At 62.2% G+C, this 112,763-nt stretch carries 99 protein-coding genes, 2 tRNA genes, 1 other RNA gene, 9 pseudogenes and 1 riboswitch (2 of these 112 cut by a window edge); of the genes and pseudogenes, 48 read left to right on the forward strand and 63 right to left on the reverse strand.

Going from position 1 to position 112,763, the window contains the following annotated elements; translation table 11 throughout:
- The 4 genes from ETW23_RS12430 to ETW23_RS12445 form a co-directional block, all read right to left on the reverse strand.
- Positions 1-703 carry the 5' end (the start) of an acyl-CoA carboxylase subunit beta gene (locus ETW23_RS12430; RefSeq protein WP_129370416.1) on the reverse strand. The gene continues 830 nt to the left of window position 1, outside the view, so the window shows 703 of its 1,533 coding nt (coding positions 1-703); it begins with the start codon at positions 701-703; its stop codon lies off the left edge, out of view.
- 167 nt (positions 704-870) lie between these two features.
- Entirely contained in the window at positions 871-2,103 is a 1,233-nt protein-coding gene (locus ETW23_RS12435; RefSeq protein ID WP_134830169.1) for a hypothetical protein, read from the reverse strand.
- A 22-nt stretch (positions 2,104-2,125) separates the two neighbouring features.
- Positions 2,126-2,509, reverse strand: a complete 384-nt coding sequence (locus ETW23_RS12440; RefSeq protein ID WP_134830170.1) for a hypothetical protein — start codon at positions 2,507-2,509, stop codon at positions 2,126-2,128.
- Positions 2,506-5,280 (reverse strand): hypothetical protein, encoded by a 2,775-nt coding sequence (locus ETW23_RS12445; protein WP_134830171.1) that lies wholly within the window; start codon positions 5,278-5,280, stop codon positions 2,506-2,508. Before ETW23_RS12445 ends, ETW23_RS12440 begins: the two co-directional genes overlap by 4 nt.
- Before the next feature lie 184 nt (positions 5,281-5,464).
- On the opposite strand from ETW23_RS12445, the gene ETW23_RS12450 reads away from it, so the two are divergent.
- The 4 genes from ETW23_RS12450 (at position 5,465) to ETW23_RS12465 (ending at position 9,797) form a co-directional block, all read left to right on the forward strand.
- Positions 5,465-6,676, forward strand: a complete 1,212-nt coding sequence (locus ETW23_RS12450) for a multidrug effflux MFS transporter (RefSeq protein WP_129370412.1) — start codon at positions 5,465-5,467, stop codon at positions 6,674-6,676.
- 75 nt (positions 6,677-6,751) lie between these two features.
- A complete protein-coding gene (locus ETW23_RS12455; protein WP_134830172.1) occupies positions 6,752-8,140 on the forward strand; it encodes a short-chain fatty acyl-CoA regulator family protein in 1,389 nt (462 codons plus the stop codon).
- Between the two features lie 45 nt (positions 8,141-8,185).
- Entirely contained in the window at positions 8,186-9,034 is an 849-nt protein-coding gene (locus ETW23_RS12460; RefSeq protein WP_134830173.1) for a patatin-like phospholipase family protein, read from the forward strand.
- Positions 9,035-9,188: 154 nt separating this feature from the next.
- Positions 9,189-9,797: a class I SAM-dependent methyltransferase gene (locus ETW23_RS12465; protein ID WP_134830174.1), complete on the forward strand. Its 609-nt coding sequence runs from the start codon at positions 9,189-9,191 to the stop codon at positions 9,795-9,797.
- Between the two features lie 90 nt (positions 9,798-9,887).
- Here ETW23_RS12465 and ETW23_RS12470 read toward each other — a convergent pair whose 3' ends face one another.
- The 5 genes from ETW23_RS12470 to ETW23_RS12490 form a co-directional block, all read right to left on the reverse strand.
- Positions 9,888-10,127, reverse strand: a complete 240-nt coding sequence (locus tag ETW23_RS12470; RefSeq protein ID WP_134830175.1) for a YdcH family protein — start codon at positions 10,125-10,127, stop codon at positions 9,888-9,890.
- Between the two features lie 208 nt (positions 10,128-10,335).
- Positions 10,336-11,991: a choline dehydrogenase gene (gene betA / locus ETW23_RS12475; protein WP_134830176.1), complete on the reverse strand. Its 1,656-nt coding sequence runs from the start codon at positions 11,989-11,991 to the stop codon at positions 10,336-10,338.
- A gap of 208 nt (positions 11,992-12,199) precedes the next feature.
- Positions 12,200-13,657, reverse strand: coding sequence for a betaine-aldehyde dehydrogenase (betB, locus tag ETW23_RS12480; RefSeq protein ID WP_134830177.1), 1,458 nt, complete (start codon positions 13,655-13,657; stop codon positions 12,200-12,202).
- 62 nt (positions 13,658-13,719) lie between these two features.
- Positions 13,720-15,228 carry a choline-sulfatase gene (gene betC, locus ETW23_RS12485; RefSeq protein WP_134830178.1) on the reverse strand — a complete coding sequence of 503 codons (1,509 nt, stop codon included), beginning with the start codon at positions 15,226-15,228 and terminating at the stop codon, positions 13,720-13,722.
- A 124-nt stretch (positions 15,229-15,352) separates the two neighbouring features.
- On the reverse strand, positions 15,353-16,561 hold the full coding sequence (locus tag ETW23_RS12490; RefSeq protein WP_134830179.1) for a BCCT family transporter: 1,209 nt from the start codon (positions 16,559-16,561) through the stop codon (positions 15,353-15,355).
- 159 nt (positions 16,562-16,720) lie between these two features.
- Between ETW23_RS12490 and betI the strand changes: the two genes are divergently transcribed.
- Positions 16,721-17,296 (forward strand): transcriptional regulator BetI, encoded by a 576-nt coding sequence (gene betI / locus ETW23_RS12495; RefSeq protein WP_129370403.1) that lies wholly within the window; start codon positions 16,721-16,723, stop codon positions 17,294-17,296.
- Positions 17,297-17,299: 3 nt separating this feature from the next.
- On the opposite strand, the gene ETW23_RS12500 is transcribed toward betI, so the two are convergent.
- The 4 genes and pseudogenes from ETW23_RS12500 to ETW23_RS12515 form a co-directional block, all read right to left on the reverse strand.
- Complete coding sequence (locus tag ETW23_RS12500) at positions 17,300-18,328, reverse strand: DUF1036 domain-containing protein (protein ID WP_134830180.1); 1,029 nt, start codon at positions 18,326-18,328, stop codon at positions 17,300-17,302.
- 66 nt (positions 18,329-18,394) lie between these two features.
- Positions 18,395-19,314 (reverse strand): annotated as a pseudogene (locus tag ETW23_RS12505) (DMT family transporter).
- A gap of 50 nt (positions 19,315-19,364) precedes the next feature.
- Positions 19,365-20,309: a pirin family protein gene (locus ETW23_RS12510; protein WP_134830181.1), complete on the reverse strand. Its 945-nt coding sequence runs from the start codon at positions 20,307-20,309 to the stop codon at positions 19,365-19,367.
- Between the two features lie 84 nt (positions 20,310-20,393).
- Complete coding sequence (locus tag ETW23_RS12515; RefSeq protein WP_134830182.1) at positions 20,394-20,996, reverse strand: LysE/ArgO family amino acid transporter; 603 nt, start codon at positions 20,994-20,996, stop codon at positions 20,394-20,396.
- A gap of 89 nt (positions 20,997-21,085) precedes the next feature.
- Between ETW23_RS12515 and ETW23_RS12520 the strand changes: the two genes are divergently transcribed.
- The 4 genes from ETW23_RS12520 to ETW23_RS12535 all read left to right on the forward strand — a co-directional run bounded on the left by ETW23_RS12520 (position 21,086) and on the right by ETW23_RS12535 (position 23,952).
- Positions 21,086-21,970: a LysR family transcriptional regulator ArgP gene (locus ETW23_RS12520; protein ID WP_134830183.1), complete on the forward strand. Its 885-nt coding sequence runs from the start codon at positions 21,086-21,088 to the stop codon at positions 21,968-21,970.
- Positions 21,971-21,986: 16 nt separating this feature from the next.
- Positions 21,987-22,679, forward strand: a complete 693-nt coding sequence (locus ETW23_RS12525) for a nitroreductase family protein (protein ID WP_134830184.1) — start codon at positions 21,987-21,989, stop codon at positions 22,677-22,679.
- A gap of 88 nt (positions 22,680-22,767) precedes the next feature.
- Entirely contained in the window at positions 22,768-23,604 is an 837-nt protein-coding gene (locus ETW23_RS12530) for a hypothetical protein (RefSeq protein ID WP_134830185.1), read from the forward strand.
- 84 nt (positions 23,605-23,688) lie between these two features.
- On the forward strand, positions 23,689-23,952 hold the full coding sequence (locus ETW23_RS12535) for a hypothetical protein (protein WP_134830186.1): 264 nt from the start codon (positions 23,689-23,691) through the stop codon (positions 23,950-23,952).
- 165 nt (positions 23,953-24,117) lie between these two features.
- Here ETW23_RS12535 and ETW23_RS12540 read toward each other — a convergent pair whose 3' ends face one another.
- Positions 24,118-24,858, reverse strand: a complete 741-nt coding sequence (locus ETW23_RS12540) for a YebC/PmpR family DNA-binding transcriptional regulator (protein ID WP_129370395.1) — start codon at positions 24,856-24,858, stop codon at positions 24,118-24,120.
- Positions 24,859-24,980: 122 nt separating this feature from the next.
- Here ETW23_RS12540 and ETW23_RS12545 point away from each other — a divergent pair, with 122 nt between their 5' ends.
- Complete coding sequence (locus ETW23_RS12545) at positions 24,981-26,756, forward strand: SLC13 family permease (protein ID WP_134830187.1); 1,776 nt, start codon at positions 24,981-24,983, stop codon at positions 26,754-26,756.
- Positions 26,757-27,042: 286 nt separating this feature from the next.
- Here ETW23_RS12545 and ETW23_RS12550 read toward each other — a convergent pair whose 3' ends face one another.
- The 4 genes from ETW23_RS12550 to mgtE all read right to left on the reverse strand — a co-directional run bounded on the left by ETW23_RS12550 (position 27,043) and on the right by mgtE (position 31,921).
- Positions 27,043-28,821, reverse strand: a complete 1,779-nt coding sequence (locus ETW23_RS12550) for an SLC13 family permease (protein WP_129370393.1) — start codon at positions 28,819-28,821, stop codon at positions 27,043-27,045.
- 170 nt (positions 28,822-28,991) lie between these two features.
- Positions 28,992-29,846, reverse strand: a complete 855-nt coding sequence (locus ETW23_RS12555) for a TIGR00282 family metallophosphoesterase (RefSeq protein ID WP_134830188.1) — start codon at positions 29,844-29,846, stop codon at positions 28,992-28,994.
- 113 nt (positions 29,847-29,959) lie between these two features.
- On the reverse strand, positions 29,960-30,523 hold the full coding sequence (locus ETW23_RS12560) for a 5-formyltetrahydrofolate cyclo-ligase (RefSeq protein WP_134830189.1): 564 nt from the start codon (positions 30,521-30,523) through the stop codon (positions 29,960-29,962).
- A gap of 9 nt (positions 30,524-30,532) precedes the next feature.
- The gene (gene mgtE, locus ETW23_RS12565) at positions 30,533-31,921 is read right to left on the reverse strand and encodes a magnesium transporter (protein ID WP_134830190.1); all 1,389 of its coding nucleotides are present in this window, start codon (positions 31,919-31,921) and stop codon (positions 30,533-30,535) included.
- A gap of 144 nt (positions 31,922-32,065) precedes the next feature.
- Here mgtE and guaD point away from each other — a divergent pair, with 144 nt between their 5' ends.
- Positions 32,066-33,364, forward strand: a complete 1,299-nt coding sequence (gene guaD, locus ETW23_RS12570) for a guanine deaminase (RefSeq protein ID WP_134830191.1) — start codon at positions 32,066-32,068, stop codon at positions 33,362-33,364.
- A 22-nt stretch (positions 33,365-33,386) separates the two neighbouring features.
- Here the strand turns inward: guaD and ETW23_RS12575 are convergent, their stop codons facing one another.
- The 3 genes from ETW23_RS12575 to ETW23_RS12585 all read right to left on the reverse strand — a co-directional run bounded on the left by ETW23_RS12575 (position 33,387) and on the right by ETW23_RS12585 (position 36,105).
- Positions 33,387-34,727 carry an 8-oxoguanine deaminase gene (locus ETW23_RS12575; RefSeq protein ID WP_134830192.1) on the reverse strand — a complete coding sequence of 447 codons (1,341 nt, stop codon included), beginning with the start codon at positions 34,725-34,727 and terminating at the stop codon, positions 33,387-33,389.
- A gap of 117 nt (positions 34,728-34,844) precedes the next feature.
- Entirely contained in the window at positions 34,845-35,594 is a 750-nt protein-coding gene (hisN, locus tag ETW23_RS12580) for a histidinol-phosphatase (RefSeq protein WP_254695015.1), read from the reverse strand.
- Between the two features lie 139 nt (positions 35,595-35,733).
- Positions 35,734-36,105 carry a helix-turn-helix domain-containing protein gene (locus tag ETW23_RS12585; protein WP_129370386.1) on the reverse strand — a complete coding sequence of 124 codons (372 nt, stop codon included), beginning with the start codon at positions 36,103-36,105 and terminating at the stop codon, positions 35,734-35,736.
- A 352-nt stretch (positions 36,106-36,457) separates the two neighbouring features.
- Between ETW23_RS12585 and ETW23_RS12590 the strand changes: the two genes are divergently transcribed.
- A complete protein-coding gene (locus ETW23_RS12590; RefSeq protein ID WP_134830194.1) occupies positions 36,458-37,426 on the forward strand; it encodes an NADPH:quinone oxidoreductase family protein in 969 nt (322 codons plus the stop codon).
- Positions 37,427-37,481: 55 nt separating this feature from the next.
- On the opposite strand, the gene ETW23_RS12595 is transcribed toward ETW23_RS12590, so the two are convergent.
- Positions 37,482-38,363 carry a LysR family transcriptional regulator gene (locus tag ETW23_RS12595; protein ID WP_129370384.1) on the reverse strand — a complete coding sequence of 294 codons (882 nt, stop codon included), beginning with the start codon at positions 38,361-38,363 and terminating at the stop codon, positions 37,482-37,484.
- 125 nt (positions 38,364-38,488) lie between these two features.
- On the opposite strand from ETW23_RS12595, the gene ETW23_RS12600 reads away from it, so the two are divergent.
- The 3 genes from ETW23_RS12600 (at position 38,489) to ETW23_RS12610 (ending at position 40,245) form a co-directional block, all read left to right on the forward strand.
- Entirely contained in the window at positions 38,489-38,710 is a 222-nt protein-coding gene (locus tag ETW23_RS12600) for a DUF1127 domain-containing protein (RefSeq protein ID WP_129370383.1), read from the forward strand.
- 198 nt (positions 38,711-38,908) lie between these two features.
- Positions 38,909-39,685 (forward strand): Bax inhibitor-1/YccA family protein, encoded by a 777-nt coding sequence (locus ETW23_RS12605; RefSeq protein WP_129370382.1) that lies wholly within the window; start codon positions 38,909-38,911, stop codon positions 39,683-39,685.
- Positions 39,686-39,771: 86 nt separating this feature from the next.
- Positions 39,772-40,245 carry a GNAT family N-acetyltransferase gene (locus ETW23_RS12610; protein ID WP_134830195.1) on the forward strand — a complete coding sequence of 158 codons (474 nt, stop codon included), beginning with the start codon at positions 39,772-39,774 and terminating at the stop codon, positions 40,243-40,245.
- A 15-nt stretch (positions 40,246-40,260) separates the two neighbouring features.
- Here ETW23_RS12610 and ETW23_RS12615 read toward each other — a convergent pair whose 3' ends face one another.
- From ETW23_RS12615 to gatC, 7 genes are all read right to left on the reverse strand, one after another.
- On the reverse strand, positions 40,261-40,662 hold the full coding sequence (locus tag ETW23_RS12615; RefSeq protein WP_134830196.1) for a hypothetical protein: 402 nt from the start codon (positions 40,660-40,662) through the stop codon (positions 40,261-40,263).
- 239 nt (positions 40,663-40,901) lie between these two features.
- Positions 40,902-41,069, reverse strand: a complete 168-nt coding sequence (gene rpmG, locus ETW23_RS12620; RefSeq protein WP_008554190.1) for a 50S ribosomal protein L33 — start codon at positions 41,067-41,069, stop codon at positions 40,902-40,904.
- Positions 41,070-41,176: 107 nt separating this feature from the next.
- Positions 41,177-41,602, reverse strand: an RNA gene (rnpB, locus tag ETW23_RS12625) — RNase P RNA component class A.
- A 181-nt stretch (positions 41,603-41,783) separates the two neighbouring features.
- Complete coding sequence (locus tag ETW23_RS12630) at positions 41,784-42,479, reverse strand: N-acetylmuramoyl-L-alanine amidase (RefSeq protein ID WP_134830197.1); 696 nt, start codon at positions 42,477-42,479, stop codon at positions 41,784-41,786.
- Positions 42,479-43,255, reverse strand: coding sequence for an excalibur calcium-binding domain-containing protein (locus ETW23_RS12635; protein ID WP_134830198.1), 777 nt, complete (start codon positions 43,253-43,255; stop codon positions 42,479-42,481). The genes ETW23_RS12630 and ETW23_RS12635 overlap by 1 nt, the downstream gene beginning before the upstream one ends.
- A gap of 41 nt (positions 43,256-43,296) precedes the next feature.
- On the reverse strand, positions 43,297-44,784 hold the full coding sequence (gene gatA / locus ETW23_RS12640; protein ID WP_134830199.1) for an Asp-tRNA(Asn)/Glu-tRNA(Gln) amidotransferase subunit GatA: 1,488 nt from the start codon (positions 44,782-44,784) through the stop codon (positions 43,297-43,299).
- A gap of 5 nt (positions 44,785-44,789) precedes the next feature.
- Positions 44,790-45,077, reverse strand: coding sequence for an Asp-tRNA(Asn)/Glu-tRNA(Gln) amidotransferase subunit GatC (gene gatC, locus ETW23_RS12645; RefSeq protein WP_129370376.1), 288 nt, complete (start codon positions 45,075-45,077; stop codon positions 44,790-44,792).
- Between the two features lie 186 nt (positions 45,078-45,263).
- On the opposite strand from gatC, the pseudogene ETW23_RS12650 reads away from it, so the two are divergent.
- A pseudogene (locus tag ETW23_RS12650) lies at positions 45,264-45,955 on the forward strand (metal-dependent hydrolase).
- Between the two features lie 119 nt (positions 45,956-46,074).
- On the opposite strand, the gene ETW23_RS12655 reads toward ETW23_RS12650, so the two are convergent.
- The 4 genes from ETW23_RS12655 to ETW23_RS12670 form a co-directional block, all read right to left on the reverse strand.
- A complete protein-coding gene (locus ETW23_RS12655) occupies positions 46,075-46,698 on the reverse strand; it encodes a DNA-3-methyladenine glycosylase I (protein WP_134830200.1) in 624 nt (207 codons plus the stop codon).
- Positions 46,695-46,988, reverse strand: coding sequence for a YciI family protein (locus ETW23_RS12660; protein ID WP_134830201.1), 294 nt, complete (start codon positions 46,986-46,988; stop codon positions 46,695-46,697). The genes ETW23_RS12655 and ETW23_RS12660 overlap by 4 nt, the downstream gene beginning before the upstream one ends.
- 68 nt (positions 46,989-47,056) lie before the next feature.
- Positions 47,057-47,590: a TetR/AcrR family transcriptional regulator gene (locus ETW23_RS12665; RefSeq protein WP_254695016.1), complete on the reverse strand. Its 534-nt coding sequence runs from the start codon at positions 47,588-47,590 to the stop codon at positions 47,057-47,059.
- Positions 47,591-47,685: 95 nt separating this feature from the next.
- Complete coding sequence (locus tag ETW23_RS12670; RefSeq protein ID WP_129370371.1) at positions 47,686-48,135, reverse strand: nucleoside deaminase; 450 nt, start codon at positions 48,133-48,135, stop codon at positions 47,686-47,688.
- A 105-nt stretch (positions 48,136-48,240) separates the two neighbouring features.
- Between ETW23_RS12670 and ETW23_RS12675 the strand changes: the two genes are divergently transcribed.
- From ETW23_RS12675 to ETW23_RS12700, 6 genes and pseudogenes are all read left to right on the forward strand, one after another.
- Complete coding sequence (locus ETW23_RS12675; RefSeq protein WP_254695207.1) at positions 48,241-49,308, forward strand: pseudouridine synthase; 1,068 nt, start codon at positions 48,241-48,243, stop codon at positions 49,306-49,308.
- Between the two features lie 123 nt (positions 49,309-49,431).
- The gene (locus ETW23_RS12680; RefSeq protein WP_134830203.1) at positions 49,432-50,325 is read left to right on the forward strand and encodes a 5-bromo-4-chloroindolyl phosphate hydrolysis family protein; all 894 of its coding nucleotides are present in this window, start codon (positions 49,432-49,434) and stop codon (positions 50,323-50,325) included.
- A gap of 18 nt (positions 50,326-50,343) precedes the next feature.
- Positions 50,344-51,534 carry a toxic anion resistance protein gene (locus ETW23_RS12685; RefSeq protein ID WP_134830204.1) on the forward strand — a complete coding sequence of 397 codons (1,191 nt, stop codon included), beginning with the start codon at positions 50,344-50,346 and terminating at the stop codon, positions 51,532-51,534.
- A gap of 5 nt (positions 51,535-51,539) precedes the next feature.
- Positions 51,540-52,481, forward strand: coding sequence for a DUF2927 domain-containing protein (locus tag ETW23_RS12690; protein WP_254695017.1), 942 nt, complete (start codon positions 51,540-51,542; stop codon positions 52,479-52,481).
- Positions 52,482-52,507: 26 nt separating this feature from the next.
- A pseudogene (locus ETW23_RS12695) lies at positions 52,508-53,691 on the forward strand (SPFH domain-containing protein).
- 85 nt (positions 53,692-53,776) lie between these two features.
- The gene (locus tag ETW23_RS12700; protein WP_134831314.1) at positions 53,777-54,898 is read left to right on the forward strand and encodes a TFIIB-type zinc finger domain-containing protein; all 1,122 of its coding nucleotides are present in this window, start codon (positions 53,777-53,779) and stop codon (positions 54,896-54,898) included.
- Between the two features lie 97 nt (positions 54,899-54,995).
- Here ETW23_RS12700 and ETW23_RS12705 read toward each other — a convergent pair whose 3' ends face one another.
- The gene (locus ETW23_RS12705; protein WP_134830205.1) at positions 54,996-55,415 is read right to left on the reverse strand and encodes an Hsp20/alpha crystallin family protein; all 420 of its coding nucleotides are present in this window, start codon (positions 55,413-55,415) and stop codon (positions 54,996-54,998) included.
- Between the two features lie 197 nt (positions 55,416-55,612).
- Here ETW23_RS12705 and dtd point away from each other — a divergent pair, with 197 nt between their 5' ends.
- The 9 genes and pseudogenes from dtd to ETW23_RS12750 all read left to right on the forward strand — a co-directional run bounded on the left by dtd (position 55,613) and on the right by ETW23_RS12750 (position 64,797).
- Positions 55,613-56,059 carry a D-aminoacyl-tRNA deacylase gene (gene dtd / locus ETW23_RS12710; protein ID WP_129370366.1) on the forward strand — a complete coding sequence of 149 codons (447 nt, stop codon included), beginning with the start codon at positions 55,613-55,615 and terminating at the stop codon, positions 56,057-56,059.
- A 448-nt stretch (positions 56,060-56,507) separates the two neighbouring features.
- A complete protein-coding gene (locus tag ETW23_RS12715; RefSeq protein WP_205879897.1) occupies positions 56,508-58,091 on the forward strand; it encodes an ABC transporter substrate-binding protein in 1,584 nt (527 codons plus the stop codon).
- The gene (locus tag ETW23_RS12720) at positions 58,092-59,048 is read left to right on the forward strand and encodes an ABC transporter permease (RefSeq protein WP_134830206.1); all 957 of its coding nucleotides are present in this window, start codon (positions 58,092-58,094) and stop codon (positions 59,046-59,048) included. It abuts the gene before it with no gap.
- Positions 59,045-59,860, forward strand: a complete 816-nt coding sequence (locus ETW23_RS12725; RefSeq protein ID WP_134830207.1) for an ABC transporter permease — start codon at positions 59,045-59,047, stop codon at positions 59,858-59,860. Before ETW23_RS12720 ends, ETW23_RS12725 begins: the two co-directional genes overlap by 4 nt.
- A pseudogene (locus ETW23_RS12730) lies at positions 59,857-61,493 on the forward strand (ABC transporter ATP-binding protein). Before ETW23_RS12725 ends, ETW23_RS12730 begins: the two are co-directional and overlap by 4 nt.
- A gap of 222 nt (positions 61,494-61,715) precedes the next feature.
- Complete coding sequence (locus tag ETW23_RS12735) at positions 61,716-62,357, forward strand: DUF1326 domain-containing protein (RefSeq protein WP_129370361.1); 642 nt, start codon at positions 61,716-61,718, stop codon at positions 62,355-62,357.
- Between the two features lie 82 nt (positions 62,358-62,439).
- Entirely contained in the window at positions 62,440-63,189 is a 750-nt protein-coding gene (locus ETW23_RS12740) for a DUF2182 domain-containing protein (RefSeq protein ID WP_254695018.1), read from the forward strand.
- A 146-nt stretch (positions 63,190-63,335) separates the two neighbouring features.
- Positions 63,336-64,172 (forward strand): alkaline phosphatase family protein, encoded by an 837-nt coding sequence (locus tag ETW23_RS12745; RefSeq protein WP_129370359.1) that lies wholly within the window; start codon positions 63,336-63,338, stop codon positions 64,170-64,172.
- A 67-nt stretch (positions 64,173-64,239) separates the two neighbouring features.
- Positions 64,240-64,797 (forward strand): DUF4453 domain-containing protein, encoded by a 558-nt coding sequence (locus ETW23_RS12750; protein ID WP_134830209.1) that lies wholly within the window; start codon positions 64,240-64,242, stop codon positions 64,795-64,797.
- Here the strand turns inward: ETW23_RS12750 and ETW23_RS12755 are convergent.
- The 4 genes from ETW23_RS12755 to ETW23_RS12770 form a co-directional block, all read right to left on the reverse strand.
- Positions 64,794-65,729 (reverse strand): alpha/beta hydrolase, encoded by a 936-nt coding sequence (locus tag ETW23_RS12755; RefSeq protein WP_134830210.1) that lies wholly within the window; start codon positions 65,727-65,729, stop codon positions 64,794-64,796. The genes ETW23_RS12750 and ETW23_RS12755 overlap by 4 nt on opposite strands.
- A 117-nt stretch (positions 65,730-65,846) precedes the next feature.
- Entirely contained in the window at positions 65,847-67,739 is a 1,893-nt protein-coding gene (locus tag ETW23_RS12760; RefSeq protein ID WP_129370356.1) for an acyl-CoA synthetase, read from the reverse strand.
- 208 nt (positions 67,740-67,947) lie between these two features.
- Complete coding sequence (locus tag ETW23_RS12765; protein ID WP_134830211.1) at positions 67,948-69,747, reverse strand: ABC transporter transmembrane domain-containing protein; 1,800 nt, start codon at positions 69,745-69,747, stop codon at positions 67,948-67,950.
- A 166-nt stretch (positions 69,748-69,913) separates the two neighbouring features.
- Positions 69,914-69,987, reverse strand: a tRNA-Gly gene (locus ETW23_RS12770).
- 173 nt (positions 69,988-70,160) lie between these two features.
- On the opposite strand from ETW23_RS12770, the gene ETW23_RS12775 reads away from it, so the two are divergent.
- Together ETW23_RS12775 and ETW23_RS12780 are read left to right on the forward strand one after the other, a co-directional pair.
- Positions 70,161-70,874 carry a CbiX/SirB N-terminal domain-containing protein gene (locus ETW23_RS12775; RefSeq protein WP_134830212.1) on the forward strand — a complete coding sequence of 238 codons (714 nt, stop codon included), beginning with the start codon at positions 70,161-70,163 and terminating at the stop codon, positions 70,872-70,874.
- A gap of 105 nt (positions 70,875-70,979) precedes the next feature.
- A tRNA-Cys gene (locus ETW23_RS12780) sits at positions 70,980-71,053 on the forward strand.
- Positions 71,054-71,121: 68 nt separating this feature from the next.
- Here ETW23_RS12780 and ETW23_RS12785 read toward each other — a convergent pair.
- From ETW23_RS12785 to ETW23_RS12845, 13 genes and pseudogenes are all read right to left on the reverse strand, one after another.
- Positions 71,122-71,406 (reverse strand): hypothetical protein, encoded by a 285-nt coding sequence (locus tag ETW23_RS12785; RefSeq protein WP_205879898.1) that lies wholly within the window; start codon positions 71,404-71,406, stop codon positions 71,122-71,124.
- A gap of 137 nt (positions 71,407-71,543) precedes the next feature.
- Positions 71,544-73,156: pseudogene (locus tag ETW23_RS12790) on the reverse strand (AMP-binding protein).
- A 1-nt stretch (position 73,157) separates the two neighbouring features.
- The gene (locus ETW23_RS12795) at positions 73,158-74,318 is read right to left on the reverse strand and encodes an acyl-CoA dehydrogenase family protein (protein WP_134830213.1); all 1,161 of its coding nucleotides are present in this window, start codon (positions 74,316-74,318) and stop codon (positions 73,158-73,160) included.
- 91 nt (positions 74,319-74,409) lie between these two features.
- A complete protein-coding gene (locus tag ETW23_RS12800) occupies positions 74,410-75,216 on the reverse strand; it encodes an enoyl-CoA hydratase family protein (protein ID WP_134830214.1) in 807 nt (268 codons plus the stop codon).
- Positions 75,213-75,665 (reverse strand): MarR family winged helix-turn-helix transcriptional regulator, encoded by a 453-nt coding sequence (locus tag ETW23_RS12805; protein WP_129370350.1) that lies wholly within the window; start codon positions 75,663-75,665, stop codon positions 75,213-75,215. Before ETW23_RS12805 ends, ETW23_RS12800 begins: the two co-directional genes overlap by 4 nt.
- The gene (locus ETW23_RS12810) at positions 75,662-76,387 is read right to left on the reverse strand and encodes an SDR family NAD(P)-dependent oxidoreductase (protein ID WP_129370349.1); all 726 of its coding nucleotides are present in this window, start codon (positions 76,385-76,387) and stop codon (positions 75,662-75,664) included. Before ETW23_RS12810 ends, ETW23_RS12805 begins: the two co-directional genes overlap by 4 nt.
- A pseudogene (locus ETW23_RS12815) lies at positions 76,384-78,677 on the reverse strand (bifunctional salicylyl-CoA 5-hydroxylase/oxidoreductase). The gene ETW23_RS12810 and the pseudogene ETW23_RS12815 overlap by 4 nt, the downstream one beginning before the upstream one ends.
- Before the next feature lie 177 nt (positions 78,678-78,854).
- The gene (ptsP, locus tag ETW23_RS12820; protein ID WP_129370347.1) at positions 78,855-81,095 is read right to left on the reverse strand and encodes a phosphoenolpyruvate--protein phosphotransferase; all 2,241 of its coding nucleotides are present in this window, start codon (positions 81,093-81,095) and stop codon (positions 78,855-78,857) included.
- A gap of 270 nt (positions 81,096-81,365) precedes the next feature.
- On the reverse strand, positions 81,366-82,604 hold the full coding sequence (locus ETW23_RS12825; protein WP_129370346.1) for an aspartate kinase: 1,239 nt from the start codon (positions 82,602-82,604) through the stop codon (positions 81,366-81,368).
- A 179-nt stretch (positions 82,605-82,783) separates the two neighbouring features.
- A complete protein-coding gene (locus ETW23_RS12830; RefSeq protein ID WP_129370345.1) occupies positions 82,784-84,232 on the reverse strand; it encodes a TrkH family potassium uptake protein in 1,449 nt (482 codons plus the stop codon).
- Positions 84,233-84,278: 46 nt separating this feature from the next.
- A complete protein-coding gene (locus tag ETW23_RS12835; RefSeq protein ID WP_129370344.1) occupies positions 84,279-85,070 on the reverse strand; it encodes a hypothetical protein in 792 nt (263 codons plus the stop codon).
- 290 nt (positions 85,071-85,360) lie between these two features.
- Positions 85,361-86,464 (reverse strand): GTP cyclohydrolase FolE2, encoded by a 1,104-nt coding sequence (gene folE2 / locus ETW23_RS12840; protein ID WP_129370343.1) that lies wholly within the window; start codon positions 86,462-86,464, stop codon positions 85,361-85,363.
- Positions 86,465-86,576: 112 nt separating this feature from the next.
- The gene (locus tag ETW23_RS12845) at positions 86,577-87,431 is read right to left on the reverse strand and encodes a LysR family transcriptional regulator (protein WP_134830215.1); all 855 of its coding nucleotides are present in this window, start codon (positions 87,429-87,431) and stop codon (positions 86,577-86,579) included.
- A gap of 110 nt (positions 87,432-87,541) precedes the next feature.
- Here ETW23_RS12845 and ETW23_RS12850 point away from each other — a divergent pair, with 110 nt between their 5' ends.
- From ETW23_RS12850 to ETW23_RS25950, 6 genes and pseudogenes are all read left to right on the forward strand, one after another.
- Positions 87,542-88,330 (forward strand): 2OG-Fe(II) oxygenase, encoded by a 789-nt coding sequence (locus ETW23_RS12850; RefSeq protein ID WP_134830216.1) that lies wholly within the window; start codon positions 87,542-87,544, stop codon positions 88,328-88,330.
- Positions 88,327-89,577, forward strand: a complete 1,251-nt coding sequence (locus ETW23_RS12855) for a Xaa-Pro peptidase family protein (protein WP_134830217.1) — start codon at positions 88,327-88,329, stop codon at positions 89,575-89,577. The genes ETW23_RS12850 and ETW23_RS12855 overlap by 4 nt, the downstream gene beginning before the upstream one ends.
- Before the next feature lie 345 nt (positions 89,578-89,922).
- The gene (locus tag ETW23_RS12860) at positions 89,923-90,366 is read left to right on the forward strand and encodes a transposase (RefSeq protein WP_134830218.1); all 444 of its coding nucleotides are present in this window, start codon (positions 89,923-89,925) and stop codon (positions 90,364-90,366) included.
- Between the two features lie 278 nt (positions 90,367-90,644).
- Positions 90,645-91,119 (forward strand): annotated as a pseudogene (locus tag ETW23_RS12870) (transposase zinc-binding domain-containing protein); the annotation flags it as partial.
- A gap of 735 nt (positions 91,120-91,854) precedes the next feature.
- Entirely contained in the window at positions 91,855-91,974 is a 120-nt protein-coding gene (locus tag ETW23_RS25945) for a transposase zinc-binding domain-containing protein (RefSeq protein ID WP_247676758.1), read from the forward strand.
- Positions 91,925-92,164 (forward strand): hypothetical protein, encoded by a 240-nt coding sequence (locus ETW23_RS25950; RefSeq protein WP_247676756.1) that lies wholly within the window; start codon positions 91,925-91,927, stop codon positions 92,162-92,164. Before ETW23_RS25945 ends, ETW23_RS25950 begins: the two co-directional genes overlap by 50 nt.
- A gap of 287 nt (positions 92,165-92,451) precedes the next feature.
- On the opposite strand, the gene ETW23_RS26780 is transcribed toward ETW23_RS25950, so the two are convergent.
- Positions 92,452-92,682, reverse strand: coding sequence for an integrase core domain-containing protein (locus tag ETW23_RS26780; protein ID WP_134830219.1), 231 nt, complete (start codon positions 92,680-92,682; stop codon positions 92,452-92,454).
- 318 nt (positions 92,683-93,000) lie between these two features.
- Between ETW23_RS26780 and ETW23_RS12885 the strand changes: the two are divergent.
- Positions 93,001-93,267: pseudogene (locus ETW23_RS12885) on the forward strand (transposase); the annotation flags it as partial.
- Between the two features lie 486 nt (positions 93,268-93,753).
- On the opposite strand, the gene metZ reads toward ETW23_RS12885, so the two are convergent.
- The gene (gene metZ / locus ETW23_RS12890; protein ID WP_134830220.1) at positions 93,754-94,944 is read right to left on the reverse strand and encodes an O-succinylhomoserine sulfhydrylase; all 1,191 of its coding nucleotides are present in this window, start codon (positions 94,942-94,944) and stop codon (positions 93,754-93,756) included.
- Positions 94,945-95,003: 59 nt separating this feature from the next.
- Positions 95,004-95,082: riboswitch (SAM riboswitch) on the reverse strand.
- A 135-nt stretch (positions 95,083-95,217) separates the two neighbouring features.
- Here metZ and ETW23_RS12895 point away from each other — a divergent pair.
- Entirely contained in the window at positions 95,218-95,901 is a 684-nt protein-coding gene (locus ETW23_RS12895; protein WP_134830221.1) for a glutathione S-transferase N-terminal domain-containing protein, read from the forward strand.
- A gap of 143 nt (positions 95,902-96,044) precedes the next feature.
- Here ETW23_RS12895 and ETW23_RS12900 read toward each other — a convergent pair whose 3' ends face one another.
- The 4 genes from ETW23_RS12900 to ETW23_RS12915 all read right to left on the reverse strand — a co-directional run bounded on the left by ETW23_RS12900 (position 96,045) and on the right by ETW23_RS12915 (position 99,565).
- Positions 96,045-96,656 (reverse strand): inner membrane-spanning protein YciB, encoded by a 612-nt coding sequence (locus ETW23_RS12900; RefSeq protein ID WP_134830222.1) that lies wholly within the window; start codon positions 96,654-96,656, stop codon positions 96,045-96,047.
- A gap of 29 nt (positions 96,657-96,685) precedes the next feature.
- Positions 96,686-97,588, reverse strand: coding sequence for a DMT family transporter (locus ETW23_RS12905; RefSeq protein WP_134830223.1), 903 nt, complete (start codon positions 97,586-97,588; stop codon positions 96,686-96,688).
- Between the two features lie 88 nt (positions 97,589-97,676).
- Positions 97,677-98,852, reverse strand: a complete 1,176-nt coding sequence (gene ftsY, locus ETW23_RS12910; RefSeq protein ID WP_129370330.1) for a signal recognition particle-docking protein FtsY — start codon at positions 98,850-98,852, stop codon at positions 97,677-97,679.
- Between the two features lie 77 nt (positions 98,853-98,929).
- Positions 98,930-99,565: a lysoplasmalogenase gene (locus tag ETW23_RS12915; protein WP_134831316.1), complete on the reverse strand. Its 636-nt coding sequence runs from the start codon at positions 99,563-99,565 to the stop codon at positions 98,930-98,932.
- Between the two features lie 176 nt (positions 99,566-99,741).
- Between ETW23_RS12915 and ETW23_RS12920 the strand changes: the two genes are divergently transcribed.
- Positions 99,742-100,140, forward strand: coding sequence for a hypothetical protein (locus tag ETW23_RS12920; RefSeq protein ID WP_134830224.1), 399 nt, complete (start codon positions 99,742-99,744; stop codon positions 100,138-100,140).
- A gap of 31 nt (positions 100,141-100,171) precedes the next feature.
- Here ETW23_RS12920 and xseA read toward each other — a convergent pair whose 3' ends face one another.
- A complete protein-coding gene (gene xseA, locus ETW23_RS12925; protein WP_134830225.1) occupies positions 100,172-101,665 on the reverse strand; it encodes an exodeoxyribonuclease VII large subunit in 1,494 nt (497 codons plus the stop codon).
- A gap of 135 nt (positions 101,666-101,800) precedes the next feature.
- On the opposite strand from xseA, the gene purD reads away from it, so the two are divergent.
- Together purD and ETW23_RS25395 are read left to right on the forward strand one after the other, a co-directional pair.
- Complete coding sequence (gene purD / locus ETW23_RS12930) at positions 101,801-103,066, forward strand: phosphoribosylamine--glycine ligase (protein WP_134830226.1); 1,266 nt, start codon at positions 101,801-101,803, stop codon at positions 103,064-103,066.
- A gap of 359 nt (positions 103,067-103,425) precedes the next feature.
- Entirely contained in the window at positions 103,426-103,692 is a 267-nt protein-coding gene (locus ETW23_RS25395; protein ID WP_205879899.1) for a hypothetical protein, read from the forward strand.
- Positions 103,693-103,739: 47 nt separating this feature from the next.
- Here the strand turns inward: ETW23_RS25395 and ETW23_RS12940 are convergent.
- The 4 genes and pseudogenes from ETW23_RS12940 to ETW23_RS12955 all read right to left on the reverse strand — a co-directional run bounded on the left by ETW23_RS12940 (position 103,740) and on the right by ETW23_RS12955 (position 108,450).
- Positions 103,740-105,057: pseudogene (locus ETW23_RS12940) on the reverse strand (IS3 family transposase).
- Between the two features lie 256 nt (positions 105,058-105,313).
- Positions 105,314-107,260 (reverse strand): DUF1217 domain-containing protein, encoded by a 1,947-nt coding sequence (locus tag ETW23_RS12945; RefSeq protein WP_247676988.1) that lies wholly within the window; start codon positions 107,258-107,260, stop codon positions 105,314-105,316.
- A gap of 60 nt (positions 107,261-107,320) precedes the next feature.
- Complete coding sequence (locus tag ETW23_RS12950; RefSeq protein WP_134830227.1) at positions 107,321-108,127, reverse strand: VCBS repeat-containing protein; 807 nt, start codon at positions 108,125-108,127, stop codon at positions 107,321-107,323.
- Positions 108,127-108,450, reverse strand: a complete 324-nt coding sequence (locus ETW23_RS12955; protein WP_129370324.1) for a 2Fe-2S iron-sulfur cluster-binding protein — start codon at positions 108,448-108,450, stop codon at positions 108,127-108,129. Before ETW23_RS12955 ends, ETW23_RS12950 begins: the two co-directional genes overlap by 1 nt.
- A 266-nt stretch (positions 108,451-108,716) precedes the next feature.
- Here ETW23_RS12955 and ETW23_RS12960 point away from each other — a divergent pair, with 266 nt between their 5' ends.
- The 4 genes from ETW23_RS12960 (at position 108,717) to ETW23_RS12975 (ending at position 111,275) form a co-directional block, all read left to right on the forward strand.
- Complete coding sequence (locus tag ETW23_RS12960; RefSeq protein ID WP_254695208.1) at positions 108,717-109,067, forward strand: OB-fold nucleic acid binding domain-containing protein; 351 nt, start codon at positions 108,717-108,719, stop codon at positions 109,065-109,067.
- A 73-nt stretch (positions 109,068-109,140) separates the two neighbouring features.
- Positions 109,141-109,662 carry a peptidoglycan-binding protein gene (locus ETW23_RS12965; protein ID WP_134830228.1) on the forward strand — a complete coding sequence of 174 codons (522 nt, stop codon included), beginning with the start codon at positions 109,141-109,143 and terminating at the stop codon, positions 109,660-109,662.
- Positions 109,663-109,750: 88 nt separating this feature from the next.
- On the forward strand, positions 109,751-110,419 hold the full coding sequence (locus ETW23_RS12970) for a Crp/Fnr family transcriptional regulator (protein ID WP_129370322.1): 669 nt from the start codon (positions 109,751-109,753) through the stop codon (positions 110,417-110,419).
- A 343-nt stretch (positions 110,420-110,762) separates the two neighbouring features.
- Complete coding sequence (locus tag ETW23_RS12975) at positions 110,763-111,275, forward strand: bifunctional 2-polyprenyl-6-hydroxyphenol methylase/3-demethylubiquinol 3-O-methyltransferase UbiG (protein WP_134830229.1); 513 nt, start codon at positions 110,763-110,765, stop codon at positions 111,273-111,275.
- 76 nt (positions 111,276-111,351) lie between these two features.
- Here ETW23_RS12975 and ETW23_RS12980 read toward each other — a convergent pair whose 3' ends face one another.
- Positions 111,352-112,763, reverse strand: partial view of a Do family serine endopeptidase gene (locus ETW23_RS12980; protein ID WP_237457139.1) — the 3' portion only. The gene runs 31 nt beyond the window's last position; only the last 1,412 of its 1,443 coding nucleotides appear in the window; the start codon falls outside the window, past its right edge; its stop codon occupies positions 111,352-111,354.

Raw genomic sequence — 112,763 nt, forward strand, 5'->3', positions numbered from 1 at the left:
GTGCTTCGACGTCGTTTTCAAAGGCGCCGTCAGCAACCGAGGATTTCTTGGTGTGGGTGGAGGCGCCGCCCAGCTCTTCAGCTGTCACCACCTCGTTGGTCACGGTTTTCACCACATCCGGGCCGGTCACGAACATATAGGACGTGTCTTTGACCATGAAGATAAAATCGGTCATTGCGGGCGAGTACACGGCGCCGCCGGCGCAGGGGCCCATGATGACAGAGATCTGCGGGATCACGCCGGAGGCCATGATGTTGCGCTGGAAAATCTCGGCGTAGCCTGCCAGCGCGTCAACGCCTTCCTGGATGCGGGCGCCGCCGGAATCGTTGATGCCAATCACCGGCGCGCCGTTTTGCATCGCCATATCCATGATCTTGCAGATCTTCTGGGCGTGGGTCGCCGAGACCGAGCCGCCCAGCACGGTGAAATCCTGGGAAAACACATAGACCTGGCGGCCATTGATGGTGCCCCAGCCGGTGACCACGCCGTCGCCTGCCGGTTTGTTGCCTTCCATGCCGAAATCGGTGCAGCGGTGGCTGATGAACATGTCGAACTCTTCAAAGCTGTCCTCGTCCAGCAACAGTTCGATCCGTTCACGGGCCGTCAGTTTGCCGCGGCCGTGCTGCGCGTCAATGCGGCGCTGGCCGCCGCCCAGCCGCGCGTCCTGGCGGCGGTCTTCCAGCTCGGAAAGGATGTCTTTCATGGCACATGTCCCCTGTAGATTTCACCGGGACCATATATTGCGCTGCAGCGAAGCCAAAGAACATTATCGCAAATTTGCAAATCGTTTGCATACGCATGGTGCAAATCTGTAAATCAGCAAACTCTGCATTCGGGTTCCAGCCCCTGACCGGGGCCGGGAAGGCAGCCTCAGGCCGCTTTGGCGATCTCGGCCATTTGCCGCAGGGCGTTTGTCAGCGGTGTTTTAACCGGGGCTTTGACACCGAAAGGATTGTCTTCGACCATGCCGATCACCGGATCGTCCTTAAGGAACTTCAGATAGGCGGCGATCTGGGCCAGCAGCGCCTGTGCGGCTTTTTTGCGGGCGTCGCCAGCGGCCGATTTCATCTCGAACAAGGCCTTCATCAGCGCCGTCTGGTTGCCGTCCGTGACACCTGCCAGCCCGGCATCGGCGATTTGCGCCAGCACCGGGTGGTTGTGGGACTTCAGCGCGTCCTGCAGGCTGGAGACGCCGCGGTCCACGTCCTCCTTGGCGGCCTGCCAGATTTCCATCACGTCCGCCTGCGGCGCCGTGTCCCCGGCAGGCGTGTCCAGCGCCTTGATCAGTGCCTTCAGGCCATCGGCGGCCGCGGGCAAGGCACCTGATTTCAGGTTGGCGGCGATAGCGCGGGCCTGTTCGGCCAAGGGCGCGGCCTGTTCCGGCGGCAGGGATTTAAGCTTGGCCGCCTGTGCGGTCAGCAGCTTGCCCAGTTTTGCGGCCTGTTCGGATTGGGCCGGGTCCGCGGGCGCAGGCTTGGGCTGGCCGCCCAGTTTGGCAAGGGCTGCCTCAAGCCGGTCGAGCCGGGCCGCGCAGGCGTCGTGATCACCCTGCCCCAGCAGCTTCACGCTGGCTTTGATTTCCGGGGCCAGCTTGCCTGCCAAGTCCGGCTTGCCCAGCGCCTTGACCGCCTCAGCCGCTGCCGCAATGCGGGATTTCAACGCCGCAGCAGCCCCTGCATCAGGCGTACTGTCTTCGGCGGGGCGGGTTTCAGGGCTGGTCCCTGCAGTGTCGTCGTCATCCGGCAGGCTGTCTTCGTCAATGATGCTGCCGTCGGGGCCGACAAGCACCGGCTTGAATTTGACCATGCCCTCCTTCATGAACTTTTTCTTCAGCTGCTTGACGATGCCCTTCAGCGGTTTTTCCGGCTGCAGGAGTACCTCGTTTTCCTCAACCCGCAGGGTGCCGAAACAGGATTTCTTGATCCCCGGCGCCTTTTTCATGTCGCCGCGCAGCACCTTGCCGGGTTTGCGCAAGTCGATCATCAATCCGCAGTCTTCCGGCTTACCGGCAAGGCCAAAGGCAAAAGGCAGCTCCTTGCCGGAGGCCTTGGCCTTTTTCAGAAGTTTCAGAACAGCGTCCGCGTCAAAAGCCTGATCAGGCATAGCGTGTCTCCTAAGCTGGCTCCTAGCTGGCGTTGCCGGTGAAGGCGTCCCAGTCCTCAGCGCTCATTTCCACAAAATCGAGATCGGCCTCGTCGCCCGGTTCGGACAACGGCTGATCCGGCCAGATCATCCCGTAGGCGCGGCGGAACAGCGCCTGCAGTTCGGCGTCGTCGAACGGGTATTGCTGGCCTGCAAACTGGCTGATGCGTCCAGCCGGGCGGGCGATCAGCGAATCCAGCGCCAGCCGCAGCCAGTCCAGGTTGCCCTCTTTATAGGCGCGTTTGTGCATGCTGCGGATGTCGGCGTCGAACTGGGCCAGATCGGCCATCGGATCAGGCGCGTTCACCGCCCGGCCCATAGTCAGAAGCCGCGTATAGCCCGCGATCAGTTCCTTGCGGATTTTCATGGGATCATGTTCCCCGGATTGCCATTGGTGTAGGTCTTGGTCTCGTTATCCCAGCCATCAGCGACCGGGTATTGCTGCATCATCACCCAGCGGCCCGGTATTTTGGCCGGAGCGGTGCCGTGCCGGGTGGTGTATTTCGCCACATAGTCAGCGTTATCCTGCGCTTTTTCCTCGGGATAGTCGGTTGCAGGATCGGGATTGTCTGTGGTTTCCGCCGGCAGCAGCTCCGGCTCCCAGATGAAGTTCACATAGGCGCGGGTCAGCCCCTCGACCTCCTCGAAGCTTTCATAGGTCTTATCGGAAATCGGCTCGCCGTTGTCATCGGAGCGCACGTGTTTCTTATGGCCGATATAGGCCTTGTCGATCGGGCGGCCGTGTTCGACGGTGAAGTCGGCGCTTTCATCAGGGTCGGTCAGCGGATCACCGGAGAAGGTCATTTCGGTTTCAGTGATATCAACACCTTTAGCCAGCGCGGCCTCGGCAGCAATTTCGCGGCCTGCAAGCCAGTCCTGCGGGCTGTGGAACTTGGACGACGCACCGGTATAGGAGCGTTCGTCGTCGGAATGCGCATTGGGCGGCTTGCCGGTTTTCAGCCGGATGATCAGATCCTCGTCGCTGACGTCCGGACCGTGGCGGTCCAGCGAGTGGCCTGCGTTGCTGCCGACCCCGTCCAGCATTTCATAGGCTTCCGCCGCTTCATTGCTTAGCCCTTCGAGATCGGTGCGGATGCCGTCAAAGGCGGTCTTGGCCTTTTCAAAATCCGGCTTCTTTGCCTCATCCTCAGCAGAGGCCACCCGGACCTCCAGCGGATCCAGTTTTTCCGCCTCCAAGCCCGCGCGTTTAAGCGCGCCAATGATGCCCTGCACCTGGAAACGGGCCGTGGCCATCGGTTTGACCGTCTTCAGCAGCTTTTCATGGGTGTCCAGCATCAGGAAGGCGTCGCCGTATTCCTTGTCCGTTCCGGCCCGGTCCTTGGCCGCCTGCAGGGCTTCGTCCAGTTTGCTCTCGGCGGCTGGCAGTTTGAGGTATTTCTTGGTCCGGTCGTGCTGTTTTTCGACCTTGGCCAGCTTGGCGCGGTAATCCGCCATGGCCAGCACCAGATCCATGAAATCGGCGTTATCCAGAACCGTTTGCAGTTCACCTGCGGCCTTGGCCGGATCACCGCCGCGGGCAGTGAGATCTGCGGCCTTGACCGCGTCATCCAGCGTGCTCTTCAAAACATCCGCATCATCGGGCAGCACCGCAAGCAGGTCTTCGGCGGCCTTTTTGGCGGTCAAATAGCCTGGCATTGCCCGCAATAGCGCCAGCGCGGCCGGCACGGCGGTGATGGCCTCGGGGTATTTCTGCGCCGCAATGGCATCCGCCACCGGTTTGTGGAAGTCATAGTCCGCAGCACCTGGGTGCCGGGTCAGGATCTGCGCCATTTCGCGCCGGTCATCCACCACTTTTTCCAGCTGAAACAGCTGGTTGAGCTTAACATGATACTGCGGCGCGCCGGTTTTCTTGTCGAAGTTATCCGCATCGGCCAGCAGTTTGTGGTCGTTCCAGGTGGTGTTCAGATCGCTGAGTTCCGGCTCTGTCAGAACCTTTTTCAGGGCATCGTATTTCTTTTCCAGTGCTTTGACGATCTGTTTGGAGTGGCTTTTGCGCATCAGATCGCGGTTAGCCTTTTCCCAGACCTTCAGATCCGCCTGTGCGCCCGCGGGATCATTGTTGCCTTTGAATTTCTGCTTGGTATCCGCCGCTGCCAAAGCGTTGCGGAACCCCTCGTCTGCCCTGAGAGAGCCGTCAAAGCCGCGCATATAGCGGGCCAGTTTGCCGCGGTCCTTGGAGCTGTAGTCGATCAGCTCCTGCAGCAGCGCCTTGGCCTCGTTGAATTTCTGCTCCTTATAGCCTTTTTTCTTGGCGTTTTTCAGGTGATTGCGGAAATCCTTGGCGTCCGGAACCGCGCTGGCGAGGATGAACTCGCAACGGTCATGGGTTTTCGCCATGTATTCGTCCATCAGCGCGGCAAAGCTGAGAGCCTCTGCCAGATCCCCCTCATCGCCCAGATTGGATTTCCAGGCCTCCAGCGCCAGTTTGGCGGCGCCGAAATCCCCGGCTTTGGAATGGACGGCGGCGGCTTTCATCTGGGTGCCGCGGGCGGCTTCGGCGGTATCTTTGGTAACGCCTGTCATCGGGTTGATCAGCGCCAGCGTGGCGCTGGTCCAATTGTCGAAGAAGAGACCATAGGTATTGGCGTCTTCCGCCTTGGATGAGGCATCCTTGGCCGCGGCCTCCACCGCTTCAAAGTCCTTGTCGGTAACGGCGGCGGCCATGGTCTTTTGCGCCGCCTTGATCAGCCCCTCCACATAGGTAAAGGCGCCCTGGTCCAGACTGTCGCGCACCGAGGCGAATTTATCCTCAGCTGCGGCCAGGGCGGTCTGCGCCTTGTCACGCGCTGCCGCAACAGCCAGCTGCTCGGCGATCTGGCTGGACAGATCCGAGATATCGCTGTCGATCTTGTCAAAGGCGCCGGCCTCATCCGCGCTGAGGATTTCCTTTTTCAATGCTTTGCGCCCGCCCGCCAGGCTGCGCCGCGCGCCTGAGCTGAGTTCGGCGGGAATGGTGATCTTGTTCAGCTCGGTCAGGGCCGCCGAACGCCTGTTGTCCACGTCTTCATTCACCGGATCGGGGAAGTCAGGCATGGTCCAGGCCTTGAGGCTGTAAAACCGTTCGGCCCATTGCCGGATGGCCGGATTGTTGGCAAGCGGATCAGGGGTATTGGCCATGGGTCACCTCAACAGAACTTAAAAGGACGGGCCTCGGGGGAATGCGCGAATTGAAGGAATGCTTAAGCAACCATAGGGGAGGCTTTGAATTCGGCGCAAGAGTCTTTTGACGCTGCGGCAACCTTATGCCCTGCCAGGCCGGGGACTGATGGACAAGACGGGCCGACTGCTCTAACCGGATGGTATGTCCACATATAATTCCCGCGTGTCCGGCCAGCGGACGCCTCCGCGCATTTTCACCCTGATCCTGCTTGCCGGGCTGTCGGCGCTTGGCATGAACCTGCATCTGCCGTCGCTGGCGGGGATGTCCGAGTATTATGCGGTCGATTACCGGGTGATGCAGCTGTCGGTGGCGCTGTATCTGGCGGGCAATGCGGTGGTGCAGATCTTTGTCGGGCCGATCTCGGACCAGATAGGACGGCGGCCGGTGATCCTGGTCAGCATTGTGCTGTTCCTGCTGGCAACATTGGGCTGCATCTATGCGCCGACGGCCGAGGCGTTCCTGCTGTTCCGGGTGGCGCAGACCGCGGTGGCGGCCACCATGGTGCTAAGCCGGGCGGCGGTGCGCGACATGTATGACACCAACCAAGCCGCCAGCATGATCGGCTATGTCACCATGGGCATGGCAATTGTTCCGATGATCGGCCCCGCAATCGGCGGCTTCCTGGATCAGTGGATGGGCTGGCAGGCCAACTTCTGGCTGCTGTTCCTGGTCGGTGCGGCGACGCTGGCCATCACCTTTACCGATTTTGGCGAGACGGCCCACAAAAGCGGCAAGACGCTGATGGCGCAGTTCCGCGAATACCCGGAGCTGCTGCGCTCACCCCGGTTCTGGGGCTATTCGCTGGCCTCGGGCCTCGCGTCAGGCGCTTTCTTTGCTTACTTGGGCGGTGCGCCTTTTGTCGGCACCGAGGTCTATGGCCTTAGCACGGCGGAGCTGGGGGTTTACTTCTCCACTCCGGCGGTGGGGTATTTTGCCGGCAATTTCATCTCGGGGCGGTTTTCCACCCGGATCGGGGTCAACCGCATGGTGCTGTGGGGCTGCATAATCAATGGCGGCGGAGTTCTGGTGTCGCTGCTGATTGCAATGGCCGGCGCCGACAGCGTGTTCACCTTCTTTGGCCTGATGTGCTTTATCGGCCTGGGCAACGGCATGGCGATCCCCAACGCCACTGCTGGCGCCATCTCAGTCCGCCCGCATCTGGCAGGAACTGCGTCCGGCCTGAGCGGTGCGATCATGATCGGCGCGGGGGCCGCGCTCAGCGCCTTTGCGGGGATGCTTTTGGTGCCGGGATCCACCGCGGTGCCACTGCTTGCGATCATGTTCGGCACCGCAATGTGCGGGCTGGCTGCAATCCTGCTGGTGGTCCGGCGGGAGCGGCAGATCGGCGCATAACGCCTGCGGCCGGCTTGCAGGCATGGGTTTGCAATTATACCATTCGCAAGAGTTGGATTTGCAAAGAGGCGCCTAATGGCCACCCAGAAACTATACGCCGGCGCCAAGCTGCGCGAAATGCGGCAGCGGCTGGAGCTGACGCAAAAGGATTTTGCCGCCAAGCTGGGGGTCTCCCTGCCCTATCTGAACCAGATGGAGAACAACAACCGGCCAGTGTCGACCACGGTGGTGCTGGCGCTGGCGCAGGAATTCGGCATGGATGTGACCGAGCTGTCTGCAGGGGACAGCGAGCGGCTGGTCAGCGACATGCGCGAGGCAATGGCGGATCCGGTCTTTGCTGATGAAGCGCCGCCGCTGGCCGATTTGCGGCTGACGGCCTCGAACGCGCCAGCCCTGGCGCGGGCGTTTCTATCGCTGCACCGGGCCTACAGGCAAACGCATGAACGGCTGGCCTCGCTGGACGAGGCACTGGGGCGCGAGGACGCGCGCATTCAGGCCTCCCCTTGGGAAGAAGTGCGCGATTTCTTCCATTACTGCGACAACTACATCGATGCAGTGGACCATGCAGCCGAGCATTTTGCCGCCGCCAATGACATCCGCGCGGCAGCCGTGGCCGCGCTGGAGCGCGGCGGCGTGACCGTGCGCCAGTCCGAGATGGAGGGCTTGCGCCACTATGATGCGGAGACCGGCGTGCTGCATCTGTCCAACCGCTCGGCGCCGCAAACACAGCTGTTTCAGATGCTGCTGCAGGTGGCGCTTTTGCGGCAGAACGCGCTGCTGGAAGCGACGCTGGATTTTGCAAAGTTCCAAAGCGAGGAGGCCCGCGCCATCGCCAAGATCGGCCTTGCCAACTATTTCGCGGGTGCCGCCCTGATGCCCTACACAAGATTTCTGGAGGCGGCGCAGGCCTGCCGCCATGATCTGGAGCTGCTGTCGATCCGCTTTGGCGCCTCGATCGAGCAAATATCGCACCGGCTGTCGACCATGCAGCGGCCCGGCGCCAAGGGAGTGCCGTTTTTCTTTGTGCGGGTTGATCAGGCTGGCACGATCACCAAGCGGCACTCGGCCACGCGGCTGCAGTTTGCCCGGTTCGGCGGTGCCTGCCCGCTGTGGAACGTGCACCGGGCGTTTGAGACCCCGGGCCGGTTCCTGCGCCAGCTGGCAGAGACGCCGGACGGGGTGCGCTATATCTCACTGGCGCGGGATGTGTCGAAACCGGGCGGCTCATTCGGATCCCCGGTGCGGCGCTATGCCATTGCGCTGGGCTGCGAGGTGCGCCACGCGGAGGCGCTGGTTTATGCAGACGGGATGGATGTGAACCAGGACAGCGCCTATGAGCCGATCGGCATTTCCTGCCGCATCTGCGAGCGGAAAGACTGCCACCAGCGTTCGGTCCCGCCGCTGGAGCGGCGGCTGACCATCAACACCGATCAGCGCGGCGTGCTGCCGTATGAGGTCAGCTGATGCACCGGCTGGCCTGCGCGCCTGGCACACTCTAGGGTAGGATTCATGGCAGATTTTGAACAATTAGTCCTGTCCGGCGGCGGCTGCCGCTGCTTCTGGCAAGGCGGTTTTCTGCACGTGGTGCAGAATGAACTGCCGCTGAGCCCCGCCCGCGTGACCGGGGTTTCTGGCGGCGCCCTGACGCTGGCCGGGTTCCTGGCGGGCCGCGGCGAGCGGGTGCTGGCGGAGATGAAGGAGGCCTTCCGGTCAACCGGCAGCAACATCAATTGGCACCACCCTAGCGAGGCCGGACTGACGCCGCACCAGACGGTCTATGAGGAGGTGGTCACCCGGTCGCTGGACGGCGATGCCATGGCGCGGGTGGCCGCCGGGCCGCAGGCGCAGATCCTGCTGGGCCATCCGCCCTCTGACCGCTGGGCGCGCCTGACTGGCAGCCTGGCGACGCTGGCCTATGAAACCGAGCTGCATATGGTCGGCTCGCCGCATTTTAACTGGGCAGAGCGGCTGGGTGTCAGCTCCAGCCTGGTGGACGCCCGCGCCGCAGCGCAGGAGGGGAAGCTGGCCGCTCTGGTGCGGTTCGCGGCCACCATCCCGCCTGTGTTCGCCCCGCCCCGCTGGAACGGACGGGCGGTGATCGACGGCGGCATGGCCGATCAGGCGCCGATGCCGGACCCCGACAAGGGGCGCACGCTGGTACTGCTGACGCGCCCGTACAAGCGCCTGCCCGAGGTCGCCGGGCGGTTGTACGTCTGGCCCGAGGAAGAGGTGCCCGCGGATAAGATCGACTTCACCGATCCGGAGAAGATCCAGGCGACCTGGGACGCAGGCCTGACGGCTGGGGAAAAGTTCCTGCGGGAGAGAGCGGCAGGGGTGATCCCTGACGCCGCGGATTGAGACACTGAGCGTCTGGAAACAATGCCTGCCCCCCTTTTGTCTGCCGTATTGACTGCCGCGTCCGGCCCAGCCAATGTCCGGTGCTTCCGCGGCACGCACGATCGGGTCTTCAGCGGACCGGAGCCGTCGCCAATACTGAGGGAATGCATAACGAATGACAGACAACTGGAATGACTATGCGGACGGGTGGGACGGCAACAGCGATGTCAGGCTTTTTGCAGCCAGAGCGTTTTCCGCGCTCGACTCGCATGCCGGAATACGAGGTGAGGCTTGGCAATCGAAACGTGTCCTCGACTTTGGATGCGGAACCGGCCTGCTGACGGAACTGATTGCACCGCATGTTAAGGAGGTGATTGCCGTTGACACCTCGGACAGGATGATTGCGGTCCTGAAAGACAAGAATCTGCCCAGCGTGACACCTGTCCACGCGGACATCCTAGGCGGTGGAGCTGCGGGCGGCAAAAACCGGCTTTCCGGATTCGATTTGATCTGTGCGTCTTCCGTCTGCGGCTTCCTGCCGGACTACGCAGCTGCCGTGAAGGCACTTTCAGGCCTGCTTGAGCGCGGCGGCCGGTTTGTGCAATGGGATTGGCAAGGCCAGGACGGCGGTGGCTTCGGGCTGACAGAACAGCAGATGCGCGCAGCGCTTACGGCTGCGGGGCTTGGCTCCATTCGGGTGAAACAGGCCTTTGCCCTGGACACCGGCGGGCAATCCATGCCGGTCTTGATGGGCTCAGGTACCTGCAACGCAGACCGGCCCTGAAACGGGTCTAGGCCAGTCAGTGCCGAACAGGTTCAAAAAACAGAACGGGGCTACAGTGATACCCCGTTCTGCCGTCAACACGATCTGCTCTCACGCCTTCGACAATATCCCCCAGATCTCGTCCTTCAGCGCGGCGCGTTGTTTGCGCAAGCCGGTTTCGGCCTCAGCACTCACTGGCTCCACGTTGGTTTCGGCCCGGTGTACGGCTCGGTTTACCTCGTGGTATTCGTCCGACAGCTTGGCGAAATGGGCATCGGCCTGTTTCAGCTGACTGATCTGCACGGCCTTGTCGGGGAATTCTTCGGCCAGTTCATGGGGGGTGTTGGACATCTGCCCGCTCCTTTTTTTAGGGTCGGTTGCAGGTTATCCGCAGCGCTGCGCACCCGCTTTGACGCGGATCAAAAGATGCGGCAAACGCGCTGATTTTCAGGCCTGATTTCAGCCCCGTTCCCTGGCCCGATCCCAGGCCAGGACATCAGGAAATAAGCCGCCCGCACAACGGGGAGGTGGCGGGCGGCTTGCTGGCAGCGCAACAGGATCAGCGCTGCGCCTGGCGCCAGTCCGGGTTGAACCACGGTTCAGCGTTCGAGGACGGCAGGCGGCGGCCCAGGATGTGGTCCGAGGCCTTCTCGCCGGTCATGATCGAGGGGCCGTTGAGGTTGCCGTTGGTGATGCGCGGGAAGATCGAGCTGTCGGCAACCCGCAACCCGTCAACACCGATCACCCGGCACTCCGGATCGACCACCGACATCGGGTCATCAACTGCGCCCATCTTGCAGGTGCCGCAGGGGTGATAGGCGCTTTCCACGTGCTCCCGGATGAAGCCGTTCAGCTCCTCGTCCGATTGCAGCGCATCGCCGGGCTGGATCTCATGCTTGAGGAAGGGCTTCATTGCCTCCTGGCCGAAGATTTCGCGCGTCAGACGGATGCATTTGCGGAAATCCTCCCAGTCCTGTTCGGTCGACATGTAGTTGAACAGGATGTTTGGCGCGTCTTTCGGATCGGCAGAGTTCAGCGTGACCTCGCCGCGCGAGCCGGAGCGCATCGGCCCGACATGGGCCTGGAAACCATGGCCCTCAGCCGCGGCCTGACCGTCATAGCGGACGGCAATCGGCAGGAAGTGATACATGATGTCCGGATAGTCCACCCCCTTGCCGGACCGGACAAAAGCGGCGCTTTCGAACTGGTTCGAGGCGCCAAGGCCGGTCTTGGTGAACAGCCATTGCGCCCCCACCAGCGCCTTGCCGAACAGGTTCCAGTATTTGAACAGGGTGATCGGCTGTTTGCAGGCGAACTGGAAGTAGAATTCCAGGTGGTCCTGCAGGTTCTGGCCGACTCCGGGGCGGTCGGCGACCACGTCAATGCCGTGTTCCGCCAGATGTTTGGCCGGACCGATACCGGACAGCATCAGCATCTTGGGGGAATTCAGCGAGGAGGCGGCCAGGATCACTTCGGTATTGGCGCGGATCACTTCAACCTTGCCGCCGCGTTCAACCTCGACCCCGACCGCGCGGCCGTCCTCGATCACCACCTTGCGGGCGAAGGCACGGATCAGGTTGCAGTTGTCACGCTTCAGCGCCGGGCGCAGATAGGCGTTGGCTGCGGACCAGCGCTGGCCTTTGTAGACCGTCATCTCCATCGGGCCGAAGCCTTCCTGCTGCTCGCCGTTGTAGTCGGAGGTGACCGGGTAGCCCGCCTGCGCACCCGCGTTGACAAAGGCGTCGTGCAGCGGGTTGTCGCGGGGGCCGCGGGTCACATGCAGCGGGCCGTCGGTGCCGCGCCAGTCCGGATCACCGCCATGGCCGCGATCGTTCCATGTTTCCATGCGTTTGAAGTACGGCAGCACGTCGGCGTAGGACCAGCCGGCAGCGCCAGACTCGGCCCAGTGGTTGTAGTCGCCGGCGTGGCCGCGCACATAGACCATACCGTTGATCGAGGAGGAGCCGCCGATCACCTTGCCGCGCGGGCAAACCAGTTCGCGGCCGCCCAGATGCGGCTCGGGCTGGGATTTGTAGCCCCAATCGTACAGCGGCATGTTCATCGGGTAGCTGAGCGCGCCCGGCATCTGGATGAACGGCCCGGCATCGGTGCCGCCGTGTTCGATCACCAGAACCTTTTTGCCGGCCTCAGACAGCCGGTAGGCTATTGCACAACCGGCAGACCCGGCCCCGACAATCACATAATCCGCGTTCATTTCTTCTCTCCTTGCGGATCCGGGTTGGATCAAGGATGCCATTGGCACCGCGCTTGGCGCGGCTTGTCCTTGAGGCATCCCGAATCTGCCTTATCATTGTTCTGGTCTGCTGAGGACGCAAAGCGCCCTCAGCGACCTCTCAGCTACCCCTTCCCTCTTGCCCTTTCGGGCAACGGGGCGGGCGGGTGGGCGTTGCCCGGAAGGGCAATCAGAATGCCGCTTCGACGTCGCCCATGCGGACGTAGACCGATTTCACCTGGCTGAAGTGCTTGATCGCCTCTTTCGAGTTCTCGCGACCAACGCCGGATGCCTTTACGCCGCCGAACGGCGCCTCGACCGGCGCGTCGTTGTAAGAGTTGATAAAGCAGCTGCCGGCCTCAAGATTGCCGATCACCCGGTGGGCGCGGGTGAAGTCCTTGGTGAACACACCGGCAGACAGGCCGAATTCGGTGTCATTGGCGCGGGCGACGACCTCTTCCTCGGTGTCGAAGTCCAGAACGGACATCACCGGGCCAAAGATTTCTTCGCGCGCGATGGTCATGTCGTCGGTCACATCGGCAAAGACGGTCGGCTCGATAAAGTAGCCGTCCTTGTCGGCGCGGTTGCCGCCGCAGATCAGGCGGGCGCCTTCTTCTTTGCCCTTCTCAATGTAGCCCAAAACGATGTTCATCTGGTTCTCTGTGACCATCGGGCCAAAGCTGGTCGCCTCGTCCATCGGGTCGCCGATGATGGCATTCCCGGTGCGTTCGGCGAGACGGGCAAGGAATTTTTCCTTGATGCCTTTCTGCACAAACACGCGGGTGCCGTTCGAACACACCTGGCCGGAGGAGTAGAAGTTGCCGTTGATGGCGCCGCCGACGGCGTTGTCGATGTCGGCATCGTCAAAGATGATCAACGGCGACTTGCCGCCCAGTTCCATGGTGACGTGCTTCATGCCCGCAGCGGCGGCGGCATAGACCTTCTTGCCGGTCGGCACCGAGCCGGTCAGCGAGACCTTGTCAACGCGCGGATCGGTGACCAGCGCACCGCCCACTTCGCCCATGCCCTGAACGACGTTGAAGACGCCCGCGGGGGCGCCGGCTTCGATCAGGATTTCAGCCACTTTCAGTGCGCAGAGCGGGGTGGTTTCCGACGGCTTGAACACCATCGAGTTGCCGCAGGCCAGCGCGGGCGCGCCTTTCCAGCAGGCGATCTGGGTCGGGTAGTTCCAGGCGCCGATGCCGACGCAAAGGCCCAGCGCCTCGCGTTTGGTATAGACCCAGTCTTCACCCAGCGGGATATGCTCGCCCGTCAGCGAGGCGGCGAGGCCGCCGAAATACTCCAGCGCGTCTGCGCCGGAGGTCGCATCGGCCACCAGGGTTTCCTGCAGCGGTTTGCCGGTGTCGTAGGTTTCCAGCACGCTGAGGTCGTGGTTGCGCTCGCGCATGATGTCGGCGGCGCGGCGCAGGATGCGGCCGCGCTCGGTGCCGGTCATCTTGGCCCATGCCTTTTGCGCTTCCTTGGCGGTGGAGAGTGCCTGTTCAACGATTGCGGGCGTTGCGGCGTAGACGGTGGCGATCTGCTCACCGGTGGCGGCGTAGATCACCGGGATCGGGGTGCCGGACGTGTCTTCGACGTATTCGCCGTTGATGTAGTGGCTGGCTTTGGGCTGTGCGGGGTGGGTCATATTTTCATGCCTCCGGCGGGGATATTTGGGGCCAGAAGAACTGGCGGGGTGCTGATTTCGGGTTATTCGCCGCGGGGAAAACGTTTGTTTTCCTCGAGGGTGTTAAGATCCATGTGATTGCGCATGTAGCGCTCGGATGCCTTTTGCAGCGGCTGGTAATCCCAGGGGTAATAGCCGCCCTGGCGCAGAGCCTCGTAGACCACCCAGCGGCGGGCCTGACTGGCGCGCACCTCGGCGTCGAAGACCTCCAGGTCCCAGCGGGCGTCTGATTTGGCGCGCAAGGTTTCCAGCGTTCCGGCATGGGCCGGATCGGCTGCCAGATTGGTCAGCTCGTGCGGGTCGGCCTGCAGATCGAACAGTTGATCGGGGTCCAGCGCGCAGCGGTTGTATTTCCACTTGCCATAGCGGAGCGACACCAGCGGCGCATATGAGGCCTCAGCCGCGTATTCAATGGCAACCGGCTCAGTCCGTTCCGTGCCGGTGGCCAGCGGCACCAGGTTCTGGCCGTCGGTCCAGGGTTCGATTTCAGCCATATCGACACCCGCCAGCGCGCCCAGCGTCGGAGTCACGTCTAGCGTGGAAACAGGTGCTTCGATCAGACCCGCAGGCAGGTCCGGCGCGGAGATCATCAGCGGCACGCGGGAGGAGCCGTCATAGAAGCTCATCTTGAACCACAGGCCCCGTTCGCCCAGCATGTCACCGTGGTCGGAGACAAACAGAATGATTGCCTCCTGCCGGGTGGTTTCCAGCACATTCAGGATCTCGCCGATCTTGTCATCCAAATAGGAGATATTGGCGAAATAGGCGCGGCGGGAGCGTTTGATGTTCTCTTCTGTGATGTCGAAGCTGCGCCAGTCGTTGGCGTCAAAGATCCGCTGGGCGTGCGGGTCGTGGTCTTCGTAATCCATTGCCGGAACCTGCGGCAGAAGATGCTCGCAGTCCTCGTAGAGATCCCAGTACTTCTTGCGCGCCACATAAGGGTCGTGCGGGTGGGTAAAGCTGACGGTCAGCGCCCAGGGGCGGTTGTCCAGCCCGCGCGACAGCTCATAGAGCTTGGCGGTGGCATTATAGGCGACCTCGTCGTCGTATTCCATCTGGTTGGAGGTCTCCGCGACCCCTGCCCCGGTGACGCTCCCCATGTTGTGATACCACCAATCAATGCGTTCACCGGGCTTGCGGTAGTCCGGGGTCCAGCCGAAATCAGCCGGGTAGATGTCGGTGGTCAGGCGGTCCTCGAAGCCGTGCATCTGGTCGGGGCCGACAAAATGCATCTTGCCTGAAAGGCAGGTGTAGTAGCCTGCGCGGCGCAGATGGTGGGCGTAGGTTGGGATGTCGCTGCGGAATTCGGCGGCGTTGTCATAGACGCCAGTGCGCGACGGCAGCTGGCCGGACATGAAAGACGCCCGGCCCGGTGCGCACAAGGGCGACGCGGTATAGGCGTTCTTAAAGCGGGTCGAGCGTTCCGCCAGTTTCTTAAGGTTCGGAGCATGCAGCCATTCGGCGGGGCCGTCCGGGAAAAGCGTCCCATTCAACTGGTCAACCATCAGGATCAGGATATTCGGGGCACTCATCGCGGACCTCCCAGTATTGGCGATGTTTCTTCGAAAGGCGCCTGGCAGGCCCGAAGGCGCTGCCAGGCAGTTAGTGGCTGGTCCCATCATTCGGGGAAACTAGGGGCCAGCCGGGAGACCGCCCTTAATGGGCCGTCTTGATCTTGTCGAAGTCGAGCGTGTTTTCCTCGGGCGAAGCGGTGATGCTCATCACTTCGCTGCGCTTGAACAGCACGATATAGGCCAGGCAGGCGACATAGATGCCGATCACCACGGTGCCGATCCATTGGATCTGCAGCCACTGGCTTTGGAACGCCAGGGTCAGGGCAAACAGTACAACCGCATTGCCCAGCACATAAGGAATGGTGCCGAAACGCTTGGCCGTCAGGTTCAAGTTGTCGGTGTAGAGGCGGATCAGCGAGTCAAAGGAGTTGACCACGAAGATGATGCCCACCGCGACCATGGAGACATTGATCAGCAGCGTCGTCTCGATGCTGTTGAGGTGGTAATAGTACAGAACCGAGAACCACACACCCAGCGGGATCGACGGGAAGATCAGCAGCGCTGCCAGAACCTGCCAGGTGCGCAGCCCGCCGACAAAGCGCGAGGTGAACTGGCCGATCATGATCGACCATGCAAACCACCAGAACAGGTAGAATTCGTGATAGTCGGTCAGCGGCAGCACGAATTTGTGGATGTTGGCAAAATAGCCGCCGATGTTGGAGGCGGTATCGCCGAAGGCGCCCAGCCCCATACCGGAATAAGCCCACATGCCGAGGATCAGCGACAGGAACAGCACGGTGGAGCCGACCGACAGGATGCGCACGTATTTGATGTCGGTCGACGAGAAGGCGGCAAACAGGATCACCAGGAAGGTAATGACATAGAAGGCCGGGATCACGCTCTCGCCGTCGCCCATGAAAGTGGCATAATACGGCAGGTAGATCAGGAACAGCGCGCCGGTGAAGGCGCAGGTGCCGATGATCACGATGTTGTTGAGCCATTTCACCAGCGGGATCTCAAAGAACTTCACCCGCGGCTCGACCACGCAGAAGTAGAAGGTGGTCAGGAAGTAGAAGCCCCAGATCAGGAAGCCCCAGAAGCCGAATTCCAGCGCCAGCGGGTTGGTGAACCCATAGGCGGGCTCTGCCGCGGTGTCGGCATAAAGCGGAAAGTCCCAGGCCAGCGGGAACATGATCAGGCCGACGTCCAGGCCCGAGGTGAAGAGGATTGCGATGAAGGTGAACAAGTGGACCGGAGTCACGCCGACGTTGCGGACGTTCCACCACTTGATCACGCAGAACACCACCAGCGCAAAGGCAAGCAGAATCCCGAATGAAATGATTGAAGTCATATGTCCCTCCCATTTCCAGGCGGTTCCCGCCCTAAGACATGGGTCGGGTACATAACACAGCAGACTGATCGGCCAAATAGTTTTTTGAATGGTCATTCAAGATTTGAATTCCCTCGAACAACAGTTGAAACGCCGGCCCAATTGCCGCACAACTTATTCATGAGCAGGAAACGCATCCGGGATATCCGCAACGAAGAGCTGATCGAAGCCACCATCGTTGCAGTGCATGAGCGCGGTTACGGTGTTGTAACCATGGCGGAAATCGCCAGGGAGGCCGGTGCTTCGGCGGCCTCGATAAACTATTATTTCGGCTCCAAGGAAGGGCTGATGGAAGCCACAATGCTGCATCTTCTGGGCAAGCTGCGGCGGGCCATGGCGGATGGCTATGCCACAGCGCGCACCCCGCGCGAACGGCTATATGCGGTGATGGACGCGAACTTTGCCGACGGTCTTTTCACTGTGCCCCAGTGCAGTATCTGGATGCAGTTCTGGGCAAATGCCCCCTATTCGCCGCGGCTGAGCCGCCTGCACCGAATCAACCGTGCCCGGGTGCGCAGCCATGTCCTGGCCGAGCTGCGGGCGCTGCTGCCCGGCGGACAGTTGGAAACCGCGCGCCAGGCGCTGCAATGCTATATGGACGGGGTCTGGCTGCAGGCCGCGCAGTCGGAAGATCCGCTGAATCCCGAGGCCGCGCGAGCTGCGGCGCATCTGGTTGTGGATCTTGTCATCCCATAAGGCCTAGCCGCCAGGCAGCCGTTCGTAGTCCAGCCGGGTTCCGCGCGGCAAATAAGTAAGTGTCATTCCATCGCGGGTCAGAGAATCGATCTGATAACACAGTTTGGTGCCGCTCTGGCTGTCCCAGGCCATCAGGAAGTCACCCGTAAACCCCATGCCGCGGCAGCTTTGCTGGATCGTGACAAACTCCGGGGTCATTTGCCTGCCGCCGTAACGGACCTGGCGCACGGCACCGGAAATGGCAAACCGGTCTTTGGGGTTTTGCACGGACCGCCACTCTCCCTGCATGTTCTGCAGCATCTTGTCGAACCGGTTCGGCACACGCGGCGTGACACTGTGCAGCTCCAGCTCTGCAAAGGAGCCGAAACGGGTGACTATCTCACCGTCAATAGCCAGCGGGGTGCCGCGCACCAGCCCCAGCAGGAATGTGAAGACCGGATCGGAGATCCGGACCTTGCCCACAGCACCGAACTCCATCCCGCCGCCAACAAAACTGCAAGTGACGGCGCCCGGGCTTTTCTGCTGCTTGCAGCCTTGAAAGACCACCTCCGCCGCGTAATGAAATTGGTCTTCTGTTGCGTCATGCCCGTCTTCAGAGGTGGCAAACGCAGCCTCCCGGCGCTCGGACTGTGATCGGGTACTGAGCAGAACCTGCGGTCCTGCTGGTGCCGTAACGGTTTTGGCAAAACCCTGCATTGCATAGCCTTGTGCGGTGCAATCGCTGCCATGTTCAATCCGGAACCGGCCCTGGGCCGTGCAAAACCGGACGCTGTCGTCGCGGAAACTGTATCCGGGGCTTTTGGCGCGGAAGTAGAGAAACCGGCCCTGATAGCCGGCCGGCACCGGTTCGGCGCAATCTCCCGGGATGAGCGGCTGCCAGCCCTGCACCACCCAACGGCCGTCAATCCGCAAGCTGACGGCCAATTGATGCAAAGCCTCAGTATCGTTGCAGATACTGGGCCCGGCCTGGGCGGCCGGCGGATCAAAAAGGGCCGCCAGCAGCAACGCCGTGGGCCAAAGCCAATTCGCCATGCGCGGTCTCCGCCTGCGTCGGTAAGAGCGGGAGATTACTTCGGGTTTGTAACATCCATAAGACGATCAAACACCAGTCGCATTACCGGAAGGTGTAAGAGCCTTCTTTTTAATTCTGGCTTCACGCCACGAGATAAAACTGACCGCAGCCAGGATCAGCCCGCCGCCGGACATTACCCAGATGTCAGCCGGTTCACCAAACGCCAGTGCGCCCAGCAAGGTGGCCCAGACCAGTTGCAGGAACGTGACTGGCTGGGTCACCGCCACGGGAGCCGCAGCAAAGGCAAGTGTCATGGTGTAATGGCCCGCGGTAGCAAAGCAGGCGACTCCGAACAGAATTGCAAGCTCGGCCAGCGTGGGCGTCACCCAGACCGCCAGGGCAAAGGGTGCAAGGCCCAGAGTGACAAAGATCGACAGCATGCCGACCACGACAGCCGGGCTGTTGCTGCCGACAGTAAACTTGGCGATCAAGTAAGAGGCCCCGAAGGACACGGCAGTGAACAGCATGGCGATATGGCCGGGGGAGACTTCGCGGAAGCCCGGACGCAGGATGATCATCGCGCCGATCAAAGCGACAGCAATCGCCGATATCCGGCGCACCGCCAGCTTCTCCCCAGAAACAGCGCAGCCCCCAAGGTGACATAAACCGGGGACAGGTAGTTCATTGCCGTAACCTCAGCCAGAGGGATCTGGGTCATAGCATAAAACCACAGGATCACGCCGGCAGAATGCACCACGCCGCGGCCTGCAAACAATGCCCAAAGCCGCGGGGTCAGCTGCGCCCGGCGCAAGGCCCCGGCCATCGGGATCAAAAACACCAGCCCCAGCAAGTACCGCAAAAAGGCGCTTTCGGCGGGCGGGATGCGGCTGCCAAGGTGTTTGACCAGCGCTGTGACCGCCACAAAGCAAAGACCGGTGACAACCATCCAGAACACCCCCCGAAGAGGGTTTTGCACGGAATAGCCGGATTTGACGGTTTGGGACATGGCCGGACAGAACACCCGTTCGGGCGGCGGCGCAAGGCTTCACATGTGAATTATTTCCGCTTCTCCGGCAGCGGGGTGAATTCTTCATCATCGCCAGGCGGCAGCTGGAAGCGGCCCTGCTGCCAGTCGCCAGCGGCCCAGGCGGACTTGGCGTCTTCGATCCGGTCGCGGGAGGAGGCGACGAAGTTCCACCAGATATAGCGCGGCCCGTTCAGCGTCGCACCGCCCAGCGCCATCAGCCGCGCCCCTTGCGGGCCTGCGGTCACAGTGATCGCGTCACCGGGCCGGAACACCATCATCCGGCCGGCCTCAAATGTTTCGCCGGCAATCTCAACCGATCCTTGCGTGACATAAAGCCCCCGGTCCTCGTGATCCAAGGGCAGCGGCAGTTTGGCGCCCGCCTGCAATACCGCATCGGCATAAAATGTTTCAGAATAAAGCGTTGCAGGGGCTTTCTCACCCCAGGCGGAGCCGAGGATCAACCGCACGGCCTTGCCCTCGCCCTCCAGCAGCGGCAGCGCTTCCTTGCCGTGGTGTTCAAAGGCCGCGGGCGTGTCCTCGTGGCTGTCGGGCAACGCGATCCAGGTCTGAATACCGAACAGGCTGCTTGGGGCTGCGCGGGTCGTGGCCGAGGTGCGTTCGGAATGGGTGACCCCCTGGCCTGCCACCATCCAGTTCACCTCGCCCGGATAGATCATCTGGTGAGTGCCTAAGGAATCGCGATGTTCGAATTCGCCCTGATAGAGATAGGTCACGGTGCCAAGGCCGATATGCGGATGCGGGCGCACGTCGATGCCCTGCCCGGTCAGGAACTCCGCCGGCCCGGCCTGATCGAAGAAGATGAACGGGCCGACCATCTGGCGGCGCGGTGCGGGCAAGGCGCGGCGGACCTCAAAGCCGCCGAGGTCACGGGCGCGCGGGATAATCACCGTTTCAATTGCATCAAGGCTGCCCGCATCGGGGCATTGCGGTTCCAGTGCCGGGTTCCAGCTCATCCTTCCCTCCTGTTGGCGGCTTCAGGAGGAAAGTAGCGCATTTCTGCGCAGGCGTTAGAGCCGCCTGCGCACAGATGCTGTTCGTCACATCATCAGCAGTTTCAGCGCAATCGCCCACATGGTCAGGCCGACGATGGCATCCAGCACCTGCCAGGCGCGCGGGCGGGCAAAAACCGGAGCCAGCAGGCTGGCGCCATAGCCGAGCGTGAAGAAAAAGGTGAAGCTGGCGATGGTGGCCCCGGCGGCAAAGACCAGCGGCTCGGGGTATTGTGCTGAGATCGAGCCAAGGAGAACCACTGTATCAAGGTAGACATGCGGGTTCAGCCAGGTCAGCGCCAGCACCGTGGCCAGTACCGGCAGCAGGGCAGTGCCTGCGCCTTCGCCCGCCGTGTCCAGGGTTTCGCCGCCGCGCCAGGCGCTGCGCAGGGCGCGGGCGCCGTACCAGATCAGAAAAGCCGCACCGCCAAGCCGCATCGCCTTTTCAAACCACGGAACTGCCAGCGCAAGCGAGCCAAAGCCGAAAACACCCGCAGTGATCAGCACCGCATCGGATCCCGCACAGGTGAAGCAGATCCAGAACACATGCTGGCGCCGCAGGCCCTGACGCAGAACAAAGGCGTTTTGGGCACCGATCGCCATTATCAGGCTAAGGCCCAGGGCAAATCCGGCAAGCAAGCTGGGGGGCATTGTGGTCTCCATCGTTGTGCTGGGGTTTGACTAGAGACTGCCACGCCATTAATCCAGTTAAAGAAGCTTAAGTCAGATTAGAGTTGCTAATGCAGATGGATCCCAGCCAGATGGCGGCGCTGAGCGCGGTGCTGCGTCTTGGCACATTTGAGGCCGCTGCGCATTCCTTGCGGGTGACGCCATCAGCCGTTTCGCAGCGGATCAAAGCGCTGGAGGACCGCATCGGCACCGCGCTGGTGCTGCGCGGCACGCCCTGCACCGGAACAGCGGCGGGGCTCAGGATTGCCAAACATGCCGAGGACATCGGCCTGCTGGAGGCGCAGCTGACGCGGGAACTGGCTTTGGAGGTGGATCACGGCCCGGTGCGGCTGCGGATTGCGGTCAATGCAGACAGCCTGGCCAGCTGGTTCATTGACGCGATGGCCGAGGTGGACGGGGTGCTGTTCGATCTTTTGGTGGATGATCAGGACCACAGCGCGGAGTGGCTGAAGCGCGGCGAGGTCTCTGCTGCGGTGACGGCCAGCGCCAAGCCGGTCACCGGGTTTGACGCCCATCCGCTGGGCACGCTGGACTATGTGGCAACCACCAATCCGGACTTCATGGCGCGCTGGTTTCCGGCAGGGGTGACTCCGGAGGCTGCCGCCCGCGCTCCGTGCCTGATCTTCAATGCCAAGGACAATCTGCAGCGGCTGTGGCTGGAGCGGAATGTGGCGCCGCAGCTGGCGCCGCCTGCTCATTACCTGCCCTCGACCCAGGCCTTCATTGATGCCGCCGCGGCCGGCCTGGGCTGGGGTATGAATCCGTTGGCAATGGTCGCCGGCGATATCCGCAGCGGGCGGCTGGTGCCACTGATCCCTGAGACCACGCTGCCGGTGCCCTTGACCTGGCAGGTGGCGCGGGTGATGGCCCCTGCCCTTGCGGAGGTGACCCGCGCCGTGCAGAAATCTGCTAGGCAGTATTTGACCCAATGCTAAACAGGAAAGCCCGCCGATGTTTTCAAAAGACGCTCTCAGCTATGATCCCCTGCCCTTGCCGGACCGAGCGGAGTACTCCGACGCTGAAATGCAGGAAAAAGCAGCAGAGTTCCTGGCCCATATGCGGCGGCGGCATTCGGTGCGGGACTTTACCGGCCAGCCGGTGCCGCGGCAGGTGATCGAGACCTGTATCCGTGCAGCCGGCACGGCACCCTCGGGGGCCAACCATCAGCCCTGGTTCTTTGCTGCGATTTCCAATCCGGAGCTGAAGTCGCAGATCCGCGCCGAGGCTGAAGAAGAGGAAAAGAAGTTCTATGCGGGCGGTGCGGGCGATGAATGGATCACGGCGCTGGAGCCGATCGGCACCGATGCGGACAAGCCGCATCTGACCACCGCGCCCTGGCTGATTGTGGTTTTCGCCCAGCGCTGGGGCGCTTTTGAGGACGGCAGCCGCTACAAAAACTATTACGTGCCGGAAAGCGTGAATATTGCCACCGGCGTATTACTGACAGCTTTGCATACGGCGGGCCTGTGCACTCTTACCCACACGCCGAACCCGATGAAGTTCCTGAATGGCGCCCTGGGCCGCCCTGCATCGGAAAAACCGACGATGATCATCGCCGCGGGCCATCCGGCAGAGAACGCGATGGTGCCCTCCGTTGCCAAGCTGAAAAAACCGCTCGAGGAGATTGCAGCATTTGTAGAATAGCCCTCACCGCCGGCAGCCGGAAAATTCGAATTTTCCGGCCAATTTTCTTGCAAGAAAATTGTGCCGCCCGCGGCGGGCGGTGCGGCTGATGCCGGCGCCAGCCTCCTTGCGCCGCAGCCTCGGCCTGCAGGTGCTGCTGCCGCGCGCGGGGGTTGTGCTGATCTGGCTGGCGCTGAACCAATGGGTCAGCCTGCCGGTACCGCTGGTCTTTTCTTTGATGGCGGCGGACGGGCTGTTTCTGCTGTGGCAGGCCCGCATTTTTCTGCACAGTGCCGATGCGCATGTACGCAGCACCGGTGCGATGGCGCCGGTCTGGGGCGGTTATCTGGTGCTGCTGTTTGCGGGTTTTGCGGCGGTCACCCTGTGGTGGGACGCCCAGTTGATTGCCCGGACAAAGGAGGAACCCGTCTATGCCGAACAGCGGCGGCAAGCGCGCGAAGCGCTTTACAAGCTGACAGTTTCCAATGACGGCCGCGCACTGATCTTTGCAGGTGAAATCACCTTTGGCCTGACACGGCGGATTGAGCAGATGATCCTCCAGCATCCCGGGCTGCAGCGAATTACCCTGACCAGTCCCGGCGGTCTGATCGCCGAAGCCCGTGGCGCCGCCAGACTGATCCGCGAACAGGGGTTTTCCACCCGTGCAGAGGGTCTGTGTGCTTCGGCCTGCACATTGATGTTCGCAGCCGGGCTCCGGCGCAGCCTTGGCGGGGACGGGCAGCTTGGCTTTCACAGCTATGCTTTGCAGTTCGAAAGCGGTCTGCCGCAGATAAACCTGGAAAAGGAGCAGGAAAAGGACCGCGCCTTTCTGTTGCAGCAAGGGGTGAGCGCCGAGTTTGCCAACAGGGTCTTTGCCATCCCCCACCGGGAGATATGGATACCGGATGCCACGGCCCTTCGAATTGGCGGTGTCGTAACCGATTGACCGGCCAGCCGCCGTGCAACCGGTTTCTCTTGCCGCCTCTACCATCCCCCTAGCGTTTCAGGCATCAGCCGGGGGACGTTTTGCATGGAGCATAATCTGCTTTCTGCGGGCCTGGGGCTGGCAGCATCGCCTGCCACTGCCGGGCTGGACTATCCGGCTGTCTCGGAACGGTGTTTCAATTTCGAGGGCGGCGGGCCGTATCTCTATGGCCGCGAGGAAGAAACCGGCAAGGATTACTGCTATGTGATCGACTATGTGAATCACTTGGAGCTGATACCGATGTGTCTGCCGCGCGGAAATTTTCTGAAGTACAGCAAGCTGGACCGATCCCGGCGCGGCGGCAGGTAGGGGCGCTGCCCCCTCGGCCTTGCGGCCTCACCCCCGGGGTATTTCCGACCAGAAAGAAGCAGCAGCCCGGAGCGGTACGGGTGGCCCGATAAAGGTGGCCTGTGCGCCAAAACAAAAGCCCGCCGGAGGCGCGGCGGGCTTTCATCGTTGCGCGGCTGCAACAATTTAGAGCTGCGCCATGACCTCGTCAGACGCTTCGAAGTTGGTGGTGACACGCTGCACGTCGTCGTCGTCCTCCAGCGCATCGACCAGCTTCATCAGCTTTTGCATGCCTTCGAGATCCAGCTCGGTGGTGGTGCCCGGCTTCCAGACCAGCTTAGTGCTCTCGGACTCGCCCAGTTCCGCTTCCAGTGCGTTTGACACGTCATTGAGATCGGTATCGGCGCAGTAGATGATATGGCCGTCCTCCGAGCTTTCGACATCTTCGGCGCCGGCTTCGATTGCTGCCATCATCACGGTGTCGGCATCGCCAACAGAGGCCGGATAGGTGACTTCACCCTTGCGTTCGAACATGAAGCCGACCGAACCGGTCTCGCCCAGGTTGCCGCCGTTCTTGGAAAAGGTCGAACGCACGTTGGAGGCGGTGCGGTTCTTGTTGTCGGTCATGGCCTCGACGATGACGGCCACGCCATTGGGGCCGTACCCTTCGTAGCGGATTTCGTCATAGTTTTCAGCGTCGCCGCCCACGGCCTTCTTGATCGCGCGGTCAATCACGTCCTTAGGAACAGATTGGCTTTTGGCTTCCTTGACCGCCAGGCGCAGACGCGGGTTCTTGTCGGGATCAGGGTCGCCCATTTTGGCGGCCACGGTGATCTCCTTGGCCAGCTTGGAAAACAGTTTCGACCGCGCCGCGTCCTGACGGCCTTTGCGGTGCTGAATGTTTGCCCATTTTGAATGGCCTGCCATGGTGCATCCTTGCTGCTGAATATCTGAATTGGCGCCCATATAGCCCGTGCCGGCACCGGGTTTCAAGCACCCTGCCCCGGCTTGGCCCTTGCTCCGCGGGGTTTCGGGGTTAAGCTGGCCCGATGACATATGATCAAGCTGTTTTATTTGCGTTATTTGCTGCCGTTTTTGCCCTGCTGTTATGGGGGCGTTACCGCTATGATCTGGTGGCCTTTGCGGCGCTGATGGCGGGGGTCGTGCTGGGGGTGGTTCCTGCTGGCGATGCCTTTGGCGGGTTCGGCCATCCGGCAACGCTGGTGGTGGCGCTGGTGCTGATTGTGTCCGCAGGGCTGGTGCGGTCAGGCGCGGTGTTTCTGATCACCCGCACATTGGTGGACAGTGCGCGCGGGTTGGGCGGTCATATCGCTCTGATGGGCGGGGTCGGTGCGGTGCTGTCAGCCTTCATGAACAATGTTGCGGCGCTGGCGCTGCTGATGCCGGTGGACATCCAGACCGCACGCAAGTCAGGCCGGGCGCCGGGCTTGAGCCTGATGCCCCTGTCCTTTGCCACTATTCTGGGCGGCATGGCGACCCTTATCGGCACGCCGCCCAACATCATCATTGCCGCGATCCGGGAGGAGCGGCTGGGAGAGCCGTTCCGGATGTTCGATTTTGCCCCAGTGGGTGGCGTCGCGGCGCTGGCGGGGCTTACCTTTGTGGCGCTGATCGGCTGGCGGCTGATCCCCGCGCGGGAGAATGCAGCGGGAGCGTCCGAGGCGCAGCTGGCGCCCTATATTGCTGAGCTGACTGTGGGCGAAGGGTCAGAGCTGACCGGCAAGCGGCTGGGCGAATTGGACGAAGAGGCCGAAAAGGCGGATGTGGCGATCATCGGGTTGATCCGGGACGGCAAGCGCCGCTATGGCCGCGCCAGCGCTGCGACGCTGCGGGACGGGGATACGCTGGTGATCGAGGCCGAACCGGAGGCACTTGATGAGTTCCGCAGTGCCCTGAAACTGGATTTTGCCGACGCCGCCCGGCAGGAAAAGCTGACCGCTGCAGGCGACGGGCTTGAGCTGGTTGAGGTCGTGGTGCCGGAAGCGGCCCGCGTGCGCGGGCGCAGCGCCCAGTCGATCGGACTGGCCTGGCGGCAAAGCGCGGTGCTGCTGGGGATTTCCCGTCAAGGCCGGCGGATCACTAAACATATCCGGCAGGCAGAGATCGAGGCAGGCGACATTCTGCTGCTGCTTTGCCCGCGCGGGCGCAGTGCCGATGTGACCGACTGGCTGGGCTGCCTGCCGCTGGCGCAGCGCGGGCTGGCGGTGACGGCAAATGACAAAACCTGGGCCGCCATCGGCCTGTTTGCCGCTGCGGTTTTAGCGGCCTCGGCCGGGCTGATCTACCTGCCGGTGGCCCTGGGACTGGTGGCGATCGGTTATGTTTTTTTTAAGATCCTGCCGGTGGCGGAGATCTATGATCATGTGGAATGGCCGGTTGTGGTGCTGCTGGGGTCGATGATCCCGTTGGGGGCGGCGCTGGACAGTTCAGGCGGCACCGCTCTGATTGCCAATGCGCTGACAGGCCTGACCGAAGGCTTGCCCGCCTGGGCGGTGCTGACGGTGCTGATGGTGGTGACCATGACGCTGTCGGATGTGCTGAACAATACCGCCACAGCCATTGTCGCGGCACCTGTGGGCATTCAGATGGCGGAGTCCCTAGGGGTATCCCCCGATCCGTTCCTGATGGCGGTGGCGGTTGCCGCCTCGGCGGCGTTCCTGACGCCGATCGGACATAAGAACAACACGCTTGTGCTGGGTCCTGGCGGTTACCGCTTTGGCGATTATTGGCGGATGGGATTGCCGCTGGAGGTTCTGGTCATTGCCGTCTCTATTCCGGCAATCCTGGTGTTTTGGCCATTGTAGCGGGGTCTAAAACTTTTGAGGAAAAGTTTTGCCAAAATCCTTTCACAAGGATTTTGCGGACTGCGCGGAGACTTTTGAAGGCTGTGGGTGCCGGTCCGCCCAGGCCTGCGACATCAGCACAATGGCTGTTGATCCACCCAGGACCGCGATCAGGAACAGTTTTCTGAAATCCACTTTGCCACCCCTTGAAATACTCTCTGTTTCATATGGGCCCGGCTTTAACAATTTCACGTAAACAAATGCTGGCGAAGCGGAAAACCGCCATCACCATGGGCATCCGGTGGTGTCAGAGCGGCCAGAAAAATGGAATGATCAAGGACGCAACCATGCCGACGGTCAGGTTCAGCGGGATGCCGACACGCAGGAAATCGGTGAACTTGTAACCGCCAGGACCGTAAACCAGCGTGTTGGTCTGATATCCGATCGGGGTGGCAAAAGAGGCCGAGGCGGCGACCATGACGGCCACCACCAAGGGGCGCGGATCCACGCCCATTGCCTGGGCCAGGCCAATGGCAATCGGGGTCACCACAACGGCCACAGCATTGTTTGAAACCAGCTCGGTCAAGACAGAGGTCAGCAGATAGACCGCCCAGACCAGCAGGAACGGCGGCAGCATCGACAAGCCGGGGGCAATGGCGTTGACGATCAGGGCAACCGCACCAGAGCTTTCCAGCGCGGCGCCGATGGCCAGCATCGAAAAAATCAACGCCAGGAGCCGCCCGTCCACAAAGGAGAACGCCTCGTCCGCGTCGATGCAGCGGGTCACGAACACCAGCGACACCATCAGCAGGGACAGCATCAGGATAGGTGCCACGCCGAAGGCGGCCAGCAGAACAATCCCCAGCAGTGCAACAACGGCAATCGGCGCGTGGCTGCGGCGGTAGGCGCGCTGGGTCGGCTGCGAGACATCGGCCAGATCCATATCGGAGGCCAGACGCTGGATATCGGCGGGCGCCCCCTCCAGCAGCAGGGTGTCGCCGATCCGCACCACGAGGTCATCCAGCTGCACGCCGATGTTCTGGTTCCGGCGGTGCACCGCCAAGGTATAGACGCCGTAGCGGCGGCGCAGGCGCATGGCGCCAAGGCTGCGGCCCACCATGCGGCATCCGGGCGTGATCAGCACTTCGACGGTTTCGGTCTCGACGGCGGAAACCTGATCCACCCGCTTGAGCTCTTTGTTGGTTTGCAGGCTCAACAGCTCGGTCATCCGGGTGCGCAGCACCACCCGGTCGCCGACCTGCAGCTCCACACCCATGAGGTTGCGGCGCAAAGAGTCATCGCCGCGGATCACGTCGATCAGCCGCACGCCAGGGCGTTTGAACAGCTGCACGCCGGTGACTTCGCGGCCGATCAGGTTGCTTTCGGGAGGGATCACCGCTTCGGTGAAGAACTTCATCTTGGATTTGTCGCTCAGCAGCATGGCCATGCTGTCACGGTCCGGCAGCAAACGCGGCGCGATAAAGCGCAGGTAGATCATGCCATAGATGACCAGGATCACGCCCAGCGGCGTGACCTCAAAAATAGTGAAAGGCTGCAGGCCCTGCGCCCGCGCAACACCATCCACCAGCAGGTTGGTCGAGGTTCCGATCAGTGTCAGCGTGCCGCCTAGGATCGCCGCATAGCTGAGCGGGATCAGCATCTTGGAGGCGGAAACCTTCAGGGTGCGGGAGATCTGGATGAACACTGGTATCATCACCACCACCACTGGCGTGTTTGACACCACGGCAGAGGCCGCAACCACAAAGGCCATCAGCAAGGCAACCGCAAGCTTGGGGCTCACCTCGGCCTGCTTTTTGGCGATTTGAGTGAAGGCATCCAGCGCACCGGTCCGCACCAAGGCACCCATGATGATGAACATCGCCGCAATGGTCCAAGGCGCCGGGTTGGACAGCACCGGCAACGCCTGATTGTAGGGCAAAACGCCGGTGGCCAGCATTGCTGCAACGCCGGTCAGCGCCACAACTTCGGTGGGATAGGTTTCGCGCAGAAAAGCCACGAACATGGCCAGAACAATGGCTATCGCCAGGACCGCGCTGCCGGAATCACCTAGTTGGAAAAACTGCATATACCGTGACGATGCCTTATTGTTTCAGACGGGTTTAGCGCGCTGCTGCACGCTCCGCCATCGCGCAGTTTCCCTGAAACCCTTGGCCTGAGCAAGAATTTCCGCGCCCGCCCAGCTGCGGAGGCCTGGATTCGGGAATTTATGCGGAAAATCGCGGCTGCACCGGCAATTCATCCCGCCACAAGCTGCACCGCGGGGCGGAAAGGCAATCCGTCAGGGGCGGCCTCCTGCAGCAGGCCGCCGTTGCGCACCATGCGAATCTGCTTGGCAGCACCTGTGCGGTCGTCGGTCTCGACAAACACGCCGGACAGGGTGGCCGCGCCGTTTGCAGGGGTAAAGCGCGCCTTGGGCATTCCGGTCAGGAAGCGGCGCATCGGCTCGGCCTTGTCCATACCGATGACCGAATTGTAATCACCGCACATGCCGGCATCGGTCAGATAGCCGGTGCCTTCGGACAGGATCTGCGCGTCAGCCGTTGGAACATGGGTATGGGTCCCGACCACCAGCGAGGCACGCCCGTTGCAGAAATGGCCCATCGCCATCTTCTCGGAGGTGGCTTCGCAATGCACATCCACAATGATGGCCTGTGCCAGCCCGCCCCGGGGGTGCGATTTCAGCACCGCCTCAACCGCGCCGAAGGGATCATCGAAAGCGCGCTTCATGAACACTTGGCCCAGCACCTGCACCACCAGCACCTTGCGCCCGCCCGGGGCCTGGAACAGCCGGAAGCCGCGGCCCGGTGCGCCTTTGGCAAAGTTCAGCGGCCGGATAATGCGCTGCTCCTTCTCAATGAACTGCAGCATGTCCTTTTGATCAAAGGCATGGTCGCCCAGGGTCAGGCAATCAACGCCGGCCTCCAGCAGCAGTTTGGCGTGCTCGCCGCTCAGCCCCATGCCGTTGGAGGCGTTTTCGCCGTTCACCACAACAAAATCGAGCCGCCAGTCCTGGCGCAGCCGCCGCAGATTTTCGGTAATGGCACTGCGCCCCGCGCGGCCCATCACATCGCCTAGAAACAGAATTCGCATGCGGGCGTGGTACGCGGATGCGGACGGCAGAACAAGGCCTGCGGCAGGCGCGCAAAACTTTTCTGAAAAGTTTTGCCAAGATTTTTCGAAAAATCTTGGTCGCGCGGCCAGCGTCAGCGGCTGAATTGCAGGATCCGGCTTTCGGTAATCAGCATGTCCAGCGGTTGATCGGTGGGTTCCAGCGGCAGGTCTTCGGCCTCTTGCGCGTCAAAGGCAAAGCCGATCGCCAGCGTCGCCCGCTTGCCGCGCAGCAATTCCAGCGTGCGGTCATAAAAGCCGCCGCCGTAACCCAGCCGTCCGCCCTTGGCATCAAAGGCAACCAGCGGCACCACCAGGATCTCAGGCTCGAAAAAGTCATCCGCCTCGGGAACCATGGCGCCAAAAGGGCCGTCGCGCAGCGGGCCTTCGGGCTGCCAGCGGCTGAATTTAAGCGGCTGGCCCGCCCCCATGATAACCGGAACGCCAACAGGCCCGTGCGCTGCCGCTTCGGCCATTGCGGGCACCGGGTCGATCTCGGTGCGGATCGGCAGAAAGCCCGACAGCGGCACACCACGGTACCCGGCCAGCACCTCGGACAGATGGCCTGCGGCACCTGGAATATTGCGGGCATGCGCCAGCTTGCGGCGGGCAAAGGCGGCCTTGCGGGCGGCGGCCTTGATTTCAGTCAGATCCGTCATCGCGGTCTCCTACAGCAAAACAGTTGCGGCAAGCCCGAGGAAGGCAAAGAACCCGACCACATCGGTCACCGTGGTCACAAAAGCGCCTGAGGCCAGCGCCGGGTCAATACCGGCTTTCTCCAATAGAACCGGGATCACCGTGCCCGCCAGCCCTGCCACGACCAGATTGATCACCATAGCGACGGCAATCACGACCCCCAGCATCGGCGAGCCGAACCAAGCGAGGCCCACCAGACCCATCACAATGGCAAAGATCACCCCGTTGACCAGCCCCACCAGCACTTCGCGGCGGATCACCCGCCAGACGTTGGAGCCGGTAAGGTCGCGGGTGGCAATCGCGCGCACGGCAACCGTCAGCGACTGGGTGCCGGCATTACCGCCCATCGAGGCGACAATCGGCATCAGCACCGCAAGGGCCACGAACTGCGAAATGGTTGCTTCAAACTGCGCAATCACCAGCGAGGCCAATATCGCCGTGACCAGATTCACAGCGAGCCAGGGGAACCGGCGTTTGGTGGTTTCAATCACCCGGTCCGCCAGCGAGCTTTCCTCGCCCACACCGGCCAGACGCAGGATGTCTTCTTCGTGTTCTTCGTCCTGCACGATCATCGCATCGTCGATGGTGATCACACCGACCAGACGCCCCTCAGAGTCGGTCACGGGCGCCGAGATCAGGTGGTACTGGTTGAAGGCATAAGCCACGTCTTCCTCGTCCTGATCGGCGGGGATCACCTGAAAGGTGTCCTCGACCAGTTCGGTCAGCGGCACTTGGCGTTTGGTGGCCATGATCCGGCCAAGGGTGACATTGCCAATCGGATGCAGACGCGGATCAACCAGGACCACGTGATAGAACTGCTCTGGCAAATCATCCGAGTTGCGCATAAAATCAATGGCCTGGCCGACATTCCAATGCTCAGGCGCCATCACCACTTCGCGCTGCATCAAGCGGCCGGCCGAGTTTTCCGGATAGCTCAGAGATTGCTCAACCGCGACCCGGTCGGCATCTTCAAGCGCCTCAAGAATGGCTTCCTGCTGCGGCACCTCAAGGTCTTCGAGAAGGTCGACGACATCGTCGCTTTCCATCTCCCTGACCGCGTCGGCCAGAACCAGCGGGTTCAGCGTCTCGATGACTTCTTCGCGGATCGACTCGTCCAGTTCGGACAGGATCTCGCCGTCGAACTCACGGTCGTAAAGCCGGATCAGCCGCGCCCGGTCGCTGGCATCGATCTGTTCCAGAAGGTCGGCGATGTCGGCTGCGTGCAGGTCTTCGAGAAGATCCGTCAGCGCCTGCTGATCGCCCTGCTCCACCGCACCCAGAATCCGGGCAACCAATTTGCGGTCCAGGTCATAGGAGTCGTCCTGAGACAGATCGCCGGTGATGTTGTCGCCGCTGCTCATGTGTTGCCCCCGGGTATTTTTTTAGTGTCTGCCTGCAAAGTAGAAGAAGCGGCTACCGGAAAACAATGACATCGGGATAATTTACCGGAGCTGATGCGGCGGGTATCCTGCCAAGAGCCATTTTGCAAGGAAAGGGTTGGAAGAATGGGCACCGATTACATCCTGAAAGGGCACGTACTGTCTTTTGCCGGCTCTCCCTTTGCCGCGGACCGGCCCGAAGACGCGGCCCGTCTGCTGGACGCGGTGGCGGTGCAAAACGGCAAGGTCGCGGGTGCAGGGCCGCTGGCAGAAATGCAGGCGCTGCTGCCTGCGGCGAAAACCGTGGACCACAGCGGCAAGCTGATCATGGCAGGGTTTGTGGACGCCCATGTGCATTATCCGCAGACCGCGATTATCGCCAGCTGGGGCAAGCGGCTGATCGACTGGCTGAACAGCTATACCTTCCCGGAGGAGATGCGGTTCGGCGACCGCGCCTATGCAGACGGAATTGCCAACAGGTATCTGGACCTGACTGCCGCACATGGCACCACCACGGTCTGCAGCTATTGCACAATTCATCCCGAAAGCGTGGATGCGTTTTTCACGGCCGCGCAATCGCGCGGGCAGCGGGTGGTTGCGGGCAAGACCTGCATGGACCGCAACGCGCCGGAGGAACTGCGGGATACCGCGCAGTCGGCTTATGACGTTTCAGACGCATTGATCGGGCGCTGGCACGGTGTGGACCGGCTGGAATATGCAATTACCCCGCGGTTTTCGCCCACCTCCACCCCTGCGCAGCTGGAGGCAATGGGTGCACTGTGGGGCAAGCACCCGGAATGCCTGATGCAAACGCATCTGAGCGAGCAGACTGATGAAATCGAATGGGTCAGGTCGTTGTTTCCGCAAGCCCGCGATTATCTGGACACCTATGAGGAGTTCGGACTGTTGGGCGCCAGGGGCCTTTATGGCCACGCAATCCATCTGGAGGAGCGTGAACGGCACCGGTTGCGGGACTTTGGCGCGGCGCTGATCCACTGCCCGACATCGAACACCTTTATCGGCTCCGGGCTGTTCGATATGGCCGGGCTGATGGCCGAGGGCCAGCGGATCGGGCTTGCCACTGACACCGGCGGCGGGTCCAGCTTTTCGATGCTGCGCACCATGGCGGCGGCCTATGAGATCGGCCAGCTGCGCGGCACGCCGCTGCATGCAGCACAGCTGTTGTGGCTGGCGACCCAAGGATCCGCCACGGCGCTGCGGATGGAGGCAAAGATCGGCAATATCGCCCCCGGCATGGAGGCGGATCTAGTGGTGCTGGATCTGGCCTCAGCCCCCGCCATCGCGCAGCGGTCAGCGCGCGCCAAGGATCTGTGGGAGGCGGTGTTCCCCACCATCATGATGGGCGACGACCGCGCCATTGCCGAGGTCTGGATTGGCGGGCGACCGGTTGAGCAGAGGCGCTGATGCGCCTCAGCCTTGAGTATTTTCAGAAAGATGAAGCCAGCGCCCGCGCCAGTTTCCCGTGGCGTTCGATCAGCTGCGGCAGGTCGAGCGTTGTGATCTCGCCGCTGCGGATGATCTGCTTGCCTTCGACAAACAAGTGTTTCACCTGGGACGGACCGGCCAGCAGCAGCGCTGCGGCATCCCAGCTGCCGCTGGAGGCAATGCCTGTGGTGTCCCAGACCGCGATATCGGCGCGCTTGCCCGGTGCCAGGCGGCCGCAATCCGGGCGGCCCAGCACATCGGCGCCGCCGCGGGTGGCGATCTCCAGCGTTTCATAAGCGCTCATCGCGTCGGCGCCATTGGCAACCCGCTGCAGCAGCATGGCCTGGCGCGCCTCTGACGCCAGGCCGGCCATGTCGTTGCTGGCGGAGCCGTCCACGCCCAGCCCCACAGGAACCCCGGCGTCCCGCATTGCGCGCACAGGGGCAATGCCGCTGCCCAGACGGCAGTTGGAACAGGGGCAATGGGCAACCCCGGTGCGGGTTCTGGCAAAAAGGTCAATCTCTTTCACGTCGAGCTTCACGCAATGGGCATGCCAGACATCATCGCCGGTCCAGCCAAGCTCTTCGGCATACTGGCCGGGGCGGCAGCCGAATTTGGCCTCGGAATAGGCGATGTCTTCGTCGTTTTCGGCCAGATGGGTGTGCAGCATCACGCCTTTGTCACGGGCCAGCAGTGCGGCATCGCGCATCAGCTCGCGGCTGACCGAAAACGGCGAGCATGGCGCCAGGCCGACGCGGCACATGGACCCTTCGCCTGCATCGTGGAAGCCATCAACAACCCGGATCATGTCGTCGAGAATGGCCTGCTCTTTCTCGACCAGGCTGTCAGGCGGCAATCCGCCGTCGCTTTCGCCGATGCTCATCGCGCCGCGGGTCGGGTGAAAGCGCAGGCCCACATCGCGGGCGGCATGGATAGTGTCCTCCAGCCGCGCGCCGTTGGGGTATAGGTACAGGTGGTCGGAACTGAGCGTGCAGCCCGACAGCGCCAGCTCCGCCAGGCCCAGCTGGGCAGAGACGAACATCTCGTCCGGGGTGAACTGCGCCCAGATGGGATAGAGCCGCTGCAGCCAGCCGAACAGCAGCGCATCCTGGGCGCCCGGCACCGCGCGGGTCAGGTTCTGGTAGAGATGGTGATGGGTGTTGACCAGCCCCGGTGTCACCACGCATCCGCGGCCGGAGACAATATCTCCGCTGGTTTGCAGCCCCTGCCCCACGGCGGCAATCTTACCGCCGCGGATCAGCACGTCGGCGCCATGCAGCACACGGCGCGTGTCATCCATTGTCAGGATGGTATCGGCATTTTGTATCAGGATCTCTGTCATTTACACACACTCCAAAAGACAGCCCGCTTCAGAGGAATGTGTGATTGACCGGTGGAAAACGGGCGAAGAACCGGCCTGCCGGGAAACTAAAGGCCGGGGGCGCCAATTTCAACCCGTTTACGTCTGTTGCAGCAGTTCCAGAGCAGCCGCGTGAATATCCGCGTTGGCCGCGGCCAGGGCACGGCCGCCGTTGTGAGCCGGGTTGCCCTGCCAGTCGGTGACAATTCCGCCCGCCGCCTGGATCAGCGCTATCGGCGCCTGAATGTCATAAGCGTTGAGACCGGCCTCGATCACCAGATCCACTTGTCCTGCCGCCACCAGCGCATAGGCATAACAGTCGGTGCCATAGCGGGTCAGTTTGGCGCGGGCCGAGACCCGTTCGAACGCAGCGCGGTCTTGCGGTGTGCCGACCTCCGGGAATGTGGTGAACAGGATGGCGTCTTCCAGCGCCGCAGTGGCGCGGGTCTGCAAAGGTCTTTTGCCTAACGGGCCGGTCATGGAAGCAATTTCCGGCCCGCCGCAGAAACGCTCGCCGGTATAGGGCTGGTCGATTACCCCAAGGAACGGGCCGCTTTCATTCGACAGCGCAATCAGCACGCCCCAGGTTGGCGTACCGCTGATGAAACCGCGGGTGCCATCAATCGGGTCCAGCACCCAGGTGCGGCCCGAAGTCCCCGGCTTGGTGCCGAACTCTTCGCCCAGAATTCCGTCATCGGGGCGCAACTCCGCCAGCACTGCCCGCATCGCCTGCTCGGCAGCGCGGTCCGCAACCGTGACCGGATCAAACCCGCCGTCGAGTTTGTTCTCAGCGGTCAGCGAAGATGTGCGGAAATGCGGCAGGATGGCGGCGCGGGCTGCGTCTGCCATCCTGTGTGCAACGTCAAGATCGGGAAAAGCGGCCTGTGTCATACCAATACGGGTGCCACTCACCCGGCACTATTGCAAGCGCAAACCCTGGCATCGCAGGTTTTGCGCTTGTTATTACCCTTCATTCGCCGTCAGGATTTCAGGCGACGTCGCTCAGCACGCGTGCCAGCTCAAACAGGCGGCGGCGCTGGTTTTCCGGGATTGCATAGTAGGAGCGCACCAGATCAAGAGCTTCCTTGTCGCCCATCAGGTCTTCCGGAACGGAGGCTTTATCCGACGAGGATTTGCCTTCTTCCTGCAGACCTTCGAAGAAGAAGCTCACCGGCACCTCAAGGGCGTCGGAAATATCCCAGAGCCGCGAGGCGCTGACCCGATTGGCACCGGTCTCGTATTTCTGAATTTGCTGAAATTTAATGCCGACCTGCTCGGCGAGTTGCTGCTGTGTCATGCCGATCAGCCACCGGCGGTGGCGGATGCGCTTTCCCACATGCACGTCAACTGGATGAGCCATGCGTTTCTCCTAATTCCAAAAATCCGGCTGCAACCCGGACTGCTGCGTTCCTATAACCTGTTCTGGCGGCTTCAATTCTTTGCCGGAACACGGTTCCCCATCAGAGCGATCTAAGCTCAACCTCTGAGCAAAAGTGTACAACCCTTGCGATTGATTGCAAGGCTGCCGTCGCCCCGTGCGCGGACCGCACGTTCAAGCGCATGATTTCATGTATCATTTTTCTAAAGGTTTTGTTGCCAAGCGGCTGCCGATCACGTACCTCCCCAGAAATAGCGAGGTGCGGCCAGGCGCAGCACCCCGCCAGTGTAAGGTGGCGAATCACACAGATTCCCGCGGAAGCTGAGGAAAAAACATGCAGGCTTTTCAAGTTCCGGCCTTTGACCGTCCGGCGTCGCTGACGGAAACAGACGTCCCGCCGCCGGGCCCTGGCCAAGCTGCCGTTGCGCTGCGGGCCTGCGGTTTGAACTTTGCTGACCTGCTGATGATGAAGGGCAGCTATCAGGACACGCCCGAGCCTCCCTTTACCCTGGGACTGGAAGCGGCAGGCGTGGTGACGGAACTGGGTGAAGGCACAAAAGGGTTTGCTCCTGGCGACCGGGTTGCGCTGTTCGGCGGTTCCGGCGGGCTGGCTGAGGCCGGAGTTTTTGACGCAGCCCAACTGATCCGGATCCCGGATGCGATGAGTTTCGAGCACGCCGCGGCGATGCAGATCGCCTATGGCACCAGCCACATGGCATTGGATCATTGCGCCCGCCTGCAGCCGGGCGAGACACTGCTGGTAACAGGCGCCGCCGGCGGCGTCGGGCTGACGGCTGTTGAAATCGGCAAGCTGATGGGCGCAACGGTTATTGCCCAGGCCCGCGGGCAGGATAAGCTGGAGGTGGCTGCCGCTGCCGGTGCGGATCACCTGGTCGATGCCGGTGAAGACCTGCGCAGCACTGTGAAAGCACTGGGCGGGGCCGATGTGGTTTATGACGCTGTGGGCGGCGATGTTTGGAAAGCCGCTTTCCGCGCAGCCAATCCCGGCGCTCGGCTGCTGCCGGTGGGATTTGCCGGCGGCGAGGTGCCGCAAATTCCGGCCAACCACCTGCTGGTGAAGAACCTGACAGTGATCGGTTTCTATCTGGGCGGCTACATGAAATTCCGGCCCGAAGCGGTGCGCCGGTCCTTTGAGACGCTGTTTACCTGGCACGGCGAAGGCCGCATCAAACCGCATATCAGCCATACCCTGCCGCTGGACCGCGCGGCCGAGGGGCTGGAGCTGCTGCGCAGCCGCAAGTCCACCGGCAAGGTGGTGATCACCATGGGCCGCAACCGCTGACCAGACAAGGGAGGGAGCCGCGCTTCCCCCCGCCCGGTGCCGGAGCATCAACGCGTCAACTGGCAGCGCGCAGCGGCGCCGACCACAGCCCTTGAAATGCCTGGCGGATAAATTCGGCCAGCTCCTCGACATAGGGTGCGCGCACGCGCTCGGCCCCATAAAGGTTGATGTGCTGCATGGGAAGGTCCGGCAGGCCGCAGCCCTGTTCGACAAGCTCTTGATAACCCGGCTGGGTGCCCTCCAGCAGCACACCAATCGCCAGATCGGCGCTGACCGTTGCCTCGACGGTGCGGTCGGAATCGCTGTCGAGCGCCATCTCCCATTCGATACCCGCCTTATCCAGCGCCGCAGTAGCCACGGGGCGGAAACTGCAGTTGCGGCAGAAGCCGAGCCGCAGCGGACGCTGCCGCCAGACCGATCCGTCGGGCGCGCCGACCCAGCGCAACGGCATGCTGTGGATCGTCTCACCGCCCTCGCCTGATCCGTTTTCCGTGGTTAGGATCAGGTCGAAGGCACCGCGCGAGAATTCGGTCTTCAAGTCGCGGGTGTTGGAAGTGCAGAGGTTCACATTCACCCGCGGGTAGCTGAGATTGAACCGCTTCAGCACTTGCGGAATGACCGGATGCACCACGTCATGCGGCACCCCCAGCAGCACCTCGCCCTCAAAGGCCTGGTCTGTCAGCCTGCCGATCACTTCGTCATTCAGCGCCACCATCCTGCGGGCATAGCCAAGCATCTGCTCGCCTTCCGCTGTCAGCGCAATGGTGCGCCCGGAGCGGTCCAGAAGGCTTAAACCCAAAAGCTCCTCCAGCCGCTTCATCTGCATGGAGACCGCCGATTGAGTGAGATGCAGAAAACCGGCAGCCCGGGTCACGCCGCCATTGTCCGCCACCGCCACAAAAGAGCGGAGCGTGGTAATATCGAGATTTCTTATCATCACAGCACCTGATGCATTGTATCAAAAACATTCGTTTTTAAAATGTGCCACAAGACGCCATATTCATCAACACAATTGATCACCCAAAAGGGACGCATCACAAACGTAACTGAAGGATCCGCGCCATGACCCCTGCAACCTCCTCCCGCTGCACACCCCGCCCTGCCGCAAAACCGCAGCTTTCGCTGGCTGCCCGCCTGCGTTTGCACCTGAAGGTCTGGACGCAGCGCCGCCAGCTGGCCAAGCTGGACACCCGCGCATTGGACGACATCGGCGTGACCCGCGCAGAAGCAGACGCCGAGGCCCGGCGCGGATTCTGGAGCGCGCCGGATCACTGGTCCCGCTGAGACCACTGCAGCCCGATTTGACGCCCGCATTTGAGATGGGCCGCCAGCCGGCGGCCCGTTTCCTCGTTTTTCATGTATTTATTGCCCTGAAATACTTGAACCGGAACGCTGTTCCCCCGATATTTAGCGGGAATGCTGCCGGCCACGGCCCGGCTCGTGCGCCGGCAGCAAGGGAGTAATTTACGGAGACCACCCAAGATGGCACAATTCGACACCATCCGGTCTGCCGCCGGCGCCCGCGCCGCGCAGATTGATGAGGGCCTGCGCGCCCATATGAACAAGGTCTACGGCACCATGGCCGCAGGCACGTTCATCACTTTCCTGGCAGCCTGGGCCATTTCCGGCCTGGCCGTCACTGCGGACCCGGCCAATGCCGTGGCGCAGCTGAGCGCGGATAAATATCTGACCAATATCGGCCATGCGCTTTATGCTTCGCCGCTGAAATGGGTCGTCATGTTTGCACCGCTGGCCTTTGTCTTTGGCATCGGCGCTGCCGCAAACCGCATGTCCGCGGCCGGCGTCCAGCTGCTGTTTTATGTCTTCGCCACCGTGATGGGCCTGTCGATCAGCTCGATCTTCCTGGTGTTCACCGGCGAGAGCATCGTGCAGGTGTTCCTGATCACTTCCGTCGCCTTTGCAGGCCTGTCGCTGGTCGGTTACACCACCAAGAAAGACCTGTCCGGCATGGGCGCCTTCCTGATCATGGGTCTGATCGGCCTGATCGTGGCCTCGATCGTCAATATTTTCCTGGCGTCGTCGGCGATGGCCTTTGCAATCTCGGTGATCGGCGTGCTGATCTTTGCGGGCCTCACCGCCTATGACACCCAGCGGATCAAGAACGACTACCTGCAGATGGCCCATTCGGGCGACCAGGAATGGCTGGCAAAATCCGCCATCATGGGCGCACTCAGCCTTTATCTGGACTTCATCAACATGTTCATGATGCTGCTCCAGCTGCTTGGAAACCGCGAATAAGCGTACAACACATTCCAAAGTCAGCGAGGGGCGGGTCACAACGATCCGCCCCTTTTCGTTTCAACAACAATAAGAGGGATGACCCCATGAAGATTATCGAGATTCCCGCGGTGGAGGCAGACCGTCTGCTGCCGCTGTTGCAGGACCTGCATGCGCTGCACGCAGCACATCAGCCAGAGCGCCACACACCGGCCCCTGGCAGCACTGATCTGGCCGCATGGCTGCAGGAGTGGCTGCGGGAAGAGAACATCTTTGCGCTGGCCGCAGAAAGCCCGCAAGGGGCGCTGCTGGGCTATCTGATCTATGAGCTGCAGAACCGGCCGGCGCTGCCCGTCCGCGCGGCTGAAACCCGCGCCATGCTGCACCATATTTCGGTGACCGAAGCCTGGCGCCGGATGGGGGTTGGCAAGGCGCTGGTCGAGGCGATGAGGGCACAGGCACTGGCGGCGGGCGCCACAGTGGTTGCAGCCACTTATGCGCCCTTCAACACCGCCTCAGCCGCGCTGATGCAGGGGATGGGAATGGATCCGGTGCTGACTATGGCCGAGTGGCGCGCCTAGTGTAGATCTGTGGCGTCAGGATCCCGGAGCGGCGCAGTCCAGCCCGGTGGAGACGGCGATTGTGCCCCGGCGGCTCGACACTTTGCGCACTTCTCCGTCCGGGCGGCAGCCGGAAGCCTCTGTGACCAAACCAAGGAACTCAGCCGCTGGGATCTCTGGCAGGCTGGGCACCGCACTGTCCTCCGGGACGCTTAAAACCGCCATTCCGGCACTGCCAGATCGGACCAGGCACAAGGCCAGTCTGCGCCCCTGCAGGTGCACGATTTTGTCCACCACAGCCCGCTCTCCGCCGGAAGGGGCCGGCGATGCTGCCCGCAGATGCCGTGCCTCGACAGCAGGCGGCGGCGGCACCGCCATCCCAGCATCAAAAGAACTGGAGACCGGCGTCCCGCCCGCTGCCAGTGCAGCCGCAATCATGTAAACCCTCACAGCACATCCACCCGTTTGTTCATTAACCCACGGGTTTAAGGCTAGGCGGGAATTGGGGCACAAACGTGCCGCGGCAGGTGGCCGCGCGGCGGAATCAGCCGGGCATTTTCCGAGAATTTGAAGCAGCCGCGCGAAGTGTCAGGCCAACTGAAGTGTCAGGCCAGCGTAAAAGAAAACGGGCCGCGCCAGGCGCGACCCGTTTCCGGAAATCATTCCAAAGGAAAGGCTTACTTGATTTTACCTTCTTTGTACTCGACATGCTTGCGCACAACCGGGTCGTACTTCCGCACAACCATTTTTTCGGTCATGGTGCGAGCGTTTTTCTTGGTCACATAGAAGTGGCCGGTGCCCGCGCTCGAGTTCAGGCGGATCTTGATTGTGGTCGGCTTCGCCATGGTGCTTCTCCTGCGTCCGAAAAGGCAGGGGCCTCTCGGTAAATTCCTATCTGAAGCCCGGCTTGTACCTGCCCCAGCCCCCAAGTCAATAGGATTCGGGGGTAATTATGCGCAGAAGGCCTGTAAGCCGGATCCTGTCCCCCGGGACCGTAATCCCGGGCTCGACGGCCATTCATCTGGGGCCCGCATTGCTGCGTGCCTCTAGCTGCCAACCCGGCCCCTCTCGGCTGAAGCGTGCCTAGCAGCGGTTTCCCGTTTCCGGGACCTGCCTGCGCGGGGCCCTATTTGGCATTGCTCCCGGTGGGGCTTGCCGTGCCGCCCCTGTTGCCAGCGGCGCGGTGGGCTCTTACCCCACCGTTTCACCCTTACCCGCCGAATGCTCCGTTGGCGAACCTCCGGTCCGGCGGGCGGTCTGTTTTCTGTGGCGCTTTCCGTCGGGTTTCCCCGCCCGGGCGTTACCCGGCACCGTTGCTTCATGGAGTCCGGACTTTCCTCGCGGGGCCTGAACCCCACGCGGCCGTCCAGCCTTCTGCGCGCCGGATGCGTAGGAACATCGGCGGGCGGCGTCAAGCAGATAGTGCAGACGGCAGGGGCTTTGCCCCTCTTGGCCTCGCGGCCTATTCACCCCAGGATATAGGCAGCCAGAAGAATACAGGATCCCCTGTTCATCTGGCCGGAAATAACCCGGAGCGCGAGGCAGAGCCTCGCTATACATCATGTTCTGAGGCCGCCCCGGCCAAGCGGAATAAAATCCTCAGGCGAGAGCGGCCCGCGCGCCCAAGGCCGGAAACGCAAGCGGACAGCGGCCAGCAGCGCTTCGTCATCTGCCGGCGCCGTGAAGCCGGCCTTGCGGGCGGCCTTGCGGAAGTGATCGAACGTAAAGGCTTGCGGCCTCTCGCCGCTCCCTGTGTCTTCAGCCAATCCCTGGCGGGTCAGCCGGGCCCAGTCGAACCGCGGGCCCGGGTCGGCCTTGCGCCCCGGTGCCATGCAGGAATGGCCGATGACCCCGGCCGGAGCGATAAACCAGCGCTGCGTGATACCCTGCATCAGATCTTCAAGCGCGGCCATCTGCGGTGCGCTGAAGGGGTGATTGCCGCGATTATCCAGTTCGATGCCGATGGAGCGGGAGTTTATGTCCGCCTGGCCGCACCACTCCCCTGCCCCGGCATGCCAGGCGCGGTCAGCCTCGGCCACCAGTTGCCAGAGGGTGCCGTCCGATCCGATCAGGTAGTGGGCGGAAACCTCCGCAACCGGGTCGCAGAGCCGTTCCAGTGCGGCCTGCGCGCTTTTCATCGCGGTGTAATGCAACACAATCAGGGACGGTGTCAGACCGTCCCTGCGCGGCCCTGAATTCGGGCTCGGGTGCCAGATGGCGCCCGGATGATCAGGCCCGCGCTGATCCGGCGCCATCAGTTCTGAACGGCCTGCCGGTACGGTGCCGGGTCCCAGCCGCAGGCAAAGCCGTCGCCATCCGGGTCCAGCGCCTTGCGGTCCCGCTGCGGGCCGCCTGCGTCGAGGAAGGCGGTCTGGGCCTGATCAGGTGAGGCAAACTCGGCGCAGTTGCGCTTGCTGCGGGCCTGCAGGTTGATGCCCGCACGGCTGTAGAGACGGGCACCCTTGGGGTTGCTGGTGCTCAGCGCGTAACGCACGATGTTGGGACTGGCAGTATCGGTCCTCTGCGGCACTGCCACCGGCTGCACCTGCTGGTATTGCGCCCGCTGGCGCTCCAGCCGGGCGGCATCGCTTTCGATCGACTGACGGGAGGAGACCGCCTGGAAGTCGTTCTCATCCGAAATGCTGGCATTGCCGCCCGGCTGCGGCGCCGGGTTGGAGGGGCTGGCCTGCAGCGGCGCGATCCCGGAATTCGACTGTGAGGCAGCAAGGGCCGCAGCCGTTTCGCGGGCAATATCGGCATCGCTGCCAGCGGCCGGCACAGACGAGGTGAACGTGCCTGCCGCCGCAATCGAGCCGGGGCTGCGCGGCGCCGGGCTTACCTGATAGGGTTCGGTCGAGACCCGCGCAGGCGGCACCAGCGGAGCCCCTGTAATTGTGGCGCCTGCGGCGGGAGGCGGTGCAAACGGATCACCGTCAATGCCGACGTTTGCGGCACTGTCGGGGACCTGAGGGGAACAGGCAGCCATAACCAGAAGGCTGCCTGCAGCGGCGTAAGATGCGAATGCGCGCATGGGGTTACCTGTCAGTTCTGCTCAACTCATTGAGCAGAGCATTACCACCATTGCTGCGGCTTGGCTACAAAGCCTGCAGCATTCTCCAGCGCATAGGCAGTGTTCAGCAGATCACCCTCATCCCAGGGCTTGCCGATCAGCTGCAGACCCAGCGGCAGGCCTTGGGCATCCAGCCCCGCAGGCACTGCAATCCCCGGCAGGCCTGCCAGGTTCACGGTGACGGTAAAGACGTCGTTCAGATACATCTGCACCGGGTCCGCATCCGTCATCTCGCCGAGACCAAAGGCCGCCGACGGGGTTGCCGGGGTCAGGATCGCATCGACGCCAGCGGCAAAGACGTCCTCGAAATCTTTCTTGATCAGAGTGCGGACGCGGCGGGCGCGGTTGTAATAGGCGTCATAAAAGCCTGCCGACAGCACATAGGTGCCAACCATCACCCGGCGCTGCACCTCGGGACCGAAACCTTCGGCGCGGGTCTTTTCGTACATCTCGGTGATGCCGTCGCCAGCCTCCAGCGCGGCGCGCTGGCCATAGCGGACACCGTCGTAGCGGGCCAGGTTCGAAGACGCCTCAGCCGGGGCAATCACATAATAGGCAGGCAGCGCGTATTTGGTGTGGGGCAGCGAGATGTCAACGATCTCGGCGCCCGCGGCCTTCAGCATTTCGGCGCCATCGGACCACAGCTTTTCAATCTCGCCCGGCATGCCGTCCATCCGGTATTCCTTGGGGATACCGATTTTCTTGCCCTTGATGTCGCCGGTCAGCATCGCCTCGAAATCCGGCACCGCCAGTTCGGCGCTGGTCGAATCTTTGGGGTCATAGCCGCACATGGCTTCCAGCATGATCGCCGCATCGCGGACCGATTTGGTCATCGGGCCAGCCTGATCCAGCGAGGAGGCAAAGGCAACAATGCCCCAGCGCGAGCAGCGGCCATAGGTCGGTTTGATGCCGACAGTTCCGGTGAACGCTGCGGGCTGGCGGATCGAGCCGCCGGTGTCGGTGCCGGTTGCTGCCAGGCAAAGGTCTGCTGCCACAGCCGAGGCCGAGCCGCCGGAGGAGCCGCCCGGCGTCAGCTGTGCGTCATCATTGCCGCGGCGCCAGGGGCTGACGGCATTGCCGTAAACCGAGGTCTCGTTGGACGAACCCATGGCAAATTCGTCCATGTTCAGCTTGCCCAGCATGACGGAACCGGCATCAGCCAGTTTTTGCGAGACAGTGGATTCATATTCCGGCTTGAAGCCTTCCAGAATCCCCGAAGCGGCCTGCGACGGCACACCTTTGGTGCAGAACAGATCCTTGATGCCGACCGGCAGGCCGCACATGGAAGGGGCATTCCCCGCCTTGATGCGCACGTCTGCCGCCTGGGCGCGGTCCAGCGCTATCTCCGGGGTCTTGTGCACAAAGACGTTCAGCGCATCTGCGGCGTCAATCGCCTTGAGGCAGGCCTCGGTCAGCTCAACAGAGGTGGTATCGCCTTTGCGCAGCGCGTCGCGGGCCTCTGCCAGGCCCAGTTTGTTCAGATCGCTCATGTCTCTTACTCCACCACTTTGGGCACTGCGAAGAAGCCTTCGCGGGCATCGGGCGCATTGGCCAGCACCTTGTCCTGCTGGCTGCCGTCGGTGACTTCATCCACCCGGCGCTTGAGGCGCTGCGGGGTGACCGAGGTCATCGGCTCGACGCCGGTCACATCCACTTCGTTCAGCTGTTCGATGAAGCCCAGGATCGTGTTGAACTCGTCCGCCAGCGCCGGAAGTGCTGCGTCTTCAACCTTGATCCGGGCCAGTTTGGCCACCTTGGCGGCGGTGCTTTGGTCAATCGACATGGGAACCCTCATCTGGTGTTACTGAGGCATTTACCGCCGCACCGCCCCGCCTGCAAGCCTGCAAGGGACGTTCGCTGCGTCCTGGCCTGGCCAGCCCGGCAGGCGGGCAAATTATCCGCAGGCTTCAATTCCATTTCGCAGCAAGCCTGTTAGGCTTCGGCCAAAAGCCACGGGAGGAGATTTGAGATGAAGATCATTTGGCTGGGACACGGATCGTTCCGCATTGAGGCCGCAGGCCGGGTGCTGCTGGTCGACCCCTGGCTTAGCGGCAATCCGGTTTTGCCGGAGGACCGGCATGAGGCCGCAATTGCGGGCGCCACCCATATCCTGCTGACCCATGTGCATTTCGATCATGTGGTGGATGTGCTGCCGCTGGCAAGACGGCTGGAGGTGCCGGTGGCAGGGCAATACGACCTGATGGGGCTGTGGGGCGAAACCGAAGGGGTGGAGACCATTGGTTTTAACAAGGGCGGCACAGTGGATCTGGATGGGGTGAAGGTTGCGATGGTGCCTGCCTCGCACAGCTCGACCTTCAACACCCAGGACGGCCTGCGCACCGGCGGCTCGGAAGTGGGCTACATGCTGATGGCGGAGGGCACGACAGTGTACCTGTCCGGCGACACTGCGATCATGGCCGACATGGACTGGATGGGGGATTACTACAAACCCGATATCGGTATCCTGTCTGCAGGCGGGCATTTCACCATGGACATGAAACAAGCAGCCTATGCCGCCAAGCGCTATTTCAGTTTCAAGACGGTGATCCCCTGCCATTACAAAACCTTCCCGATCCTGGAGCAGGACGCATCGGATCTGATTGAGGGGCTGCCGGGGTCGAGGTCATTGAACCGGAGGTGATGAAAGCAATCGAACTGTAGCCACTTTGGGACGCACCGGGGCACTCCCGCCCGGCGCAGGATCTGCGTTGCAGTTCCGCACCTGTCGGGCCGGGCGCCGGGCCTGCGGCCCGGCGCGGTTGCGCTTCACACAGACGCCGTCAGTCAGAAGTTTCCAGCCGTGGCGCGGTGAAGGTCTTTCTCGCTTCAGCCGCTTTCTCCCGGCAGATACAGCCGCGGGCGTGGTCATTGATCAAACCCATTGCCTGCATGAAGGCAAAGGCCGTGGTGGGGCCGACAAATTTCCAGCCGCGTTTCTTCAGCGCCTTGGACAGGGCCACCGAATCGGGACTGGTTGAGGCGGTCTGCGGTTCCGGAAGATCTTCTGGTCTTGGCTCGAAACTCCAGAAAAACGCCGCAAGCGAACCGGCCTCAGCCACCAGTTCCTGGGCGCGGCCAGCGTTGTTGATCACCGCTTCTATTTTGCCGCGGTGACGGATGATGCCCTTGTCCTGCAGCAGGCGCTCCACGTCCCGTTCGCCGAATTTGGCCATCTGATAGAAATCAAAACCGGCAAAGGCGGCGCGGAAATTCTCGCGCTTGTCCAGAATGGTGCGCCAGCTGAGACCGGACTGGAAGCTTTCCAGGCAGACCTTCTCGAACAATCGGATGTCGTCGCCGACCGGATAGCCCCATTCCTCGTCGTGGTAACGCAGGAAGTCCGGCGCCGAGGCGCTCCAGGCGCAGCGGGGATGGCCGTCGGCGGCGATGATGGTGCTGCTCATTCCCCGCCCCGCAGGAAGTCAAGCCGGGGGTCCATCATGGTGGGCGCCACGCCGATGATTTCCGGCTCCACCACGCCGCCGCTCACAAATGGATCCTGCGCGACGCGGGCGGCCAGTTCCTCTTCGCCTTCACCCACGGCGAGGATCGCGCCGCCTTCGCCATCGGTCATGGACCCGGCAGCAAGGAACACCCCGTCCTCGAACCCCTGTTTCAGCCAGGCCTTGTGGCCCTCCAGGAATTCGGCCAGGCGGTCCTTCTGCGCCGCGAATGAAAGCAAAATAAAATACATGCGTGTCTCCTGTGATGAGTGTTAGGCGGGGTGATCCCCTGGCAGCTGATCGCCGAGCCAATCCAGCATCAGCGCCACTTCTCTATTGATGAAATCCACGTCGCCAAACGCCTGCGCCAGCGTTGCCGCCCCTGGCAGCGGGCCAGCAGGTGCATGGCCAGGGCGTCCGCCGCTTCGCCGCAGCCCAGCTCCTCGAACTGGCGGCGCAGCCAATCGCGGAACAGGGTGAAAATGGCATTGGCCTGATCCCGGGCGGCGTGGTCCAGTTTGCCCAGTTCCGCCACCAGCGTGCCGACCGGGCAGCCGTAGAGGGTGATCTTGGCCTGATTGGCAATCAGGATGCGGATAAAGCAGGCGATCCGCTGCCCGGGGCTGCTGACCTCCGCCTGCCAATCCTTCAGCATGGTGCGGGTACTGGCCATGCGGCGCGCGATCACCGCTTCAAGGATCTCGTCCTTGGCCTTGAAATGATAGTAGAAATTTCCGCGCGAGATGCCAACCGCAGCAGCGATGTCCGCAAATGACGTCGCCTCGAACCCGCGTTCATAGAACAGCTGATCGGCGGCTTCTGCAATCCGGTCTCTGGTTGTTTCCTGCGCCATCCAAACCCCTAGGACAAATGACCTAAACCTTAAATGGGACAAATGACCTAATTTTGCAATCACCAAAAGACGGGCGGAAAATTTTCGTTACCTGCTTAGCGTTTGCCTGCGAAGAAGTCCTTGAGCAATGCGCTGGCCTCGCCTTCGGCGATGCCGTCATAAACTTCGGGCGCGTGGTGCGCCTGGGGATGGGAGAACACGCATGCGCCATGCGCAACACCGCCGGATTTGGGATCGGAAGCCCCGTAATAAACCCGGCGGATGCGGGCAGCGGCAATGGCGGCGGCACACATCGCGCAGGGTTCCAGCGTCACATAGAGATCAAAGCCGGTCAGCCGTTCGCCCCCAAGCGCGGCACAGGCCTCCCGGATCGTCAGGATCTCGGCATGAGCGGTTGGGTCGCTCAGCTCGCGGGTGCGGTTGCCCGCCAGCGCCGCGACCTGCCCGTCCGGTGCGATCAGCACCGCGCCGACCGGCACCTCGCCGCGGTCTGCCGCGGCACGCGCCTGCTCCAGCGCCTTGTCCATATGCGATTTGAATGCCATGCCCCTTCCTGCCCGCGATTGCGCGCTTTCGCAAGGCGGCGGAATGCTCTATGGCACGCACATGAGCAAAGCACCCGCATCCCCCAAGGGCAAACCCGGCCCGAAATCCCAGCCCCGCAAAGCTGCAGCCGCCGCCCCTGCCGGCGGCGCCGCCCCGAGGGCGACCGCATCGCCAAGGTTTTGTCGCGCGCAGGCGTCGCCTCGCGCCGGGAGGCTGAACGGATGATCGCCGAGGGCCGTGTGTCAGTGAACGGCGAGAAGATCGATAGCCCGGCGCTGAACGTGACTGCGGCGGACCGGATCAGCGTCGATGGCAAGCCCCTGCCCGAGGCCGAAGCGCCGCGGATGTGGCTGTACTACAAGCCGATCGGACTGGTCACCTCGAACAGCGACGAAAAGGGCCGCACGACGATCTTTGACGAGCTGCCCGAAGACATGCCGCGGGTGATGACGGTCGGGCGGCTTGATATCAACTCCGAAGGCTTGCTGCTGCTGACCAACGACGGCGGCATCAAGCGCAAGCTGGAGCTGCCCTCGACCGGCTGGCTGCGCCGTTACCGGGTGCGGATCAACGGCCGCCCCAAGGACGAAGATTTTGCCCCGCTGCGCCAGGGCCTGGTGATCGAGGGCGAGCGATTTCAGCCGATGACCGTTGCCTTGGACCGCCAGCAGGGCGCCAATGCCTGGCTGACCGTGGGCCTGCGGGAAGGCAAGAACCGCGAGATCCGCCGCGCGATGGAGGATATCGGCTTCAACGTGAACCGTCTGCTGCGGATTTCATACGGCCCGTTCCAGCTGGGCGAGTTGAAACCCGGTGCAGTCGAGGAGCTGCGCCCGCGTGTGGTGCGCGACCAATTGGGGCTTGCTCCGGAAGAAGAACAGCCCGAAGCCCGACCGACCCGTTCGCGCAGCAGCAAACCCGCAGGCAAGCCTGGCGGCAAACCGATGGGCAGACCAGCCGGCAAACCGGCAGGAAAACCAATGGGCAAACCGGGTGGAAAACCCGGGCAGAAAGCGCAAGGAAAACCGGGCAAACCCCCGGCAAGCCGTCGGCCCCCCGCGGCGGCGGGGACGCTCAGCGCGGGGGCGGAAAGCGTCCGATCGGCAAGAATCCCCGCCGCTGAGCCATTTCCCGCAGACTTCCCCCTAGCAACACCGCCAGCTATCCCCTAGATTTCCAATCAGTTAATCTTTGCTGGCCGTTCTGGGGGACCTGCGTGCAGAAACTTGCCTATGCTGCCCTGTTGATCCTGATGCTTGGCCTCAGCACCGGCTGGATTGTAGGGGGCTGATCCCATGGCACAGCGTTACGGCGGCAAATACAGCCCCGATGGAAAACCCGCGCAGCAGCCCGCAAAGCCCGCGCAATCCTTTCGCAATGCGCAAGTAGATCCTGTTGGCATGCGCGCCAACCTGATGTTTGTGCCGCCCGCGATCCTGACGCTTTTGTCCTTGAATGACGGAGCAATAGGGCTGGCGCTGGGGCTGGCAGGCGCAGGCTTGTGGACCGGCGGCGCCTTCCTGCTGCGCGAAGGGCTGAAGGCCGAGGCCGCCTTTGCCGCCCGTAAGGTGGCCCGCAAACCCGCCCTGCCCCGCAAGATCCTGGCCGCATTGCTGGCAGGCACAGGCGCGGCACTGGCGGCGTGGAAGGCCGAACCCGGTGTTCTGACCGCAGTTATCTATGGCGCCGCAACGCTTGGCCTCTACCTGACCGCATTCGGAATCGACCCGCTGCAGGACAAAGGCGCCGAGGGCATCGATGAATTCCAGCAATCCCGTGTCGCCCGTGCGGTGGACGAGGCGGAAGCGAGCCTTGCTGCGATGACCGACGCGGCTCTGCGCGCCCGTGACCGCCAGGTCGAAGCCCGGGTAGAGCAGTTTCAGGCGGTAGCCCGCGATCTGTTCCGCACGGTCGAGGAAGACCCGCGCGACCTGACCGCGGCGCGCAAGTATCTGACCGTGTATTTGCAGGGCGCCCGCGACGCGACGGTGAAATTCGCCGATATCTACGCCCGCAGCCAGGACGCCCAGGCCCGCACCGATTATCTGGCGCTGCTGGATGATCTGGAACAGAATTTTGCCGCGCGCACCCGCAAGATGCTGGTCGAGGACCGTGCGGATCTGACCATTGAAATTGATGTGCTGCGCGACCGTTTGCAGCGTGAAGGGGTCCATCTGGACCAAAACTGATTAGCGAGGAAGCCGTTCATGTCCGAAGCCGTGCAACAGAAAGCCGCCCAAGCCGAGGCCCTGGTCAATGAGGTCACGGCGATCGAACTGCCCGAACCTGCCGCAGACATCCAGCCGCTGGCGCAGGCCGACGCGCCCACCAGCGAAGCGATCCGGGTGCGGATGGATCAGATCGACATGGGCGACACCAATTCGATCATTCATTTCGGCTCGGCCGCGCAAAGCGAACTGCAGACGATCAGCCAGGCGATGCTGGCCGATGTGCGTAACAAGGACGTGGGGCCTGCGGGCGATTCCTTACGCAATATCGTGACCACCATCCGCGGCTTTTCAGTGTCCGAACTGGACATCCGCCGCAAGCCGTCGTTCTGGGAGCGCCTGCTGGGCAAGGCAGCCCCTTTTGCCAAATTCACCGCGCGGTATGAAACCGTGCAGGGGCAGATTGACAAGGTCACCGACGATCTGCTGGGACACGAGCACACCCTGCTGAAAGACATTAAGTCTCTCGATATGCTCTATGAAAAAACGCTGAGCTTTTATGACGAGCTGGCGCTGTACATCGCTGCGGGCGAGGCCAAGCTGGCTGAGCTGGACGGGACCGCCATCCCCGCAAAGGAAGCCGAAGTGCAGGCAGCACCCGAAGATGACCAGGTGATGAAGGCGCAGGAGCTGCGCGATCTGCGCGCCGCGCGCGACGACCTGGAGCGCCGGGTGCATGACCTGAAACTGACCCGCCAAGTCACGATGCAGTCGCTGCCCTCGATCCGGCTGGTGCAGGAGAACGACAAGTCGCTGGTCACCAAAATCAACTCGACACTCGTCAACACCGTACCGCTGTGGGAGACGCAGCTGGCCCAGGCGCTGACCATCCAGCGTTCGGCCCAGGCCGCCGCCGCTGTGCGCGACGCCAATGACCTGACCAACGAATTGCTGAAATCTAACGCAGCCAATCTGCGCCAGTCGAACGAGATGATCCGGCAGGAGATGGAGCGCGGCGTCTTTGACATCGAAGCGGTCAAACAGGCCAATGCCGACCTGATCGGCACCATTCAGGACAGCCTGCGGATCGCTGACGAGGGTAAGGCCAAACGCGCCGCAGCCGAGGCCGATCTGCAGAAGATGGAAGCTGAGCTGCGCGATACGCTGGCCTCTGCCAAGTCGCGCCGCGACGGGGTCGGCGACAACGCCGGCACCGCTGTGCCGACCTGAGCGGAGTGGCAGGCGTGCAGGCAACAAAAGCCGTCTGGAAGAGCGGAGCCGCCCTGGCCGGGCTGGCTGCCCTGTCTGCCTGCCTGCCCTTTGCCCAGCCGGAATCACTGGTGCCGCAGGCCCGACCCGCAGTGCCTGAACCTGCGGTCTACAAACCCTCTGCCGACAGCGCCCAGCTGGCCTATTACTACAATGCCCTGCAACGCGACTTGCTGACCCGCGGGCTGTTGCGCACCGATGGCGGCGGTCCGGACACGCCCTATGATGCCGAGGACCTGGCCGAAAGTTTCGAGGCACTGGCGTTTTATGACGAATACGGCGGATCGGGCATTTCCGGCGGCTTGGGCCGCTGGGCCGGGCCGGTGCGGATCGCAGCCGAATTCGGCCCCTCGGTGCCGGCGGTCCAGCGGGCGGCGGACAAGGAAACAGTCACCGCCTATGCCGCACGGCTGGCCCGGATTACCAGCCATCCGGTCAGCACGGTGGCGTCCCGGGCGAACTTTCACGTGATCTTTGCCAGCCTTGATGACAGCGCATTTGTCGCTGAGCGGGTGCGCGAGCTGCTGCCTTCGATCAGCGCCAAAGACCTGTCGCTGCTGGCTGCCCCGCCCCGCAGTTTTTACTGCCTTGTGGTTGCCGGCGGGCCGCAAAGCGACCCCCTGTCCTATACCCGCGGCGTGGCGCTGATCCGCGCCGAACATCCCGATCTGGTGCGCAAAAGCTGCGTGCATGAGGAAGTCGCGCAAGGGCTCGGTCTCAGGAATGACAGCCCGCGGGCGCGGCCCTCGATCTTTAACGACGACGATGAATTTGCGCTGCTGACCAGCTTTGACGAAAAACTGCTGCAGATGCTGTATGATCCAAGACTGAAAACAGGGATGGGCGCCGACGAGGCCCGCCCGGTGATCCGCATTCTCGCCCGCGAGGCGATGGGCCAGGAACTGTAGGCCAGCAAAGAAAGAGGACCTGACAGATGGGTATTTTTGATTTTCTCAAAGGCGAATTCATTGACGTCATCCATTGGGTGGATGACACCCATGACACCATGGTCTGGCGGTTTGAGCGCGAGGGCCATGAGATCAAATACGGCGCCAAGCTGACGGTGCGCGAGGGCCAGGCGGCGGTGTTTGTGCATGAGGGTCAGCTGGCGGATGTGTTCACACCCGGTCTTTACATGCTTGAGACCAACAACATGCCGGTGATGACAACGCTGCAGCACTGGGACCACGCGTTCCAGTCGCCGTTTAAATCGGAAGTCTATTTTGTCGACACCACCCGGTTCAGCGACCTGAAATGGGGGACCAAGAATCCGATCATCTGCCGCGACCCGGAATTCGGCCCGGTGCGGCTGCGGGCCTTTGGCAGCTATACCGTGCGGGTCGCTGACCCGGCGCGGTTCCTGACCGAAATCGTCGGCACCGATGGTGAATTCACCATGGACGAGATTTCCTATCAGATCCGCAACATCATCGTTCAGGAGTTCTCCCGCGTCATCGCTGGCTCCGGCATTCCGGTGCTGGATATGGCCGCCAATACCGCGGACCTGGGCAAACTGGTGGCGGCAGAGATCTCCGGCACAATCGCCGAATACGGCCTGATGATACCTGAACTGTACATCGAAAACATCTCGCTGCCGCCGGCGGTGGAAGAAGCGATGGACAAGCGCACCCAGATGGGCGTTTTGGGTGATCTGGGCCGGTACACGCAATTTTCCGCAGCTGAGGCAATGACCGCTGCAGCGCAAACCCCGAACAGCGGCATGGGCGGCGGCATGGGAATGGGCATGGGGTTCGCGATGGCCCAGCAGATGGGCAACCAGTTCGGCAACGGGGCAGCGGGTCAGCCCGCAGGCCCCTGGGGCGCCCGCCCCGCCCCGCTGCAGCCGCACCGGCAGCGCCTGCCGCAGCCCCGCAGGCCGCACCTGTTGCCCCGCCCCCGCCGCCGGTCGAGCATGTCTGGCACATTGCAGCGGACGGACAGACCTCCGGCCCCTACTCAAAGGCAAGAATGGGGCGGATGGCGCAGGACGGCACGCTGACGCGGGAAAGCCATGTCTGGACCCCGGGCCAGGATGGCTGGAAGCGGGCCGGCGATGTGATGGAGCTGGCGCAGCTGTTCACCATCCTGCCGCCGCCTCCCCCGCCGCCTGCCGGATAACGCCGCGCCGGGGCAGCAACCCCCAATCGGTTTGCTGCCCGCCCCATCCCCTGACCCCTTACCTGACAGGTTGCCGCAAGTGACGATGCCCCCGCCGCCGCCCGCTGAAACCATGCCCGCCGCCGAGGAAGAAACTCATCGCTTCCCTTGTGAACAATGCGGTGCGGATTACTCCTATGACCCGGCCGCGGGCACCCTGACCTGCGGCCACTGCGGGCATTCCGAAAGCATCCGCAGCGGGCCATGGAGAGGGACTGCGCTTCAGGAACTGGACTTCGCCGCCGCCGCCGCAGACCGGCTGCCAGAGGCGGAGATCGAAGTGACCCGTGTTTCCACCTGCCCCAATTGCGCAGCACAGGTTGAGTTTGACCCCGATACCCATGCCAAGGAATGCCCGTTCTGCGCCACACCGGTGGTCACTGGAACCGGCGAAAGCAGGCATATCAAACCCAAGGGCGTGCTGCCCTTTGCAATGCCCGAACGCGCCGCGCATAAGGCAATGACCGACTGGCTGGGCGGCCTGTGGTTTGCGCCCAGCGGCCTGAGGGAATACGCCCGCAAGGGGCGGCGGATGCAGGGTATCTATGTGCCCTACTGGACCTATGACGCCCAGACCCGCAGCCGCTATTCCGGTCAGCGCGGCACGGTTTATTACGTGACCGAGACCTACCAGCAGGATGGCGAGACCAGGACCCGGAAGGTGTCCAAGGTACGCTGGACGCCGGTGTCAGGCCGGGTGCAGCGGTTCTTTGACGATGTGCTGGTACTGGCCTCCAACAGCTTGCCCAAACGCTATACCGAGGCGCTGGAACCCTGGGATCTGTCTCAGCTGGAACCATACCAGCCGCAATACCTGGCGGGTTTCCGGGCCGAGGCTTACACCGTGGATCTGGAAACCGGCTTTGCCGAGGCAGGCCAGAAGATGGACCGGGTGATTGAACGCGATGTGCGTTTTGACATCGGCGGCGACCGCCAGCGGATCAGCAGTATCGACACCCAGGTGTCGGAAGTGACGTTCAAACACATCCTGCTGCCGGTCTGGCTGGCGGCCTATAAATACCGTGGCAAAACTTATCGCTTTGTGGTCAACGGGCAATCCGGGCGCGTACAGGGCGAGCGGCCATACTCGGCTTGGAAAATAGCCTTTGCCGTGCTGCTGGCCCTGCTGGCCGGCGCAGGGATCGCGCTGCTGGCCAGTCAGCAATAGTGACTGCTCCAAAACGGAAGGGGGCGCAATCGCCCCCTTCCTGAACCGGCCGGTTCCTTTCCCCGGATCTGCACAGGAACCAAGGCCGGCCTCTCTGTCAGCCCTTGCTGATCTCGATCCTGCGGGCCGTTTCGGTCTGTTCCAGTGCCTTCTTCGGCACCGCTATGTGCAGCACGCCATCCTCCATCCGGGCCGAGGCCGCCTGCCCGTCCGCATCCTCCGGCAGCCGGAACGAGCGGCGGAAGGCTCCATACTGACGTTCGCTGAAGTACCAGGTGTCACCGGTCTTTTCGGTCTGCGTCTTCTTTTCGCCGCGTATCGTCAGCACGCCATTGTCCACCGTCAGTTCCAGATCCTCCAGCGCGACACCCGGAAGTTCCATCGCGATATCATAGGCCTCTTTGCCCGAGGACGCTTCAGCGGCCGGATTCAGCCAATCGGCCAGCCGGGCGCCAAAACCGCGGAAGGGATCATACAGCGACGGCCAAAAGCCGCCATGTTCGGTTTTTTCCACCATTGTTCAGCCTCCTTTCTGCTTACATCCCATTTTACCATTGGCGCCGCGGCGGCGCCTTGATCCGCCGCAAAAACCCGGCCCCGCACCGGATGATTACTGCCTGTCACCCCGCCTCTGCATTGCAAAGGGGCTAGAGTTCTTGCAGACCGGCGGACAGACGGCGCAGCGGCCGGAACTATTCAGCACAAGGAGCAGTCATGCGGGCATTGATACAGCGGGTCAGCGAGGCCTCGGTCACCGTTGAGGGCACGGCCATCGGCGAAATCGGCGCAGGCTTGCTGATCCTGATCTGCGCCATGGACGGCGACAGCGAGGCGCAGGCGGATCAGCTGGCAGCCAAAATCTCCAAGCTGCGGATCTTCAAGGACGAGGCCGGCAAGATGAACCGCTCGGTGCTGGATACCGGCGGCAGTGCGCTGGTGGTCAGCCAATTCACCCTGGCCGCCGACACCCGCCGCGGCAACCGTCCGGGGTTTTCCACTGCTGCTACGCCTGCCGAAGGCGAACGGCTGTATGAGTATTTTGCGGAGCAATTGTCCCGGCTAGGTTTGAAAATTGCAAAAGGACAGTTCGGTGCCGACATGAAGGTCCGGCTGCTGAATGACGGCCCGGTGACAGTCTGGATGGACACAGAACAGCTTTGATCCGGCGTCAACAGGCTGCCTTCTGGCATGCCGCAAACCGTTCTTAGGGATTGGCCCGGACGATCCCGCCTGCCGCTGCGGGAAAAGGTCAGGAATTGGTCTTTTGCGGTGCAGAAGACGTTTTTCGACCTCAAAGCATCGATTCTCTTCGAATTCAAACCCGGTGGCGTGCGCGATCGTGGCAGATTCATAAAAATTCCGTCATTCCGGAGCACAAAAATTTCTTGTCGCATTCCGGATGTTTTTTTGATTTACACGCGACATTACCCCTGAAAACGGCACCTTACCTGAAAAAGACGACACCCCCTTATCCAGCCTCGCAAGTGCTCGTTCCCCCCTGCCAAGGGTTTGGCGAATAACGCTTGCGAGGTGGCAGTAAATGCGCAAATCTTGAACCACCAATCAAAAAACGGGTGTTTGCAGCACCGCAATCAATCGGGAGAAATCAATGAACAAGCATATGCAGTATCTGGCCAGTCAGGCCGTGGCAGGCAAACTGACGCGCCGTGACTTCCTGGGCAAAGCCGCTGCACTGGGCTTTACCGCTGTGTCCGCAAACCTGCTGCTGTCCGGTGCAGCCAAGGCCGCCGGCCCGCAAAAAGGCGGCACTTTGCGCCTTGGTTTGCAGGGTGGCTCCACCACCGACAGCCTGGACCCCGCGCTGGTCACCAACACGGTTGGCCTCATGGTCACCCGCCTGTGGGGTGAAACCCTGGTGGAGCTGACCGAAGACGGCGGCATCGAAGGCAAACTGGCTGAGAGCTATGAAGCCTCATCCGACGCCAAGACCTGGACCTTCAAGCTGCGTTCCGGCGTAACCTACTCCAACGGCCAGAACGTCACTGCTGATGATGTGGTCAAAACCATGGAGCGTCACAGCGGCGAAGACACCAAGTCCGGCGCCCTGGGCATCATGCGCGGCATCAAGGACGTACGCGCAGACGGCGATACCGTTGTCTTTGAACTCGACAGCCCGAACGCCGACCTCCCCTATCTGCTGGCGGACTATCACCTGATCGTTCAGCCGGGCGGCGGCAATGACGATCCTGCGGCTGCCATAGGCACCGGCCCCTACATCATGAAGTCCGCCGATATGGGTGTGCGTTTCGTGGCCGAGAAGAACCCGAACTACTGGGGTGATCTGGGCAATGCCGAGACCGTTGAAATCATCGTCATCAACGATGACACCGCCCGTGTCGCAGCGCTGCAGTCCGGCCAGGTGGATGTGATCGACCGGGTGCCCCCGCGCACTGCAAAACTGGTCGACCGCGCGCCAAACATCACTGTGCATTCAACCTCCGCAGCCGGCCACTATGTGTTCATCATGCACACCAATACCGCGCCGTTCGACAACTACGACCTGCGCATGGCGCTGAAGTACGGGATCAACCGCGAGGAAATGGTCGACAAGATCCTGAACGGCTACGGCACGGTGGGCAATGACAGCCCGATTAATGCTTCATATCCGATGTACACCGAGCTGGAGCAGCGTCAGTTCGATCCGGACAAAGCGATGTTCCACATGAAGAAATCCGGCCATGACGGCTCGGTACTGCTACGCACCTCGGACAATTCGTTCCCCGGCGCACCGGATGCTTCCGCACTGTTCCAGCAGTCCTGTCAAAGCGCCGGCATCAAGCTGGACGTCAAGCGTGAGCCGAACGACGGTTACTGGTCGGAAGTCTGGAACAATCAGCCCTTCTGCACCAGCTACTGGGGCGGCCGCCCGACCCAGGACCAGATGTTCACAACCGCCTACCTGTCGACCGCGGACTGGAACGACACCCGTTTCAACAACGAACAGTTCGACCAGATGCTGGTTGCAGCCCGCGGTGAACTGGACGTCGCCAAGCGTACCCAGATGTATGCCGACATGTCGACAATCCTGCGCGACCAGGGCGGCCTGATCTGCCCGATGTTCAATGACTTCGTCGAGGCAACAACCGACAAGGTCGACGGTTTCGTCGAAGGTGTCCCGGGCCAAGTTCTGATGAACGGCTATGCTGCCAGCAAGCTGTGGGTCAAAGCTTAAATGTCCCCGATTGTAAAACTCCTGGCTCAGCGCATCGCGCTGAGCCTCCTTCTTTTGCTGCTTATCTCGGTAGTGATCTTTGCGGGCACGATCGTGCTGCCTGGCGATGTTGCCCAATCGATCCTGGGGCAATCAGCAACACCGGAGGCTCTTGCCAACCTGCGGGCCGAACTGGGCGTCAATGATCCGCCTGTGGGGCGCTATTTCGCCTGGCTGTTCGGTGCCATGCAGGGTGATCTCGGCACTGCACTGACCAGTGGCCAGGACATCACCTCTGCGCTGGCCGGCCGTTTCTGGAACACCATGTTCCTGGCGTTCTGGGCCGCTGTGGTCGCTGTTCCGCTGGCGATTTTCCTGGGCCTGCTTGCCGTGCGGTTCAAAGACCGCTGGCCCGACAAACTGATTTCGGCCGTCACCCTGGCCTCGATCTCGATCCCCGAATTCCTGATCGGCTATGTGCTGATGTACGTGGTCGCAGTGAAACTGCGCTGGTTCCCGTCGGTCGCCATGATCAATGACGGCATGACCCTGTTTGAAAAGCTGAACGCCATCGCCCTGCCGATCACCGTGCTGACGCTGGTTGTCCTGGCGCATATGATGCGGATGACCCGTGCTGCGATCCTGAACGTGATGCAGTCGGCCTATATTGAAACGGCTGAGCTGAAGGGCCTCAACGCCTTTCAGGTGATCTACCGCCATGCCTTCCCCAATGCGATTGCACCGATCGTTAACGTCGTGATGCTGAACCTCGCCTATCTGGTTGTGGGCGTTGTGGTGATCGAGGTGGTCTTTGTCTATCCCGGCATGGGCCAGTATCTGGTCGACCACGTGTCAAAGCGTGACGTGCCAGTTGTCCAGGCTTGCGGCCTGATCTTTGCCGCCGTTTATATCGGTCTCAACATGATTGCCGATGTCGTCGCCATCCTGAGCAACCCGCGTCTGAGGCACCCGAAATGAAGAACATCCCCATTTCCGCACTCATCGGGCTGTTCTTCACTGCCCTTTACTTTCTGGCCGCAATCTTTGCCCCGCTGCTGGCACCTTTTGGTGTCGGCGAGGTGGTCGGCGATGTCTGGGAACCGTCCAGCGCCGAATACCTGCTAGGCACCGACAATATCGGCCGCGATCTGCTCAGCCGGATGATCTATGGCGGCCGCACCACCATCTTCATCGCCACAGCAGCAACCGTCTTGTCGTTCACCCTGGGCTCTATCCTCGGTTTCTTTGCCGCCGTTGCCGGCGGCTGGGTTGACCAGGCGCTGTCGCGCTTCGTTGATCTGGTGATGTCGATCCCCACCCTGATCTTCGCCCTGGTGGTGCTGTCGGTTGCGCCGGTCACCATTCCGATGCTGATCCTGGTGATGGGCCTGCTGGACGCCACCCGCGTCTACCGCTTGGCCCGTGCCGTGGCGGTCGATATCGAGGTGATGGACTACGTCGAGGCGGCCCGCCTGCGCGGCGAGAAAACCGCCTGGATCATCTTCCGCGAAATCCTGCCCAACGCGTTGTCGCCTTTGATTGCCGAAATGGGCCTGCGGTTCATTTTTGCGGTGCTGTTTGTCTCAACCCTGTCCTTCCTGGGCCTGGGCGTGCAGCCGCCTGAGGCTGACTGGGGCGGCATCGTGAAAGAAAACAAGGAGGGCATCGTCTACGGAATTCCCGCAGCCCTGATCCCGGCCTTTGCCATCGCCACTCTGGCGATCTCGGTCAACCTTGTTGCTGACTGGGTGCTGAACCGGACAACATCGCTGAAAGGAGGCCGCGGATGAGCGATGCCCTGTTGAAAGTCCGCGACCTGAAAATCGGCGCGACCATCTACCCGCCGGGCGAACGCCCCCGCGATATCGAGATCGTGCACGGGGTCAGCTTTGATCTTGCGCCCGGAAAGGTGCTGGGGCTGATCGGTGAATCCGGTGCCGGCAAATCGACCATCGGTCTCGCGTCCATGGCCTATGGCCGCGGCGGCGTGCAGATCACCGGCGGCGAGGTCTGGGTCAACGGCCGCGACATCCTCAAGGGCGGTCACAAGGACATCCGGCGCCTGCGCGGTGCCGAAGTGACCTATGTGTCGCAATCGGCGGCAGCCTCCTTCAACCCGGCCAAGAAGATCATGGACCAGGTGGTCGAGGCCGCGGTGGAGCAGAAGAAGTTCTCCCGCAAGGACGCCGAGGCCCGCGCGCGCGCCCTGTTCGCCAAGCTGGGCCTGCCGGATCCGGACAATATCGGCGAACGCTACCCGCACCAGGTGTCGGGCGGCCAGCTGCAGCGTTGCATGACCGCGCTGGCACTGTGCCCGGAACCGGATCTGGTGGTGTTCGACGAGCCGACAACCGCGCTTGACGTGACCACCCAGATCGACGTGCTGATGGCGATCAAGGAAGCGATCCGCGACACCGGCGTTGCCGCGCTGTACATCACCCACGACCTGGCGGTTGTGGCGCAGGTGAGCGACGACATCATGGTACTGAAGATGGGCAACACCGTGGAATACGGCCCCGTTGACCAGATCATCAACAACCCGCAGGAGGAGTACACCCAGGCGCTGGTCTCGGTCCGCTCCATCGAACACGAGGAAAAGGCCCCGACGCCCGATCCGGTGCTGAGCGTGAGGAACATCACCGCGCGCTATAAGGGCACCCAGTTCGACGTGCTGCACAATGTGAATGTTGATCTCTATCCCGGCCAGACGCTGGCGGTGGTGGGCGAATCCGGTTCCGGCAAATCCACCCTGGCCCGTGTCATCACCGGGCTTCTGCCCCGCGCGAGGGTGAGATCGAATTCGCAGGCCGCACCCTGTCGGGCGACCTCAAAGGGCGCAGCCGCGAGGACTTGCGCGAGCTGCAGATGATCTACCAGATGGCGGATGTGGCGATGAACCCGCGCCAGACCGTTGGCACCATCATCGGCCGCCCGCTGGAGTTCTACTTTGGCATCCGCGGCGCGGAAAAGAAGAAGCGGATCATCGAACTGCTCGACGAGATCGAGCTGGGCGAAAAATTCATGGACCGTTATCCGGCGGAGCTGTCGGGCGGCCAGAAGCAGCGTGTCTGCATTGCCCGTTCGCTGGCGGCCAAGCCCAAGATGATCATCTGCGACGAGGTCACCTCGGCGCTGGACCCGCTGGTGGCGGACGGCATCCTGAAGCTGCTGCTGGACCTGCAGAAGATCGAGGATGTGGCCTATCTGTTCATCACCCACGATCTGGCAACCGTGCGCGCCATCTCCGACAACATCGCGGTGATGTACCAGGGCAAGGTGCAGCGCTACGGCGGCAAGTCTAAAGTGCTGAGCCCGCCATTTGACGATTACACCGACTTGCTGCTGAGTTCCGTCCCCGAGATGAAGCTGGGCTGGCTGGAAGAGGTGATCGCCCACCGCAAGATGGAAAGCGCCGGCAACTGATCCCGTAATCTTTTACTATGTCATACGCCCCTGCCCGGTTCCGGGCGGGGGCTTTTTCTTTTCTGCCTTCGACATTTTGTGATAGTTTGACGGGACCGGGGAAATGCGGCGGGTCCAGCCGCAAATAATGTTCTGTTTCTGAGTGCAGCTGTTTTTGCTTTGCAGGCCAACATGAAGTCATCGGGCAGTTTTGTTTGACTGCAAAAGGCTGGAGGCGCTGCTATGACAGATTGGGCCATTCACGGACAGGAAATCGGCAACTGCAATTGCAATCCGGGGTGTCCGTGCCAGTTCTCACAGCTGCCCACGGACGGCACTTGCGAAGCCATGCTGACCTACCGTATCGACAAGGGGCATTACGGCAGCGTCCAGCTGGACGGGCTTTATGCGGCGGTGATCTATAAATGGCCGGGCGCCGTGCACGAGGGCAACGGCCAGATGCAGATGATCATCGACGAACGCGCCACCGCGGATCAGCGGGCCGCGCTGGAGGCGATCATGACAGGCGAAGACACCGATGAATTCGCTACCATGTTCTATGTGTTCAGCCTGACAAGCCCGACCAAGCACGAAACGCTGCATGCCGCGATCTCGTTGGACTATGATCGCGAAACCGGCACCGGGTCGGCCAAGGTTGGCGATTACGCCGAAACCAAAGTGCAGCCGATCGCCAATATCGTTTCCGGGGATCCGCATTTCGTCAGCATCGCGCTGCCGAAAGGCTTCGAGTTCACCGAGGCTGCCATGGCCAGCGGTTCGACCGTGACACGCAACGCAGCGATCAGCCTGGACAAGAACAGCGCAACCCACGCCCATATCGCCGAGCTGCACCTGACCGGCAGAGGCGTTGAGCGCGCGGCCTGAGACGGCCATGGCACCGGTGCTGCGCATAAAGGGAACAGCGGAACGGTTGGCGCGCCACGACCAGGCAGTGGTGCTGGGCGCCGTGGCCCTGATCGTGCTGCTTAGCGTGTTTTACACTGTTTTTGGCGTTGGCATGACCATGACCGCGGTAGAAATGACACGGATGGCCGGACCGATTGGCGCACCGATGCAGATGGGCGCGAACGATGCCTGGACGCCTGCCTATACCGGGCTGATCTTCCTGATGTGGTGGATCATGATGGTCGCCATGATGACTCCCAGTGCCGCGCCTGTGCTGCTGCTCTACACGGCCATCAAGAAAGCCGGCTCCAGGCCGCAGCAGGCACCGCTGCTGAGTCTGGCGTTTCTTGGCGGTTATCTGCTGGCCTGGGCCGTTTTTTCAATCATCGCCACCAGCTTGCAATGGTGGCTGGAATCGTGGGGCCTCTCTGATGGTCCCATGATGTCGCTTAGCAGTCGCGCGCTTGGCGGTGCGTTGTTGCTGGCGGCGGGCGCCTATCAGTTTACCCCCTACAAGCACGCCTGCCTATTTCATTGCCGGATGCCGGTACAATTTCTGACCGCGCATAACCGCACAGGTTTGGATGGTGCTGTACTGATGGGCGCCCATCACGGCGTTTTTTGCCTCGGCTGCTGCTGGGCGTTGATGCTGCTGCTGTTTGCCGGCGGCATCATGAACCTCTACTGGATTGCCGGGCTTGCGCTTTATGTGCTGGCGGAAAAGCATGTCCGCAACCCGCGCCTGTTTGCTAACTCCACTGGCGGGCTCCTGCTGCTTGCCGGCGTCTATGTCCTTGCCACCGCATTCTAAGCCCGGCCCGGCCTCTCCCCGGCAAAGCCAGGAAACTTCCCTCCGAAATGCCGGTTTCTGACCATCCTTTCGTTTTTTGAATGGCAATTCAAGAAACCGTCACGATGATACGGCACCAAGGTCTGCGCGAAAAAGGGATTCGGCGAATGGACAACAAACTCCTGCTCATCATTCTGGACGGCGTGCCGTGGCGCAACTTCCGCCGCCTGTTCGGCAACCTCGAAGGCTGGGTAGACAGCGGCGATGCCCGCGTCTGGAAACTGCGCGCTGTGCTGCCGTCGATCTCGGCCAGCTGCTATGCCTCGATCCACACCGGTGTGGCGCCTGCCATCCATGGCTGCACCGGCAATGCCAATGTGTTCCGGCTGAAGGAAAAGGACGTATTCTCCCAGGTGCGCGAAGCGGGCGGCGTGACCGGGGCTGTGGCGCACAGCTACTGGTCGTCCTTCTTCAACCGGCACCCGTTCGATTACGTGCGCGACATCGAATACGACGAGCCCGAGAGCAAGACCATCAACCATGGCCGGTTTCATTCCATGACCGGCTACGGCAAAGATAATCAGATGACCCCGTCGGATGTCGACCTGTTCGGCACCCTGACCAACCTCTGCCTGCGCTTTGGCCTGGACTACGGGATGCTGCACACCTGCACCCTGGACAGCATGGGCCACCGGTATTTCCACGATTGCCAGGAAATGGACCACGCCTGTTTCGTGATGGACGAGATGCTGGCCCCTTTCATCACCCGCTGGCGCGGCCTGGGGTACGAGGTGATCGTGACGGCAGACCACGGCCAGGACGAACGCGGCCACCATGGCGGCCGCGGCGCCCTGCAGCAGGAAACGGCACTGTACTACTTTGGTGATGCCGAAGGCCCCGATCATGACGCTGTGATCGACCAGCGCCAGCTGGCGCCGACCATCCTGAAACGGCTGGGCGCCCCCATTGCCGGCACCATGAAGGCAGAACCGTTCCTGAAGTAACGCGAAATCGGCGGTTGTGTGCTAGGATGGCCCTCAGCCGCCGTTTTGTTGATCAGGAAGGATTGCCATGAAATCTTTTGCTGCCGCGCTGTGCCTGCTGGCGTCCCCGGTACTGGCCAGCGATGCCTGTCACGACCTTTGGTTCACCAGAAACGCTGTTATCGACCGGGCCGGGTATTGTTTCGGCTCGCCGCTGGGCCGGGCGGTGTTCGACAACGGCGACTGCATCGGCAAATCCGTATCCCTGCCGCCGCACGCCGGGCGGATGGTGGCATTGGTCAAGGAGATGGAGGCGCGGTTCGGCTGCCGGGTGAACAACAAACAGACCTATCTGGACCTGGACGATCTGTTCCTCAGGCACCAGCTGTGGGACCTGCCTGTGCGGGACGAGTTTGAAAGCGCCTGCCTGGGCTGGCTGGGTCCGGTGACCGGCCTGCGGGCGGGACACCGTCCGGATGCACCGCTGGTCGGGCAGATCGTTGCCGGGGATTATGTCAGCTATTCACACATCCCGGTCGGCAGCTGGACCTATGTCACAACCTCCGGCCCGGATTGGCAGGCAACCAGCGGCGGCTGGCTGGATACATCGCTGGTACAGGAGCAATGCCGTGAGGTTGCCGGCTAGGGCGCCTCGTCATCGTAGCTCCAGATCCCCTGCCCCAGTGCTTCGATCGCGACCGAGATCCGCTCAAAACTGTCCCGCGCCCGGCCCACGCTGTGGCGGGCGCGCAGATATCCGTGGATCAGGCCCGGCTCGTTGATCCAATGCGCCTTGCCGCCGGCCTCCAGAATGCGGTCGCTATAATCGCGGGAGTCATCGCGCACCGGGTCGCAATCAGCCGTCACCAGCACTGTCGGCGGCAGGCCTGCAAAATCGGTGTCGGTAAGCGGTGTTAACAGCGGATCATCTTTCGGCGCCGTGCCATCGGTGCGGATATCCATGTAAAACAGCACATCCTCGCGGGTCAGCATCGGCGCTTTGGCATGTTCGATATAGGATCCCTGGTTCACATCGCCGCCAAAGGCGCCATAAATCAGCACCTGCCCCAGGATTGCCTCTGTCCGGCCACGCGCATGATGCGCCACCGCAGCGCAAAGGTTCGCACCGGCGCTGTCGCCCGTCAGGACAATGCCGGTGCCGTAAGCGTCCTCCACCCATTCCAAGGCGGTCCAGGCGTCCTCGAAACCGGCCGGGTGCTTGTGCTCCGGCGCCAGGCGGTAATCCACGGCCACTACCCGGTAACCGGTCTGCGCGCAGATCTCGGCGCAGACATCGTCATGGCTGTCGAGCCCGCCAACCACAAAACCGCCGCCATGGCAGAACAGCACCGTGCGGGTCGGATCGCCTGCGGTGTAGACCCGGACCGGTACCCCGTTAGCCGAGGTATCCATGACCGAAACCACATCCGGACGCGGCACCCGGAACTCGCGTGCCATGGAGTCATAAATCAGGCGCTGCTCTTCAATGGACATTTCAACGGCGTCATCAGGGTAGTGCTCCCCGGTCTTCTGGATAAAGTCCCAGGTCTCTTCGTCGATCAGCCGTTCATAATCCATCCGCGAGCCTCCCTGCGTGTCTGTTTTTCCGAGCCTAGGCAGAGATTCCCGCAAATGGAATGCCTGAATGAAAAAGCGCCCCTGAGGGCGCCTTTTATCTCACGTTTACAATCAGGTTCAGTCCGCCGCCGGCTCCCAGGGCCGGGTAAAGCTGGCCAGAACAGCGGAAATTTCAGGCTCGGCACTGCCATTGGCCGCCACCTGGGCCACCAGACCGCGTTTTTTGTCGTCGGTGACACTGACAACACGTGCGGCCAGACCGGCCTTTTCCAGTGCGCCGTTGTAAACACGGGTGATCGCATGTTTGCGCAGATCCGGCTTGAATACCTTGCCCACGGCGGTTTTCGGCAGCTCGTCCAGCACCGTCATATGCTTGGGGATCGCCGCCCGCTCATGCACGTGGATTTTGCAGTATTCCAGCAGCTCCGCCTCGCTGACCGAGGCGCCGCCCACCAGCTCGACAAAGGCGCAAGGCAGCTCGCCCGAGTGGGCATCCGGCTGGCCGATAGCGCCGGCAAATGCCACCGCTTCATGGCCCAGCAGCGCCTCTTCGATCTCGGCCGGATCGATGTTGTGGCCGCCGCGGATGATCAGGTCCTTGGCACGGCCGGTGATCCACAGGTAGCCATCCCCGTCAATCCGCCCCAAGTCGCCGGTGCGCAGGTATTTGTCCTGATAGTAGAGGTCCGCGTTTTTTTCGGCTTCGGTATAGGTGTTGCCGGGGTAGACGCCGGGGTTGGAAATGCAGATTTCCCCCACTTCATCAACACCGCATTCCAGCGGGCCGTCGGAGGTCTGCTTGACGATCCGCACATCGGTATAGGGGAGAGGGATCCCAACCGACCCGACCTTCTTCTCCCCGCCCGGAGGGTTGCAGGACACCAGGCAGGTCGCCTCGGTCAACCCGTAACCTTCGACAATGGTCACGCCTGACGCTGCCTCGAACCGCTTGAACAATTCCATCGGCATCGGGGCCGAGCCCGAAAACGCCGTTTTCACCGAGGAGATATCAGCGTCCACTTCCCGCTGCATCAGCGCCGAAACAGCAGTGGGCACGGTGATGATAAAGGTGATCTTCCAGCGTTCGATCAGCTTCCAGAAATTGTCGAACACCCCCTCGCCGCGATAGCCCTGCGGCGTTGGAAACACCACATGCGCCCCCGAGGATACCGCCGCCATCATGATCACATGCACCGCAAAGACATGAAACAACGGCAGCGGGCACATGATGTTGTCTTCTTCGGTGAACAGCAGCTTGTCCCCCAGCCAGCCGTTATAGATCAGGCCCGAGTATTTGTGCTGCGCAACCTTGGGCATTCCCGTGGTGCCGCCGGTGTGGAAATAGCAGGCAACCCGGTCGCCGTCGCTGTCGGCGAAATTCAGCGTGGCGGGATGTTTTGCCACTTCCTTGGAGAAATTCAGGTAATCCGCATGGGCCGCCTTGGCCTGATTGTCCAGCTTGGGCCGGATCAGCGGCACGATCCAGGATTTCGGCGGTGTCAGATAGCGGTTCAGGTCCACTTCCAGCACCGTGTTCACCCCAGGCGCATGGCGCACGGCCTCGGCCACCTTCTGGGCCACGTCGGTCTTGGGGAAGGGCCGCAGGGTCACCACCACCTTGGCCTTGGTTTCCCGCAGGATCGAGGCGATCTGCTCTGGCTCCAAGAGCGGGTTGATCGGGTTCACAATCCCCGCCACCGCGCCGCCCAGCATGGTGACCAGCGTCTCGTGGCAATTGGGCAGCACATAGGCGACCACGTCCTGCTCTCCGATCCCCAGCGCGCGGAACATATTGGCCGCCTGGCTCACCTGATCCTTCAGCGTGCTCCAGGTCAGGGTTTCCGCCTTGTCCCGGGGGCCGGAAAAAATCTGATAGCTGACCGCCTTGCCGTTGGGGTATTTGCCCGCCGTCCGTGACAGCAGCCCATACAGCGTGGCCGGCAGATCCCGCGCCTCATACGGCATTTCGTTCTGCAGCGCGTCGCGGTCTGCGACTCCGGAAAATCCCATAAATCTCCTCCCCGTTCCCCCAATTCATGGGGTGTTCTGTTTGCGCCCAGACTATTGCAAACAGGCAATTGCGCAAGCGCCGGTGCAGGGTCACGCCAAGGCAATTTGCGGCATGACGTGGCGCCATTTTCCGGCCTTTGGCGGTTTTACCAGCAAAAAGCGCCCCGGAAACGATCCGGGGCGCTTGTCACTTTGATCTGTTCAGCAGTTACTCCGCCGCCAGCCCTTCGGTGAACTGCAGCTTGGCCAGCCGCGCATAAAGCCCGCCTTGCGCCACCAGCTCATCATGGGTGCCGGTGGCCACGATCCGGCCCTGATCCATCACCACAATCCGGTCGGCCTTTTTGACCGTTGCCAGACGGTGCGCCACGATCAGTGTCGTCCGGCCCTGGCTCAGCTCGTCCACCGCGGCCTGCACCAGACGTTCGCTTTCAGCATCCAGCGCCGAGGTCGCCTCGTCCAGCAGCAGTACCGGCGCATCGCGCAGGATGGCACGGGCAATGGCAATCCGCTGTTTCTGGCCGCCCGACAGCATCACCCCGCGCTCGCCGACAAAACTGTCATAGCCTTCGGGCAGTTTCGAGATGAAGTCATGCGCGGCGGCGGCTTGGGCTGCAGCCTCAACCTCGGCATCCGAGGCCTCTGGCCGGCCAAAGCGGATATTCTCGCGGGCTGAGGCCGCAAAAATCACAGGGTCCTGCGGCACCAGCGCGATGTGATGGCGGAACTCATCCCGCTGCAGTGCCGTCAGCGCCACACCGTCCAGTTTCACCGCGCCCTGGTTCGGATCATAAAACCGCTGCAGCAACTGAATGATGGTGGTCTTGCCCGCGCCGGACGGCCCGACAAAGGCAACCGTCTCGCCCGGTTTCACCGCCAGCGACACCGCGTCCAGCGCCGAGACATCAGGGCGCGACGGATAGCGGAAGGACACATTGTCGAACTGGATCTCACCCTTCACAGGCGCAGGCAGCATCTGCGCCGCAACCGGATCCAGCACGGTATCATTCGCATTCAGCAATTCCACCAGCCGCTCGGTCGCACCGGCAGCGCGCTGCAGCTCGCTCCAGATTTCCGACAGCGCCGCCACCGAGCCTGCCACCAGCACCGCATAGATCACAAACTGGATCAGGGACCCTTCGGACATAACACCCGCGCGCACGTCATTTGCGCCCATCCACAGCACGCCGACCACGCCGGAGAACACCAGGAAAATCACGATTACCGTCAGATAAGCACGCGTCTGGATCCGGCGGCAGGAAACATTATAGGCGGTCTCGGTCATCTCGCCGAACTTCAGGCGGCTGGCGGCCTCATGGGTAAAGGCCTGCACGGTCTGCACCGCCCCCAGCGCCTCGCCCGCATTGCCCGAGGAGGCTGCGATCCAGTCCTGATTTTCCTTGCTGATCGCACGCAGGCGGCGGCCCAGCACCAGGATCGGGACAATAACGGCCGGCACGATCAGCAGCACCATCATCGTCAGCTTGGCCGAGGTCAGCAGCATCAGCACCATGCCGCCAAGGAAAATCAGCAAATTGCGCAACGCGATCGACACCGAGGACCCCAGTACCGACTGGATCAGCGTTGTATCAGTGGTGATCCGGCTCAGCACTTCGCCGGTCATGACACGTTCGTAAAACTCCGGGCTCATGCCGATCACCCGGTCGAACACCGCCTTGCGGATATCAGCCACCACCCGCTCCCCCAGCCGGGTCACCAGCGCATAGCGCACGCCGGTGCCAGCCGCGAGCAGCGCAGCAATTCCCAGCGCCGCGCCAAAATAGAGGTTCAGAAGTTCGGAATCCGAGACCCGGAAATTGTCGACCACCCGGCGCACCGCCAAAGGCAGCGTCAGCGACAGCCCTGCGGTCATTACCAGCGCGCAGGTCGCGGCAAGCATCAGCAAACGGTATGGCCGCATATACGGCCACAGCGCCGACAGCACGCCAATTTTCCTGGAGCCTTCCCGCTCCTGTTCCGCATTCGGGGCCGCTTGTCTCCGCGCCATTCCGGATCCTTCTGCACTTTGGGCTGGCGGGTATGAAATCCCGCGCATTCGCCAAGGTTCATGGCCCTGCAGGCCCCGCGCGTCAAGCACTGAGCCGTTTCAAAAAGCACATGAAAGCGCGGACAACCCGCGTCACGGTGTAACAGAATGGCAATCGGGGAAGATCTGGAGCGGGTAGCGGGAATCGAACCCGCACCTTAAGCTTGGAAGGCTCTTATGATACCATTTCACCATACCCGCTCAGAGTGTTTGCTGATTTAGGTGAAGCGCCCGGGAAGGTCAACCTTCTTGGTTTCGTTTCTCAACACACCGCAGAAAAAATCCTTCCAAGCCTTGCAGAATTCCCGGCAAGCTCCCCAAATATAGGAACAATCCTGCCAGCTTCCGCAATTTCAACGATCCGGACCCCCGCCTTGACAAAGATCACGCGCACCGCCGTTATAACCGCCCATGGCCAGCCTTCCGACCCTGTTCCGGCAGAGGCCGCCCTGGCCGGTCTCGCAGCAGAGGTTGCGGCGCATCTGCCGGACTGGGATGTGCGCTCCGCCACCCTCGCCACGCCTGGACGGCTGGAGCGCGAAATGGCCGAGGACGCCGTGGTCTATCCGTTTTTCATGTCGCAGGGATGGTTCACGGCCAAGGTTCTGCCCGGCCGCCTTCAGGGCCGCAGCTACCGCATGGCACCGCCTTTCGGTCTGGATGCCTCCCTTCCCGCCCTCGCGGCACAGGCCGTCCGCCTGGCCGCTCAAAGGCTAAGCTGGCCTTTAGCAGAAACGCATCTTCTGCTTGCCGCGCACGGCTCTGCCCGCGGCCCCAAAGCAGCAGAGGCCGCAGAACATTTTGCCGCCCGCCTGCGTCCCTTGCTGCCCGGCTGCACACTGTCGCCCGGCTATGTGGAACAATCCCCGCGGATTGAAACCGCCGCAACCGCCTTGCCTGCTTGTTCAATTTGCCTGCCGTTCTTTGCCCAGGCCGGCGACCATGTAAAACAGGACATCCCCCAAGCGCTTGAGGCTGCCTTTTTCCAAGGAATTCTGCTGCCCGTCACAGGCGCACTGCCCGGTATTCCCGCCTTGATCGCCAAAGCCATCCGTGCGGCAGCACCTGGCCAATGTGCGGACAGCTGAGGTTTTTCCTATCTGGAAAGAAAAGCAGTTTTTGGCCCGGACAGAGGCAATACGCCTCTTGCACAGGCTGCAAGCATGTGATTAATCACGCCCTACACCACGGCTGGCGAGTTGGCGGAGTGGTTACGCAGCGGATTGCAAATCCGTGTACACCGGTTCGATTCCGGTACTCGCCTCCAATTAAATCAATGACTTGCGTCATCCATCCTCTCCTCCACTGCGATTTTTGAAACAACCGTTGAAACTTTCACGTTTCGGTCTTGCTTCGTTCCAATTGATTTCTTGCCTCTTGCGCGCCCTTCGCCAACTCTCTTTGCCGGATCGGTCCACCGTACTTTTTCAGCATCTCAACGCCTGAGTGGCCGGTGACAGCCTTGACCATCTCGTCATCACAACCGGCCAGATACAGCTCGATCATCGCGTTCTTCCCGAACCCGTGCGTTTTGTAGTAGCTCGCCTGCTCGTGCTTCATCTTCATTTTGATGGTGCGCAATTCCTCAGCAACGATAAGCGTGGTGGCCCCTTTCCCCATTGATGTCATGCTTTGTGCGTTATCTCGGCTATGCCGAGTGCGTTGAAACGGTTGATGAGCGCGGCACAGATGCCCGCAGAACGGACCTTCGGCATGCCGCATACTTGCTACGGCTAAAAACTCATGCACCCTAGCAGCTAGGCTTTCAGCCTGAACCGCTGGATTTTTCCGGTCTCGGTCTTTGGCAGTACCGTGGTAAACACCAATGAACGCGGATACTTGTAAGGCGCAATTTCCGCCTTTACGTAATCCTGCAGCAGCTTGACCATTTCATCCGACGGCGCCAGCTCATCTACCAGCACCACATGCGCCTGCACAATCTCGCCCCGCGCCTCATCCGGGACACCGATCACCGCGCATTCCACCACCGCTTCATGCGCCAGCAGGGCCGCCTCTACCTCAGGTCCTGCAATGTTGTACCCGGAGGAGACGATCATGTCATCGTTGCGGGCGGCAAAGTGCAGATACCCTGCGTCATCCCGGATAAAACTGTCGCCGGTGATGTTCCAGCCGTCTTGCACGTACCCAGCCTGCCGGTCATCGGCCAGGTAACGGCACCCTGTGGGTCCCCTGACTGCCAGCCGCCCGATCTCGCCGCGCGGAGCCTCGTTGCCGTTTTCATCCAGCACCTTCACCTGATAGCCGCCCACAGGCTTCCCGGTGCAAGCGGGCCGGTGGTCGCTGAACCGGTTGGTGATGAAGATATGCAGCATCTCCGTCGCCCCGATCCCGTCCAGCATCGGCTTGCCGGTCTTCTGCATCCACTCGTCATAAACCGGCGCGGGCAGGGTCTCCCCGGCCGACACTGCCGCCCGCAGCGACGACAGATCCGCCCCCTCCTCCATCGCCCGCAGCATCACGCGGTAAGCAGTCGGCGCGGTGAAGCAAACCGTCGCCTTGTATTTCTCAATGATCTCAATGAGGTTCGGCGGCGAGGCGTTTTCCAAGAGCGTCGCCGCAGCACCAAAGCGCAAAGGAAAGATCGCCAGCCCGCCCAGGCCGAATGTGAAGGCCAGCGGCGGTGAGCCGACAAACACATCCTCCGGCTGCACATCCAGCACTTCACGCGCATATCCGTCAGCGATGATCAGCAGATCACGGTGGAAATGCATGGTTGCCTTGGGTGCGCCGGTAGTGCCGGAGGTAAAACCCAGCAGGGCCACGTCATCACGCCCCGTCTGCACCGCCTCATAAGCCACGGGTTTTTCCAGTGCCAGCCGGTCCAGTTCCGCATCGTGATTGGACGTGCCGTCAAAGCCGACAACCGTTTTCAGGAATTCCGAATCCTTGGCGCAGGCGACCAGCTCATCCTTCAGCCTTGTGTCGCACAGCGCATGGGACACCTCGGCCTTATCGACGATCTTGGCCAGCTCTCCCTTGCGCAGCATCGGCATGGTATTGACCACCACCGCGCCCGCCTTGGTTGCCGCCAGCCAGCAGGCCACCATCGCCGGGTTGTTGGCCGAGCGGATCAGCACCCGGTTGCCAGGCTTCACCCCAGATCCTCGCTCAGCACATGCGCCAGCCGGTTGGTCCAGTCCGCCAGTTCTTTGTAGGTCCGGTAGCGCCCGTTGCCGATCAGCGCAGTGCGGTCGCCGAACCCCTTTTCAACCATCGCATCGGTCAGCTCGACAGCGGCATTCAGGTGTTCCGGATAGTCAAACCCCTCCAGCAGAAACTCAGGCCATTGATCCGCAGGCGGCAGGTTGTCCCGGGCAAAACTGTCTACATGCGCGGTTGGTCCCAACATATCATTTCCCTCCCTGAAAGGCACCCATCGCCTGGCGGGCGATCACCACCCGTTGCACGTCCGAGGCCCCCTCGTAGATCCGCAACGCCCTGATATCCCGATAAAGCTCCTCAACCTTCTGGCCCCGGCGCACGCCGTCTCCGCCATGCAGCTGAACTGCCTTGTCGATCACAGATTGCGCCTGATCGGTGGAAAACAGCTTAGCCATCGCCGCCTCCCGCGTGACCCGCGCGGCGCCTGAATCCTTGACCCAGGCGGCACGGTAAACCAGCAGCGCAGCGGCATCCACATCCAGAGCCATATCCGCTATATGCCCCTGCACCATTTGCAGATCAAACAGCGGCGCACCCTGCACCTGCCGCGCAGCCACCCGCGCCAGCGATTCGTCCAGCGCCCGGCGGGCAAACCCCAGCGCCGCCGCCGCCACGGTGGAACGGAACACATCCAGCACCGACATCGCAATCTTGAAGCCCGCACCCGGCTGGCCAAGCAAAGCCGACTTCGGAATCCGGCAATCGGTAAAACGCAAGGTTGCCAGCGGATGCGGCGCAATGGTTTCCAGCCGCTCCGCCACCTCGAACCCAGGCAGGCCCGCCGGCACGACAAAGGCACTCAGCCCCTTCGCCCCCGGTGCCTCGCCGGTGCGGGCAAACAGCGTGTAGACATCGGCAATCCCGCCGTTGGAGATCCAGGTCTTTTCACCGTTCAAAACGTAATGATCGCCGTCCAGCGCCGCCGTCATGGCGGAATTGGCCACATCCGACCCCGACTGCGGCTCAGTCAGCGCAAAGGCCGATACCGCCTTGCCCGCCCGCGTCAATGGCAGCCACTCCTGCTGCTGCGCTTCTGTCCCGAACAGCGAAATCGCGCCGGTCCCCAGCCCCTGCATGGCAAAAGCAAAATCCGCCAGCCCGTCATGGCGCGCCAGCGTCTCGCGGATCAGGCACAGGCTGCGCACGTCCAATTTCCCGCCGGCCATCGCGCCGGAATGCTGCGTCCAGCCACCCTTTCCCAGCGCAGCTACCAAAGCTCGGCAGGCCGCATCGGTGTCCGAATGATCTATGCCATTCAGATTCTCCCGAGCCCAGGCCTCCAGCTCCTCCGCCAAGCCCCGGTGCCGGTCCTCAAAGAACGGCCAGTTCAAAAACGACTTGTCAGCCATGGCGCGGCTCTCCCTGTTTCACCTTTGTCCAAATACTCCCGCCGGAGGCTCCCGTACCCTCCTGCGGCACGAGGCCTGCGGCTCCAGCGGCTCAGTTGCCCTCGAACACCGGTTTTTCCTTATTCACAAATGCTTGGAACGCGCGCTCAAAATCCGCCGTCTGCATGCAGATCGCCTGCGCCTGCGCTTCAGCCTCAATCGCCTGTTCGATCGACATCGACCATTCCTGTGCCAGCATGGTCTTGGTCATCATGTGGCCGAAGTTCGGACCCGAGGCGATCCGCGCGGCCCAGCTTTGCGCCTCCGCTTCCAATTCATCCGCTGCAACCAGCTTGTTGTGGAAACCCCAGGTGTGGCCTTCTTCGGCGCTCATCGACCGCCCGGTGTACAGCAGCTCCGCCGCCCGCCCCTGGCCTATAATCCGCGGCAGGATCGCACAGGCGCCCATATCGCAGCCTGCAAGGCCGACACGGGTGAACAAAAACGCCGTTTTGGCCTCCGGCGTGGCAATCCGGATGTCCGAGGCCATGGCGATAATTGCCCCTGCGCCAACGCAAATCCCGTCAATCGCTGCAATCACCGGTTTGCCGCAGGTCACAATTGCCTTGACCAGATCGCCGGTCATCCGGGTGAACGCCAACAGCTCCTTCATGCTCATCTTCGTCAGCGGCCCGATAATATCATGCACATCGCCGCCCGAGCAGAAATTGCCGCCGTTGGAGGCAAACACCACCGCCTTGACGCTGTCGTCATAGTGCAAGTCCCGGAACCAGTTGCGCAGCTCTGCGTAGCTGTCGAATGTCAGCGGGTTCTTCCGCTCCGGCCGGTCCAGCGAGACTGTGGCAACGCCATCCTCGATCCGGCACAGAAAGTGCTGCGGGTCCGTGTTCACCTTCATGCCTTGCCTCCCTCGTCCAGCCGCCGCGCCACCGCGTCCAGGCTTTCGGCAATTGCCTGCGCCTCATCCGTTGCCAGCCCGTCAAAGGCCGCATTTATCCAGCTTTCATGCGCCTCTGCCTGGCGCGAGAACTCAGTCTGGCCCGCCGCCGTCAGCCGCACAAGATTGGCGCGCCGGTCGCCCTCGACCTTCTCGCGCTGCACATGGCCGTCCTCCACCAACCGCTCGACAATGCCGGTCACGTTGCCGTTCGACACTTTCAGAACACCTGACAACTCACTCATTTTCAGCCCTTTTTCATGCTGCATCAGCGCCGCCATGACATCAAACCGCGGCAGCGTGGTTGCGAAGTCCCGCCGCAGGTTTTCACGCACCTCGCTCTCCACCGCCTTGGTGGCCTTCAGCACCTTCAGCCACAGCCGCAGCCGGTCTTTTGACGTTGTGCTCAAATCTCGCCTCCCGAAACACTCATCGCGTGCCCGTTGATCGAAGACGCGCCTTCGGATGCCAGGAACACCGCCGTTGCCGCCACTTCCGCAGGCGCGATCAGCCGCTGCATCGGATTGCCGCCAACCACCATTTTCAGCGCCTTCTCCCGCGGAATGTCATGCCGGGCCATCAGCCCGCTGATCGCAGTCTCCGCCATCTCGGTGTCGACAAACCCCGGGCAGATCGCATTGCAAGTGATGCCGCGCTTGGCCACGCTTTGCGCGACCGACCGCACCAGTCCCAGCACCCCGTGCTTAGAGGCCGCATAGGCCGGGATATGCGCCCCGCCCTGCAAGGAGGCAGTCGAGGCGATGGCAATCAGGCGCCCGCCTGGTTTCATCCCAGTCCGCAGTGCCGCCCGGAAGGTCAGGAAGGTGCCGGTCATGTTCACCGTCAGGGTGTGCTGCCAGTCTGCCAGCTCAACGTCCTCGATCCGCGCGGCGTTCCCGGTACCGGCATTTGCCACAACCACGTCATACGGCGTGTCAAACAGCGCCGCGACCTGGGCCTCGTCCGTGACATCTGCAGGTCTGATCTCCAGATCCGTACCCTTCGCGGCTTGCTCCAGCGCGTCGCGCCGCCGGCCGGAAATTGTCACCTGACAGTTCTGGGCTGAAAAAGCCTGCGCGATTGCCTTGCCGATGCCGGTGCCGCCGCCTGTTACCAGTACCCTGCGTGTCATGCCCGGATCACCTCCGCGTCACGGTCGGCCAGCCGCCAGGCCTGATCCCGGCCCGCCTGATAGGGCAGCGGCCAGTCCCCGTGCCGGTCGCCGATCCGCGCCGCCTCGTGCAGGGTCCAATAGGGATCCGCCAGATGCGGCCGGCCTACACAGACCAGATCGGCCCGCCCCGCCATCAGGATCGAATTGGCATGGTCGGCCTCATAGATATTACCCACCGCCATGGTGGCAATCCCGGCCTCGTTGCGGATGCGATCGGAAAACGGCGTCTGGAACATGCGGCCATAGACCGGTTGCGCGTCAGTGGAGGTCTGCCCGGCGGAGACATCTATGATATCCGCACCTGCCGCAGTGAACCCCTTGGCGATCTCCACCGCTTCTTCCGGAGTGACGCCATCGTCACCCACCCAGTCATTGGCGGAGATCCTGACAGACATCGGCTTCGCCTCAGGCCAGACTGCGCGCATGGCCTGGAACACCTCCAGCGGATAACGCAAGCGGTTCTCCAAGGAGCCGCCATACTCATCACCCCGAATGTTCGATTTTGGCGACATGAAGGACGAAATCAGGTATCCATGCGCCGCATGAAGTTCGATCATGTCAAACCCGGCACGCTTTGCCATTTGCGCGGATGCAACAAATTCGTCGCGAATATGATCCATTTCGCCCCGTGTAATCTCCCGCGGGGCCGGGTTGTTTTCCGACCACGGGATGGCCGAGGCCGAAACCGTCTCCCAGTTTCCTTCCGGCAGCGGTGCGTCCATTTCCTCCCACCCCAGCTGGGTGGAGCCTTTGCGCCCGGAATGGCCGATCTGGCAGCAGATCTTCGCGCCGGTCTCAGCATGCACAAAATCCGTCAGGCGCTTCCAGGCTGCCTCATGCTCCGGCGCATACAGCCCCGGGCAGCCCAGCGAGATCCGCCCCTCAGCCGATACACAGGTCATCTCGGTATAAATCAGCCCGGCGCCGCCCTTGGCACGTTCGCCGTAGTGGATCAGGTGCCAGTCTGCCGGGCAGCCCTCCACCGCCTTGTACTGCGCCATGGGCGAAACCACGATGCGGTTCTTCAACTCCAACCCCCGCAATTGATAGGGCGCAAACATCGGCGGCCGCACCGGTGCATCTGCGGGCGCTCCGGCCTTGTCCTGGAACCATTTCTCGGCGCTTTGCAGCCAGTCCGCATCGCGCAGCCGCAGGTTCTCATGGGAAATCCGCTGCGAACGGGTCAGCAGGGAATAGTTGAACTGCACCGGATCCATATCCAGATAGCGCTCGACCTCTTCAAACCACTCCAAGGAGTTGCGCGCCGCCGATTGCAGCCGCAGCACATCCAGCCGCCGCTCCTCCTGGTAACGCTCGAATGCGCGTTCCAGCGTCGGTTCGGTGCTGACCAGCTCAGCCAGCGCAATGGCACTGTCAAACGCCAGCCGCGACCCCGACCCGATAGAGAAATGCGCGGTGGCGGATGCATCCCCCAGTAGCACCACATTCTCATGATGCCATTTCTCGCACAGCACCCGGGGAAGTTGATCCAAACCGCCGCCCCGCGCAGATGCGCAGCGTTCGACATCAGCGCGTGACCATCCAGATGCGCGGCAAATATCTCCTCGCAGGTGCGGACGGTCTCCTCCTTGCTCATGCCCTCAAAGCCCCAGTTCTCCCAGGTCTCAGCTGAACATTCGACAATCACCGTCGCCGTGTCCGCATCGAACTGGTAGGCGTGGATCCACATCCAGCCGTGTTTGGTCTTCTCAAAAATAAAGGTGAAGGCATCGTCGAATTTCTGATGGGTACCTAGCCAGATGAACTTGCAGGGCCGCACGTCGATTTCCGGTTTAAAATGTTCCGCGAACTCATTGCGGACATTGGAATTCAGCCCGTCGCAGCCGACCACAAGATCATAGTCTGCTTGATATTCCGCGGCGGTCTTGGCAATGGTTTCAAACTGCAGGTCAACGCCCAGTTCGCGCGCCCGGTCCTGCAGCAGCAGCAGCATCTGCCTGCGGCCTATTCCGGCAAACCCATGCCCGCCTGACACCGTGCGGGTGCCGTTATGCACCACCGCGATATCGTCCCAATAAGCAAAGCTTTCGCGGATAGCTTCGGCGCTCTTCGGGTCATTGGCGCTGAGGTTCTCCAGCGCGTCATCCGACAGCACCACGCCCCAGCCAAAGGTATCATCAGGCTTGTTGCGCTCAATCACCGTGACCTGTGCCTCGGGCTGGCGCAGCTTCATCGAGATCGCAAAGTAAAGACCCGCAGGCCCTCCTCCCAAACAGGCGACTTTCATGATCATCCTTTCCCGCTCAGCGCACATCCTTGCAGATCAGGATAGGCAGGCCCGGGAAAACTTCAAGCATAAAGTTTTAAGCTTGAAGTAAATGAGTGCAACGCTTCGGCGCAGCCCCTGCCGGGTCTGCTCAATATTCCAATGAAACTATCAGCCAGCCCCAGGTGCCGGTGCCCGTCAAAGTTCCCGCAGATATTTCATCACCGCCGGGCGCACCGCCTGGTCGCCGCGGTGGCGCGCATCCGCGATGATCTTGCGCAGCTCGCCCAGATCAACCCGCAGCAGCAGTGACTTGACTGGTCCGATAGAGGCCGGGCGCATCGACAGCGTGCGGATGCCCATGGCGGCCAGGCATACGGCCTCGACAGGGCGGCCCGCGTCCTCGCCGCAAAAGCTGAGCGGCGTGCCTGAGATGGCGCAGCGTTCCACGATGCGCTCGATGAAGCTCAGGAAGCTCACATTCAGGGTGTCATAGCGTTTGCGCACCCGCTCATTCTCGCGGTCGGCGGCGAAAAAGAACTGTTTCAGGTCATTGCCGCCGATCGAGATAAAGGCCACCTCGTCAAAGAACTTCTGCGGCGCATAGGCCAGCGACGGCGTCTCCAGCATTGCGCCGATCTCCAGCTCGGCCGGCAGCACGTGGCCCAGGATGCGCTCGCGTTCGATAGTCTTGTCCACCTCGGCCTTGGCCGCGCGGTATTCTTCGAATTGGGCAACAAAGGGGAACATGATCGACAGCGGCCGCCCTTCGGCAGAGCGCAACAGCGCCTGCAGCTGCATCCGCATGATGCCGGGCTTGTCCAGCCCCACCCGGATCGCCCGCCAGCCCAGTGCAGGGTTCGGCTCATCCGTCGGTTTCATGTAAGGCAGAACTTTGTCGGATCCGATGTCCAGAGTCCGGAAAATCACCGGTTTGCCATGGGCTGCATCCAGCACCCGCTTGTACAAAGCAACCAGCTCCGAACGCTTTGGCATCTGATTGCGCACTAGAAATTGCAATTCCGTGCGAAACAGCCCCACACCTTCAGCACCCGAACTATCCAATGACGGCAGGTCTGCCATCAGGCCGGCATTCATCACCATATTGATGCGCTGACCGTCGGTGGTGACCGCCGCCTTGCTGCGGATCGAGGCATAGCGCTCCTGCGCCTTGGTATGCATCGCGATTTTGTCGCGGAAGGCGCCGACAACCGTGTCATCGGGCCGCAGATGCACCACGCCCTGATCGCCATCCACCATGATGTGGTCGCCGTTCAGCGCCTCGGTGGTGATCCGCTTGGCATTCACCACCAGCGGAATCGCCAGCGCCCGCGCGACAATAGCGGCGTGGGATCCGACCGAGCCTTCCTCCAGCACGATGCCCCGCAGGCCGCGGCCATACTCCAGCAGATCTCCCGGACCTATGTTGCGGGCGATCAGGATGGGGTTGTCCGGCAGTTCGGCACCGGTGTCCGCCCCCTGCCCGGTCAGAATCCGCAGCAGGCGGTTTGAGAGGTCATCCAGGTCGCTCAACCGTTCGCGCAGATAGGCGTCCTGCACCTGGCTCATCCGGGCGCGGGCCTGGGATTGCTCTTTTTCCACCGCGGCTTCGGCGCTCAGGCCACGGGCGATGTCTTCTTCCATCCGCCGCATCCAGCCTTTGGAGTTGGCAAACATCCGGTAGGCTTCAAGAACCTGCAGCTGATCTTTGTCGCCGTTGCGGGAGACTTCCAGCATCTTGTCAACGCCGACCCGCAGTTCCTCGACCGCGCTGTTCATCCGCTCCAGCTCCCGCTGGGGATCATCGGCAATCGGATTGGTCACAATCACCCGCGGCTCATGCAGCCAGACGTGGCCTTCCGCCGCGCCTTCCTGGGCCGAGGTACCGTGGATCAGAACCGGCTGCTTGTGCAGTGGCGACAGGGCCGCGCCTTCGCCGACAAAGGCGCCCAGCTCGGTCATCTCAGCGATGACCATCGCCACCACTTCCAGCGCATAGACCGCATCGGCTGAAAACTCGCGCCCCTCCTTGGACTGAACCACCAAGACACCCAGCATCTCGCCCAGCCGCTGCACCGGCACTCCAAGGAAGGAGGAAAACCGCTCCTCCCCGGTTTCCGGCATATAGCGGAACCCCTTGGCATTAGGCGCGTCCGGCGTGTTCACCACCTTGCCGTATCTTGCCACCCGGCCCACCAGGCCCTCGCCGATGCGCATCCGGGTCTGGTGCACAGATTCCAGATTCAAACCCTGGGTTGCACACAGCTCCAGCGTCTCGTCATCGCGGAACAGATAAACCGAGCACACCTCGGTCCCCATGCTGTCGGCGATCAGATGGGTGATCTTGTCGAGCCGCGCCTGGCCGGCATCGTCGCCCGCCATCGCCTCGCGCAGGCGAACCAGAAGCTTCCTGCTTTCGGATTCCGTTGTATCAGCCATTGCCACCCTCTCCCGAGGTCACTTCCCCGCACACTGCCGCCCTGATTGGTTCACCAGAACAAATACCACTCAAAGCAGTATCCCAGTGTTCTCTCCTCCCCCACTTGTCCCATCCCAGCGGAAAAAGTCCAAGTGTTTTTGCAGCATTGCCCGCAATCAGAGCAGCCTGACACGGCATTGCGCAAAATACCGCCAGCAGCAGGCCAGACACAACAAAGGCGCCGGATCGGCGCCTTTGCGTTATTCAGAAAACTGTTATCCGATCAGCGCTTAGCCAGCTTTCTCCAGCTCAAACGCATCATGCAGCGCCTGTACGGCCAGCTCCATGTATTTACGGTCGATCAGCACCGATATCTTGATTTCCGAGGTTGTGATTACCTTGATGTTGACGCCCTCATCCGACAGCACCTTGAACATCTTGGCGGCCACGCCGGACTGCGAACGCATGCCGATACCAACCACAGAAACCTTGGCCACATCCTTGTCGGCCAAGAGTTCAGCATAGTTCAGCTCGCCCTTTTCCTTGATCGCCAGCAGCGCCTGTTCGGCGCGGGCAACCTGATCGGTCGGGCAGGAGAAGGTCATGTCGGTGCGGCCCTCGTCCGAGATATCCTGCACAATCATGTCGACATTCACGCCTGCATCGCTGAGCGTGGTGAAAATGGTTGCCGCGATGCCGGGGCGGTCGGCCACCGACTGCACGGTCAGCTTGGCCTCGTCACGGGAATAGGCCACACCGGCCACAACATTGGATTCCATGATTTCCTCCTCGGCGCAGACCAGGGTTCCGGCCTCGTCAGTTTGTTCCTCAAAGCTCGACAGCACGCGCAGCTTCACCTTATAGCGCATCGCCAGTTCAACCGAGCGGGTCTGCAGCACCTTGGCGCCCAGCGACGCCAGCTCCAGCATCTCTTCAAACGCAATCTTGTCCAGCTTGCGCGCCTTGTCGCAAATCCGCGGGTCGGTGGTATAAACGCCGTCCACATCGGTATAAATATCGCAGCGCTCAGCCTCAAACGCCGCCGCAAAGGCCACCGCAGTGGTGTCCGAACCGCCGCGGCCCAGCGTGGTGATGCGGCCTTCGGGGCTGATGCCCTGGAAGCCGGCCACAACCGCCACTTTCATGCCTTCATCAAACTTGGCGCGGATGTTTTCCGGCGGGATCTCTTCGATCCGCGCTTGGCTGTGCGCCGAGGTGGTCAAAAGCGGCACTTGCCAGCCCTGCCAGCTGCGGGCGGGAACATCCATTTCCTGCAGTGTCAGCGCCATCAGGCCGGCGGTCACATTCTCGCCCGAAGACACAATCGCATCATATTCGCGCGCGTCATACAACGGCGAGGTCTCATCTACCCAGCCGACCAGTTCGTTGGTCTTGCCGGACATCGCCGACACGATGACGATCACGTCATAGCCCTTGGCCACCTCAACGCCGACGCGTTTGGCAGCGCGGCGGATGCGATCCAGATTGGCGACAGACGTGCCGCCGAATTTCATCACAAGTACGGGCATATGGAGCGGGTCTCCCTGCGCTTGCGGGTTTCAGTCCCGTGCCTCATATGCGAGCGATCTCTTAAGGGCAAGAGCGGGCAGCCCCATCGGGCAAGGAAGCTGCGGTTCAGGCTGCCGTTTCAGCGCGGCAAACCGCCACAAGGTCCGGTTTGCGCAATTTCAGCCAATCTGCGGGGCGCTCAGCTGCGCCAAAAGCGAACCGTCAGCATTGCGTAGACCGCCATCAGCTCCAGCCGCCCGATCAGCATCGCCGCGCTCAGGATCCATTTTGCCGGATCATTAAGCGTTGAAAAATTACCCGCCGGCCCGATGGTATCGCCCAAACCGGGACCGATATTGGCCACCGCCGTCGCGGCGCCGGACACCGCGGTCACAAAATCCAGGCCGGTCAGCGCCAGCGCCCAGGCTACAACGCCCAGCGTAACTACAAAGAACATGAAGAATGAGATAACCGAACTGAGCACCTCAGCGTCCACCGGGCGCCCCTCGTAGCGGGTGAAAAACACCCCATGCGGCGACCGGATGCGCTGGATCTGCGTTCTGATCGAGGCCAGCAGCAACTGGTAGCGAAAGACCTTGACGGAACAGGCGGTTGATCCCGCACAGCCGCCGATCAGCCCGGTGAAGAAGAAGATCATCACCAGAAAGCTGCCCCACTGCATGTAATCCGCACTGGCATAGCCGGTGCCGGACATGATCGAGGTGATGTTGAACAGGGCCGAGCGCAGCGCCTGTTCCCCGCTGTGCGGATTGGCGTAATACAGAACCCCGGCTGCCACAGCGACCAGAATGCCCAGCGTCATCATAAAACCGCGGATCTGGCTGTCCCGCAGCATCGGCGTGCCATGGCCGTTGATCAGCTGCACATAGCGCACAAACGGCAGCGCCGCGAGGATCATGAAAATCGCCGCCGCATATTCCACCGGTCCCGCAAAGGCCCCGAAAGAGGTGTCGTAATTGGCAAAACCGCCGGTGGCGATGGTGGTCATGGAATGCACCAGCGCATCAAACGGCCCCATCCCCATTACCATGTAGACCAGCATGCAGGCCATGGTCAGCGACACGTAGATCAACGAGATCTGCTTGGCGATCGCCTGCGCGCGGGGCAGGATTTTGCCAAAGGTGTCAAAGCTTTCAGATTTAAAGATCTGCATCCCGCCGACCCGCAGCTCGGGCAGGAACACCATCGCCACAACAATGATGCCGATACCGCCCAGCCATTGCAGGATGCCGCGCCACAGCAACAGCCCGCGCGGCAGGTCGTCCAGCCCAGAAATCACTGTTGATCCGGTGGTGGTCAGCCCTGACATCGCCTCGAAGAACGCATCGACAAAGCGCAGCTCGGTTGCCCCCAGCATCAGCGGGATTGCCCCGAACAGCGGCAGCGCCAGCCACACGGTGGTGGTCAGCAAAAAGGTCTGGCGGATGCTCAGCCCTTCCCGCACCCCGTTGGCGCAGCTTAAGGCCAGCAGCCCGCCGACCAGAATGGTGAAGAGCGCACTTTCCAGAAACACATGCCATTCACCGCGGCCATCCAGCAGATCGACCAGCAGCGGGAACAGCATCATCGCTCCCAAGATGACGACCAAAAGGCCGATGACATATCCAACCGGGCGGAGATCCAACATGCGGGCAGCGTTGGACCTGCGCACGGTAAGTGTCAAGCCTGCGCCGCTATTCCTTGCCCTCGCCGGCTTTTACAGCGTTGCGTGCGGGCATCTTGCGCGGTTTGGACGGCTTGCGCGGGCGTTTGCCTGGCGCCGCTTTCTCTGATCGCGCCGGCTTGGCAGCCGGGGGCGCCGTTTCCGGTGCGGGCGTCTGCACAGCAAAGGACTTGGTCACTGCCGCCACTGCGGCGGACTGCGCAGTGTTTTGCTGTTTTTCAGGGCTGCCGCGACGGGCAGAGGACCCGCGGAACACCGCAGATGGCTCGGAAACCGCTTCAGCGGCCGTTTTCCCTGTTGCGCGTGCCGGTGCCTGATTTGCCGTCGCCGCCGCTGGTTTTTCAACTTCCGGCTTGGCAACTGCTGCCTCGGCCGGCACGGTTTTACCAGCAGGTGCCTTTGCTGCAGCAGCCTGCAGGGCCGGTTTTTGTTCCGCGGTCTTGCGCTCAGCCGGTTTTTTGGCAACCGGCTTCCTTTTGGCGGCAGGTCTTTCCGCCGCTTTCCTGGCAGGCGGTTGCGTGGCTTGCACTGCGGGCGCAACTGAAGTGTCTTCTTTCGCAGGCGTTGACGGCTGGGCGGTCTGCGGCATTGCTGTTTCCGGCCTTGCCTGCTGCGGCACCGCGAAGCCGAGGATTTTCCGCTGCATCTCAAACATGGTATGAGCGGCCCGCATCTGCTCCAGCGGCGCCGTAATCGCCGCTTCGGTCATCTGCCGCCACAGCTTCAGCTGTGTACCTGCTGTATAACCTGCCCATTCATGCGCCAGGGCTGAGAATGCGCCGCGCTGGTGAAAACTGCTCATCAGATACTCCTTACTTCTTGCACTGGTTTTATCCTGCCTGTTGGTATTGCGGCCGGGCAAAAAAAGGAGAGGTGCGGCTCCGGAGCAGATCCGGGCCTGCAGCATCGGCAACCGGGTGTAAGATCCCTGCCCCATGCACAACGGCTCCCCTGAACCCCTGGAGAATCCTCCAGGCTACAGCACGGAGCTTACCATATTTCGCTGCACGGCAGCAAAAAAATGCGGCAGCGCAGAAATTACGGGAGGTCAGTTGTATGCCTGCCTTCAAACCGGGCACGCCGCCCGGCAGGCTATCCTTGGTGGATCAGGGTCGAGAACAGTTTCGGATCCAGGCTCATCGCCTTGAACAGCGGACCCTGGGTCAGCACGCTGACCGCGTCGTGGCTGTGCAGGCTTTCCTGATGGCTGGCCACCACCCGGAAATCGCCGATTCGCGCATCGCCCTGCAGCGCCTCGCAAAACAAACGCGCCGCATCCTCGACAAAGATCGGGTTGGCAGCGTTCAGCTCGGCAAAGGCCTGTTCATCCTCGCGCTTGACCATAACCTGCGTCTCGGTCGGCACCGCCTGGCGGCACAGTTCGATCAGGTCTTCGAACCACAGGCAGTCGCTGCCCGGCACCGACTGCAGCGAAATACGCGCCACCGAGCGCTGCGAATGCGGCGTCGCCAGCTGGCCGCGCGACTGGCGGGCGTGCTCTGACAGCTCCAGTGAGCAGGGGCAGGTCGAGGAATAGACATAGTCCATATGCATGATCTTTTCGCGCACGCCGTCATGGTCCACCAATTCCAGCGCGAAATCGTAATACTGATAGCCGCTGAGGCCGGACCGCAGGCTTTGAACACGCGCAGGAAAGGAGAACCGCATCTGAATGCGCGCATCGGGGCTGTCCAGGTCGCTCAGGTAATCATCCAGCGCTGCGGCCATCACCTCGAAACTGAAGGTGCGCTCGGCGTGTTTATAAAAGGTGCGCATGATCCGGGACATGTTGATGCCCTTCTTGCCTGCATCCAAGCTGACGGTGCCGGTCACGCTGGTTTCCAGCGTCAGATCGCCGTCATCGCGGGTGTGGAACCGGATCGGCAGGCGGAAATTTGAAATCCCCACATGCTGGATCTGCTCCTGCGCGCCGCGGATCAGGCTGGTCGGACCGTTCTGCAAGTCGGGCAGCGTGGCGCGGTAGGCCTCGTCCGACGTGAAATCTTCGGGGTAGTGACGCGACAGATCCGGGTAGTTGCCCACTTCACGGCCGGGCAGCAGCCGCGCCACCGCCGGGTCCAGCTGGGCGATCTCGGTCTCGGTCACAGTGCCGGCCCAGGCCCGCAGCACATCCAGCGCGGCGGCAGCCGCCTCGCGGTCCGGCGCCTCGGCAGCGTCGCGGTTGTGAATGTTCATCGGCGTTTCCCCCAAGTCATGCGGCCCCATATAGGATCCGGCAGGCCACCCTCATATACTGTTACGCGTCACTTTTCAAAACGGATCCGCCAAATGCGGCAGAACCGGCGCCTTATCGGACGCCCAGCGCCTCTGCAAGCGTCCGCAATCGCCGTGAGCGCGACTTGTAATGCGCGGTAACCAGCACATAGGGCCGCGGCATGGCCAGCGCCGGCCCGTCCAGCCGGTGCAGCCTGCCCGCGCGGATTTCCCCGCTCACCACCTGCTCGGGCAGCAGTGCAATACCCAGTCCCGCCTGCACCAGCGGCACGACTGACGGCACCGACTGCGCAATCACCGCTGCCACAGGGTTTTCGCGGGCAATCCCGTGCTGCACGAAATACTGCCGCCAGCCGGGAACCGACGAAATCGTCTCTCCCCAGCTCACCTCCACCAGCGGCGCTGTCCGCATATCCGCCCCCGGATCAATGCCAACCGGCACCAAACGGTCCTTGAACATTTCCTGTGTCCGGTAATCCGGATGCTCCCCGCCATAAGACAGCCGGGCATCAATGCCCTCAGCCTCAAGGTCGATACTGTCATCCTCGATCCGAAGCCGTACAGGCACATCCGGGCGCACGCCCGAGAAGATCTTCAGCCGTTCCGGCAGCCACAGCTGCGCCAGTGCAGGTGTGGCCGAAATCACCAGCGGACGGTGCCCGCGGCCCTCGGTCAGCGCTTGGGTGAAACTGGCAATCTCTGCCAGCGACATCGCCGCCTTCTGGTAATAATCGCGACCCGCATCGGTCAGCCGCACCTGGTTCGCACGGCGGATGAAGAGCTTCAGCCCCAGCCAGTCCTCAAGGTTTTTCACCTGCATCGACACCGCCGCCGAACTCACCCCTTGCTCCGCGCCCGCAGCCGAAAAACTCCCGGTCCGGGCGGCGCATTCAAAGGCGCGAAGCGCATTCAGAGGCGGCAGTTTCATGGCTGCACAGTGCAAGATTTCCTTATGCTCGCCAAGATATTTTATAGTGGTCAGATCCCCATCCGGCGCGCAGGCTTGGGCAAAGCCCGAAAGATCCCAAGGAACACCCCATGCACGATATTCTCGATCTCGACCGCTACCCGCTCGACCGCCCCGGCAGCCCCGAATGGCAGGCCCTGGTGGACCGCTGCCGCGCCGAGCTGGCTGCGGACGGCATGTTCAGCCTGGACGGTCTGATGAAGCCGGAAGTGGCCCAAGGCGCCGCAGATGCGCTGCAGGGCAAGTTTAAGACCGAGAGCTTTCACCACAAGCGCGAACACAACGTCTACTTCAAAGACACGGTTGAGGGGCTGGCGCCGGACCACCCTGCCCTGAAAAAGGTCGAGACCTCGAACTTCACCCTCTGCGCCGACCAGTTCCCGGACTCGCCGGTGCTGCGGCTCTATGACTGGCCGCCCTTTGCCGCGTTCCTGGCCGCCACCATGGACAAGCCCGCGCTTTACACCATGGACGACCCTCTGGCGCGGCTGAACATTATGTCCTATGGGGCCGAGCAGGCGCTGAACTGGCATTTCGACCGGTCCGAGTTCACCACCACCATGCTGCTGCAAGCACCGGATGCGGGCGGTGAGTTCATCTACAGTCCCGAGCTGCGCAGCGATGACGACCCAAATTATGAGGGCGTCGAGCGGCTGCTGGCAGGCGAAGATCCCAACATGCGCGCCATCACCCTGGCCCCCGGCACCCTCAACATCTTCCGCGGCAAAAACTCCCCCCACCGGGTGGGCACTGTGAAAGGGCACAAGACGCGGGTGATCGCCGTCTTCACCTTCTACGAACGCCCCGGCGTGCGGTTCACCGACGCGGAAAACATTGGCTTTTACGGGCGCGCCTCATGACCGGCCTGGCTGTTTTCAAGGACGAGCGCAAACGCACTTTCCTCAATGCGGAAGGTGCGGACAAACCGCTGAAGTCACCGATCTGCCAGGATGTTCTGGACCGCGCCCGCGCCTACCGCCTGCGACGGCTGAGGGACGAGATGGCACGCCAGGACGTGGCGGGCCTCCTGCTCTATGACCCGGTCAATATCCGCTATGCGTTCGACTGTTCCAACATGTCGATCTGGACCGCCCATAACCCGATCCGCTATGCGCTGATCCTGAACGGCGGCCCCGGCATCATGTTCGAATTCAAGGGCTGCGAGCATCTGAACGATGGCTTGCCCGGCATTGACGAGGTCAGGAACGCCATCGGCTGGATGTTCATGTGCGCTGGTGACAAGGCCGCGGACAGACTGTCCCCCTGGGCGGCGGAGATCGCGGATCTGATCAAGCAATACGGCGGCGGCAACCTGCGGCTGGGCGTCGACCGGATGGAACCCGACGGCGTGCATGCGCTGTCTGAGCACGGCCTTCAGGTCATCGACGGCGGTCAGATTACCGAGACCGCCCGCGCCATCAAATCGGCAGACGAGATCGATCTGATGCGCTGGACCATCCGCGTCTGCGAGGCCGGCATGGCGCGGATCTACGAGCATTCGGTGCCCGGTGTCACCGAACAGGAGCTGTGGGCGCATCTGCATTTCGAGAACGCGCGCTCGGGCGGCGAATGGCTGGAAACCAAGCTTCTCACCTGCGGGCCCAACACCAACCCCTGGTACAAGGAATGCTCATCCCGCGAATGCCGCGAGGGAGAGATGATCTCATTCGATACCGACATGATCGGCCCCTATGGCTATTGCGCGGATCTCTCGCGCAGCTGGACCTGCGGCTATGTGCCGATGACAGACACCCAGAAGCGGCTGTACACCGCGGCACGGGCGCAGATCGAACACAACATGGCGCTGCTGCAGCCGGGTCTGAGTTTCGCAGGGTTCAACGCCAAAAGCTGGCAGATCCCGGACGCCTATCAACCCTACCGTTACTCATTGGCAGCCCATGGCGTCGGCATGGCTGACGAATGGCCGGTGGTGCCGCTGCATGTGGACTTTCACGGCGCCCACGGCGGGCAGTTCGAGGAAAACATGGTGATCTGCATTGAAAGCCTGATCGGCGAGAAAGGATCCGAGTCGGTCAAGCTGGAAACCCAAGTACTGGTCACCGCGGACCGGCCGGTGCGGCTCGACACGTTTCCCTGGGAGATGTGAAAAAAGCGAGGGCGCTGCCCCCTTTTGAGCCTGCGGCTCAATAGCCCCCGGAGATTATGTGTTCGATATTGCCCTCAATCCAGCCTCTGTCAGATTGAAGGCGGCCGGTTTTCCGACTGGCCATCCGGTAAACGGGTCGCGGGCGGCCCTGAGGCAGACCCAAAGTCAGTGGTTTTACGGTCGTAAATATCCCGCCATCCCCCGCGCTATATGTTTGGCCATCCAATCGGCAGAAGGGCCTTCTCGACCGTAGATGACCAAGGATCAGCATATCGATAGGAACGATTCAACTCGATCCACGCCAGACCGCATCATCGCCTTTGAGGTCTCGCTTTAAAGACAGATGTGATTGATGCGGGAAGGCTGGCTTTGCTTGCCGCAACGTCCGATGGGTTGCGACTGTGGCCACTGATTGAACCGGAGCCAAAAGAGCTGCGCGCATCACGCCGCCGCCGGGATGATCCGGCCAAGATCATGCGGGTTGAGCAGAACCGGCTGGAACACGCGGCGGTCAAAACGGTGCGCTTGTCTTTACAACGGCATGTTCGATCCATGCCGCGCGGGAGGGAGGCGTTGGACAAACGGACTTCGGAACTGATGCTGCCTATCAAAGGCATTGGACCCAAAACCGCAGCCGTGTGTCTGGCGTATCTGCCGGAATTGGGCTCTTTAACAAACTGCGAGGCCGCTGCTATTGTTAGGTTGGCACCATATGCGAAAGAGTCCGGAACGTATCAGGGCCACCGCCATGTCTCGGGCGAGCGCAAGGACGTTCGGGCAAGCCTCTGAATGGCGGCGCTTTCAGCTCTACGAAGTGATCCGCGGCTTCGGGGCAAGTTGAAGGCGCGTGGAAAACCATCGCACGTCATCCTTACTGCCATCATGCGCAAGCTCTTTATGATCATGAACACCGCTCTTAAAGAGCGGCACCCGGTCCCGGGCTGAGATACCGGGCGGTGTTCGGTGTGGCCTATGGCGGCGGGCACAGGGCGAGCGAGGTCACGCGTCTGAAAGCCGTGCTTGGCGGCCATGCTGCGGCCTGCACCAAGTGCGGCCACTAGCACGCCGCCTGCAACTCCTTCCGCAACCGGCACTGCCTCAAGTGCCAAAACGCTGCGGCGCGGAACTGGATGCAGGTAAGCATGGAAGGCCTTCTGCCGGTTGTACACTTCCACGTGGTCTCCCTGCCAGCTCAGATTGCCGGCATGTCTATCAGAACAAGGCGGCGGTCTATGGCTTGCTGTTCAAGGCATCCGCAGAAACGCTTTTGGCCATTGCTGCCGATCCGAAGCATCCGGGCGCCCGGGCCGACATGACCAGCGTGCTGCACACATCGCACCAGAGTTGCGTTTCTGATTTGTTCGAATTGTGCATATGGCGCGACGGGGTCTGCGATGATGCACCACCTGCATGTGCATGTTGCTGTGCCCCCTCTCGGCAGATTGCTGCGCAACCGCCTGCTGGGCAAAGGGACCGCGGCTTGCCGCGGATGGCACCCGCTGGATCGCTTGCCGCCCGGGCTTTTCCCTACCCGTGAAGGTCCCGATCGGATCGGAAAAATCAGCGTCCCCACGCTGATCGGCGCCGCAGATTTCGCGGCTCAGCCCATCGGCTTCCCAAGCCCTGAGCCGCAACCCTCATAGCACCGGAATCCGTCCGCGCTTTCCTCCTTGTCTGATTTTTGGCCGCTGCAGATCACGCTGCCTGCTGCCACAAACCGTAGACGAAGCCGCCGCTCCGCACGTCGGTAGCTATGGCTGCAGGTAGCCCTGGCACTAAATCGCTCCGCGATATGGGCTCTGCGTCGCGGGTGTTGGGCTGAATCGGGATTTGCTTCGCGGTTTAGAAGGTCGGGTGTGTGCTGTTGGTCGAGGTGATTTTGCCTCGGTTGACAGAGGGTTTCCCATGACCGTTCAGCAGTCCACACCGACGGCACCCCTTCGCGTCCGGATGATTGCCGGTATGCCGGCGCGCAATCTGGGACCAGTGCCTCAAACCAGCCACTTGCGGGACTTCCAGCGGCATCTGATGGAAAGCGGTGTGGACATCCGGGGCATCTATTACCCGGCAGGCAATTGCCCAGGAGTCGATGAGAGAGGGCATGATCTCGGCGGTGGAGAGCCCGCTCGATGATTTGACACATGCCAAGCGCAAGCCAGGCGCATCATCGACCGCGTTGCCTCTGCCAAAGCTGGAGGTTGCGGATATCTTCCGCGCTTGTGGTGCTGCGTACCGGCAGCAAACAGGGGCCGCATCAACCTCGGCCAGTTGAAGGTGATGAGCGTCATCGAGCGCTGCCGCACGGCGGCGCTCGGCGGCCATGCCGCACGATGTGATGACTGCGGGCATGACCACATTGCCTGCAACTCTCGCCGGAACAGCCACTGTCCCAACTGAACGGGCGGGTGCAGCCAAGGCCTGGCTGGCGGCGCGCGAGGCCGAGCTCTCTGCCCGTGCGATATTCCACCTGGTCTTCACGCTGCCGAAACCGGTCGCGGACATCGCGCGCAACAACAAGCGGGAGATCTGCAACCTGCTGATACGGGCGAGCGCGGAAACGGTCCTGAAAATTGCCGCTGACCCGTAGCACCTTGGCGCCCGGGCCGGTATCACTTCCGTCCTGCACACATCGTGCCGGAGGCGCGTCTTCGACACGGCATACATCATGCCGGACGCGCCTCTTCGGCACGACGGACTCGGCGATGACGCATCATCTGCAAGTCCGCATGTCCGCGTCCTCGCACTGCCATGCCCCTGCTGCGGCGGGCAACTGATCATCGTCGAAACCATCGCACCAGAACGGCATCCCGATCAGAGGTGGTCGCGCTTATTTGAGCAGTTTGCAGCCCGTTTAAGGTGGATCAGGGCTTCACATCAGGCTGCCTTTCTCATGGGTTCTATTTTGCTTTCACAGGCCTCATCCAGGGTCAAGACGCCATGGGCCGAATGCCGGCGTTCGGCGTTGTAACAGGCCATCCGTGTACTGATCCCGGCACGGGCATCAGGGCCAGTTTCAAAAGCGTTTAAGCAGACACATTCGTCCTGCAGGGACCGCCGCAACCGCTCAACCCTCCGGTTGCCGATCCAACGGCCCCGGTCATCCATTCACCGTCCGGCAGGCGATTACAAAGCAATCTGCCGAGAGACGGGGATATAGCTGATGCCGGCGCACCAGACCTGGTTGGGGCGGCAGATGGCCAGCGCCTTCAAAAGCAACGGCCAGATCTTGTGCTGCGGGTGCTTTTTGCTGGTCTTCGGCGTCTGACAGACCGGAGCAAGGCGCATGAGCCGCATCAGGCGGCGCGCACGGTGACGGCCGCATTATTGGCCCTGCCGCTGCAAATAGCGGGCCATCTGGCGGGAGCCCTACCACGCCGTCTCAGGAAACTGCCTGTCCCTCCCGGCAGATTTGCGGCAGCAAACCGCCTCCGGGATGAGTGCCTGAATGAGCACCTGTTCGCCAACCTGCGCCACGCCCGGGACCTGATCGCAGCCTGGCGTGAAGACTACAATCATCACCGCCCCCATACGGGCCTCGACGGGCTCACCCCATGGGAGTATCACCAACGGTCAGTAGAGGACCAAACCCTGAACAGAGCGAACCAAAAAAACGCGGACTCTACGGGGAGCAGGTCATTTCCGCTGTGCGCTCATCCCTTTGGCCGCATCAAATTTTGTGCCGTAAGGTAGCTGTATTTTGTTCTTGGAACTGACACTTAATTGATGAGGAGCCGTAACGTTGAAAAATCTTGCTACCTCCGCATTCGCTCTCAGCACAGCTTTGATTATTCTACCGACGAAAAGCTTGGCGCAGAATTGTACACCACACAATTGTCCGGTTCCGCCTTGCCAAGTCTGCCCGTAGGCAATTAGCCCCAACAGAAAGCGCCATAAGGCGATGAGTGAAAACAGACAGTCACCGCGCATGTCTATGCGCTTCCTGCGGGCTACCAGCGGCCGTTGGTGCGACACGCAGCATCGGTCGTGAAGGGCTCTCACGTTGTTTCCGCTGCGCGAAAGACGAACAGCTGTTCTGCTGAAAATCTCATGGGCAAAAAGCGTTCCGGACTCGACGTCTAAACGCTCTTTGCCCATGCTGGCGTGGGGGCTAAGTATCGACCAAAGCAACACGGTAGATTTCTTCCACCAGAAAGAAGCAGACGGCCGGTGCGCGTCTCAGCCCTGCGCCGCCTCCAGCGCCGCTTTCAGGTCGGCGATCAGGTCTTCCGCGTCCTCCAGCCCGACCGAAAAGCGCACCAGGCCGGGCGTGATGCCCAGCTCCGCCTTCAGCTCATCGCTGAGGCGCTGATGGGTGGTGGTCGCAGGATGGGTGGCAATGGATTTGGCATCGCCCAGATTGTTGGAGATCACCGGGATGGTCATTGCGTTCAGGAACTTGAACGCCGCGTCCTTGCCGCCCTTAAGGTCCAGCGACAGCACGGTGCCGCCCTTGCCGCCCAGCTGAGTCTGTACCAATGCGTTCTGCGCGTGACCCTTCAGACCCGGATAGATGGTACGCTCCAGCGCTGCATGGCCGTCCAGCGCTTCGGCGATTTTCAGGGCGCTGTCCGCCTGGGCGTTGACCCGCAGGTCGATGGTTTCGAGCCCCTTCAGCATCACCCAGGCATTGAACGGGCTGAGACTGCCGCCGGTGTGCTTCATATAGGGTTCCAGCGTGCCGCGGATGAAATCCTTGGTGCCCAGCACCACCCCGCCAAGCGCCCGGCCCTGGCCGTCGATATGCTTGGTTGCGGAATAGATCACCACATCGGCGCCCTGTTCGATCGCACGGGAAAACACCGGTGTCGAGAACACATTGTCCACCACCACCGTGGCGCCCGCTGCATGAGCGATCTTTGCAACCGCGGCAATGTCGATCACCTCCAGCGTCGGGTTCGACATGGACTCGAAAAACACCGCCTTGGTGTCCGGGCGCACGGCCTGCCGCCAGGCATCCAGATCAGTGCCGTCGATAAAGGTTACCTCGACCCCGAAGCGGCCAAGCACATCCGCCAGGATATAGTTGCAGGATCCGAACAGCGCCTTGGCCGACACGATGTGATCGCCCGCTTTCACCAGCGAGGTCAGCGCGCCGTTGACCGCCGCCATGCCGGAAGCAGTGGCAAAGGCATCCTCAGCCCCTTCCAGCGCCGCTATGCGCTTTTCGAACATATCGACGGTCGGGTTGCCGTAACGGGCATAGATGAACTCATCCGGGCCGGTCTCGATGAACCGCGCCTCGGCCTGCTCAGCACTCTCGTAGACGAAGCCCTGGGTCAGGAAGATCGCTTCGCTCACCTCGTTGTACTGGCTGCGGCGGGTACCTGCGTGAACCAGCTTGGTGCGGCTGTTCCAGTTGTCGCTCATCTTCTGTCTCCTCGCGCCTGTCGCGCATAAAAAAACCCCAATCGGCCAAGCGAAAGGGGGTCCTTCACGTCCTGACCTCTTTAGCGGGAGTGTTTAACGTGGCCCGCAATCCGGTAACAAATCGCCACGATGTGATGTCCGGGCTTTACGCATATTGCGGGATTCGGTCAAGCGGCAGCGTCTCGCCCAGTCACACGGAAGTGAGCGGCGGCGCCTCTTGCCTCACCACCGCTGCCCGTGCTCCAGTGGCCGGGCATCTGACGGAGGACGACCATGCGGGAGCCGATCCAGCTGTATTACTGGCCAACGCCGAACGGCTGGAAAATCTCCATTGCCCTGGAGGAGATGGGCCTGCCTTACCAGGCCACGCTGATCGACATTGGCAACGGCGGCCAATTCGCGCCGGAGTTTCTGAACATCTCCCCCAACAACCGGATGCCTGCGATCATCGACCCGGACGGCCCCGGCGGCGCACCGGTTTCCCTGTTCGAAAGCGGCGCCATTCTGCAGTATCTCGCCCGCAAGACCGGGCAGTTCTATGGCGCGGATGAACGCGCCCGGCTGGCAGTGGATCAATGGCTGATGTGGCAGATGGGCGGGGTCGGGCCGATGGCGGGCCAGGCGCACCATTTCCTGAAATACGCGCCCGAGGATCTGCCCTATGCCAAAGACCGCTACCGGAACGAGGTGGCCCGCCTTTACGGAGTTCTGGACCGGCAGCTGGCGGAGAATGAGTATGTGGCGGGACCGGACTGCACAATTGTCGATATGGCGGTCTGGCCCTGGGCCTCGCTGTGGGAAGGCCAGCAGCAGGTAGTGGAGGACAAACCGCATCTCGCCCGCTGGCTGGAGCTGATGTGGTCCCGCCCTGGTGTGGTAGCGGGCCGGGCGCTGCATGCAGAGCTACGCGGCGACCGCTCGGACACCAAGGCGCAGCAGGTGTTGTTTGGCAATTGATGCAAAAAGGGCGCCTGCGGCGCGGGTGTTTAAGACCAGAAAGAAGCGATGCCGCAGCGCAGGTGCGCTGACCGGCCCAAGGCTTTGCGCCTCATCCTGGATGAGGGGCAAAGGCGCGGGAGCCCGCCCCTGTCAGCCGAAGATTACTCCGCTGGTCCGGCCTCTTCCTCGATCCCGAATTTCTGCAACAGCTGCCCCTGCATCATGAAGAAGGCAAACATCGCCACCGGCAGGCCGAAGGTTTTGAAATAGACCCAGGTGTCGGTGCTTTGGGTCCGCCAGATCAGCTCGTTTGCCACCGCCAGGCCAAAGAAAAAAACGCACAGCCGCCGGGTCAGGATCATCCAGCCCTCCTGCTGCAGCGGCATGACTTCCTCCATCACCACCTTCAGCCAGCTTTGCCCGCGCATAAGACCGATGCCCAGAAGCCCGCCGAACAGCAGATACAGCATCGTCGGCTTCATCTTGATGAACCGGTCGTCGTTGAACCACACCGACATGCCGCCGAACAGCACCACCAGCACCAGGGTCGCAAATTGCATCTTCGATAGATGCCCGGTCAGCTTCCACAGGGCGAGCGTGGACGCCACCATCAGCGGAATAAACGCCGCGGTGATCACGATAAAGCCCTTGTACTCATGGCCGCTGATCAGAAACACCTCATCCTTCAGCTTCAGATAGCCAATGAAAAAGAGGACAATCGGGCCCAATTCCAACAGCATCTTCAGGGTCGGGTTGATCTTCTTTGCGGCCATGGGGCCTCCTGTCAGTTCTGCGCGCGGTCTCAGCCGCCAATTTCCACTATCACGGCGCCCAGCGCGATCAAAGCCATCAAGGCAATCCGGCGCGGCCCCACGGTTTCCTTCAGCACCAGCCACCCGATTAGGGCGGCAAACACGGTGGAGGTCTCGCGCAGCACCGCTGCCTCCCCGACCTTGTCCAGCCTTGTGGCCAGCATGATCGCACCAAAGGACGCAAAGGCGAGCAGCCCGCCAAAGAAACCACGGACCATCAGCGGCCCAGGTGCCGGCGGCGCGGGCATTCGCCGCCAGCGGGTAAAGGCAATCACCGGAAACACCAGCCCGTCGATCATGAAGAACCACGCCAGAAAGGTGAACGGATCCGCGGTCGCCCGGATGCCATAGGCGTCATATGTGGTGTAGCCCGCCACAAACAACCCGGTGATCACCGCCAGCACCAGCGCCGGCACCAGCGTGTCGCGGTTCACCGTCAGGTAGCGGTAGTTGTATCCCGCCAGACCGAAGATCCCGGCCAGCAGCACCGCCACCCCCAGCCATTGCACCGGGGTGAACAGCTCGCCGAACAGGAAAAAGGAACCGATCACCGTGAACAGCGGCCCGGTCCCGCGCACCACCGGGTAGACCACGGTGTAGCTGCCCTTGGTATAGGCCAGCGCCTGGAACAGTTTGTAAAAGACGTGGATCCCCCAGGCGACCGCGAAGATCAGCCACATATGCGGCTCCGGCCAAGGCACCACAAACAGCGCAAAGGGCGCCGCCATCACGCAGTAGGAAAAATCAATCGCCCCGCGCGACAGCCAGGGGTCATGCCGCCCCTTCTGCAGCGCGCCGAAGACCGCATGCAGGAACGCGGCCCAGATGGCCAGAAACAGCGCTGCCTGGTGCCCGGCCTCGGTGCCTTCCAGGGAGATCAGCCACTCGCTCAAATCAGCCGCCTTTGCGCTGGAGGAAGGCGCCGGGGGTTTTCCACCCCCGGTCCCCCGGAGGATACTTCCGGCCAGAGGAAGAAATGGATCAGGACTTTTCCAAACCGGTCAGAGCGGCGGCGAACTCCCCGGGATCGAAGGGGGCGAGGTCGTCGATCTGCTCACCCACACCGATGGCATGGATCGGCAGGCCGAACTTGTCCGCCAGCGCCACCAGCACGCCGCCCTTGGCGGTGCCGTCCAGCTTGGTCATCACCAGGCCGGAGACATCCGCCAGCTTTTGGAATGTGCCCACCTGGCTCAGCGCGTTCTGACCAGTGGTCGCATCCAGCACCAGCAGAGTGTTATGCGGTGCTGTTTCATCCTTCTTGCGGATCACCCGGACAATTTTCGACAGCTCTTCCATCAGATCGGCCCGGTTCTGCAGCCGGCCGGCGGTGTCAATCATCAGGAGGTCTGCGCCGTCTTCCTGCGCGCGTGTCATCGCATCAAACGCCAGCGAGGCCGGGTCGGAGCCTTCGGGTGCTGTCAGCACCGGCACGCCCGCACGGTCGCCCCAGACCTGCAATTGTTCCACCGCCGCGGCGCGGAATGTGTCGCCTGCGGCAATCACCACCTTCTTGCCGGCACCTTTGAACTGGCTGGCCAGCTTGCCGATGGTGGTGGTCTTGCCAGAGCCATTGACCCCGACCACCAGCACCACCTGCGGGCGTTTTGCATAGATCGGCAACGGCTTGGCAACCGGCTCCATGATGCGGGCGACTTCCTGCGCCAGCAGCTCCTTGATCTCGCGGGAGGACACCTTCTTGCCCATCCGCCCCTCGGCCAGGTTAGCGGTCACGCGCAGTGCCGTATCCACACCCATGTCAGCAGCAATCAGCAGCTCTTCCAGCTGCTCCAGCATGCCGTCATCCAGCGCCCGGCGCGGTTCGGCAACAGCACTGCGGCCCATAAGACGGCCTAGCAAGCCCGGGGACTTTTTCTGTGGCTCAGGGTCCGCTGCGGGTGCCGGTTCAGGTGCGGCGGCAGGCTGCGGAGCGGGCTCAGGCGCCGGTTGCGGCTCAGGTTCCGGTTGTTGCGGCGCCGGATGCGGCACAGGCGCCGGGGCGGGCTGTTCAGGCGTGACAGCCGGTGTGTCTGTCAGTGCTTCCAGCGCCTCGGCTGCACTGTCCTCTGCCCCCTCCTCGACAATCGCATCGAGCCCCTGCTCGAGCTTGGAGGAGGATTTGAACAGCCGCTCCTTGAGCTTTGAGAAAAACGCCATCTTGGTCTCCGCAAAAGGGTCTGCCCCCCACCTAATGCGGATTTACCCGGAGTGCAAAGCGCAAGGCACCGCCGGGTTCAGGAAAATGCAGCCAGAAACCCGGCTTGCGCCCCCCAATACAGCACCCAGACCGCATATGGCGTGATCCGCCGCAGCGGGTGCTCTGCGCTCAGGACAAAGGTTTCCGCCGCCAGGATCATGTCCGACAGCATGAAGGCACAAGCCGCGGCAAGGACCCAGGTGCCAAACGGAAGCGTCAGCGCCGCGGCACCCATGCCCAGGATGATCGGGATATAGGCCAGCACCGGCCCCTTCAGCGCGCCCGCCCGCGGCGCCAGAACCTGCGTCATGATCAGGCCAAGCACCAGCAACCCGGCAGCGATCAGCGCAGCCGGCATGTGCATGAGGCGGCCAGGATCGCTGTCCGGACGGGTCAGGAACAGCGCCGCATAAGCCAAATGCCCTGCGGCAAAGGCCCCCACGCCCGCCATGAAGGCGCTTTCGCCGTCGCGCGACAGAAAAAGATCCCCCAGCGCGCAAAGACCAAGCGCCAGCACCAGCAGCAGCGGTGCCCCTGCCAGCCCGGCGCCAAGCGCCAGAAGCGCAACCGCTGCGGTCTTTGCCAGACTGCGCAGAATACCGAGCGGCTGCGCGGTCAGACCCAAATACCCGGCGGCGCAGAGCGCTGCTCCTGCCGCCGCCACTTGCATCATCATGGCCCTGTCTCCCTGCCCGTTTGCATCAGTTGGCCGCAAGACAGCCGCCGGGTCAAAGGTGACCAAACGGGAGCCTGGCAGCGCCGCTCCGCTTTACGGCCCGTTTGCTGCCCGTGTTTGCAGCCTGCGTGTTTCCCTTGGCCGGGACCCGGACACTCTGGCACAGTGACCCCATGCGCTGCCTGATGCTGATTCCCCTGGTTGCCGCCCTCAATGGGCCGTTGCGTGCTGCCGAGCCGCTGAACGCCGACCAATTCGACCGCTACACTCAGGGCCGCACCCTGTTTTATGGCTTTGGCGGCAGTATGTACGGGGTAGAGCGCTATCTGCCCGGACGGCGGGTGATCTGGTCCTTTCTGGACGGCAGATGCCAGGAGGGCAGCTGGTACGAGGACGCAGGCCGGATCTGTTTTGTCTATGAAAACCGGGGCGACCCGCAGTGCTGGAGCTTTGAAATCACCCCCGGCGGGCTGACTGCCCGGTTTGAGGATGACCCGGCCTCGACCGAATTATACGAGGCCGAAGACATCGGCGAGGAAATGCTGTGCTACGGCCCGGACGCCGGTGTCTGAAGCGGGCTGGGTATTTCAGACCAGAAAGAAGCTAGAACAGCGAGCCCTGACCGCCGCCGGACGGTTTCGCTGCAGCGGTCTGGGAACCAGGATCCGCGATGCCCTCCTCCAGGTCCAGCATGCCGTCGGCAAATTCGATCTGCAACGGGCCGGCCTTGGCCGCAGCGGCCTTGGTGGTGAGGATCCCGGCGCCCGAACGCACCACCGCATAGCCGCGCTCCAGCGTGGCTTTGTAGCTTAGGATCTCCAGCTGGCGGCCTGCGGCAGAGAGGTTTTGGCGCTGGCGGTCGAAACGCAGCGACTGTGCCGCATCCAGCCGCTGCGCCAGACGGCCCAGCGCGTCCTTGCGGGCTGTGATCTCGCGCTGGATCGGGCGCAGGGTCAGGCGGGAGGACAGGTTTTGCAGCCGGTCGCGGCGGCCTTGCACCAATTGGCGCAGGGTGGCGGGGCGTAAGCTGGCAGCGGTTTCACTCAGATACACCCGGCGGCGCTGCACACCGGAGATCAGCGCGCCCGGCAGCCGGTCGGAAATCCGGTCGAGCCGCTGGCGCGGGGTTTCCAGCAGCGTGTCGGGCTTGGGCAGCGCGCGGGCCAGATCATTCAGCCGCTGGCGCCGCTGCTGCACCGCCTGGCCTGCGGCGCGGGTGAGCCGCGCGCCCTGGGTCTCGGCCCAGGCCATCAGTTCCAGCCGCACAGGAACCGCCAGTTCCGCCGCCGCCGTCGGCGTCGGCGCCCGGCGGTCGGAGACAAAATCAATCAGAGTGGTATCCGTCTCATGCCCCACCGCCGAGATCAGCGGGATCTTCGAGGCCGCCGCAGCCCGCGCCACGATCTCCTCGTTGAAGCCCCAAAGATCCTCGATCGAGCCGCCGCCGCGGGCGACAATGATCAGATCGGGCCGCGGCAGCGCGCCGCCAGGGGTCAGGCGGTTGAAACCTTCGATGGCGCGGGCCACCTCGGGCGCGCAGTTCTGCCCTTGGACAGCGACCGGCCAGACCAGCACCTTGCGCGGGAAACGGTCGCGCAACCGGTGCAGGATATCGCGGATCACCGCGCCCGACGGCGATGTCACCACGCCGATGATCTGCGGAAGGTATGGCAGCGGCGCTTTGCGTTCCGGGGCAAACAGCCCCTCTGCCTCCAGCTGTTTTTTGCGCTTTTCCAGCAGCGCCATCAGCGCCCCCTGGCCCGCAACCGCAACCTCGTCGACATTCATGTTGTATTTGGACTGGGCGCCGAATGCGGTCAGCCGGCCGGTGACGACCACCTCCAGCCCCTCCTCGGGCACCACCGACAGGCTGGAAACCTGCCCTTTCCAGGTGGTGCATGCCAGCACCGAGCGGTCGTCCTTGATGTCGTAGTACAAATGCCCGGAGCGCGCCTTGAACACCCGCCCCACCTCACCCTTGACCCGGATGCGGCCGAAGGTGCCCTCCAGCGTGCGCTTCACCTCGCCGGAGAGTTCCGAGACGGTGAATTCGGGCGCGTTCTGCCCCGGTTTTGGGTCATCAAACAGGTCGGACATTGCGGGGCTGCTCTCCTGCGGCTTGCGGCTGGTCTTGTTTTGAATTCGCGCGCAGCATAGAACCCGCCGCAAGCAAGGCAAGCCCCGGACAGGACCGGGACGCCTCTCGGCTCAGTCAGATCGGAGTAGACGCAGATGAACATCCTTATCCTTGGCAGCGGCGGGCGCGAACACAGCTTGGCCTGGGCGGTGATGCAGAACCCGAAATGCGACAAGCTGATCGTGGCGCCGGGCAACGCAGGGATCGCGCAGATCGCCGATTGCGCGTCGTTTGATATCGAGGATGGCGGTGCCGTGGCCGGTTTTGCCGAGGAAAACGCCATTGATTTCGTGATTGTCGGCCCCGAAGCGCCGCTGGCTGCAGGGGTGGCCGACCGCCTGCGCGAGGCAGGTCTCTTGGTGTTCGGCCCGTCTGAGGCGGCGGCGAAGCTGGAAGCCTCCAAAAGCTTTACCAAGGAAGTCTGCGACGCTGCGAATGCGCCCACCGCTGGCTATGGCCATTTCACCGAGGCAGAGGCTGCCAAGGCGCATGTGCGCGAACACGGCGCACCCACTGTGGTCAAGGCCGACGGGCTGGCCGCCGGCAAAGGCGTGATCATCGCAATGACCGAGGACGAAGCCATCGCCGCTATCGACGACATGTTCGGCGGCGCCTATGGCGGGGCCGGCGCCGAGGTGGTGATCGAGGAGTTCATGGAAGGCGAAGAGGCGTCCTTGTTTGTGCTGGTGGACGGTGAGGACGTGCTGGCGATCGGTTCGGCCCAGGATCACAAGCGCGTGGGTGAAGGCGACACCGGCCCCAACACCGGCGGCATGGGCGCCTACTCCCCCGCCCCGGTTCTGTCCGCTGAAGTCGAAGCCCGCGCGATGGAAGAAATCGTCAAGCCCACCATGCGGGTGATGGCCGAGCGCGGCATGCCTTATCAGGGCGTGCTTTATGCCGGTCTGATGATCCAGGACGGGCAGCCCCGGCTGGTGGAATACAACGTCCGCTTTGGCGATCCGGAATGCCAGGTGCTGATGATGCGGCTGGGCGCGCAGGCGCTGGACCTGATGCACGCCGCGGCTGAGGGCCGCCTGGCTGAGGCGCAGGTGAACTGGGGCGACGACCATGCGATCACGGTGGTGATGGCCGCTGAGGGCTATCCCGGATCTTACCAAAAGGGGTCGGCAATCAAGGGGCTGAAGGCCCTGCCCGAGGACAGCAGCAACATGGTCTTTCACGCCGGCACCAAGGCAGAAAACGGCAAGGTGCTGGCAGCCGGCGGCCGGGTTTTGAACGTGACCGCCCGCGGTGAAACCCTGCAGGAGGCCCGCGACCGCGCCTATGCGATGGTTGACGGGGTTGATTGGCCGCAAGGGTTCTTCCGCCGCGACATCGGCTGGCGCGCGCTGGACTGAGCATCTGTCCCGGCGGCGGCTCTCCCGCCTGTTCCCGGTCAATCGCAGATTGACAGTCTCAGTTGGGCGTGGCCGGGCGCAAATGCGCCCGGCGCGGCGGTATTGTTCCACTAGCCCGCAGTATCCCGACCGGAGCATTGCGGTACTCCGGACTTCAGTCAGAAGCGGGATGCAGCGAAGCAATAAGAACTGTCCAAGGCGGCAAAGGCCGGCACCTGCAGGAAAGCGGCATGCCTTGCCATTCCCTCTCTGCGGCTTCTCATGCTGTCTGCACCGCTTGCCTTCTGCTATTGGCCAGCCGGGGGTATTTCCGGCCCGCCCTCTGGGTGGCCCGGCTGTGAAACAGCCCCGCCGGGTCAATGCTGGCGATCCGCGGCGTGCCGGCCCTGACCCGGCGCAGCTTTGCCTATATCGACGGGCGCATTGATCAGCCGTCTTCCATGCACCGGCTGACGGTGGATCGAATGAAGGATCTCTATCTGGCCGGCAGCAAGATCCGGGCCGCCAGCAGCCTGCATGCGGCTTGCATATTCCTGATATCAAAGACGGACCGCCTGTATCTGGGCAAGGCAGATAGAGGACCTGGCGGCAGAGCGAGCCAGGGATCCCGGCCTGCCGGCGCTTGAGTTGCAGCGGTAATCCCCCTGTTTTTGCGGGGGCTTGGTCGTAGAATTTACGCGGCCATCTTCAGTTTCTGTGCAGGTGTCATCCCGCCGTTGCCCATGTTCGGGCGTTCATGGTTGTAGGACCAGAGCCACTCGGTGGCAATCTGCTGGACCTCTTCGATGCTTTCGAAAATGTATAAGTCCAGCCATTCGTGGCGGACCGTCCGGTTGTAGCGCTCGGCATAGGCGTTCTGCTGAGGCTTTCCGGGCTGGATGTATGCCAAGGCAATGCCCCGGTTCTCCGCCCATTCCATGAGGGTGCCACTGACGTATTCCGGACCGTTGTCGACTCGAATTCTCCCAGGCGCACCACGCCATTCGATGATCTGGTTCAGGGCTCGAAAAACCCGTTCCGCAGGCAGTGAAAAGTCGACCTCAATGCCCAGTCCTTCGCGGTTGAAGTCGTCCAGAACGTTCAGCAGCCGGAATTGCCGTCCATCCCCCAGCCTGTCGGCCATGAAGTCCCCTATCGGCGATGCTGGCATCGCCTGCCGGGCAGGGATCGACCAGACCTCATTCGGGGCGTCAGGCACAGCCAGTTCGTCCGGCTTTTCCCGCTTCAGACGCTTGCGCGGCGTTCGCCATTGGGCTTGATCCAATGGCGCCTCAATGGCTCACTCCGCAGGTTCAACTCCAGCTCACGGTATATCCGGTAGACACGCTTGTGGTTCCACCTGTGACCCTGCACGTTGCGCAGATACAGGAAACACAGGCCAAAGCCCCAGGTCTTCCTTGCAGCTGTCAGGCCGAGGAGCAGGCCGGCGATTTGCTCGTTCTCCCCGTCCAGCTTCGGGCTGTACCGATAGCACGTCTCGCTGACATCGAATGCCCGGCAGGCCAGCGCAATGCTAACGCCCTTCATCGCCACCGCTTTCACGGCCAACTCTCGGCGTTGTCCCTCTCGGGACATTGCTTCGCAATGCCCTGCCGGGCAGTGGATGGCCGGATCGTTCGATCCTTCTCTCGAACCAGTGGCGTTGAGGATCTCACTTATCCGAGCGCCTCCTTCAGCAGGTCGTTCTGCATGCTGACGTCGGCGTACATGCGCTTCAGCCGCCGGTTCTCCTCGGCCATCGCGCTCGCCATTGTCCTCGGACCAATGGCGGACAAGGCTCGCTCTCACTGATGAGGCTGGCGTCCATGCCGCCGTACTTCGCCCGCCACTTGTACAGCGTGGCGCTGGTTCGGCGGGGAATTGATCCACTGGATCAATTCCTATTCCGCCTCACTCCCGTGCTCGCGGCACAGCTCGGCGGCAGGCACACCGCCCTCCATCTGGCGCAGCACACCCATGATCTGGGCCTCGGTGAATCGTGTCTTCTTCATCGGAATCTCCTCGTTCATCCTGCCGAGAAAATTCTACTTCCGCATCCGCTTAAGATCGGGGGGATTACCCTAACGAGGGTCGAACTTGTGGAAAACCACCGCAAGTTCGACCGGCTGGGATTTTTCAAGACCGCAGAAGGCGCTTATCCCGGCTGCAGCAGGGTGACCGGCATCACCATGCGCCTAGCGCTATAGCGCCGGCCTTCTGAGCCGGGCGAAACTATTGCTGCTCCACAGCCAAAGCGCAGCCGACGGGTCAGAAGAGCGACAGAATCGGATCGCTGATCCCGCTGTTGAAAGGCGCGTTGAGATCTGCCAGCATCAAGAACCTGTTGCGGAATTCATCCAGTTTTCCGGCTTCGAGAAAATCTGCAGGATGGGTGGTTCCAAATGCAGCAAACGAGCGCTCCTTCATCTCCTCCACCTGCCTGTCCACATCCAGCTGGCCGAAACCTGACGGCAGCGCCAGCGCGCTTTCAAAAATCGTTTTCAGCGGCGGCGAACCGATAATGCCGTACCAATGGGCGTTTTCGCTGCCGCCTGCATCAGCAACGGTTTGCAGCTCGCGCTCAAAGGCCAGCGCCAGGCGCATGTTCTGATCGCTCTCGCCGATCTCAATTTCAAACTGGCGGGTGGTGTAGAGCTCGGAAAGTTGCTCAGCAAAGCCCTCGGGATACTTCCGGCCGGTTTCTCCCCCGTTGAAAGAAAACGCATGAGCCATGGCCTTCAGGCCGGTATCATAATGCAGATTGGCAAATGACGTGCTGGATGACAGGTCAGATTCAAAGGCGCGGATCACCGTGTTGAAATCCAAACTCCGTTTGCTCTGGCCAAAAATGTCCAGTGTCGCTTCATACAAGCTTATATCAAAGACCAGCTCCCTAGGATCGGAGAAGCTGCCCAGCTTGTCCGTGATGTCATCAGAAAACACCTGCATCTTGCTGACATGATCCGGCCAGCCGTTCTGGAACGCGTCAGCAAAGTCATAGTAGGCAGCATTTTCCGGCTGGTTCACATAGGAGTTCGGGTCTGACAAATCGGATTCCAGAATCTGGCGCAGCTCAGCCTCGTCCCTGCCAAAAAGGCCGAATGTATCCAGCGCATGCTCCAGAACCTCCGGGTTTGACAACAGCTCATCCGGATCGCTCATTTCATTGATATCCGGCCAGCCGAATCCAAAGGCCTCTGAGACCGCAAGATACCTTGTGTCCTCCAACTGGTTCACAAAGGAATCCGGATCGGTGGTATCCGAATTCAGAACCCGGCGCAGGAAAACGGGGTTGGAGTTTTCCAGATCAAAGGTTTCGATGACGGCTTGCAGAAGGTTTTCATCCTCCAGCAGATCATCCGCGCTTGTCAGGCCACCGGCATGTCCATTGAATTCCCCGACCAGCGCCTGAATGCTGTTGTCATACACCGGCGGCGTGTTGAAACTGAATTGCCGGGCAAACTCGGCATATTTGGGGTTGCTCAACCCGTTGGCAAAGGAATCCGGGTCTTCCAGATCGGATTCCAAAACTTTCTGCAAAAAGAACTGATTATTTTCGAGACCTTCAAGGCCAACATTGCCGAGCGCCTTGCGCAGCAAGGTGCCGTTTGCCAGCAAATCATCGGGCGAGGCGACGCTGGAAAATTCAGCTCCCCCCTTGGCAGAGGGAAGCGTTGGTCCGTCCGGACTGTTGAAACCAAAGGTTTCCGACAGCGCCTGATACCGGACGTCGTTGAGCCGGTTCACAAAAGATCTCGAGTCGCTGACATCGGATTCGAGCACTTTCTTGATGAATGCTCTGTTGCCGATATCCTCGTCCAGACCAAAGGCGCCCAGTGTCACGGTCAGCAGGTTGTAGTCATCCAGCAACTCGTCCGCAGTCTGAATCCCGGTGATTTTTTGATTGAAGTCCTGCACCGTCCGATCGATGACCGGCGACTTCTCATAAATTTCCTGCTGCTGGTCGCGGGTCCGCTGCAGGAAGGTCCACCCGCTGATACCGGTGCCCAACACATAGGGTGTAAAGCTCACGCGCCTGTCTCCTGTAAAACCGGCCCAGACAGGTAGCCGCCTGGCGCCGCTCGTCAGGGGCAAGGTAACCAAAGGTGATGAATAAATATGAAACACCGCGCAAAAACCGGGTTGGACGCGGCGCAACAGGCCTGTCATTCCTGGCGGCAACGGTGGCAAGCACTCCTGCCTGTTCCAGCCCATCCTTGTGGATGCCCTTCCCAGTTGGGCGCGGCGCCGCGCAATGCGCGTCGCGGGCAGCGCTTAGCGGCAGGCCATTGCGGCCTGCAGTCCCGTGCCCTGCCGGAACCCGCCGATGTCCCGGCTGGTGATCCTGCCGTTCTGCAGACGGGATGCGATGATCCTGCGCCAATCGCCGCTGGCGGTCACCAGTTCTGGTCCCTGCCCGCAATCACGAATGCCGGAGGTGATGAAGTCCTGGCCGATCTGGTGATTGGTCAGCCCGGGCGTGCTGGCGGCTTCAGTCAGCGCACCGTTCTTGAACCGCCAAATACGCAAAGTTTTGGCCAGATGCGGCCGGTCGACATAGGCAATTTCCACATGCCCGTCGCCATCCAGATCCGCCGCGCCAATGGGTGCCAGCCAGCGGTTGCGGGTGCCGATATGCGGGGTGGCGGCAATCTTTTCGCCGCGGGCATCATAAATGGCCAGCTGGGCGCCCTCTGCCACATCGGTCTCGACCACCAGCACCTCGGGGCGGCCATCGCCATCGATATCCGCCAGCCGCGGTGCGATGTCCTCGAACACATGATCCAGCGGCAGACGGATCAGGATTTCCGATTGCTGGTTGACAGCCTTGGCGGACACCCCGCCGGAGCCGGTGTTTTCCACCTTCAGTACCAGCGCGCCGTATTCCACGTCATCACCCAGCACTGCATGGCCATAGCGTGTGGTGGGTTCTCCGTAACGCGCCGAGACCACTCTGTCCTCAGCCGCCAGCACAGACGGGCCGGCCAAGGCCAGCCCCAAACACAACGCCCGCCATGCGCGGCGGGCGGAACGGGGCCGGGCGCGCATCATCAGACGCCGCGCCGCCGCCCCCGCGGTCATCAGATCTGCTTTTCAGGCATATGCACCACCAGCCCTTCCAGCGCATCGCTCACCTTGATCTGGCAAGTCAGGCGCGAGCGGGCGGGATCCGGCTCATAGGCGAAATCCAGCATATCCTCTTCCATGTCGTCCTTGGCGGGCAGCTTCTCAACCCAGTCCGGCGCAATGTACACGTGGCAGGTTGAGCAGGCGCAGGCGCCGCCGCAATCGGCCTCGATGCCCGGAATATTGTTGTCGCGCGCGCCTTCCATCACCGTCAGCCCGTTGGCGACGTCCACCACATGGCTGGTGCCGTTGTGCTCGATGTAAGTGATCTTTGCCATTGTCAGCTCTCTTCCCTTTTCCGGTACTTGCGCGACTGTGTAGCCAAGCCCCTGCGCCGGTGCCACCCCCAATTGCGACCCTGCCCTGCCGCAGCTGGACTTTTCGGATCAATGTTCTATGTTTGTTCACGCCGGATATTTTTCAACCGCAAGGCCGTTCTCCTCATGCCAGCCCCCGCCTCAACCCCTGCCTCAGTTCTCCCCCCGCCGCAGCCTGCGCAGCAGGCGGGCACGGATCCCAGCCCTGGCCGCACCCGCCGCACTGCCTGCCTGCGGCCCGGCTGCAGGAACCGCCCCAGAACGCCTGCATCACCGTCGCCGGGCTGGTGATCCTGCGCCAGCGTCCCGGCACCGCCAAGGGCGTGATCTTTGTCACGCTTGAGGACGAGACCGGCATCGTCAACGTGATCGTCTGGCGCAAGATCTACGAGGCTTTCCGCCGCGCGGTGATCTCAGGCCGGCTCTTGCGTGTCACCGGACGGCTGCAGCGGGCACATTCCGTCACCCATGTGATAGCCGAAACGGTTGAGGATATTTCGCCGATGCTTGACCTGTTGCTGGCGGAACAAAGCCGCCGCGATGATCCCGCCTTTGCGCAAGGGCCGGAACTGGGCTAACCTGCCGTCAAAGCACCGGCGCCCGGAACTGACAGGGGCGCCGGCAGAGGCACAGTGACAAAGGCATCCGGGCATGACGCCGAACATATTCGAAACCAGCCGCCGGTTCTGGCCCGGGCTGCTGCTGGCGCTGCTGGCGGCCTGCGTCCAGCCGCCGCCCGGCGGCGATGTCTCCCGCGCCGGCCGCTATGCCCCGCCCGGCGCGCCGCCCGATACCTGCTGGAGCACGCACACTTCCCCCGCCGTCGTTGAAACCATCACCAGCCAGGTGCTGGCACAGCCGGCGCAAACCAACAGCAGCGGCCAGGTCATCCGCTCCGCCGTCTTCCGCACCGAGACCCGCCAGCAGATCGTGCAGCCGCGGCAGAAGCGCTGGATAGAAATCCCCTGCCCCGCCATGATGACGCCCGGCTTTATCCGGTCCATCCAGCGCGCCCTGGCCGTCCGCGGGGTTTACCGCGGCCCCGTTCACGGACAGATGGACGCCGCCACCCGCAAGGCTGTGCAACGCTATCAGGCACCACTGGGCCTGGACAGCGGCACCCTGACACTCACCTCTGCCCGCAAGCTGGGACTGGTGGCCGTGGCGGGCTGAACCAACCGGTTCAGTTCCCCGGTTCCCCGGTGCCCACGCCTCTGCTAAGGTCCGCCGGACTGGGCACCTGACGCAAAGAGATTTGGCCATGCTGACAACCCGCCTGCCCGATACCGGCTTTCTCTCCGCCGCCTCCGGCCCGCTTAGGCGGATGCTCGAAAGCCAGGCGGCTGAAGTGCGCCTGCGCCAGGGCGAAGTGCTGTTTGAACAGGGCGATCAGGGCGATGCGCTTTATGCAATTGCCGAGGGCGCGCTGGAATTTTCGGTGCTGTCTGCTTCGGGCCGCAAGCTGTCGCTGGACATGATGCGCCCCGGCGCGGTGTTCGGAGAGATCACCCTGTTCGACCCGGGTGAGCGCACCGCCACCGCCATCGCCGCCGAGCCCAGCCGGGTGCTGCGCCTGCGCAGCGGCGACGTGCTGGATCAGATCCGCCAGTATCCGGATCTGGCCGCCGATTTGCTGCGGCTGGCCGGGCAGCGGATGCGCTGGATGAACACCCAGCTGAACGAGCAGGTGTTTTTGCCGATGCCGGTGCGGCTGGCGCGCAAACTGCTGTATCTGGCACCTGAAAACAGCGACGGCCGGGTCGCTCTGTCGCAAGCCGAACTGGCGGAGTTTGTCGGCGCCACCCGGGAAGCGGTTTCAAAAACCCTGGCCGCCTGGAAGCGCACCGGCCTGGTCAGCATCAGCCGCGGCGGCGTGCAGATCCTTGACCGCACGGAACTGGCGGTGCTGGCCGAACCGGACTCAATCTGACAGCACCAGCAGCAGCAATTTTCCAGAAAATCCGCCATAAAAGCCCTGTTCTGTAATCCCGGTTACAGAACGCTTGTCCGCATCCGGACATAACCGGAATCAGACAGCCATTATCCGTTCCATCCCAATGGCTGCCTGTCCCAAAAGAGCCATGTGCCCGCCAGCGCATGGCTCTTCCCCATTCCGCACTCTCGTTGCCAGCCGCGGCCCGTCAGCGAGAGGGCGAAAAAGTTCTCCAAAACTTTTGCCAAGACTTTTCCGAAAAGTCTTGGGCCGTGCCCGCCTTCCGCTCACGGAATATTTCACTTAGCCATTCCGCAACCGGGCCGCTACGGTGCCGCGCATGGCTTACAGTTATGACAAACTCTACCGCGAAACCCCGAACGCTCTCGGCGCGCCCTCTCCGGAAATCACTGCCTTTTTCAACGGGCTTAAGGCGCAAGGCCTGCATGTTCTGGATGCCGGCTGCGGCCAGGGGCGGGACGCGCTGTTCATTGCCCGCCTGGGCCACCGGGTCACAGGCGTCGACCTGTCGCCGCATGGCATCCGGGATATGCTGGATGCTGCGGCAAAGGAAGGCCTGGACGTTACCGGCGCTGCCGCCGACCTCACAGCTTGGGAGCCGGGCAAGGACTACGACATCCTGCTGTTCGACCGGACCCTGCACATGCTGGCCGCGCCGGACCGGCGGGCGGTCCTGACCCGCTGCCTGCCGCATCTGCGGCCCGGCGGCTGGGTGCTGATATCTGACGAAAAACCCAACCTTGAAGATTTCCGCCGGATCTTTGCTGCCGACCCAAGTGTATGGCACACCGAACAGGACAGCCGCGGCCTGTTGTTCGTGAAACGGGCATAACCCTTTGCAGGAATGATCAAAGGCCGGGCAAAGAGCCCGGCCTTTGGCAGTTTGGACACGACCTGTCTTCAGGCCGTTACTTCGCCAGGTTCAGCGCCACAAAACGCGGCTCGCCGCCGCGGCGTACCAGCAGAAGCAGCGACTTGCGGCCCGCCTCCTTGGCTTCGGCAACGCGGGCCTCCAGCTCGCTGATCGAGGTGACCTTCTGCTGGCCTGCCTCGGTGATCACATCGCCGGCGCGCAGGCCCTTTTCCCAGGCCTCCGATGTCTCATCCACGGAAAGAATGGCCAGCCCTTCGACATCTTCGCCCACATTCAGCTCACCGCGCATCTGGTCCGTCAGAACTCCGACCGACAGGCCCAGCAGTTCCTTTTCGGTCTGGCCGGGTTCACCGTCGCCGTTCTGCTGACCGGCGGGGCTGCGCTCGGCATCTTCGCGGCGGCCCAAAGTCACCCGCAGCGTTTCTGTCTTGCCCTCGCGGTAAACCACCAGCCGCACGGTCTTGCCAACCTCGGCATTGCCGACCTGGCGCACCAACCCGCGGGTATCCTTCACATCGCCGCCGTCAAAGCTGACAATCACGTCGCCGGCCAGCACACCGGCCTCTTTGGCGGGGCCCTCGGGCACGTCTGTCACCAGCGCGCCGCGGGCTTTATCCAGGCCGATCGCCTCAGCCAGATCCGCATCCACATCCTGGATCTTCACACCCAGCCAGCCGCGGCGGGTCTCGCCGAATTTCTTCAGCTGGTCGACCACTTTGACAACCACATTCGACGCCATCGAAAAACCAATGCCGATGGAGCCGCCATTTGGCGACAGGATCGCAGTGTTCACGCCGACAACATCGCCATCCATGTTGAACAGCGGCCCGCCCGAGTTGCCCCGGTTGATCGCAGCATCGGTCTGGATGTAATCGTCATAAGACCCCGACAGCTCGCGGTTGCGCGCCGACACGATGCCTGCAGAAACCGAGAACCCCTGCCCCAGCGGGTTGCCCATAGCGACCACCCAGTCACCTACGCGGGCGGTGTCGCTGTCGCCGAATTTGACGAATTTCAGCGGCGCCGGCGCCTGGACCTTGAGCAGCGCAATATCCGTGTTGGGATCGGTGCCGATCACCTTGGCCGGCAGCAGCTCCTTGGGCTGGCCGTCGCCGGGGAAAAACTCGATCTCGATCTCATCCGCACCTTCGATCACATGATTGTTGGTGACGATGTAACCGTCTTCGGAAATCACAAACCCCGACCCCAGCGCCGAAGACCGGCGCGGGCGGTTGCCGTTGCCATTGCCGTTGCGGTCCTGGAATTCACGGAAGAAATCCTCAAACGGCGAGCCTTCGGGCACAATGCCCTGCGGGCCGGTGCGGCCTTCGACCACGGTTGTGGTGGTGATGTTGACCACTGCCGGGCTCACCTGGTCGGCCAGCGGCGCCAGGCTTTCGGGGCGCGCCATTGCGGATACCGCCTGCATCAGCAGGACCGCCATGG

The organism is Leisingera sp. NJS201 (assembly GCF_004535885.1).
Taxonomy (GTDB): Bacteria; Pseudomonadota; Alphaproteobacteria; order Rhodobacterales; family Rhodobacteraceae; genus Leisingera.

Excerpts from the sequence above, each read along its gene's own strand:
- ETW23_RS12435 (WP_134830169.1), bottom strand. The coding sequence starts at position 2,103 with ATGCCTGATCAGGCTTTTGACGCGGACGCTGTTCTGAAACTTCTGAAA.
- ETW23_RS12440 (WP_134830170.1), bottom strand. The coding sequence starts at position 2,509 with ATGAAAATCCGCAAGGAACTGATCGCGGGCTATACGCGGCTTCTGACT.
- ETW23_RS12445 (WP_134830171.1), bottom strand. The coding sequence starts at position 5,280 with ATGGCCAATACCCCTGATCCGCTTGCCAACAATCCGGCCATCCGGCAA.
- ETW23_RS12450 (WP_129370412.1), top strand. The coding sequence starts at position 5,465 with ATGTCCACATATAATTCCCGCGTGTCCGGCCAGCGGACGCCTCCGCGC.
- ETW23_RS12455 (WP_134830172.1), top strand. The coding sequence starts at position 6,752 with ATGGCCACCCAGAAACTATACGCCGGCGCCAAGCTGCGCGAAATGCGG.
- ETW23_RS12460 (WP_134830173.1), top strand. The coding sequence starts at position 8,186 with ATGGCAGATTTTGAACAATTAGTCCTGTCCGGCGGCGGCTGCCGCTGC.
- ETW23_RS12465 (WP_134830174.1), top strand. The coding sequence starts at position 9,189 with ATGACAGACAACTGGAATGACTATGCGGACGGGTGGGACGGCAACAGC.
- ETW23_RS12470 (WP_134830175.1), bottom strand. The coding sequence starts at position 10,127 with ATGTCCAACACCCCCCATGAACTGGCCGAAGAATTCCCCGACAAGGCC.
- betA (WP_134830176.1), bottom strand. The coding sequence starts at position 11,991 with ATGAACGCGGATTATGTGATTGTCGGGGCCGGGTCTGCCGGTTGTGCA.
- betB (WP_134830177.1), bottom strand. The coding sequence starts at position 13,657 with ATGACCCACCCCGCACAGCCCAAAGCCAGCCACTACATCAACGGCGAA.
- betC (WP_134830178.1), bottom strand. The coding sequence starts at position 15,228 with ATGAGTGCCCCGAATATCCTGATCCTGATGGTTGACCAGTTGAATGGG.
- ETW23_RS12490 (WP_134830179.1), bottom strand. The coding sequence starts at position 16,561 with ATGACTTCAATCATTTCATTCGGGATTCTGCTTGCCTTTGCGCTGGTG.
- betI (WP_129370403.1), top strand. The coding sequence starts at position 16,721 with ATGAGCAGGAAACGCATCCGGGATATCCGCAACGAAGAGCTGATCGAA.
- ETW23_RS12500 (WP_134830180.1), bottom strand. The coding sequence starts at position 18,328 with ATGGCGAATTGGCTTTGGCCCACGGCGTTGCTGCTGGCGGCCCTTTTT.
- ETW23_RS12510 (WP_134830181.1), bottom strand. The coding sequence starts at position 20,309 with ATGAGCTGGAACCCGGCACTGGAACCGCAATGCCCCGATGCGGGCAGC.
- ETW23_RS12515 (WP_134830182.1), bottom strand. The coding sequence starts at position 20,996 with ATGCCCCCCAGCTTGCTTGCCGGATTTGCCCTGGGCCTTAGCCTGATA.
- ETW23_RS12520 (WP_134830183.1), top strand. The coding sequence starts at position 21,086 with ATGCAGATGGATCCCAGCCAGATGGCGGCGCTGAGCGCGGTGCTGCGT.
- ETW23_RS12525 (WP_134830184.1), top strand. The coding sequence starts at position 21,987 with ATGTTTTCAAAAGACGCTCTCAGCTATGATCCCCTGCCCTTGCCGGAC.
- ETW23_RS12530 (WP_134830185.1), top strand. The coding sequence starts at position 22,768 with ATGCCGGCGCCAGCCTCCTTGCGCCGCAGCCTCGGCCTGCAGGTGCTG.
- ETW23_RS12535 (WP_134830186.1), top strand. The coding sequence starts at position 23,689 with ATGGAGCATAATCTGCTTTCTGCGGGCCTGGGGCTGGCAGCATCGCCT.
- ETW23_RS12540 (WP_129370395.1), bottom strand. The coding sequence starts at position 24,858 with ATGGCAGGCCATTCAAAATGGGCAAACATTCAGCACCGCAAAGGCCGT.
- ETW23_RS12545 (WP_134830187.1), top strand. The coding sequence starts at position 24,981 with ATGACATATGATCAAGCTGTTTTATTTGCGTTATTTGCTGCCGTTTTT.
- ETW23_RS12550 (WP_129370393.1), bottom strand. The coding sequence starts at position 28,821 with ATGCAGTTTTTCCAACTAGGTGATTCCGGCAGCGCGGTCCTGGCGATA.
- ETW23_RS12555 (WP_134830188.1), bottom strand. The coding sequence starts at position 29,846 with ATGCGAATTCTGTTTCTAGGCGATGTGATGGGCCGCGCGGGGCGCAGT.
- ETW23_RS12560 (WP_134830189.1), bottom strand. The coding sequence starts at position 30,523 with ATGACGGATCTGACTGAAATCAAGGCCGCCGCCCGCAAGGCCGCCTTT.
- mgtE (WP_134830190.1), bottom strand. The coding sequence starts at position 31,921 with ATGAGCAGCGGCGACAACATCACCGGCGATCTGTCTCAGGACGACTCC.
- guaD (WP_134830191.1), top strand. The coding sequence starts at position 32,066 with ATGGGCACCGATTACATCCTGAAAGGGCACGTACTGTCTTTTGCCGGC.
- ETW23_RS12575 (WP_134830192.1), bottom strand. The coding sequence starts at position 34,727 with ATGACAGAGATCCTGATACAAAATGCCGATACCATCCTGACAATGGAT.
- hisN (WP_254695015.1), bottom strand. The coding sequence starts at position 35,594 with ATGGCAGACGCAGCCCGCGCCGCCATCCTGCCGCATTTCCGCACATCT.
- ETW23_RS12585 (WP_129370386.1), bottom strand. The coding sequence starts at position 36,105 with ATGGCTCATCCAGTTGACGTGCATGTGGGAAAGCGCATCCGCCACCGC.
- ETW23_RS12590 (WP_134830194.1), top strand. The coding sequence starts at position 36,458 with ATGCAGGCTTTTCAAGTTCCGGCCTTTGACCGTCCGGCGTCGCTGACG.
- ETW23_RS12595 (WP_129370384.1), bottom strand. The coding sequence starts at position 38,363 with ATGATAAGAAATCTCGATATTACCACGCTCCGCTCTTTTGTGGCGGTG.
- ETW23_RS12600 (WP_129370383.1), top strand. The coding sequence starts at position 38,489 with ATGACCCCTGCAACCTCCTCCCGCTGCACACCCCGCCCTGCCGCAAAA.
- ETW23_RS12605 (WP_129370382.1), top strand. The coding sequence starts at position 38,909 with ATGGCACAATTCGACACCATCCGGTCTGCCGCCGGCGCCCGCGCCGCG.
- ETW23_RS12610 (WP_134830195.1), top strand. The coding sequence starts at position 39,772 with ATGAAGATTATCGAGATTCCCGCGGTGGAGGCAGACCGTCTGCTGCCG.
- ETW23_RS12615 (WP_134830196.1), bottom strand. The coding sequence starts at position 40,662 with ATGATTGCGGCTGCACTGGCAGCGGGCGGGACGCCGGTCTCCAGTTCT.
- rpmG (WP_008554190.1), bottom strand. The coding sequence starts at position 41,069 with ATGGCGAAGCCGACCACAATCAAGATCCGCCTGAACTCGAGCGCGGGC.
- ETW23_RS12630 (WP_134830197.1), bottom strand. The coding sequence starts at position 42,479 with ATGGCGCCGGATCAGCGCGGGCCTGATCATCCGGGCGCCATCTGGCAC.
- ETW23_RS12635 (WP_134830198.1), bottom strand. The coding sequence starts at position 43,255 with ATGCGCGCATTCGCATCTTACGCCGCTGCAGGCAGCCTTCTGGTTATG.
- gatA (WP_134830199.1), bottom strand. The coding sequence starts at position 44,784 with ATGAGCGATCTGAACAAACTGGGCCTGGCAGAGGCCCGCGACGCGCTG.
- gatC (WP_129370376.1), bottom strand. The coding sequence starts at position 45,077 with ATGTCGATTGACCAAAGCACCGCCGCCAAGGTGGCCAAACTGGCCCGG.
- ETW23_RS12655 (WP_134830200.1), bottom strand. The coding sequence starts at position 46,698 with ATGAGCAGCACCATCATCGCCGCCGACGGCCATCCCCGCTGCGCCTGG.
- ETW23_RS12660 (WP_134830201.1), bottom strand. The coding sequence starts at position 46,988 with ATGTATTTTATTTTGCTTTCATTCGCGGCGCAGAAGGACCGCCTGGCC.
- ETW23_RS12665 (WP_254695016.1), bottom strand. The coding sequence starts at position 47,590 with ATGGCGCAGGAAACAACCAGAGACCGGATTGCAGAAGCCGCCGATCAG.
- ETW23_RS12670 (WP_129370371.1), bottom strand. The coding sequence starts at position 48,135 with ATGGCATTCAAATCGCATATGGACAAGGCGCTGGAGCAGGCGCGTGCC.
- ETW23_RS12680 (WP_134830203.1), top strand. The coding sequence starts at position 49,432 with ATGGCACAGCGTTACGGCGGCAAATACAGCCCCGATGGAAAACCCGCG.
- ETW23_RS12685 (WP_134830204.1), top strand. The coding sequence starts at position 50,344 with ATGTCCGAAGCCGTGCAACAGAAAGCCGCCCAAGCCGAGGCCCTGGTC.
- ETW23_RS12700 (WP_134831314.1), top strand. The coding sequence starts at position 53,777 with ATGCCCCCGCCGCCGCCCGCTGAAACCATGCCCGCCGCCGAGGAAGAA.
- ETW23_RS12705 (WP_134830205.1), bottom strand. The coding sequence starts at position 55,415 with ATGGTGGAAAAAACCGAACATGGCGGCTTTTGGCCGTCGCTGTATGAT.
- dtd (WP_129370366.1), top strand. The coding sequence starts at position 55,613 with ATGCGGGCATTGATACAGCGGGTCAGCGAGGCCTCGGTCACCGTTGAG.
- ETW23_RS12715 (WP_205879897.1), top strand. The coding sequence starts at position 56,508 with ATGAACAAGCATATGCAGTATCTGGCCAGTCAGGCCGTGGCAGGCAAA.
- ETW23_RS12720 (WP_134830206.1), top strand. The coding sequence starts at position 58,092 with ATGTCCCCGATTGTAAAACTCCTGGCTCAGCGCATCGCGCTGAGCCTC.
- ETW23_RS12725 (WP_134830207.1), top strand. The coding sequence starts at position 59,045 with ATGAAGAACATCCCCATTTCCGCACTCATCGGGCTGTTCTTCACTGCC.
- ETW23_RS12735 (WP_129370361.1), top strand. The coding sequence starts at position 61,716 with ATGACAGATTGGGCCATTCACGGACAGGAAATCGGCAACTGCAATTGC.
- ETW23_RS12745 (WP_129370359.1), top strand. The coding sequence starts at position 63,336 with ATGGACAACAAACTCCTGCTCATCATTCTGGACGGCGTGCCGTGGCGC.
- ETW23_RS12750 (WP_134830209.1), top strand. The coding sequence starts at position 64,240 with ATGAAATCTTTTGCTGCCGCGCTGTGCCTGCTGGCGTCCCCGGTACTG.
- ETW23_RS12755 (WP_134830210.1), bottom strand. The coding sequence starts at position 65,729 with ATGGATTATGAACGGCTGATCGACGAAGAGACCTGGGACTTTATCCAG.
- ETW23_RS12760 (WP_129370356.1), bottom strand. The coding sequence starts at position 67,739 with ATGGGATTTTCCGGAGTCGCAGACCGCGACGCGCTGCAGAACGAAATG.
- ETW23_RS12765 (WP_134830211.1), bottom strand. The coding sequence starts at position 69,747 with ATGGCGCGGAGACAAGCGGCCCCGAATGCGGAACAGGAGCGGGAAGGC.
- ETW23_RS12785 (WP_205879898.1), bottom strand. The coding sequence starts at position 71,406 with ATGGGGAAAGGGGCCACCACGCTTATCGTTGCTGAGGAATTGCGCACC.
- ETW23_RS12795 (WP_134830213.1), bottom strand. The coding sequence starts at position 74,318 with ATGGCTGACAAGTCGTTTTTGAACTGGCCGTTCTTTGAGGACCGGCAC.
- ETW23_RS12800 (WP_134830214.1), bottom strand. The coding sequence starts at position 75,216 with ATGAAGGTGAACACGGACCCGCAGCACTTTCTGTGCCGGATCGAGGAT.
- ETW23_RS12810 (WP_129370349.1), bottom strand. The coding sequence starts at position 76,387 with ATGACACGCAGGGTACTGGTAACAGGCGGCGGCACCGGCATCGGCAAG.
- ptsP (WP_129370347.1), bottom strand. The coding sequence starts at position 81,095 with ATGGCTGATACAACGGAATCCGAAAGCAGGAAGCTTCTGGTTCGCCTG.
- ETW23_RS12825 (WP_129370346.1), bottom strand. The coding sequence starts at position 82,604 with ATGCCCGTACTTGTGATGAAATTCGGCGGCACGTCTGTCGCCAATCTG.
- ETW23_RS12830 (WP_129370345.1), bottom strand. The coding sequence starts at position 84,232 with ATGTTGGATCTCCGCCCGGTTGGATATGTCATCGGCCTTTTGGTCGTC.
- ETW23_RS12835 (WP_129370344.1), bottom strand. The coding sequence starts at position 85,070 with ATGAGCAGTTTTCACCAGCGCGGCGCATTCTCAGCCCTGGCGCATGAA.
- folE2 (WP_129370343.1), bottom strand. The coding sequence starts at position 86,464 with ATGAACATTCACAACCGCGACGCTGCCGAGGCGCCGGACCGCGAGGCG.
- ETW23_RS12845 (WP_134830215.1), bottom strand. The coding sequence starts at position 87,431 with ATGAAACTGCCGCCTCTGAATGCGCTTCGCGCCTTTGAATGCGCCGCC.
- ETW23_RS12850 (WP_134830216.1), top strand. The coding sequence starts at position 87,542 with ATGCACGATATTCTCGATCTCGACCGCTACCCGCTCGACCGCCCCGGC.
- ETW23_RS12855 (WP_134830217.1), top strand. The coding sequence starts at position 88,327 with ATGACCGGCCTGGCTGTTTTCAAGGACGAGCGCAAACGCACTTTCCTC.
- ETW23_RS25945 (WP_247676758.1), top strand. The coding sequence starts at position 91,855 with ATGAGCGTCATCGAGCGCTGCCGCACGGCGGCGCTCGGCGGCCATGCC.
- ETW23_RS25950 (WP_247676756.1), top strand. The coding sequence starts at position 91,925 with ATGACCACATTGCCTGCAACTCTCGCCGGAACAGCCACTGTCCCAACT.
- ETW23_RS26780 (WP_134830219.1), bottom strand. The coding sequence starts at position 92,682 with ATGGATGACCGGGGCCGTTGGATCGGCAACCGGAGGGTTGAGCGGTTG.
- metZ (WP_134830220.1), bottom strand. The coding sequence starts at position 94,944 with ATGAGCGACAACTGGAACAGCCGCACCAAGCTGGTTCACGCAGGTACC.
- ETW23_RS12895 (WP_134830221.1), top strand. The coding sequence starts at position 95,218 with ATGCGGGAGCCGATCCAGCTGTATTACTGGCCAACGCCGAACGGCTGG.
- ETW23_RS12900 (WP_134830222.1), bottom strand. The coding sequence starts at position 96,656 with ATGGCCGCAAAGAAGATCAACCCGACCCTGAAGATGCTGTTGGAATTG.
- ftsY (WP_129370330.1), bottom strand. The coding sequence starts at position 98,852 with ATGGCGTTTTTCTCAAAGCTCAAGGAGCGGCTGTTCAAATCCTCCTCC.
- ETW23_RS12915 (WP_134831316.1), bottom strand. The coding sequence starts at position 99,565 with ATGATGCAAGTGGCGGCGGCAGGAGCAGCGCTCTGCGCCGCCGGGTAT.
- ETW23_RS12920 (WP_134830224.1), top strand. The coding sequence starts at position 99,742 with ATGCGCTGCCTGATGCTGATTCCCCTGGTTGCCGCCCTCAATGGGCCG.
- xseA (WP_134830225.1), bottom strand. The coding sequence starts at position 101,665 with ATGTCCGACCTGTTTGATGACCCAAAACCGGGGCAGAACGCGCCCGAA.
- purD (WP_134830226.1), top strand. The coding sequence starts at position 101,801 with ATGAACATCCTTATCCTTGGCAGCGGCGGGCGCGAACACAGCTTGGCC.
- ETW23_RS25395 (WP_205879899.1), top strand. The coding sequence starts at position 103,426 with ATGCTGGCGATCCGCGGCGTGCCGGCCCTGACCCGGCGCAGCTTTGCC.
- ETW23_RS12945 (WP_247676988.1), bottom strand. The coding sequence starts at position 107,260 with ATGGGCTGGAACAGGCAGGAGTGCTTGCCACCGTTGCCGCCAGGAATG.
- ETW23_RS12950 (WP_134830227.1), bottom strand. The coding sequence starts at position 108,127 with ATGACCGCGGGGGCGGCGGCGCGGCGTCTGATGATGCGCGCCCGGCCC.
- ETW23_RS12955 (WP_129370324.1), bottom strand. The coding sequence starts at position 108,450 with ATGGCAAAGATCACTTACATCGAGCACAACGGCACCAGCCATGTGGTG.
- ETW23_RS12965 (WP_134830228.1), top strand. The coding sequence starts at position 109,141 with ATGACGCCGAACATATTCGAAACCAGCCGCCGGTTCTGGCCCGGGCTG.
- ETW23_RS12970 (WP_129370322.1), top strand. The coding sequence starts at position 109,751 with ATGCTGACAACCCGCCTGCCCGATACCGGCTTTCTCTCCGCCGCCTCC.
- ETW23_RS12975 (WP_134830229.1), top strand. The coding sequence starts at position 110,763 with ATGGCTTACAGTTATGACAAACTCTACCGCGAAACCCCGAACGCTCTC.